This is a genomic window from Arthrobacter sp. NPDC056691 (assembly GCF_042791415.1).
Taxonomy (GTDB): domain Bacteria; phylum Actinomycetota; class Actinomycetes; order Actinomycetales; family Micrococcaceae; genus Arthrobacter.
Genome location: NZ_JBHTXX010000012.1, coordinates 1 through 112,907, shown reverse-complemented (window position 1 = coordinate 112,907; position 112,907 = coordinate 1). Strand labels below are relative to the sequence as shown.

Here is a 112,907-nt window from a genome sequence, read left to right as displayed (position 1 = left end):
TCTGAAGGGCCGGCACGACACCGATCTTGGAGATGGCCTTGGCGCCCTCTGCGCCGGCTGCCCACTCGATGAACTTCTTGGCCTCATCGGAGTGTGCCGCGTTCTTGTTCACCGCGAACGCGGTGGGGGAACCGAACGTGCTGACCTTGCCGTTGGCGTCCTTCTGCGGCAGCGGAGCCAGGCCCCAGTTGACGTTGGTCTTGCCGTCCTTCTTGGCCTGCAGGATGCCGGCGATGTACCAGGTGCCCATGGGCATCATGGCTGCCTGGCCGGTTTCGAACATGGTGCGGTAGCTGGTCTTCTGGCTCTTGGCCGTGCCGAAGTCCAGGGTGGCGCCGCTCTTCTGCAGGTCCAGTGCGGTGTTGTACTGGTCCTCGAAGAAGCCGTAATCGCCGCTGATCTGGTCCCCGCCATTCTGCGCAGCCGCGATGGCCTGGACCACTGAACGCCAGATGTGGTGGTAGGTGCCGTAGACCTTCCTTCCGTCCGCCGTGCCGGTGAGCTTCTTGGCGATCTCCGAGTACTTCTCCCACGTCAGGTCCTTGGGATCGTCGATTCCGGCGGCCTTGAACAGGTCCTTGTTGTAGTACAGCAGCCAGAAGTCCTGCCGGTACGGTGCGGCAAAGTACTTGCCGTTCATGTCGAAGGCGTCCAGGCTGGCCAGGTTGTCCTTGCCCACCGCGTCCACCACGCTGCTGATCTCCTGCAGCTGGCCGTTGTTCGCGTACCGGGCGTAGTCGATGACGTTCTTCATGGTCAGCACGTCAGTGGTGTCGCCGCCGGCCAGCATGGTGGTGACCTTCTGCGGGTAGTCGTCGGCCAGGATGTCGACGGGTTCGATGTCCACGTTCGGGTGGGACGCTTCATAGCCGTCAAACAATGCCTTGAACTCCGGCGTTCCCTCGTAGTTCCACACGGACACTGTGAGCTTGGTCTTGCCGTCCTGGCTGCCCGTTTCCGCGGGGCCGGCGGCGCCGGCGCATCCTGTCAGTCCAAGTCCGGCGGTGACGGCGAGGGCGATCGCCGCGAGGGTAGTGCGCTTCATTGCGGTTCTCCTAGGTAGGGGATGGTCCGCCGCTGCTGCGGCGAGGTCTTTCGGGTGGTTGGCTCAGGCGCTCAGGCCGAGGTCTTCGGATACCACCTCTGCCACCAGCGCCTGTCCGGTGAGGTAGCGTTCGAGGTCGTCCAGGGCGGCGTCCGACATCCTGCGGGTCTCTGTTCCCAACGATCCTGCGATATGCGGGGTGAGCACAACATTGGGCAGGTCATACAGCACTGATCCTGCGGGCAGGGGCTCGGGTTCGGTGACGTCGAGGATGGCATGCAGGCGCCCGGCGCCGCACGCTGCCTCCAGGGCCGCGGTGTCCACCAACGAGCCCCGGGCGGTGTTGATGAGGGTGGCGTGGTCCTTCATGGCTGCCAGCTCCCGGGCGCCGATCATGTTCCGCGTCTCCGGCAGGGCCGGTGCGTGGACGGTGACGACGTCCGACACCGGCAGCAACTCATCGAGGCTCACCAGCCGCCCGCCCGCGGCCGCCACTTCAAAGGGGTCCGCATGCGGATCAGACACCAGGCAGGTGACATCCTGCAGCTGCTGCACCAGCTGCACCACGCGGCGGCCGATGCGGGAAAAGCCGATAATCCCGATGGTGCGGCCAATGTTGCCGAGTTCGCCGCGGGACGTGGAATAGGACCAGTCCTCACGGGAGGCGCGGGCATCATTGGTGAGGAACTGCGCCTTCTTTCCCGCCAGCACAATGGACGCGAAGGTGAACTCTGCGACCGGGATGGCGTTGGCGTCGGCGCCGTTGGTGACCAGGATGCCGCGTTCCCACAGTTCGTCGCTGACGAAACTGCGCACGGTACCGGCGCAGTGGAACACCGCGCGGAGCTGCGGCATGCGCCCGAGCCTTTCCCCGTCCAGCCGGGGCACGCCCCAGCTGGTGAGCAGGATTTCCACTTCGGACAGCTGCGCGGCGAGTTCCGGTGCGTCGAGGCTGTCGGTCCAGAGCTGTCCGTCGAGGTCCACCAGGCCGGCAAGCCGCTCCAGCCGCGAAGCATCGAACTGGTCCGCCATGGTTCCGCTATTCATGACCAGCAGTGCCTTGGGCTTGCGCGTCATTAGTGGGTTCTCCCTTCTTTTTCTCGTGCCAAAGGCCAGCTTTTTGCGCCGATCCCTATGGCTTGCATCACGTTCGATATTCATTAGATACTCATGAAAATAAGAACTCAATCAGGCAAATCATGCTTGATCACAAACGATCACATTCGATCATCACCCGCATTTGAAGTAGCCCAGCGGGGATCCCAGACCAAGGAGCAGGCATGGCGGCAGGACAGGAGAGGGCGGCTGTACCCGCTGGGGCGGGTGCTGCCAGCAGCGTGCAGGCTTTCCCCCTCGCCGGCGTTTGGGGGACAGCAGCTGAACCCTCCGGGCTTCGTCCGGCTCTGGATGGCGCGAAGGGCAGGCTGACTGTCAGGCCGTCCTCCGAACGCCATGCCTGGCTGGCCATCCCGGACGAGGCTGTCGCAAGCCTGGCCTCTCAGGCAACCGCCGAGCGGGGATCGCCCTGGCCGCAGCCCCTTGTCTCCCACTACGCGCGCTACTTCCGCGACGGCAACAGGACGGACTACGAAGGGCTGGTTGCTGCCAGGCAGCAGCGGCTCACGAGGGCCGTCATCATGGCCGCACTCGCCGATGGGGCATTAGGCGACGGGCCAGAGGTTGATGCGGCCCCGGACAGCCAGCCAGAGGGCAGCGTCGCGTGGCTCGATGAAGTCATCGACGGCGCCTACCTCCTGTGCGAGCAGAGCTCCTGGAGCTGGGCGGCGCACGACGACGTCGGGGACCGCAGCGGGCACGTGGTGCCGGACCGTGGAATGCCCTTTCTGGATCTGGGGGCCGGGGAAGTGGCTGCCCAGCTTGCCTGGCTGGACCTGGTGCTGGGCGACGCCCTGGACGGGCGTGCCCCCGGCCTGCGGAAACGCATGAGGGAGGAAGTGCTGGAGCGGGTGGTCCAGCCATTCCTGGACAGGATGGACTGGCACTGGCTGGGCCTCGACGGGGACGTGCACAACTGGAACCCCTGGATCCACTCCAACATCCTGGCCGCGGCCGTCATCCTGGTTGAGGAACCGGGGCTGCGGGCGGCCACCGTGGCGCGCTGCATCGAAGGGCTGGACCGCTTCCTGGCTTCCGTGCCCGCGGACGGAGCCATCGACGAAGGCTTCGCCTACTGGTGGAACGGTGGAGGGCGTGCGCTGGAGGCGCTGGCACTCCTCGAGGAGGCCACCGGCGGAGCGCTGAACGCCGACATCCCGGTCATCCGGGGGCTCGCGGCGTTCCCGCACCGCATGCACCTGGGGCACCACTGGTTCCTCAACGTTGCCGACGGCCCGGCCCGGGCTCCCCGCAACCTCCCGTGGGACATGCTCGGCCGGTGGGCTGACCGGTTGGGCGATGCAGACGCGGCCCGCCACGCCCGCGCGTTCGAAACGACCCGGCCGGATGCGGCGTCTGGCCTGGGCAGGGTGCTGCATGCCCTGTTCCGCCTCGCCGCCGACGAGGCAGCCGCCGGAAAGACCCCTGCGGTGTCGCCGCCGCTGACAGGTTTCACCTACTTGGATTCCGTGCAGATCATGGTGGCCAGGGAAACGCCAGGCGCGCCCACGGGGCTGACGCTGGCGGTAAAGGGCGGCCACAACGGCGAACACCACAACCACCGTGACGTCGGTTCCGTGGTCGTAGCGGTCGACGGCGTTCCCCTCCTCGTCGACGCCGGCCAGCCCACCTACACCGCCGAAACGTTCGGTCCCAACCGCTACTCGATCCGGGCCATGCAAAGTTCCTGGCACAGTGTTCCCGCCCCCTTCGGCCTGGAACAGGGAACCGGAACGGAATTCGCCGCAAGTGTCCTGCACCATCCCACCGCGGAGGAGCCCCGCCTGGTGCTGGACCTGGCGGAGGCGTACGGCATCGGCCCGGCCTCGGACTGGATCCGTTCCGGCGCGCTCGACCGGCCGGGATCACGGGCGGTGATCGCCGACAGCTGGTCGCTTGCGGACCCGCCTGCGTCCGGAACGCCCGACGTCGTCATCCACTATCTCCTGGCCGGAACCGTGCGCCTGGGGCCGCCGGGCACGGCGACCGTTTCGGCGTCGGGAATCCCGGACGCCGGCAGCCCGGACCCCGGCGCCCGGCGGGGAGCAAAGCTGACCTGGGACCCGGCGTCGGCCGCCGTGGAGGCAGACGAATGGGCCTTGGACGATCCCCTCCTGGCCGACGTCTGGGGCGCCCGCCTCACCCGGCTGCGGTTCAGCATGCCGGCCCAAAACCGCGCCGCAGGCGCATTCACCCTCACCGTGGAGGCAACACCATGAGCCCGGAGCAGGCCACCGAAGCCAACGGCAAAGCACTCTTCTCCCTGCAGCGGCGCGAGCGGCTCATGGAGGAACTGCGCGCACACGGCGCCATCACCGTCCGCGACGTGGCCGCCAGGCTGGGCGTCAGCGAACTCACCATCCGCCGGGACGTGAACATCCTCGCCGACGAAGGGCTCCTCTCCCGGGTGCACGGCGGCGCCACCCTGCCCAGCCCGCTGGACCGCACAGCTGCCGGGACCCGCCAGCACGCCAACCGGCACTGCATCGGCATGGTGGTGCCCTCGCTGGACTACTACTGGCCGCAGGTCATTGCCGGCGCCCGCGAGGCGGCGGATGACCTGCAGGTCCGGATCGCCGTGCGGGGTTCCACGTATGACGCCGCCGACAACCGGCGGCAGGTCCAGGCCCTGCTGGACACGCAGAACATCGACGGGCTGATCGTCGCACCGACGATGACCGGGCCGGCCGGCCAGGAACTGCTGCGCTGGCTCAACTCCCTGCCCATTCCCGTGGTCCTCGCCGAGCGGCGCTCGCCGGCCGAAATTCCCGCCCACCGCCTCGAATGGGTGGCAACCGACCACGCCTTCGGCGCCGGCATGGCCGTCCGCCACCTGTGGCAGGAGGGCCACCGGAAGATCGGCTGCATGACTGATTCGACCAGCCCCACCAGCTCGCATGTGGTGCGGGGGTGGCAGCAGGCCATGGCCGCCCTGAAAATTCCGGTCGAAGCCTCCGTCAGCGAGGATTCGGCGGGCATCCTGGGCGCCGACCGGGATGAGCACTTCGACAGGATCCTGCAGCTGTGCCGCGAGACCCAGACCACCGCCATGCTGGTCCATTCCGATACGCAGGCCGTGGCCTTCGTGCAGCACTGCGTGGACCGCGGCATTGACGTGCCCGGAAGCATGGCCGTGGTGGGGTACGACGACGAGGTAGCCTACCTCGCCGAGCCCGCGATCTCGGCCGTCCGCCCGCCCAAACGGTACGTGGGCCTGGTAGCCGTGCAGCTTGTCGCGTCGCGGCTCTCCGAGGGCCGGAACCGGCCTGTGCACCGGATAGAGCTGAACCCGGACCTCATCGTGCGCGAATCCTCCGTGGGCGGTCCGCAGCTGGCGGGCGACTACGCACTGGAGGACTCGCTGTGAGCGGACCCGGCGCCGCCGGCCCCGATGGCAACCGGCCCGCCGCACTGCTGCTTACCGGAACCGGCCGCTACGCGGACCCCTGGCACCCCTTTCCGGAAACGACGGCGGCCCTCGCACGTTTGTTGACGGAGGCTGGCATCGAGGTGCGGGTGGCCGGCGACGTCGATGACGCCCTGGCGCGGCTGGACCCTGCCGACCTCTGGCCGGATCTGCTGGCGGTGAACGTGGGCCTGCCCAGGGACGGCCGGGCTTCCCCGGGAACGGCTGCCGCAATGCGCGGGCTGGAGCGGTGGGCGGCGGCCGGTCGGGCCCTTCTGGCCTGCCACGTCAGTGCGACGAGCTTTGTGGACTGCCCGGCCTGGGAGGACGCACTCGGCGGCCGCTGGGTCCGCGGCGTCTCCATGCACCCGGAGTACGGGGCCGCAAAAATCCTGGTCCAGCGCGATTCCGGTCCGCTTGCCGAGGGTATTCCGGACTTCGAGCTGGACGACGAACGCTACAGCTGGCTGCGAACGGGCGCGGACATCAACGTCCACGCCGTTCATTTACATGACGGCACGTCGCACCCGCTCCTCTGGTCCCGCGCGGCCGGCAGCTCTCGGACCTTCTACGACGCCCTCGGCCACGACGCCGCCTCCTTCAATTCACCCGAGCACCTGGAAATCTTGCGGCGAGCCATCGCCTGGCTCGTCCCGGATGCCGGCACACTTCAACCCCTTAGGACCCGATGATGCCTCCCAGCACCCTGGTGCTCCCTGCCCCGGACACCCGGCTCTCGCCCTACACTGGCCTCACCCGCGACCACTGGTGCAGCTACGCCGATTTCCTGCTCCGCTCCGCCCACCGCTACGCCACCGACAACCACGCGAACATCCACCTTCCCGGCCCCGGCAGCGCGTACGGGCCCCGCAGCGATTCGCTGGAGGCCTTTGCCCGCACGTTCCTGATGGCGTCCTTCCGGATGGCGGGCGATCCGGAGAACACGGGCTGGCTGGCCGAATGGTACGCGCGGGGCCTGGACGCCGGAACCAACCCCGCCTCGCCGGACCGCTGGCCCACGCCCGGGGAGCTGGACCAGGCCAAAGTCGAGGCAGCATCACTGGCCGTGGGCCTTGCCCTGACGCGGGAGATCCTCTGGGACAAGATGCCGCAGCGGGTCCAGGAACAGCTGGTGGCCTGGTTCGAAACGGTCATCGGCGAAGGGTATCCGCCCATCAACTGGGTCTGGTTCCAGATCGTCGTGGAAACGTTCCTGGCGAGCGTGGGAGGACGCTCTTCCGACGAGGACATCGACGCCGGCCTCGCGGTCCACGACTCCCTGTACCGCGGCCACGGGTGGTTCGCCGACGGGCCGGAGCGGGCCTACGACCACTACGTGGGCTGGGCCTTCCACGTGTACCCGCAGCTGTGGGCGCTCATGGCGCCGGAGGACCCGCGGGTAAAAGCCCGCCGGGCGCTGGACGGCGGCCGGCTGGCCGACTACCTCGACGACGCCGTGCACCTGGTCGGTGCCAACGGCTCACCGCTCATCCAGGGACGCAGCCTGATCTACCGGTTCGCTGCGGCGGCCCCGTTCTGGGTGGGCGAGCTGTCCGGGCACACGAGGCTCAGCCCCGGTGTCAGCCGCCGCGCAGCGTCCGGAATGCTGGACCACTTTGCGGGCCACGGCGCCATCACCGGCGACGGGCTCCTGTCCATCGGCTGGCACGGGGAATTCGCCGGCATGAAGCAGTCCTACTCCGGCGGCGGTTCACCCTACTGGGCCTCAAAGGGCATGCTGGGCCTGGCCCTGCCGGCAGACCACCGGGTCTGGACCGCGGCCGAGGAGCCGCTTCCGGTGGAAGTTGGCGATACCAGGAGGCTGATCGCGGTGCCGGGCTGGCAGGTGGACGGCACAGTATTCGACGGCGTGGTCCGGATCCGCAACCACGGCACCGACCACGCCAACGCCGGGGACACGGTCACCGACTCGCCGCTGTATGCCCGGCTCGGGTACTCCACCCACACCTTCCCGGACCTTGGGTCCGAATCCCTGGACAACGCCGTCGTACTGGTGGACGACGGCGGCCGGCTCACCCACCGCACGGGCTTCCGCGCCCTGGCGCTGTGCGACGCCGGGGGACTGCTCGTGGGCGCCTCCGGCGGTGCGTCGCACTGGATCAGCGTGGACGCCGACACCGGGGCCGACCACGGCAGCGGCGTCAGCGGAAATGCGGCACCAGGCCCGGAACTGACCGTGGTCTCGGTGACGCGCGGCCCCGTGGAGCTCCGGCTGGTCCGGGTGCGGGGAGCCGCGGCGGGCAGCACGGCGCGGCTGCGGATTGGCGGCTGGCCGGTCGACGACGTGAGTTCGCTGAGCAGCCGGGTGCGCGGCGTGCCGGGCTGGGGCTGCCCCCTCGATGAGGCGGGCACGGTGGTGCGCAACGAGCCGCACCCGCTGGGGCAGCGGTTCTCCGTCCCGTGGGTGGGCACCGCCGGCCCGGCGCTCGACGGCGACTATGCCGCCGTCGTCGGCCTCGGCGGTGACGGGACAACGGAGGCGCTGGACGGCGTCCGCTACGTGCCGGGCAGCGGAGGCGAAGACTCCGGCCGGTTCGACTTCGCCGGCGGTTTCTCGGTGGACGTTGCAGCCATCTGGCGCACAGCGGGCTGAGTTGGACCCCAGCAAGCGCGAACGGACACTTGACCCCCGGTAAATCCAGGGCTCAAGTGTCCGTTCGCGTGCAAGGGTGCGTGCAGCTACCGCGCGGGGGCTCAGCCGCCCGTCGGCAGCCCGTAGACGGAGACCTCCTGGAGGCCGCGCGCCCACGTTGCCCGCTGGTTGTGCACCACGTCCCAAACGTCAAAGACGTCCACCTTGACGTACCGGTAGGTGCCGGACAGGGCATGGCTCTTGAAGCCCACGAGGTTGTTCTGCCGGTTGTCCACCGCCTCGGTCCACGTCACGCCGTCGTTGCTGACCGAGACGGCGTAGCGGTGTGCGGCGTCGGAGCCGCCCACGGTCCGGGCCGAAATGTCGATCCGGTGCAGGTCATACGGCTGCTCAAGGTCAACGGTCCAGGAGAACGGCACCTTGTCGCTCTTGTAGTACTCGGAGACGCTGTCCCAGGGATCGAGGTCGTGCGAAACGCCGTCATTGGCCACGTCCGCGCCGTACCGCTGCGTGGCCGTCTGGACCTCCGACGTCACACCGCTGGAGGTCGCAGGTTTCCCCAGGGAGAGAAGCCGCGTGTTCGGGGCCTTGATCTTGCCGGCGCTGAGGTTGATGTCCAGTTCCGGCACGTAGGACAGGCTCATCTGGCCGTTAGTGATCGCCAGCGGAAGCCACACATAATTTGACTGCACCAGGGCCTGCGGATTCCAGCGGTCGCCAAGGTAGACGTACTGGTGCTTGCCGTTCTTCCCGATATCGAGGATCTGGGTCGGCTGGCTGTGGAAGGTGGTGTTGTCTCCCACCGGCTTCTGGTCCTCCCACTTACTGGGATCGGAGATGTCCGTGGTGCGCGTGTACATGGCCTGGTTCGGGTACCAGCCTGACTGCTTGGACGTGATCATGTACGTGTAGCCGCCCTCGCGGATCAGCGCAGGTGCCTCCCGGGACTGGCCCACGAACATCGGGTACTGCGTGGTGGGGATGACGTCGGTGTAGTCGGCGGTCAGCTGCCAGACGCGCAGGTAGATGTGGTCCTGGGCGGTGACGAGATAGGCCTTGCCGGTCACCGGATCCTGGTAGAGCGTGTAGTCGCGGGACCCGAAGCCCATGTTTTCGCCCGTCAGGAGCGGGTCGGGGTCCTTGCCGTCCTGCGTGTAGTGGATGGTGGTGCCGCTGCTGGTCGCGTACAGCCGGACCTGGCTGATGGGGTCAGGGTAGCTGCCGCCCGGAACGGAGATCACCGGCGGATAAACCGGAACCTCCTCGCCCGCCGCGGCAAGGCGGTAGCCGGCCGTGGTCACGGGACTCTTCTCGGCGCCGCGCACTGCGATGGCCTTCACAGTCTTGGCCTTGTCCAGGCGGATGGGCGTGCCCGGGGTGTAGGCGGCCGAAGCTGCCGGGTCCGGTTCGGTGCCGTCCGTGGTGTAGTAGACGGTGGCGTCCGGTGCGGGCGGGGTGATGAAGGCGTTGTCCTCGCCGTTGGGATTAACGACGACGGCGCCCCCTCCGGTGGGCTGGGCGGGCCCGATGACGGGGGCCTTTAGTTCCGCCGCGCGGCTGGCCCCGATGTTGTATTCGGCAGTTGCCACCGGCGACTGCTGCTCCGTGGGGTAACCGTCCTTCATGACCACCGAGATTGCCTTCAGGGTGGTGTCGAAGCTGACCTCGGACAGGTTCTTCACCGCCGCTCCGGAGGCCACTGTGGCCGGGTAGTCGGCTTTGGCGGGTGTGCCGTTGGGCTGCGTTTCGCCGACCACGGCGCCGACGCCGTCGGCATTTCCCGCTCCCGGGCGGAAGTGGCCCTTTGCGGTAACCGTGTACGGTCCCTCGATCTTGTCCGCGGTGGCGACGACCACTTCCGACGCCGCATAGCCGTCGAACATCTCGTAGTGGCCCCAGAGCACGAACTTCTTTGTGGCCTCGTTGTACAGCAGCTTGGGCCGCTCCACCTTGCAGTGTGCCAGCACCTTGTTTCCATTGGTGTCCAGCGTCTCCGGGCTCAGGGCCGCGCCCACGTACTCCCAGTTTTCCAGGTCCGTGGACTTGTACATGTTGACGCCTTTGAAGGTGGCCCGGTTATGGGACTTGTCCTCCCCAACCCAGTAATAGACGCCCCCATGCTTGAGCGTGAATCCGCCGTGGGCATCGATGGGGTTGCCGTCGGCATCCAGGTACGGCTGCCCGTTCGGGATGGCTGAGTACATGTTCTTTTCCTGCGCCGTTGCCGGGGCGGCAGCCGCTGTGGCGCTGGCCGGCACGGTGCCGGTTGCGGCCGCTCCGGCCAGGAACGCTGCGGCGGTGGCGAGGCAGACCGCCCGCCCGATGGTCCTGCGTCTTTGCATGGTTCTCCTTTGATCGACCTGTGCTGGGGCTCAGGCCAGATTCTTAGGAAACGTCCGGCACGGCAACAAAATGGGCGTGCTTGGTCGGGCTTGATCAGGGTCGAACGCGCTGCGGAGGTGGTTGAGCGTGTCGAAACCCGGCGCGAACTGGCAGCTAATGCCCTCAAAACGGGGATTTGCGGGCGTTAGCTGCCAATTCGCGCTGCGGAGCGGGGCTTAAGTGCTCGTTCGCGCTGAGTGGGGTGCTTCGCCTAGGCCGTTGCCTGGTCTTCGTCGGGGTCAGCTTCCGCGTTGAGGCCAGCCTGGAGAGTGTGGTCGATCTGCGCGGCGTCGATGAGCTGCGTCATGGCCACGTGGATGTCCTCCGCCTGGGCGCGGGTGAGGCCGAGCTTGGCCAGCATGGTGCCGGGCACACCCAGCGCCTTATCGCGGAGAGCGGTTCCCTCGGGGGTCAGGCCCACGGCAAGGGAACGTTCATCCCCGGGGACGCGGCGGCGGGTGACGTAGCCGCAGGCCTCGAGACGCTTGAGCAGCGGTGAAAGTGTGGCCGGGACCAGGAGGAGGGCGTCGCTGATCTCCTTGACGGAACGCGGGCTCTTTTCCCACAGTGCCAGCATGACCAGGTACTGCGGATGGGTCAGGTTGAGCTCCTGCAGCACGGGCCGGTAGGCGCTGATGACGGTGCGCGAAGCGACAGCCAGAGCGAAGCAGAGCTGCCGCTCGAGCAGGAGGTCTTCGTCGCTCCCAGAAGGGGAAGTCATGAAGCCATGATATCGAAGTGGCAAATCCGCTTACGGAAACATGGCGAGGAACAGGAACGCGGCGAACAGCACCAGGTGGATGGCCCCCTGCAGTCGGGTGGCGCGGCCTGGCACAACGGTGAGTGTTCCCACGATGACGGTCAGCAGGAACAGGACTATTTGCGTGCCGCCGAGCCCGAGCGTCAGAGGTCCCTGCAGCCAGATGCTGGCCACGGCGATGGCGGGAATCGTCAGGCCGATGCTGGCAATCGCCGAACCGTAGGCCAGGTTGAGGCTGATCTGGATTCTGTTCCGGGAGGCGGCCCGGGTGGCGGCGAGTCCCTCCGGCAGCAGCACCAGGAGCGCGATGACAACACCCACGAAGGACTCCGGGATCCCGGCCCGAGTGACGCCCGCTTCGATGACCGGGGATACGGTTTTGGCCAGTCCGACGACGGCGACCAGCGCCGCGCACAGCAGCGCGAGGCTTGTGTAGGTGGCCCGGTTGGTGGGGGTGGGGCCATGCCCGTCGTCCTCGCCGTCGTCGGGGGACACGACAGGAAGGAAAAAGTGGCGGTGGCGAACGGTCTGGGTCAGCACAAACACGCCGTAAAGGGCAAGCGACGCCACGGCCGCGAAGCCCAGTTGCAGGGGCGAAAACTCAGGTCCCGGCCGCGATGACGTGAAGGTCGGCAGGACCAGCGTCAGGGTAGCCAGTGTGGTGACCACTGCCAGGGCGGCGCCGGCTCCCTCCGGGTTGAACCGCGGAATGCCATACCTGCGGGCGCCAACGAGCAGGGCAATTCCCACGATGCCGTTGGCTGTGATCATGACGGCGGCGAAGACGGTGTCCCGGGCCAGTGAATGGCTTCCCTCGCCGCCGGAGGCGAGCAGCGTGACGATGAGAGCGACTTCAATGATGGTCACGGCGACAGCCAGCACAAGCGATCCGAAGGGTTCACCGACGCGGTGCGCCACCACCTCGGCGTGATGCACGGCCGCCAGGACCGCACCTACCAGGACCACCGCGATGACGGTGGCCAGCACCGGGCCGGGGGAAATTCCCCAGGTCACGGCCAGCACAATCAGGCCGACGACGGGAACGACGGCGGTCCAGGACGATCGGAGCCGGGCCAGCACAGCGCTATCTTCTCAGTGCTGGCCCTTCAGAGCTAGCCCTCTGGTACTAGCCTTCACACTCCGAGCAGTACTTCTTTCCGTCCTTTTCCCGCGCGAGCTGGCTGCGGTGGTGGACCAGGAAGCAGGACATACAGGTGAACTCGTCTTCCTGCACCGGAACAACCTGGATCAGCAACTCTTCGTGCGACAGGTCTGCGCCGGGAAGGTCGATGCCTTCGGCGGTGTCGGCTTCTTCCACGTCAAGCAGGGCAGTCTGGGATCCGCCCTGCCGGGACTGGATGGCCTCCAGGGATTCGTTGGCCGGCTGGTCCTCTTGGGCCACGCGAGGGGCGTCGTAGTCAGTTGCCATGGTTATTTCTCCTTCGGCTGTGCGCCGGACGGCGCACATTTCGCAGGACTCAACGAGTGGGCGCCGCCAGGTATTCCCGGTAACCGGGGACGGGTTAAGGTCCCCAAAGTTTAGAGGATGATTTCGCGGGTCACGCCGAATGGAACCTTGTCAGATAGCGTGGCGGTGTAGCTCCCTGGCCTGTTGCGGGTGACCATGATCCCGTGTGTTCCGGTGAGAATGGCCGCCTCCTGAAGGCACCTGACGGCGGCATCGAGCCGCTCGTCAAGGACCTTGCGGTCGTGTACCTGGATATCGATCGTTTGGGTGGTGCTGGGCATGGGTGTCCTTTAGGCTGTTGAAAGTTTTGAGCTGTGCAGAGTTTTGGCCGCTCGCGAATCGGCGGTAGGGCACTCCGGGCTGTCTGTGTATGCGGCGACTGCCGGATGCCAATATGTGCGGCCTGTAGGCCGCTGGTGCACCGCCCCCACGGGCTCTGATGTAAGCCTGTCCACGCGTACGGTTCGCGTGCATCATGTCGGTGCTCTGCGAAAAATTAGACCGTGCACCCAAAACTTTTGTCAAGAGACTCGGCAGCGGCCCGGGCGCGCTGATGGATCCCATTCGGGTTAGGCTGTTCCGTGCTTCGTCTGAAACGCCTTGCGGTTCTCAGCCTTTTCGCGTTCTGCGCCATCACTGCGTGCGCCTTCTGGCTCCTCGGCGCGACCAGTGCGGGCGTTCCCGGGGCGGGGATGCGTGCTGCCCAGCCGGCGCCGCCGCAGGCAGCAGGCAAATTCGTGCCGCTGGCAGGCGGCAGCGCGCATGCCGTGAACATCACCAAGACTGTCGATATGGGCTGGCTGGCCCGGACCGCCGCGCAATCGGGAATTCCTGCGCGGGCCCTTCGGGCGTACGTTGCCGCGGCCGGTATGGCGAATATCGCGGCGCCGGCGTGCAGAATCGGCTGGAACACGGTGGCCGCCGTCGGGTTTGTTGAATCCGCGCACGGCGCCCTCGGCGGCGGCCGCCTCACGGCCTCAGGTGAGGTGAGCGGGCCGATCGTCGGCCCCGGCCTCAACGGAAACGGCTTTGCCGCGATTGCCGACACCGACGGCGGCGCGCTCGATGGCGACCCGCTCTGGGACCGCGCCGTCGGTCCCATGCAGTTCATTCCCTCCACATGGAAGCTGGCGGGACAGGACGCCAACGGGGACGGCGTGGCTGATCCGCACAACATCGATGACGCTGCCCTCAGCGCGGCCGGCTACCTGTGCGCCGGCGGGCGGGACCTCACCACGGCCCAGGGGTGGAGCGACGCCATCTGGTCCTACAACCAGTCCGAGGCTTACCTCGGCCAAGTGGGCGGGAAGGCTGTTGAATACGCGGAGCAGGCCGGGCCTATTAAGTAGGCCCGGCCTGCCGCCGCAAATCGTGTTCAGTTCAGACGCGGTGCGGGGATCCCAGCTCCACAGGCTCCTCATCCATCAGATAGGCCGATTCGGAGTGCGCCGCGATGTCGATGCCACGGAGTTCGGCGGCCTCGTCGATGCGGAGACCGACCGTGATGTTGAGGACCTTGGCGATGACCCAGGTGACGGCAAAGGAATAGGCGAGAGTGGCCGCGGTTGCCACCGTCTGGATGCCCAGCAGGTCAAACCCTCCGCCGTAGAAGAGTCCGTTGACCTTGTTCGGTGCGGCGTCCGTGGCGAACAGCCCGATCAGCAGCGTTCCGATGATGCCGCCGATGAGGTGCACGCCGACGACATCGAGTGAGTCGTCGAAGCCGAGACGGAACTTCAGCTCAATGGCCAGGGAGCAGACTGCCCCGGCGATCCCTCCGATGGCCAGTGCGCCGAGGGGGCTCACCGCGCCGCACGCGGGGGTGATGGCCACCAGGGCCGAAATCAGCCCGGAAGCGGCGCCCATGCTGCTGGCGCTGCCGAGCCGGATTCGTTCCACGAGGGCCCAGGCGAGCAGGCCGGCAGCGCCGGCCACGGCGGTGTTCAGGAAGACCACCGACGCCGAGTGTCCGGCCGTGAGGGCGGAACCGGCGTTGAAGCCGAACCAGCCGGCCCAGAGCAGTCCTGCTCCGACCAGTACCAGCGGGCGGCTGTGCGGCTTGACGTGCTCGCTCTTGGGCCAGCCGGCGCTGCGTCCCAGGACCAGGGCGAGGGCGAGGGCTGCGATTCCGGCGTTCATGTGCACGGCTGTTCCGCCGGCGAAGTCGACTGCCTTGAGGTTGTTGACGATCCAGCCGCCGATCACGGAACCGTCCGCCGAGCTGAAGGCGAAGACCCAGTGGGCCACCGGAAAGTAGACCAGTGTTGCCCACAGGGCGGCGAAGGTCATCCAGGCGCCGAACTTCATCCGCCCGGCAGCGGCTCCGGCGATGATGGCAGTGGTGATCCCGGCGAAGAACAGCTGGAAGGCGGCGAACAGGGCCGGTGGTATGGCGGCGCCGGGGTCCTCGGCCAGCAGCTGGCCCATGCCGAAGTACTCCGTGGCGTCGCCGATGAGGCCGGCTCCGCCGAGGGAATTGCCGAAGACCATCGAGTAGCCGAACACCGCCCAGAGGACAGCGACGACGCTGACGCCGCCGAAGCACATCATCATCATGTTCAGGATCCGGCGGGAACCCACCATGCCCCCGTAGAACAGGGCAAGTGCGGGGATCATCATGCACACCAGGGCACTCGCGGCGAGAATCCAGGCAACATCTCCAGAATTCATGGGACTCCAATCAGGGAGGGAACGGGGAGGAGTGACGTGAAACCATGATTCACCGCAGTGAACCTTTCCGGGTTTCGGCCCGGTTAACTTCCCGTTGCGATCAGCGCCTCCTGCGGTGCCTCAGATTTAACAAACGGTGCGCACTTTTGTAACATCGGTTTGGCTACTGTGGTTCAACAACGTTTCACCGCAGGTAACACCGAACCGAACAGGACAGTTCCGATGACAAGCCTCGCAACACCTGAAGTAGCAACGGAGCCCGTCGTTTCGCTGGAAGCCGACCGGGTCTCCCTGGCCGATATTGCCAACGCCCACGATGTCCGCTTTCTGCTGGCCACCTTCGTGGACATGACTGGCAAACCCTGCGCCAAGCTGGTGCCGGTTGAGGCCGCCGATGAGCTCGAGGCAGGAGCCATGGGATTCGCCGGCTACGCGGCAGGCCTCATCGGCCAGAAGCCGCAGGACTCCGACCTCATTGCCGTTCCCGACCTCGCGTCCTTCACTCCGGTGCCGTTCATCAAAGAGGGCCTGGCGCTGATCCATTGCGATCCCTATGTCGACGGCAAGCCCTGGCCCTACGCCCCGCGCGTCATCCTCAAGAACACTCTCGCCCGACTGGCCGGGAAGGGGATGCAGGCAAAGATCGGCGCCGAGGTGGAATACTTCCTGGTCAACAAGAACGCCGACGGCACCCTCAGCACGGCCGACACCCGCGACGACTCACCCCGTCCCTGCTACGACGCACGCGGCGTCACCCGCATGTACGAGCACCTCACCTCGATCTCCACGGCCATGAACAGCCTGGGCTGGGGCAACTACGCCAGCGACCACGAGGACGCCGCCGGACAGTTCGAGCAGAACTTCAATTACGCCGACGCCCTGACCACGGCCGACCGCGTGGTCTCCCTGCGCTACATCCTCAACATCCTGGCCGAACAGCGAGGCATGACGGCAACCTTCATGCCCAAACCCTTCACCGACCGCACCGGCACGGGCCTCCACTTCCACTTGTCCCTGTGGTCCGGGACGAATCCCCTCTTCCCCGGGGACGACGGCGACCGCGGCCTTGGACTGTCAGAGCTCGCCTATTCGTTCATCGGCGGCCTCCTCGAGCATGCCCCGGCCCTCCAGGCCTTCCTGGCGCCGACAGTTAACTCCTACAAGCGCACCGGCGCCACCACCAGCTCCTCCGGGGCAACCTGGTCACCGCGGAAGGCCTCCTTCGGCGGCAACGACCGAACACACATGGTCCGCGTTCCGGACGAAAAGCGGATCGAGCTGCGCTCCGGGGATGGCTCGGCCAATCCCTACCTCGCCATCGCCACCGCCATCGAGGCAGGGCTGGACGGCATCGCCAGGGAAACGGACCCGGGTGCCCCCTCCGGTCCGGGCGAAGCGCGGCCCGATGCCCACCTGCTGCCGGCAACGCTGCTCCACGCCGTCGAGGCGCTGCGCCGGGACCCGGTCATCCTCTCCAGCCTCAGCGGGAACGAGGCGATCGGCCAGTACTACGCCGATGCCAAGGAAGAGGAGTTCCTGACCTGGCACAACCAGGTGAGCGACTGGGAAATCCGGACCTACCTGACCTCGATCTGAACGGCCCCCGCAAACAACCAAGAAACCAGCCCAACCAAGAGCCACCCCTAGCAAAGGACCCCCGAATGTGCGGAATCGCCGCGCTGCAGCTGCGCAACCCCCTGCTGCACTCCCAAATGGGCAGCCTGCTGTCCTCGATGCTGTGCCAGATCGTGGACCGCGGCCCTGACTCTGCCGGCCTCGCCGTGTACGACACCCCGGGCCTCGTTTCCGGCAACACCTCCACGCTGAGCCTGCTGGGCAAGGAACAGGGCCTGCCGCCTGCCGGAATCACCGCCGCGCTGGAGAGCCTGCTGCCCGCCTCCGCCGGAACGGCGGTGAAGGTCGTGGGTGACACCACCTTCGTCAGTTCCGCCGTCGACACCGAACTGCTCGCCAAGGCAGTGCGCGAAACCCTCCCTGACTCCACTATCATCGGCCGCGGCGAACGCGTGGCCGTCATGAAGAGCGTGGGCCATCCGATGGAAATCGCCGCCGAACACGGGCTGGAGGCCATGTCCGGCAGCCAGGGACTCTCCCACACCCGGATGGCCACAGAGTCGGCCGTGACCGCCGGCGGTTCCCACCCGTTCTCCGTGGCCGACGACCTGTGCCTCGTCCACAACGGCTCCTTCTCCAACCACGCCACCATCCGGCGGGACCTGCTGCGCGAAGGCGTGGTGTTCGACTCCGACAACGACACCGAAGTGGGCGCCCGCTACATCGCCTCCCGCCTGAAACAGGGCGACACCCTGGAGGAGGCCCTGACCAATCTCGGCGAGGTCTTCGACGGCTTCTACACTCTCGTCGTCACCACCGCCGACAGCATGGCCGTGGTCCGCGACCCCATCGCCTGCAAGCCGGCCATCATCGCCGAAACCGACGACTACGTGGCCATGGCCTCGGAGTACCGCGCCCTGGCATCCCTGCCCGGCATCGAAACCGCCCGCATCTTTGAACCGGAACCCGGAAAGGTCTACACATGGTCACTCTGACAGCACCCGAGACAACAGCAACCACAACCACAACTGACCTCGCCGGCAGCCCGGTCCGCGACCTCAACCAGGCCCTGCACGATGCAGTTGACGGGCAGTCCTGGACCGTCGAAAACCCCGGCGGAAAGCACAGCCTCGCCGTCGGAATCGACGCGGACATCGAGGTCACCATCAACGGCCACGCCGGTTATTACGCTGCCGGGATGCACCAAAAAGGCGACGTGACCGTCAACGGCAATGCCGGCGTCGGGCTCGCCGAGAACATCATGTCCGGCAAGGTCCACGTGAAGGGTGACGCCTCGCAGTCGGCCGCGGCAACCGGCCACGGCGGCCTCGTGGTGATCGACGGCAACGCCGGAGCCCGCTGCGGGATCTCCATGAAGGGCGTGGACATCGTGGTGGGCGGCAACATCGGCCACATGTCCGCCTTCATGGCCCAGGCCGGCCGGCTGGTGGTCTGCGGTGACGCCGGTGACGCCCTCGGCGACTCCATCTACGAGGCCCGCATCTACGTGAAGGGCTCCGTTGCATCCCTGGGCGCGGACTGCATTGAGAAGCCGATGAAGGCCGAGCACCTGGTGGAGCTGGAAGGCCTGCTCGCCGCCGCCGGGCGCGCCGAAAACCCCGCGGACTTCAAGCGCTACGGCTCGGCCCGGAACCTCTACCACTTCAGCGTCCACAACTCGACGTCTTACTAAAAGGACAACGCCATGACCATCACCTCCCTGGGCGCCCCGGCCCTCCCCGTACGGCAGGTCGAAGAACTGGGCCTGCGCGAATCAGCCACGTTCGACCGCGCCACCATCGCCGACATCCAGCGGGCCGCCGCCACCGGCGTCTACGACATCCGCGGCTGGGGAGCCAAGCGCAAGGTCCCGCACTTCGATGACCTGCTCTTCCTCGGCGCTTCCATGTCCCGCTACCCGCTGGAGGGCTACCGCGAAAAGTGCGATACCGACGTCGTCCTCGGCGACCGTCACGCGAGCAAGCCGCTGCACCTGCAGACCCCGGTGACCATCGCCGGGATGAGCTTCGGCGCACTGTCCGCCAACGCCAAGGAGGCGCTGGGGCGCGGCGCCAGTGAGGTGGGCACCTCCACCACAACGGGCGACGGCGGCATGACCCCCGAAGAGCGCGGGCAGTCCAAGCACCTCGTGTACCAGTACCTGCCATCGCGCTACGGCATGAACCCGGACGACCTCCGGAAGGCCGATGCGATCGAGGTGGTCCTCGGCCAGGGCGCCAAGCCCGGCGGCGGCGGCATGCTGCTCGGCCAGAAAATCACCGAGCGTGTGGCCGGGATGCGCACCCTGCCGGTCGGCATCGACCAGCGCTCCGCCAGCCGCCACCCGGACTGGACCGGGCCTGACGACCTCGAAATCAAGATCGGCGAACTCCGCGAGATCACCGACTGGAAGACGCCGATCTATGTCAAGATCGGCGCGTCCCGGCCCTACTACGACACCGCCCTGGCCGTGAAAGCCGGAGCCGACGTCGTCGTCGTCGATGGCATGCAGGGCGGCACCGCCGCGACGCAGCAGGTCTTCATCGAAAACGTCGGCATCCCCACGCTGGCTGCCATTCCGCAGGCGGTGCAGGCACTGCAAGAGCTCGGCCTGCACCGCAAGGTCCAGCTCATCGTCTCCGGCGGTATCCGCACCGGAGCCGACGTGGCCAAGGCCATGGCCCTCGGCGCCGACGCGGTGGCCATCGGCACGGCAGCCCTGATTGCGCTGGGCGACAACGATCCCCGGTACGCCGCCGAATACGCCGCCATGGGATCGGCGGCAGGCTTCTACGACGACTTCCAGGACGGCAGGGATCCCGCCGGAATCACCACCCAGGACCCGGAACTCTCGTCCAGGCTGGACCCCATCGCGGGCGGACGGCGCCTGGCCAACTACCTCCGCGTCCTGACCATGGAAGCCCAGACCATCGCCCGGGCGTGCGGAAAGTCGCACCTGCGCAACCTCGAACCGGAGGACCTGGTGGCCCTCACCATCGAGGCGTCGGCCATGGCACGCGTTCCGCTGGCCGGCACCAGCTGGATCCCCGGAGCCGGCTGATGGCAGAGACGTCAGAGTATGTGCCGGCGGGCGCCGGCCGGGCCGGCACCGTCACGGCATCCGTAGCCGCTCTTCTGCGGGACATTTCCGACGTCGGTGCTGACGCCCGCCGCGGCGGCTACTCCCGGCCGGTCTTCTCCTCCGCAGAAACCGAGCTCCGGAGCTGGTTCGCGGAGCAGGCCGAACGGCGCGGGCTGGATGTCCATACTGACGGGAACGGCGTCATCTGGGCCTGGTGGGACACGGCAACAGGCACCCGCCGGGACGCCGTCGTTACCGGCAGCCACCTGGACTCGGTGCCCGGCGGCGGCGAGTACGACGGGCCGCTGGGCGTTGCGTCCGCGCTCGTCGCCGTCGACCTCCTGAAGAGCCGCGGGTTCCGTCCCCGGCGGCCGCTGGCCATTGCCGTCTTCCCGGAGGAAGAGGGCTCCCGGTTCGGCGTCGCCTGCCTGGGGTCACGGCTGCTCACCGGCGCGCTGGATCCGAACAAGGCCCGCAACCTGAAGGACGCGGACGGCAACACGTACGCCGACGTCGCCGCTGCGAACGGCCAGGACCCCCGGTTCATCGGCGCCGACCACAGGGCCCTCAGCCAGCTGGGCATGTTTGTGGAGCTGCACGTCGAGCAGGGGAGGGGGCTTGCCGACCTCGGCCGGCCGGTGGCCATCGGTTCCTCGATCCTGGGCCACGGCCGGTGGAAGCTGTCAGTGCACGGCCAGGGAAACCACGCCGGAACCACCCTCATGAAGGACCGCAGGGACCCCATGATTGCCGCGGCCAGGATCATGATCGGCATTCGGGACACCGCCGCGAAGTACCGGGATGCGCGGGCGACCGTGGGCCGGCTCCAGCCCGTTCCCGGCGGCACCAACGTCATCGCCTCCCGGGTGGACCTGTGGATCGACGTCCGGCATCCGCGTGACGGGGTCACCGCTGCCTTGGTGGAATCCATCCACCTCAACGCCCAGGTGATGGCGGCGGAGGAAAACTGCACGGTGACGTTCGGCGTCGAATCCCTGAGTCCAACGGTGCACTTCGACGCCGGCCTGCGGGACCAGCTTCAGGTGATACTTCCGGAGGCGCCGGTCCTGGACACCGGGGCCGGCCACGACGCCGGTGTGCTGGCCGGGCACATTCCCACGGCCATGCTGTTCGTACGGAATCCGACCGGGATCTCGCACTCGCCCGAGGAACTGGTGGAGGATGCCGACGCCGAGGCGGGTGCGGAGGCGCTGGCGGATGCCCTTGCGGGGCTGCTGGGAACTGCCAGGGTGCTCGGATCCGGTCTGCAGGCTCCGCCTATGATGGCTTGATGACGGATCAGGCTGGCGAAGCGAGGGACATGGCCGCGGAGAATACCCACGACGGCGTGGCCGGCAAGCTGGAACGGATCATTGCCGGCCAGGTCCGCCATTACCGGACGGCGAACGGGCTTTCCGCGTCGGAGCTGGCCTCACGGACCGGCATGTCCAAGGCGATGATCTCCAAGATTGAAACCGCCAGCACGTCCTGTTCCCTCACCACGCTCCAGCGGCTGGCGGACGGGCTGAAAATTCCGGTGACCGCGCTTTTCCGCGGCGCGGACACGGACCGGGACGCAACCTTCACCAGGAACGGCCAGGGCAGCCTGACGGTGCGCAGCGGAACCCAGCACGGGCACGAATACCGGGTGCTGGGGACCCTGAAGGGGCGCACCGACGCCATTGAGCCAACGCTGGTGACACTGACCGACGCGTCCGACGTTTTCCCGCTGTTCCAGCATCCCGGCACCGAGTTCATCTACATGCTGGCCGGGAAGATGGTCTATGGCCACGGCGCCTACGAATACACGATGGAACCCGGAGATTCCCTGCTCCTGGACGGCGAAGGCCCGCATGGCCCGCTGGAGCTGCTGGACCTGCCCATCCGGTTCCTGGCCATCGCGGCGAAATAGCCTTAGTCCGCGAGGATCTGGTAGAGGGCCCGGCGGGTTTCGTCGATCTTTTCCATCGCGGCCGCACGCTGTTCGTCGGTGGCGGCGAACCGGAACTGGTGGATGACGCCCATGAGCTTTTCCACGCTCTGGTGGAACGCGGGTCCGGATTCCTCGGCACTGGTGTTCCAGGCGCGGTCCAGTTCCTCGGCGTGGTCAGCCACATATTCCCGTCCCAGGTCGGTGAGCGCGAATTCGGTGCGGCGGCCGTCCCCCACGGGTGCAATGAGCTCCTCATCGACGAGCTGCTGGAGCGTCGGGTAGACGGATCCCGGGCTGGGCCGCCAGGCGCCGGACGACTTCTCGGCGATGGTCTTGATGATTCCGTAGCCGTTGGACGGGGCTTCCGCGAGGAGGGACAGGATCGCGGAGCGGACATCGCCCCTGTTGGCCCGGCGTGAACCGCCGGGGCCGAAGCCCGGGCCAAATCCGCGGCCGGGGCCAAACCTGCCGTGTCCGTGCGGTCCGCGCCGGCTCCTGCCCCGCTCGAAGCGTCCCGCCTCGGGCCCGGCATCCGTAAATCTGCTGTGGTCGTGAATGCCTTTCATGATGGCATCATCCTTCCGTTGAGTGTGCTCGCTTCAACCTGAAACGATACTCAACGATATATCGGTACATATCGGCCGTCAAGGGTTTTTGGCGCGCCTGCATGCCCGGAAACGGGAGTTTTTGTCCATTTGTCGCGGGTTGCGGGGGTGTTTGAGGCGATTATCTGGACAAAAACTCCGGGGAGGAGGCAGGATTCTCCGGCAAGTACGACGGCGTCTTCCGGGGCAGGCGAATGCCGCGCCTTAAGCTCCGCTCCGGCGGCTCACCATCTCGTTGATCCAGATTGGCGCGAAGGGCGAGGTGCAGTTCGGCGGGGTCGGGTAGTCCTTGAGCACTTCCAGCCGTTCGCCGATATCGATGGCCCGGGCGCGGTGGCCTGGATGCTCGATGCCGATCTGGGCCAGGGTGTGGTTCATCGCCCACTGCAGGCGGTCCGGTGCGTCCTTCATGTCCGCCTCGATCGTGTCCAGGAGCCCGGACAGGTCGAGCCCCTCGGGCTTCTTCGCCACCCGCTCCGTGGTCAGGGCCCAGCCGGCACTCGCGACCACCTGGTCCGGATCGCCGGTCCAGGTGATGCGCAGCTCCTCGGCGTGCGGGCTCTTCTTCACCACGTAGTTCACCAGCCAGTCATGCACCTTGGGTGCCCGGGCCTGGCGCAGCATGGTGTCCAGCTCCTGCAGCCCGAAGGCCTTTGGTCGGCAGATCAGCAGTGACAGCAGGCGCGCTGCTGTGTCATCCGTGGCCCACAATTCACGGGCCAGCTGGTGCTGGGTCTTGAGCCGCTTCGCGACCGCGCGCAACGCGGACAGGTTCACGCCGTGGTCGTCGCCGCGCTTCCGGTTCGCCTCGCGCATCTTCGGATCCTCCAGCGCAGCCAGCTCGGCCGTCACCGACTCAATTGCTGTCTCCGCCATCACCGCTCCTGCTCGCCGGCTGCCCTCGGTCGTATTCTACGGTCGCCGGGTGAGCGGAGTGCGTGTTCACTTGCCGGACGGCTGCGGTTCGCTTCCGGCACTTAGCCTGTCCCGGGAAAACCAATGGACAGACTCAAGGAGAAGCCATGCGATCAATCAAACGCCGTGCCCTGGCCGGTGCAGGCGCGGCCCTGGTGGCGGGGTCACTGCTGGCTCAGCCGGCACTCGCCGCAAACGACAACGCCGCCACGAAGGGTACCTTCAGCTTTGCCGTCATCGGCGACGTACCCTACGGCGACGCCGAGTTCCAGGCGTTCCCCTCCTACATCCAGGACATCAACGCCCACAGGGAACTCTCCTTTGCGGCGCACCTCGGAGACATCAAGAGCGGCTCCACCCAGTGCACCGACGAGTACTTCGCCGCGATCCGGAAGAACTTCGACACGTTCACCCTCCCCCTGGTCTACACGCCCGGGGACAACGAATGGACCGACTGCCACCGGACGAACAACGGCGCCTACAACCCGCTCGAGCGGCTGGACCAGGTCCGCGAAACCTTCTTCCCTAAGCCGGGCACCACGCTGGGAACCCCGATGAAGGTCAGCTCCCAGGACCGGCTGGGCTTCCCCGAGAACGTGAACTTCAGCAGGCGCGACATCGCCATTACCGCCGTGAACATCACCGGCAGCAACAACGGCCTGCTACCCTGGTCGGGGCTCGGCAATGCCGCACCCACCCCCGAGCAGGCGGAGGAGGTCCGGGACCGGACGGCCGCGGGCATCAGGGAACTCAGCCAGACGTTCCGGAAGGCCCGCGAGAACGACGACCGGGCCGTCGTCGTCATGACCCAGGCGGACATGTTCGACCCGACCGTCACCGCCCCCACCCAGGCGAACTACAGCGCGTTCACGCCGCTGGTCCAGACGCTGATCCGGGAATCGAATGCCTTCGGCGGCCCGGTGTACCTGATCAACGGAGACAGCCACGTGTACAACCAGGACCACCCGCTGGAAGCGGGCTCCCCCTGGCTGGACTTCTATGGGCAGGACGCGGCCGCAAAGAACCTGACCAGGGTCACGGTTGACGGATCGGACAATGCCAAGGACTGGCTCAAGGTCACCACAACCAAGCCAGGCGCACCCGGCGTCCTGTCCTTCGAGCGGATCCCCTTCACCAGCACCGCACCGTAAGCCGGAAAAGCACCAGGGGTCTACGCGGAAGCGTGGCTGGCCGACACTGTTGGTGCGGGTGCCAGCAGCATGGTGGCGGTGTCGATGCGTTCGTCGGTGTCCTGGCCGTCGACGAGCGCGGCTGCTTCCTCGTGGCTGGCCACAACCGGCACGGACCCGAGGAGGGGGCGTGCGGCTGATTCGCGCATCTTCAGCAATGCCAGGAGGGCGACGGCGGAGAAGAACATCACGTAGAAGGCCGGTGCGTAGGAGTTGCCGGTGACCTCGACGAGGATCTGGCTCACCAGTGGTGTGGTGCCGCCGAACAGCGAGATGGCCAGGTTGTGCGTCAGGCCCACACCGCCATAGCGGGAAGCCGTGGGGAACAGCTCGGACATCGCGGCACCGGTGAGGGCCAGGAAGAACGCGCTGGGCAGCGAGACCATGAACAGGGCCAGGTACAGCGACCAGACTTCGCCCACGTGCATCAGCGCAAACGCCGGCAGGAGCAGGACGAGGTTGCCGACGGCGGCGACGGCGTAGACGGGGCGGCGCCCGATCCGGTCGGACCACCGCGCCACCACCGGCACGATCAGCGCCTGGAGGAGAAGGATCACCACTGTGGCCACCGCCGTGTACACGGTGGCCATGCCCACCTGGGTCTCCAGATAGGTCGGCATGTAGCTCGTGACCATGTAGGACGAAGTCCCGTCGGCCGCGATCAGGGCAATGCCGACAAGGATCTGCGGCCAGTACAGCCTGACGATGTTCGCCAGGTTCTGCCGGACAAAGATCGGGTTGGTGTTTTCCACGTCCGCTTTCTCCTGCGCCGCCTCGAAGCTCGGGGACTCGGGGATGCGCTTGCGCAGGGAGATGGCGAGCAGACCCAGCGGAAGGGCCAGCAGGAACGGGATCCGCCAGCCGCCGTCGAGCATTGCCGTCTCGCCCCACACGGAGGTGGTGATTATGGTGGTGACCGCGACGACGGCAGCGCCGGCCGCGAAGCCCAGCTGCGAGCCCGTGTTCAGCAGCGCCGTCCAGAAGCCCCGGTGCCGGTCAGGCGAGAACTCCGCGACATAGGTCGCGGCGCCGGAGTACTCGCCGCCGGTGGAGAATCCCTGCAGCATCTTCAGCAGGTACATCGGAACGAGCACCCACAGGCCCACCTGCCCGGCGGTGGGCAGCATACCGATGATGGTGGTGGCCGAGGCCATCAGCGCCATCGTGAAGAAGAGGACCTTGCGGCGTCCGATCCTGTCCCCCAGGGGGCCCAGGACCATGCCGCCCAGCGGCCGCACGATGAACGAGACCGCGAAGCCCAGGAGCGTCACCAACAGGCCCGTCCGCTGGTCCATGCCCTCGGTGAAAACGCTGGTCATGGTGAGTGCCAGGTATCCGTAGATCCCGATGTCGTACCACTCGATGAAGTTGCCGACCCCGGCGCCGATCTGGGCCTTGCGAAGGTCACGCTTGTCGACGACGATGCAGTCTTCCGTCCGCAGCCGGCGGGAGGTCTTGGGTGCTGTTGGGAGTTGTGTACTCGGATAATCGGACATCTTTGTCTTTCTTGGTGGGGGATTCCCGGCAGGGTCAGCGCGCAGGTGACTGAAACGCTGGTGGGCCACTGGTCTAGTCAGCCCTAACCTGCAGCGGTGTAGTCAAAGCTGACCTCTCCCCACCCTTCGAAACGGCCGGTGATGCGGGTGCCGGGAACCATCCTGGCAGCGGCCAGGCAGCTGCCCGGCAGGATCAGCTGACCGGCCTTCAGGGTGATGCCGTACTCGGCGATCCGGTGGCATAGCCACACCAGGGCGGAAATCGGGCTGCCGTAGATCGCGGAGGTGTTTCCCTCGGCCACGACCTCCCCATCGAAGGTGATGAAACCTTGCGTGTCGGAGAGGTTCACTTCGTTGAGCGTCCGCGGCTGGCCGCCAAGGATAATGCCGGCACTGGAGCCGCTGTCAGCCAGCGTGTCGAAAATGCCGATGTTCCAGTCCCGGACCCGCGAGTCGATGATCTCCAGGGCAGGCACCACGAAGTCGGTGGCGGCAATGATGTCGGCAACGGTCACATTGGTGCCGCCCACGTCGCGCTTAAAGACGAAGGCCGGCTCAAGTTCGATATACGGCTCAATGAATTCGCCCTCTGAGCGGGGCAGGTTCTCCGGGTAGAACTGGCTGGCGAGCAGGTACCCGTAGTCGGGTTCATCGACGCCGAACTTTGCCTGCATGGCCTTGGCGATGTTTCCCAGCTTGAAGCCTGCGACGCTGTCGCCGGCGGCCACCTGGCGGCGGATCACTTCCTCCTGAACCCGGAAGGCGTCAGCGACGGTGGGCCCGTCTTCAGGGCGGATCAGGGTGTCGACGGGAGTCCGGTTCGCCTTGGCGTCAAGGATGCGGTCGGCGGTTTCGAGGATGTTAATGGGCATGGTTCTCTACCTTTCGGTGCGAGGTGCGCTGGTTACCGAGGTGCCAGATGTTCATGGAGGCCAGCTTGTTTGGCGTTCATTAGTTGAACGGCGTATTTATCTATTGAACACTAAGGTAAAGTGGTGCGAGACACATCGTCAAGCCCCTCCCGCTTCGAGAAAGGAAGCGAAGCATGAAGATTCCCGGTGAAACGAGCAGGCCGAGCCCTCTCAAGACACCCGAACTCAACCTCACGGACCACGGGCGCCGCGGGGTCTGGATCGACCTGCAGGACCCCGCCTCGATCGAGCTCATCTGTGCGGAGGGTCCCGACTGGATCGGGATCGACGGGCAGCACGGGCAGCCGGAGCTCCCGGACTTGCTCGGGCTCATTGACGCGGCCAACGTGTTCGGCGTCCCGGCCATCGTCCGGGTGCCGGGACACGACGTCGGCGGTGCCGGACGTGTGATCGACGCCGGTGCCCAGGGCATCATCTTTCCCACGGTCGAGGACGGCACAGCGGCATCCACGCTGGTCTCGGCATGCCGCTTTCCGCCGCGGGGCGGCCGCAGCTTCGGGCCGGTTCGGCGGTCCCCCCGGTATGCCAAGCCGACACCCGGTGTTCCGGCTGACGATCCGCTCGCCATCCTCATGGTGGAGACGCGGGCCGGCTATGAGAATCTCGACGCCATCCTGGCGGCCGGTCCCGACGGCATCTTTGTGGGACCCTACGATCTCTCGCTGAGCCTCGGCGTTGACTTCGACACCCTGATCTCCGCAGACCCGGACGGAATCCTGCGCGACATCGCCCAGCGGTGCGCGGACGCCGACGTTCCGGCAGGCATCTACTCGGGTTCGCCCGAGCTGTCCGCCGCACCGATCAGCTGGGGCTACAGCTTCATGCCCATCGCCTCGGACTACTCCCTGCTGTCCACCGCCACCCGCGGCGTCCTGGCTGATTACGCCGCGCGGTACCGGACCGTGAGCCGCTAGACCGGGCACGCACACGAGCCAAGACCTGGAGGAGTAAGCGTGGAGCTGGACGGCAAAGTCGCCTTGGTCACCGGTGGTGGCCAGGGCATCGGACGCGGCATCGTAGACCGGTACCTTGAAGAGGGGGCGCAGGTCGCCGTCGTTCAGCGCCGGGAACTGGGGGAGGGGTTGCTGGGCCACCAGGGCGTCCTCGGCATCCAGGCCGACCTTGGCGACCCCGCGGCTATCAAGGAGGCTGCCGACCGCACCGCAGGGCATTTTGGCGGCATCGACATCCTGGTCAACAATGCCGGCATCATGTTCGAGCGCAGCGTCGCTGACATCAGGCTGGACGAATGGGACCTGATGATGGCCGTCAACGTGCGTGCGCCGCTGTTTTTGGCCCAGGCCGCCCTGCCCCACATGCAGCGGCGGGGCGGCGGAAGCATCGTCAACCTGGGATCCATCGAAGGGCTTTCGGCGAATCCGCTCCACGCTGCGTACTGCGCGTCCAAAGCGGGCATCCACGGAATGACGCGCGCCATGGCAGTGGATCTGGGCAAGGACGGCATCCGCTGCAATGCCATTGCCCCCGGGTGGATCGACTCGGAGTTGAGCGCGACCTACCTTGAATCCCAGCCGGATGCAGCCAGTGCGCGTGCGGCGCTGGACCGCCTGCACCCCGTGGGCCGCGTGGGCCGCCCGGCCGACGTCGGGGATCTGGCCGTCTTCCTGGCCAGCGACCGGTCCAGCTTCCTGACCGGAGAAATCGTGGTGCTCGACGGCGGCAGGACGGCAAAGCTGCCGCTGCCCTTTTAGCGGGACTACTTTCTCTCAGACAAGCAGCCCGCCGGGATGGACTAAGGTCAAAGCAACACACCCCAGAAAGGCGGTCCCTGCCGGCCCATGAGTGCGCCCGGATACCTTGCGGCTTCGATACCCCCGAGAATGGCCATGGCCGGATCCGCCGTGGCGATCCCCATCCTGGCCGTGCAGCAATTGCACGATGTAGGGATCGGCGGTGCGCTGGTGGCCGTGTCCCTTGGCCCGAGCGTCCTCGCCGCACCGCTGGCGGGCGCCGCTCTCGACAGGGCCCGGCGCCCCGCTTTGCTGGTGGCCGCTTCCGGAGTGCTCACGGCCATGGCTTTCGCCGCAGCCGCGCTCCTCGGCCAGCTCCCGCTGCCGGTGGTGTTCGCCTGCCTGGCCGTGGCCGGGGCGGCCTCGCCCTTCTATATGGGCGGGCTTTCCAGCTACGTCGCCGATGTGATCCCCGGCGGGCGCCGGGCGTTTGCCTTCGATGCCCTTTCCTACAATGTCTCAGCCGTCGCGGGACCCGCCTTCGTGGCTGTCATGGCCGTGTTCCTTCCAGCCCCAGCCGCGCTCGCGGTGCTGTCCGCAACCGCCGCGGCAGGCGCCGTGAGCGTCAGCGTCATCGGACTGAAGTCGCATTCCGCGCCCAGGGTTTCACCGTGGCAGGCGGTCGCGGCCGGGCTGCACCGGATCTTCAGCCACCGCCCCCTTGCCGTGGTCACCGCCGCTTCCACGCTGAGCCAGCTTGGCCAGGGCGGGCTGGCCATCGCCGCCATTGCCCTCTCGATTGAACGGATCGGTTCACCGGGCGACGGCGCGCTCGTGGTGACCTCCTTCGCCGTCGGCAGCCTGCTGGGGGCGCTGTACGAGACAGTCCGTCCCACGCGGGCCCGGCCGCACGCCGTCATGATGGCCGGATTCCTCGCCACCGGCCTGCTGACCGTCGGTGCCGCCGTCGACATTGGGACGGCCTGGACCGTCGTCGCCATCGGCCTGTCCGGCGTCTTCACGGCGTCCACCGCTGCCGCGATGCTGTTCCTCCGCAACCATCTGAGCCCGCCCCATCTCCGGTCCCAGGTCTTCACCGTCGGGGCCGGCCTCCGCGCCAGCGCCTCAGCCGGCGGCGCGGCCCTGGCCGCCTCCGCCACCGGATTCGGCGGCGCACTCAGCCTGGCGGCGGTTGGGGTTGTCTGGGTGGCATCCGCCGCGCTGATGGCCGCCTACCCCAGGGGCGTCCAGGCGGAAGCGTAAGCGGCACCGCAGAACGGCACGGAAACACCCGATATAGTGGAGGGCACTATGGACGACCCTCCTTCACATATGCCCTGGCCCCTCACCCATTTGACCGGCACGCCGGTCAGCACGGGAGAGGGGCGCCCCCAATGAATGAATGGATCATGATCGGGATCGGCCTGATCCTGACAGTCGGTACCGGATTCTTCGTCGCATCCGAGTTTGCCCTGGTCAATCTTGACCGCAACGACCTGGAAGCGCGCCAGGCGCGGGGTGAGAAACGCCTTGCCCCCACCATCAAAGCGCTGAAAATCACCTCGACGCACCTGTCAGGTGCGCAGCTGGGCATCACCCTCACCACCCTCCTGACCGGGTATACCTTTGAACCGGCCATCAGCAAGCTGCTGAGCGGTCCGCTGACGGCGGCGGGGTTCCCGGAGGGCCTCGTGCCCGGCGTCGGTGCCGTCGTCGCGATTTTCATCGCCACCATCTTCTCGATGGTGATCGGCGAACTGGTGCCCAAGAACTTCGCGCTGGCACTGCCGCTGGCCACCGCCAAGGTGGTGGTCCCGTTCCAGGCCCTGTTCACCACCGTGTTCAAGCCCGTCATCCTCCTGTTCAACAACACTGCGAATGCGGTCATCAGATCCTTCGGCATCGAGCCCAAGGAAGAACTGTCGGGTGCCCGCAGCGCCGAGGAACTGAGCTCGCTGGTCCGCCGCTCCGCGCTGGAAGGCGTCCTCGACCTGGACCACGCTGCCCTGCTGCACCGGACACTGCGCTTCTCCGAGCACAGCGCAGCCGACGTCCTGACCCCGCGCGTGCGGATGACCGCCGTGAACACCGATGACACGGCCGAGCAGGTCATCGCGCTGGCCAGCTCCACCGGCTATTCGCGGTTTCCCGTCATCGGCCGGGACCGGGACGACGTGCTCGGCGTGCTGCACGTCAAGCAGGCCTTCGCCGTCGCGCTTGAGGAACGCGCCAGCGTCCTCGCCGCCGACCTGATGATCGAACCGCTCATGGTCCCCGAATCCATGGGCGTCGATTCCCTCCTGGTGCTGCTCCGCAAGCAGGGCCTCCAGGTGGCCATCGTCTCCGACGAGCACGGCGGAACGGCCGGCATCGTCACCCTGGAAGACCTGGTGGAGGAGATCGTGGGTGAACTGGAGGACGAGCACGACCGCGCCCGCGTGGGCGTGGTCCGGACCGGCCGCTCCATCACCTTCGACGCGTCGCTGCGTCCGGATGAGCTCCTGGACCGGACCGGCATCGCCGTTCCCGACGGCGAGGACTACGACACCGTGGCAGGGTTCGTCGCGGACCGGCTGGACCGCATCCCGGAACTCGGCGACGAGGTGGCCATCGACGGCGGCACGCTCCGCGTGGAGCGGGTGGCAGGCGCCCACGTCGGGCGCCTGAAATTCACGCCGGAGGAGACGGCCGAACCGCCCAAGAGCGCGCACGACAGGATCATCGAGACCCTTACACAGGAGCTGACCCATGAGTGAGTACCTTCCGGGCATCATCTGGCTCGCCGTCCTGCTGGTGGTCAACGGCTTCTTCGTCGGCGCCGAGTTTGCCGTCATCTCCGCCCGCCGGTCACAGATCGAGCCGAAGGCGGAGGCGGGCAGCAAGGCCGCAAAAACCACCCTGTGGGCCATGGAGCACGCCACGCTCATGTTGGCCACCAGCCAGCTCGGCATCACCGTCTGCTCGCTGGTGATCCTGAACGTCTCCGAACCGGCGATCCACCACCTGCTGGAGATCCCGCTGGGCCTGACGTCCCTGTCCGGCGAGGCGATTGGCATCATCGCCTTCGTGGCGGCGCTGCTGCTGGTGACCTTCCTGCACGTGGTCCTCGGCGAGATGGTCCCCAAGAACATCTCGTTCTCGGTCCCCACCCGCGCAGCGCTCATCCTTGCCCCGCCGCTGGTGATGGTGGCGCGCGTGTTCAAACCGGTGATCTGGACCCTGAACGGCATCGCCAACTCCATCCTCCGGCTGTTCCGGGTGGAGCCAAAGGATGAAGCCACCAGCGCCTACACCCTGGACGAGGTAGCCAACATCGTGGAGCAGTCCACCAGGGAGGGCGTTCTGACGGACAATACCGGCGCCCTCACCGCGGCCTTCGAGTTCACGGAAAAGACCGTGGCCGACGTCGAGGTTCCCATCGCTGAGATGGTGCTCCTGCCGGCGTCGGCAACTCCGGCGGACATCCAGCGGGCGGTGGCCGAGCACGGTTACTCCCGCTACATCCTGACCGACGGCGACGGCGACCCCTCCGGTTACCTTCACCTGAAGGATGTCATGGACCTCACTACACCGGAGAAGTTCAGCCGGCCCGTGCCGGAGAAACGCATCCGCCGGCTGGCCTCGACGTTCCGCGGCAGCGAACTCGAGGATGCCCTCGCCACCATGCGCCGCACCGGCGCGCACGTGGCCAGGGTCTTCGACGCGCGGGGGGACACCACCGGCGTGCTGTTCCTGGAGGACATCATCGAGGAACTGGTGGGCGAGGTGCAGGACGCCACCAGCAGCACCTAGCCCCTGCAAACAAAACCCTGGACACAAACCGGTCCGGTGGTTAATGCTGGTCTTACTTGTTGGCTACGGCCTTGGGGCCCGCGGTGCCGCCGAGCGTCGACTCAACCCACACGGTGCCCGGGTTGGTGGTGCCGGCGGCCGCGTTGCGGAGCCGCAGGCTGTAGACGCCGCCCGTTGCCGGTGCCACCGCCGCGGTGACAGCTGCCTGGCCCAGGACCCGGCCGGTCGGCCCGCCGACGCGGAGGGTGATGGTGCCGCCAACCACGGAGCTGGTGCCGTCGATCCGAAGGTCGCCGGTCCTCCACTGTGCGACGCCGATGGTCACCCGGTCAGTAGTGGGGACTACCTTGACTTCATCCGTCCGGACCGTCGTGCCAACCGTGACCGTCAGCCGGAACGTGAGCGGGTTGTTGGTCATCGGCGACTGGAAGACCGGAAGGCTGAACGTCGGCTTGAGCGTGGTGGCCCCGGCCAGCGTGACCTTGTCCGGATCGGTGGGGGAGGCCAGGACCTGCTCCCACTTGTAGGTGGCTCCGGCGGTGGTGGAGCCGGTGCCGTCCAGGGTGACAGTAGTGGCCGTGGTGCGACGGACAACGTTCTGGTCCGGTCCGGCGATGGCCACCACGGTGCCCTGGGCAGTGACGGACGCGGTCTTGGCGGATTCGGGCCCGGTGCCGTTGACGTTGCTGGCCTTGATGGTGAACTGGTAGGCGGTGTCGCCGGCGAGTCCGTCGTAGACCAGGGACGTGGCGGTGCCCGGGGCCGTCTTGGGTGCGCCGAACGCGGTGCCGTCGGCGGTGTAGGCCTGGATCGTGTAGCCGGTGATGGTAAGGCCTGCGGCGCCGGGGTTCGGGGCGGTCCAGGCGAGGCTTGCGGTGCCTTGGCCAACAACCGGTGCCCCTGTGAAGGCCGGAGCCGACGGTACCGGATCGTTGGTGACCGTAAACACCGCCTGGTTGACGGTGGAAACGTTGCCTGAGGGGTCGAAGGCGGCAAACTTCAGGGTGGTGGTGGCCGGGAGGTCCATCGGTCCGGTGTAGCGGATCGCGGTGGCGCCGAGTACTCCGCCGGAGAGAACCGGTTCGGAACCGTCAACGGTGTAGTAGATGTCGCTGCCGGTTTCGTTGGCCGTGAGCGTCACCCGCTGGGCCACCGGCGAGGTGCCGCCGTTAGGTGTGGCGGATACCGTCGGAGCCGTGCTGTCCGTGACAGGGATGGCGTGTGCCGCCGGGTAGGTCTCCCCGACGCTGCTGACGCCGACCACGTAGACGTCGTAGTCCTCGGCGGCGGAAAGCCCGGTGATGGTGGTGCTGGCGGCGGCCTGGCCCGAGATGCGCTTGCCGATCTCCACCTGCTCACCGTTGGTTACGGTCTTGCCGACTGCGACGGCGCGGTAGCCGGTGATGGCGGGGGTTCCGGGGATGGCTTCGGCCGGGGTCCAGTTCAGCTTGATTCCGCCGGATACCTTGGCGGCCGTGATGCCGGACGGCGCGGGTGGGCCGGACTGCAGGGGACCGTTGGGGCAGCCGCCCATGCCAGGGCCGCCGGGTTCGCCGTACTCCGCGATGGTCAGGCCCTGGCGGTTGGCGTCAGCGTCCTCAAACTCCCAGGCCATGGCGCGCTCGCCGAGACCCGCGTCGGCTGCGATTTGAGCGGTGGCGGCGTCGTCGAAGGTGTAGGTGGCGGTGAAGGTATCGCCGGTGACCACCAGGCCGGAGGAGTAGCCGCCCTTGGGTGCGGGAGTCGAAGGGCCGGGGATGGCACGGATGTCGCGCCGGGCCACCGTGGTGTCCCGGAGCGCCGGTTCAATGATGCGCTGTTCCAGCTGGGCGGGGTTGACCCCTGCACCGATGTGCCCCTTGACGGTGAGTGTGGTGCCGCTGAGCACGGAATCGCCGGTCACGTAGGCGTCCTGGACGGTGGTCGATCCGCCGTCAGTGGCGCCGAACTTGATCGAGACGACGTCGCCGGGGAGGATGTCCGGCGTGATGTTCAGGCCGGTTCCAGCGCCCCAGCAGTAGCCGCCGGGATGGTTGACTTCGAAGGCGACATCGCCGGCCGCCACCACACCCTGGGCTGAGCCGACCACCTTGCCGGCGCGGCTCACCTCTACGGTGCCGGTCTCTCCGATGTGGTTCTGGTACCCCTCGATCGTGACGAAGTCGCGGTTGGGGAAGACAACAATGTTGTCCGGGAAAGTAGGTACCGCGGCGCTGGCGGCGGGAATGGCGAACATGGACGTTGAGCAGATAACCGCGGAGACGGTGGCAAAGACGCCGGCCCTGCGGGCTCCGGGAAGGCGAGAAGTGTGCGCTCCCGGCTCGCTTTGTGCTGATTTCATGATGACCTCATCGATCCGAGGTGCGCGACCCTCACGCACAATCACAGAATCAATAAGTCCCCTTGGGGAAACGCTGGGTGTTTCGGCTTGGAAAAACGCCCCGCCGCTCCGGTTCGACCGCATTTTTGGGCCCCCCACACGGATGGGTCCATAAAGGGGAAGAGGGCGGTTTGCCCTTGTCAGGGCTGGCATTTTCAGCGTTCAGTCATCAGGGGGACGTGCACCCCGCGGAGGGGTGGAAACCCCCACTTCCCCCAGCGCGGGGGGATCAGGATTCCGGGTTTCCCCAAGGGAAAGGCCGGAAATAGGGCCGGCCTCAGCTCTGGCGGGCCTTCTTCGCTGCCTTCTTGGCAGTCTCGTCCTTCACCCGCTGCGCTTCGGCGCGGACGGCGGCGTGCGTGGCCCGCTCGGCGACCAGCCACGCAGGGGGAGCCTGCAGCAGCGCGGAAATTTCCGCCGTCGTCAGCGCCTCTTCCACACCGCCGCGGGCCAGGCCGCTGATGGAGATGTTGAGCTTCTGCGCCACCACCGGGCGGGGGTGCGGGCCGTTGCGACGCAGTTCGGCCAGCCACTCCGGCGGGTTGGACTGCAGCTCGGCGAAATCGGCGCGGGTGATGGTTGAATCCTGGAACTCCTGGGGCGTCGCAGGCAGGTAGATGCCAAGTTTCTTGGCAACGGTGGCCGGCTTCATGGACTGGGAGTTAGCAGAGGTCATGCATTAAGGGTATCCGGCTGCGCCGTGTCCCCCGACCAAGGCTGTCCCTGGCCGCGCCGCGCTGTGCGTGCCGGTGGCAGTACTGTGAAGGTGTGCCCGCTGAAGATGACCCCACCCTGGATCCGGCCGCGCCGGAGTTCCCACCGCGTGAGCTCCGCTTTGCCTACGTTGCCGGCGTGACGCCGGGGAAGTGGATCCGGCGCTGGGAGGAACGGATGCCGCACGTTCCACTGCGGTCGTTCATGTCCGACGGCGGCGCGCAGCTTTCGGTGCTGCGCGACGGTTCGGCGGACCTTAGCTTTGTCCGCCTGCCGGTGGACCGCGAAGGCCTGAACGTCATCCCGCTGTACGAGGAGCAGGCCGTGGTGGTGGCGCCCAAGGGCCACGAGGTCACCGTGTTCGAGGACGTGGCACTGGAGGACCTGGCCGAGGAAACCTTCCTCGACGCCGATGAGCTTGGCGGGCCGGAAATGGCCCTGCAGGTGGTCGCGTCCGGCGCGGGCCTGCTGATCCTTCCCATGTCAGTGGCGCGGCACTTCAACGCCAAGGACACCGTGGCCCGCCGCCTCACCGGGGCGCCGGGAACGCAGATCGCACTCGCCTGGCCCAGCGACGCCACGGACGAGGTCATTGAGGAGTTCATCGGCATCGTCCGGGGCCGCACCGCGCAAAGTTCACGGCAGCCGTCGGCCCGGCAGGAAAAACCGAAGAGGGAGCCCAAGCCGGACCGCCGCGGCAGCGGAGCTGGAGCCGGCGGCAAGAAGCCGAAAGTTGCACAGCGCTACGCGCCCAACCCGGACAAGGGCCGCGGCAAGGGCTCGCGGAAGAAGGGCAAGCGCTAGCCAGGGACCGGAAAGGGTCCCCGTTCACCCTTGTGGGGGGACCAACCCGGCGGCTCCCGAATCCGTGCCGCGCCCGTCGCCCTGGCAGTCGCGCAGGTGCGCCAGCAGTGCCTGTTCCGGGCTTCCGGGGTTCTCGCCCAGGTGCCGCAGCAGCGCCATCCTGACGTCCGTATCGGTGGCCTCGTCAGCGAGGACGTGGCTGATCACGCCCATGATCTGGCGCCGAAGGCCTTCCTCCTGCATGGGACCACGCTCCTTTGCTCCTCGCTAGAGTCTGCCTCCCGACCGTTGTGAATAACCGGGAGCCTGCAGGATCGTCCGCATATGCGGCGGCCATTGCTAGGGGGGCCCACCCCGTGGGTGGCGGCGGCTGGCCTGTCCCACCTATTCAGGTGGGACAGTTTCCCGCAGGCGCCGCTTCCCAAGGTTTTCTGGAGTCGCGCGGCGCACCATGGCTGTGTTTCCACTTTTTGGCCGGCGCCAACGCCGGCGCCGAAGCCATCACAACCAGCTGGGAGGACGTCATGGCAACAACACGGAGGGACGTGTTGAAACTAAGCCTGTTAGGCGGCGCAGTCGCCGTCACAGCATCAAACGCGGGGCCGGCGCTCGCCGGTGTCCAGGGGCGGCGGGGTGCGGATGACGCCGAGACAGCGATTGCGACACCAAGCACGCTTGCCTCGGCGAACATGCCGGTTCCGTTTACCACCGTCTTCCGGCGTCCGCCGGAACTGCTTCCCTATGCGACCGGCCGGGACCGCGACGGCACGCCGTTCGCGAAATATGCCCTGAACCAAAAGCTGGGCAAGGCCCAGATCGCGCGGGGGCTCAGCACCACCCTCGCGGGATACAACGGCATTTTCCCGGGCCCCACCGTCCGCGTGCAGCAGGGAACCCGGACCGAGCTGAGGATCAGTAACCGCCTTCCTGCGACCGGCCTGCTGTACCCGAACACCTTCAACACAGTCACCCACCTGCACGGCTCGGCGTCGCTGCCCCAGTACGACGGCTACGCCAACGACCGCACCGCGCCAGGCAGGGTAAAGAACTACCACTATCCAAACTGGCAAGCGGCGCGGACGCTCTGGTATCACGACCACAACCACATGCTGACGGCGCAGGGCGTCTACTCGGGGCTCGCCTCCATCTACTCCATCACCAACGCGGGTGAGCGGGCGCAGCTGCCGCAGGGCGAGTTCGACGTTCCCATCCTGGTCTCGGACGTGATGCTGAACGCCGACGGATCCCTCGGCTACAACGACAACGGCCACGCGGGGCTGTGGGGCGACATCATCATGGTCAACGGGGTGCCGTGGCCCACCATGAAGGTCAAGCCGCGCATCTACCGGTTCCGGTTCCTGGTCGGCTCGATCACCCGCTCCTACCGGTTCGCCCTGTCCAACGGCGATCCGTTCCATGTGGTGGGCACCGACGCCGGGATGACCCCGAAGGTGCAGGCGGTGTCCTCCTGGCGGCAGGGCACAGCTGAACGCTACGAGGTGCTGATCGACTTCCGGAAGTACAAGCCAGGGCAGTCCGTGGAGCTGCGGAACCTGAGCAACAAGAACAACGTGAACTTCGCCAACACCGGCAAGGTCATGAAGTTCGAGGTGGTGGCCGATTCCCCCGCCCAGCCCGGATCCCGCACGATCAGCTCGATCCCCACCACGCTGGACCCCGGCCCGCATCCCACCAGGGCCATCGGCGGGCTGGACACCATGGCGCTGACCCCGGACATGGCCGTCGCCAAGAGGATCCTCCGGGTCCAGCGGCAGGGCGGCGAATGGACCATCAACGGTGAAACCTGGGACACCGTGGAGAAGTCCAACTTCACCCGCTGCTTCGCCAACCCGCAGCGCAACCAGGTGGAGCAGTGGACCATCGTCAACGAGTCCGGCGGGTGGTTCCATCCGGTCCACATCCACCTCATCGACGGCAAGATCATCGGCCGCAATACCAACGGCGGCAAGCCCTTCGCCTGGGAAGGCGGGCCGAAGGACGTCTTCTACGCGGGCGAGAACGAGTCGGTCACGGTCCTCATGCAGTTCGACACCGGCAAGCACGTCGGCGGGCGGTACATGGTGCACTGCCACAACCTCGTGCACGAGGACCACGACATGATGGTCCAGTTCTCCGTGGGCGACCTGCGGAACAACGACCCCATCAACGCCGACAAGCCAGTGCTGGAAACCCGGCCCGAGGGGTACTATGCGTCGAAGTACAAGCCGGCCTACCGGGCGGGAACCTGACATGAACCGGACGCTCCTGATCGCACCGGCAGTGCTGCTGGCCTTCTCCCTGGCCGGCTGCACCGGCGGTGTCCAGGCCAGCCCCACGGCAAACCCGGCCCCCAGCCCGCCCGCAAGCAGCGCCGCCGTCGCAGACCGGGTCCTCGCGCAGGCAGAGGAGGGCCAGGACCTGGGCAACGGGCGGCCCACCGTCAGCTACGACGGACTCATGGTCCGGCGCCGGGTGGTGATCGCCGTCCACACCGGGCTGGAGGCCGACGTCGCCGGCATCCGCAAGCGGCTGGACGCGGCTGCCGAGGCAACGGGCACCGTCCTGTCCGCCATCTCGCCTGACGTGCTCGAACCTGCAGTGCTGCAGCAGATGGTCCCCGAGGTCATCGTGGCCCTTCCGTCAACGGCCACTCCCGACGACGGACGCACCATTGTGCGGTCAGTCACCGAGGCGGACACCGGGAAACTGGGCGTGAAGAACTTCTACGTCCTGCCTGTCCTGGTGCATGACCTGCGGTTCAGCGTTGCCGCAGCGGACCCCGCCGCAGTGTCGGCTGCGGTGGACAGGGAGGGCATCGTTTCCGACGCGCTCGGCAACTACAGCACCCAGGCACAGGGCGGGCAGCTCAGCATCAGCTACACGGGCCCGCTGCTCGGCGACGAAACCGTGGAGAGCGTCCGCGAGGGCATCAGCAGGCAGGCGAAGGTTCCGGCCGCCGAGGTGACCGTCGCCCCAAGGTCGGCGTCCGGAACCGGCGTGGATATGGCCGCCGAACCGCCGTGGGACGCGGAGCAGCTCGAAGGCCAGGCAATACATCCGCACACGGAGTGATTGATCATCTCCAGACCAGAAATTGGGCGGAGAGGAACGATAGGAGGAAACAGTGAGAAGCATGTCCAGCCCCACCATCCGGGACGTTGCCGAACGGGCCGGGGTCTCACTGACGACGGTGTCCTACGTGCTGTCCGGCAGGAGCGGAGGCACCACCCGGATCAGCCCGTCGACGCATGAACGCGTCATGGCCGCCGTGGACCATCTTGGCTACGTGCCCAACCAGGCGGCACGCGGAATGCGCCGCGGCAGGACGGACCTGGTGGCCATCGCCATTGATGACCTGGAATGGCCGGCGGACCGGGCGCTGGCCACGGCCGCCGCCGCGATACTTCCGCGGCACGGCTACCAGCCGGTCATCCTGCTCGGCCAGTCGTGGCGGAAGTTCATGCTGGCCGGCGGCGCCGACGGTGTGATCGTGGGCGTCCTGCCCAGCTCCGAGGAAGAGGACCACGCCATCGCCGAACTGGCCAGGCGCGGCATCGCACAGGTGGTCATCTCCGAGTCGGTGCACGCCGAACAGGCGGTGGAACTGCTCATGGACCGGATGGCGGGGTACGCGGCCCAGGCCGCAGAGAACCATGCCTCCTGGAAACGCCTCAGCGGGCATGCCCTCTTCGGCGGCAGCGCGCTCCAGATGCTGAACGAGGTGCTGTCCGCCGCCGGCGCGTTTGCCGAGCAGATCCCCGTCTTCTAGGGATCGTCTTCCAGGGATCAGCCGGTTCCGGCAACGGGTGCCGGTGGCCGCGTAACAATCGGACCTGCCGCGTGCCCGCAATCTGGGCGAGGCGCTGGCGGTTCCGGCCCGTCACGGTCCGTAGCAGGCCGCAACATCAGCCGCCTTTGCAGCCCGTTTCTGTCGCCATGCGTCATCCGATGTCCCCGGAAGGCGCCCGCCATTACGCACTGTTTACTTTGAAGTCCCCGCGCGTCCGGGGGCCGCCATCCACGGCCCGGGCCGGCAGGTTACGCCCCGTTTCCCCTCGTGACCGTGCCCTTCAGGCGGTGGTCCATCTCTGCTCTCATGGTGGACACCAAACGCCTTGAACGACCTGCTGAAGGGAAGCACCCCATGACCTCCGGAACCGGGCCGATACCGAAAATCAGCCTTCAAAACATCACCAAGAAGTTCACGGTGCGGCCCAGCAAGGACAACCCGGAAGGGGCGGTCCTGACCGCCCTGGACGGCATCTCCCTTGACGTCTCCGCAGGCGAGTTCATCACCCTGGTGGGTCCCAGCGGCTCCGGCAAGACCACGCTGCTGGACCTCCTGGCCGGCCTCACCAGGCCGGACACCGGCCAGGTGCTGGTGGACGGCCGGGAAGTGGCGGGACCGGGCCGGGACCGCGCCGTCGTTTTCCAGCAGTATGCGCTGTTCCCCTGGCGCACGGCCGCCGCCAACGTGTCCTTCGGACTGGAAGGCGTGGGCAGCGACGGGAAGCGCTACACCCGCAAGGAACGCGCCGGGAAGGCACGCGAATACCTCGAGCTTGTGGGCCTTGGCGGATTTGAAGACCGGTACCCCCACGAACTGTCCGGCGGCATGAAGCAGCGCGTGGCCATCGCCCGCAGCCTGGCCTACGAGCCGGACATCCTGCTGATGGACGAACCCTTCGCCGCACTGGACGCCCAGACGCGAGAGCAGCTCCAGACCGAGCTGCTGCGGATCTGGGCCACCACTGGCAAGACCATCATCTTCATCACCCACGGCATCGACGAGGCCGTCTACCTCGGCCAGCGCGTGGCCGTGCTCAGCTCCCGGCCGGGACGGCTGAAGGAAATCGTGGACATCGACCTCGGGGACCGCTCCGGTGACGAGGACGTCCGCTCCAACCCGGCCTTCGTCGAACACCGGCACAAGGTCTGGTCACTGCTGCACGACGAGGTACGCCGTGCCCAGGAAGCCGGGCACGCAAAGATCCAGCCCGACGGAACGGCGCCGGATGAAACCAGGACCATCACCACCGGAAAGGCAGCCTGATGAGCACGCCAACACTGACCAAGGAAGCCGAAACGGAAACGCAGACCGGTCCCGCGGCGGCCGCCGGGGAGGCAACGGCGGAGCGCAATCCGGCGCTACGTCCGGGACCCGGCAGGACACCGGCGGCCAGGCTGCGCCTGTATGCCCTGCAGGGCGGCAAGGCTGTGTGGGGTGCCGGGGCCATCATCCTGTTCCTCCTGCTCTGGGAACTGGGTCCCACCTACCTCGCGCCGGCATCGACCAGGGTGTTCCTTCCACCCCTGCACGTGGTGCTCGAGGCACTGGGCACACTCATCGCAAACGGCCAGCTGCAGAACCACCTTGCCGCCAGCCTGAGCCGGTCCGCCAGCGGCTTCGGCATCGCCGTCGTCACGGCCGTGGCCCTCGGACTGCTCGTGGCCTGGTACGGCGCCCTTGACCGTTTCCTCAACCCGCTGCTGGAGGTCTTCCGGAACACGGCCGCCCTGGCGCTGCTCCCGGTGTTCACGCTGCTGCTGGGCATCGGGGAGACCTCCAAGATCAGCATCGTGGCCTACGCGGCGTTCTTCCCGGTGCTGCTGAACACCATCGCCGGCGTCCGGACCGTTGACCCGCTGCTGATCCGTGCCGCCCGCTCACTGGGGCTGTCCAACTTCCAGCTGTTCCAGAAGGTGATCCTTCCGTCCGCCGTGCCCACCATCTTCACCGGCATCCGGATGGCCGGCACATCCTCCATCCTCGTCCTGATCGCCGCCGAAATGGTCGGTGCCAAGGCCGGGCTGGGCTACCTGATCGTCAATTCCCAGATGAGCTTCCTCATCCCGGACATGTACGCGGGCATCCTGACCGTGTCCCTGCTGGGCCTGCTGGTCAACTACCTGCTGGTCGCCGTCGAACGCCATTTCTCCCGCTGGCGGACCGCTGTCGGGTCCCGGACCGCCTGACCCGCCCCCAGATCACAACGAACCAGACCCACAAGGAACCAGACGATGCCTCAACGCACCCCAGCCAAGACCAACGACGGCGGCGCCCGCCAACTTCACCTGAACGCCTTCCTGATGAGCACCGGACACCATGAGGCGTCCTGGCGGCTTCCCGAAACCGACAGTTTCGCCGGAACGCAGGTGGCACACTTCCAGCAGCTCGCCCGCACCGCGGAACGCGGCACATTTGACTCGATCTTCTTCGCCGACTCGCCCGTCCTGTTCGGCGACGTGCGCCAGCGTCCCCAAGGAACGCTCGAACCAACGGTCCTGCTTAGCGCCATCGCCGCCGTGACCAAGCGGATCGGGCTGATCGGCACCGCCTCCACCACCTACAACGACCCCTACAACCTGGCCCGCCGGTTCGCCTCGCTGGACCACATCAGCGGCGGCCGGGCCGGCTGGAACGTGGTGACGACAGCCGGCGAGGCTGCCGCGCGGAACTTCTCCCTGGAGGACCAGCCCGCGCACTGGCGCCGCTATGAACGCGCCGCCGAGTTCCTCGACGCCGCCAGGAAGCTCTGGGACAGCTGGGAAGACGATGCGGCGGTGGGGGACAAGGCCGGCGGGGTCTGGGCGGACAGCTCCCGGGTCCATGCCATCGACCACACCGGCCGCTACTTCCGGATCCAGGGTCCCCTGGATGTGCCGCGTTCGCCCCAGGGCCACCCCGTCATAGTGCAGGCAGGCTCCTCCGAAGACGGCAAGGACTTCGCCGCCCGCTACGCCGAGGCGGTGTTCACCGCGCAGCAGACCCTCGCCGAGGCCCAGCGCTTCTACGCCGACCTGAAACGGAAGACGGCCGCCGTGGGCCGCAACCCGGAACACATCAAGATCCTCCCCGGCATCGTCCCGGTGATCGGCTCCACCGAGCACGAGGCGCGGCGGCTGGAGAAGCAGCTCGATGAGCTCATTCACCCCGAGCACGCGCGGAAGCAGTTGGCCGGCGTCCTTCGCGTCTCACCGGAATCCCTGCCGCTGGACGCGCAGCTTCCCGAGGACCTTCCTTCGGAGGACGCGATCGAGGGCGCCAAGAGCCGGTACACGCTGATTGTGGAACTGGCCCGGCGCGAACGGCTCACGGTCCGCCAGCTCATCGGCAGGCTGGGCGGCGGCCGCGGGCACCGCACCTTCTCCGGAACGCCCGAACAGGTGGCAGACGCCATCCAGGAATGGTTTGAGAAGGGCGCGGCAGACGGCTTCAACATCATGCCGCCCGTGTTGCCGTCCGGCCTGGACACCTTCGTGGACCACGTCATTCCGATCCTGCGGTCCCGCGGGCTGTTCCGCCAGCAGTACACGGGGCACACCCTGCGTGAACACTACGGACTGCCGCGGCCCGCGAACGTCTTTGCCCCGGCAGGCTCCGAGGAAGCCGTACCCGCTTAGGCCTCCCGCTGCTCCGGCAGGGGCTTCCGGGCAAGCCAGGCAGCGACGATGGCACCGGAGATGTTGTGCCAGAGTGAGAACACCGCGGACGGCAGGGCCGCCAGCGGGGTGAAATGGGCGGTGGCCAGCGTTGCCGCCAGGCCGGAGTTCTGCATGCCGACCTCGAACGCGAGTGCCCGGCGCGCCTTGGCGTCCAGGCGGCCAAGCTTGCCGGCCAGGTAGCCGAGCCCCAGACCGAAGCCGTTGTGCAGCACCACGGCCAGGAACACGATGCCGCCGGCAGCCAGGATCTTGCTGGCGCTTCCCGCCACCACCACCGCCACGATGAGGGAAATAACGACGGCGGAGGCCCAGGGGAGTGCCGGCAGGGCCTTGGCGACGAGGTTCTTGAGGAACAGCCGGGCCAGCAGGCCGGCGATCACCGGCAGCAGCACGGTCTTGACGATGTCCAGCACCATGCCGCCGGCGTCGATGGTCAGGAAGGAACCAGCCAGGAACAGCACCAGGACGGGGGTGACCACCGGGGCGATCAGGGTGGACACGCTGGCGACCGCCACGGAGAGGGCCACATCGCCCTTGGCCAGGAACGCCATCACGTTGGAGGCGGTGCCGGACGGCGCGCAGCCCACGAGGATCAGTCCCACGGCGAGGGCGGGTTCCAGGTGGAGAAGGGTGGCGATCGCCCAGCCTGCGCCGGGCATGATCACGTAGTGGGCCACGATGCCCAGCACCACGGCCCAGGGCCTGCGGGCAACGGCAGTGAAGTCCGGCGGCGTCAGCGTCAGGCCCATGCAGAACATGATGATTCCCAGCAGGTACGGGACCCCCGGGCCGAGCGGTTTGAAGGCGCCGGGAAGCAGGAACCCGGCAACGCCGGCCGCGAGCACCAGGAGGGGGAAGACGGTCACCGCGACGCGCGCAATCCTGGCTTCCGCGGCGAGGGCCGGATTCAGTGGTGCGGCGCCGGCCTCCGTGGCCGAGGGAGCGGATACGGGGTCTTTTGTTGCCTCAAGCATTCAATAATGCTGGCACCGGAGCGCCGCAGCGGCCAATTCATGACTGATGTCAGACAAATGTGTCGTGCCCAGGAAATTTTCCCTGCGGGACAGCGGGACCTTGATCGTTCCCGGTGCGATACTGGATTGCACTGGATCGGCATTCAAGGGGACGGAATGATCCTAGACACGGCAACACTGCGGGTTGCCTTCGCCGCGATGGCCCTGGTTCTGGCACTGCTGTTCTACTTTTCGACGTTCCGCAGCACCCGCTCGCCCTACAGCGCCTGGTGGTGCGCCGCGCTGCTCCTGTTCCTCTCCGGCTCGGCCTCGTTCCTGCTCAACGGCACGCCGCAACAGGTCTGGGCCAACCCGCTGGGCAACTTCCTGCTGGTGTCCGGCGCGGCAAGTGTCTGGGCCGGGGCGCGCTCCCTCCGGAACCTGAAGTACAACCTGTGGCTGTCCGTGGCGCTGCCCGTCATTGCCGGCGCCGCCGCCGGCGTCGACAGCCCGGGATCCAATACGTGGGCCGGCGGTGCCGTTTTCCTGGCCTCCATGGCCGTCCTTGTCGGACTGGCTTCGCACGAACTGTGGCGGCTTGAACCCGGGTACTCCCGGGTGAGAATCCCCATGGCTATCGCGGCCGGAGGGGTGGCCTTCTTCTACTCCTGCCGCCTGGTGGTGTTCCTCATCCAGGGGCCAAACGGTCCCGTTTTCACTACCTACTTCGGGTCGGCGGTGACCACCATGGTCACCATGGTGCTGCTGGTGGTGGTTTCCTTCAGCATGGCGGGCCTGAGCACCGAGCAGCAGACGCGGGCGCTGCGGACGGTCGCCACCCAGGACGGGCTCACGGGCCTCCTTAACCGGGGAGCTTTCCTGGAGGCGGCGGCCGAAGAGCTGGAACGCAGCAAGGCCGCCAACAGCGGCGGCTCGCTGATCCTCGCCGACCTGGATCACTTCAAGTCGGTCAATGACACCTTCGGCCACGCGGCGGGCGACCTTGCACTGCAGGCATTCGCCGAGGCGTGCGGCGCATCGGTCCGGTCCACGGACGTCGCCGGGCGCTACGGCGGCGAGGAGTTCATCCTCCTGCTTCCCGGCGCGGGCCCCAAGAGCGCGGAAATCATTGCGAGTGAAATCAGCAGGAGGCTGGCAGGGCTGCACATCCCGGAGCTGCTGCGGATGCCGACCGTCAGCTACGGCATTTCCACCTACAACGCGAAAACGGCCGATCTCGACGAGGTGATCGCGGCCGCGGACGTTGCCCTCTACGAAGCCAAATCGCAGGGGCGGAACCGCACGGTCAGGGGCTAAGAGCTCATCCGGTTCCCCAGGCACCGGATCCGGAATGCATGGGGGACAATCCGGACCCGGCGATCCTGACTCGCAGCCGGAGACTGCGGTCTTTCATCAGGCACAGCCAGTGTTTCCCACCATCCTTGTAGAAAGGTGGGAGCACCTTGGGGGATGGCCGTGTTCCGCCGCCCCCAAGGCAGCGGAACACGGCGGTTTCTTCAGTTCTGCTAGGCCGCGCGAACAAACGTGACGGGGCCCGTGGCGGTGAGCCAGGACAGCGGGTGGGCCATGGTGGCGTTGATGCCGTTCATGCCGCCGCTGATGACTTTGCCGGCGCCCGCGTAAATTGCCACGTGGCCGGACTGGACCACCATGTCGCCGGGCTGCGGGGTGGAGACCACCACGCCATGGTTCAGGAACTGCATGGGCGCGAGGTCACCCACAGGGATGCCGGCCGCGCCGAGGGCCTTCTCCACCATGGCGGTGCAGTCCTGCGTGATGCCGATCTGGGCGTAGGCCGACGCCAGCATGGTTGCGTTGACGCCCGCGGCAGCCTTGACGGGTGCCTTCGGGGCCGGAGCGGCAGCCTTGACGGTGACCTTCGGTGCGGCCGCGGCCGGCGCAGCTGCAGCCTTGGGGGCCGCGGTAGCAACGGGCGCGGCAGCGACGGTGGCGGCTGCAGGTGCCGCGGCCTTCCTTACTGCCGGCTTTTCGACGACGGGTGTTGCCGCCACGGGGGCCGGGGCCGACTTGACCGCGGGGCGTTCAAACTCGATCCTGACGCTGGAGGCAGCGTTCAGCGGAGCCTGGACCTGGCTGGCGGCCGCGGCGGTCGGTGCCTGCGCCGGCTGGGCCGGAACGTTCGCGGCGTTGGCTGCGACGCTGCCGGTGAAGGCCAGCCCGGAGGCGGCAAGGATGGCCGCAGCACGGCGGCCAGAAATAATGCGGAACGACATGAAGAAGCCTCTCCCGATGCCTGCGAGGTGAGCTGTCGGATTCGGATGGGAGGCACCCGGCCGCGGTCCTGAGCGTGGTCAGGAACTGCGCGGCTTCACCCCAAGACCCGCTATAAGCGGGCCGAAAAGTGGTTTCCCCGTCTCTGCCGGACATGGGTCTTCGGTTGGTTCCTCGGGCTGCGGCAGAGTTAGGCAATCAGCGCGGGAGTGCCCTATCGGTGAAAAAGGCACGTTTTCCACCGTACGGGAGGCATCGCTCAATGTCACATTAAGGTAACGGCGCCGTGTCGTTCACTTCCGGCTTGCCCGCGTCATGTAGAGGGGCGGGGCCTGATTGGTGTGGTGAGCCTCACTCTGCGGCGTTGAGCTTGCCGGCCAGCCGTTCCCGCATCTGAATGCTGGCCGAGTTGAGGCCGATCAGTTCCACCTCCCGGCCGTGCCTGCGGTATTTCTCCGTGACGGAGTCCAGCACGGCGATGGTGGAGGCATCCCACAGGTGCGAGGCGTGCAGGTCGATCACCACGCTGTCGATGTCCGGCTCGGCGTCGCGGGCGTAGTTGAACTGCGTGTAGAGGTCGTTGGAGGAGGCGAAGAACAGTTCGCCGTCCACAGTGTAGGTGGCCACCGTCCGGCCGTTGAGCTCCACTTCCGTACGGTCGACGGTGGCGAAATGGGCCACGCGGCGGGCGAACATCGCCATCGCCGCCAAAACCCCGACGCCGACGCCGATCGCCAGATTGTGCGTGACCACCACCGTGCCCACGGTGATCAGCATGACGGCGGTTTCCGATTTGGGCATCCGCTTCAGCGTTGCGGGTGCAACAGAGTGCCAGTCGAAAGTGATGGCCGAGACGAAGATCATCACCGCCACCAGCGCCGCCATGGGGATGAGACCCACGATGTCGCCCAGGGTGACCACCAGCACCAGCAGGAAGGCGCCCGCGAGGAACGTGGACACCCGGCTCCGGGCGCCGGAGCCCTTGACGTTGATCATGGTCTGCCCGATTACCGCGCAGCCGCCCATGCCGCCCAGGAACCCGGTGACGATGTTGGCCACGCCCTGGCCCCAGGATTCGCGGGTCTTGTTGGAGCGGGTGTCGGTGATGTCGTCCACAAGCTTGGCCGTCATCAGGGATTCCAGCAGCCCCACCAGCGCCATGGACAGCGAGAACGGTGCGATGGTCTGGAAGGTTTCCCACGTCAGCGGCACCTGAGGGATGAACAGCGTGGGCAGGCTTTCCGGCAGCTGGCCCTTGTCCTGGACGGCGGGCACGTCGATCCCGGCCACCACGGTGAGGACCGTCAGGAGGACGATGGCCACCAAAGGTGACGGCACCGCCGTCGTGATCCTGCGGAAGCCGACGACAATCAGCAGGCCCGCGGCGACCAGCGGATACACGGGCCAGGGAACCCCGATCAGTTCCGGCAGCTGGGCCATGAGCACGAGGATGGCAAGCGCGTTCACGAAGCCCACCATCACCGAGCGCGGGATGAACCGCATGAGCCGGGTGACGCCCAGGACGGCGAGCAGGATCTGAAAGACCCCGGCGAGGATCACCGCGGCAATCAGGTGGTCCAGCCCGTGGCTGCGCATCAGGGGCGCGATCACCAGGGCGACAGCGCCTGTTGCGGCCGAGATCATGGCAGGCCGGCCGCCAACGAAGGAGATGGTGACCGCCATGGTGAAGGAGGCGAACAGCCCGATCCGGGGATCCACGCCGGCGATCAAGGAGAACGCGATGGCTTCCGGAATGAGGGCGAGGGCCACCACCAGTCCGGCGAGGGCCTCGGTCTTGAGGCGCCGCGGGGAACGGAGAGTGGCCCGGACGGACTGGAGCTGTTCGGGCTTCATGGAACTCTATTTCTTGGTCTGGCGGTAGCGCTCGATCTGCTTCAGCCGCCGCAGGAGGCTGTCGCGCCGCGGGTGGGGAACGGCGTCGGGCGCCTCGGCGGTGAGGTCGATATGTTTGGTGCCGTACTGCCACAGCAGGAGGTCATCCAGGAGGCGGTCGGGACCGGGGGAGTAGCGGTGGTCCAGGGCCCTGCGGACCTCGGTGATCCGGTTGGCGCTGAGCAGTCCGGCGAGCTGCACGGTCTGCTTGAGTCCGTGGGCCGCCAGGAGTTCGGCCGCCCATCCCCAGTCATCATCCACTTTACGGTCTACGTGGGGAAGCAGGGTGCGCCAGACATCGCGGATGCGGTTGGGGGTGAGCTGTGCCGCGCCCTCGCCGTCCACGTCCCAGTAGCTGCGGACCTCCTCATAGCGTTCATGCAGGTCGGCGAAGGCGCTCTCCACGGTTTCCAGCATGGCGGCGGTGGCGGTGAACTGGCGGTCGAAGTGCGGCGTCCAGGCGCGCGGGTCCTCCGCCTTGAACCGGATGTCGTGCTCGATCTCGCTCCAGGCGTGCGCGAAGACGGTGCGGATCTGACATTCGAAGAAGTAGCTGCCGTTGGGCGGGACCTCGGGGTTGAACACCTGCTGGTAGTTCTTCACGACGTCGTTCTGGATGGTGCGCAGGATCAGGTGCCGGCTGGAGTAGCCGTACGTTCCGGACTCGATGGAGCCGATGTCCTTTTCGCGGTCCCCGCGGCAGTCGAAGAGGTGCCGCTGGCGCTTGATCAGGTTGGCCACCAGTGCGTTCTCCGCCGGCAGCTTGGTGATGACGCGCACGCCCACCATGTCGTTGAGGGTCCGGAACGGGTCCGGGAACTTAAGGAGCCGTGGGCCGCCCTCTTCCAGTGGTTCCTCGGTCCGGGAGATCTTCTCCCGGAAGGAATCCGCCGACTTGGTCCGGCCGGTGACGAACAGCGGGGTGACCTCGGTGTCCTTGAGCATGGTCCGCAGTATCTGCAGGACTTCCCGGGTGACAAGCTTCAGGGCAGGCCGGACACGCTCATAGAGTTCCACGCTTTCCTGCACGGAGTCGCGCTGAGTGACGTCCAGGCGATCCCAGTTGCTTGCCATGGTTCCAAACTATCAAGGCGGCGCCACAGCGCGCCGGTGACACCCCTGCCACTGCAGCCCCTTCTGCCCCGCGGAAGCGGCGTCCATGTAGGCTCGGCACATGGCTGTTGTGCGCCGTCGTGCCTGCAAGCCCGGACCCCGGGCGCGCGGGCGGCGGCAAGGGGGGCCAGGCGCCCCGTTCGAAGGATCCTAGGAGGATGCAGTGAAGCGGCAGAAGTACCACTACGGTGACCACCCCAGCCAGTGGGGCGAGCTCTTCCTGCCGGAGACACCTGCCGCACGCAACGGCAAGCCGCCCTCCGCCCGCGGCGTCGCTGTGGTGATCCACGGCGGCTACTGGCGCTCGCAGTACGGCGCCGAGCTTGGCGAGCCGCTGGCCAAGGACCTTGCGGCGCACGGCATCGTGGCCTGGAACCTGGAGTACCGCAGGGCAGGTAACGGCGGCGGCTGGCCGCGGACCTTTGAGGATATCCTCGCCGGGATCGACAAGCTCCGCCAGGTGGCGGGCGAGCACGACCTCGACCTGAACCGCGTGGTGGCGCTGGGCCACTCGGCCGGCGGCCACCTGGCCGTCTGGGCGGCCGGCAGGGACCGGCTTGCGGGACTCGGTGCGGCCGACGCCGACCGCCAGGTCGGCCGGAACCTCAACGGTGAAGCCGTCCACCTGACAGGCGTGGTCAGCCAGTCCGGGCTGCTCAACCTCGCGCAGGCGGAATGGCTGGACCTCAGCAACGGCGCCGTCAGCAACTTCCTGGGCGGCTCCGCCGAAAGGTACCCCAAACGCCATAAATACGCCGACCCGATGAGCGCCGTGCCGCTGACCATCCCGGTCTACGCGGTCCACGGGCTCGACGACGACACCGTGCCGGTCAGCCAGTCCGAGGCCTACGCCACCGCCGCCCGCGCAGCCGGAGCGCCGGTCCAGGTGGTCAAGGTCCCCGGCGACCACTTCTCACTGATCGACCCGAAGACCCCGTCCTACCGGAAGTGCCGCGAGCTGGTGCAGGAGCTGCTGCAGCTCTAGGCTCCTGGGCGCTGGCCGGGGAACTCCTGCGGCGTCCATTCGTTGCACTGATATAGGCCCGGCCGGTCAATCCACTCCGGCGGTAAGTATGCTTATCATCAACCGCGAATGCCGCAGACGCCACAACGGAGGGACATTGCCTTGTCTGATCTCACTGCTATCGCCCTGATCTGCACGCTCACGCCGTCGCCGTCGTCATCCAGCAGCGAACTCATGGCCAGCCATGTGCTGGACGAGCTGGCCAAGAACGGCGTCCAGACCTCATCCGTCCGCGTGGTGGACCTGGACATCAAACCCGGCGTGGAGGTGGACATGGGTGGCGGCGACGAATGGCCGGCGCTGCGGACCAGGATCCTGGCCGCGGACATCCTGCTGCTGGCCACGCCCATCTGGATGGGACACCCATGCAGCGTGGCGCAGCGCGTGGTGGAGCGTCTCGACGCCGATCTGCAGGAGACCGACAGCCAGGGCAGGCCCATCATGTACGGGAAGGTGGGCCTCGTGGCGGTGGTGGGCAACGAGGACGGAGCCCACAAGGTGGTGGCCGACATGCAGCAGGCGCTGAACGACGTCGGCTTCTCGCTTCCCGCGCAGGGTTCCACATACTGGGTGGGCGAGGCGATGCAGACCGTGGACTTCAAGGATCTCCCGGAGGTTCCCAAGAACATTGCCCACTCGATCACCAGCATGGCCCGCAACGCCGCACATCTGTCCCGGCAGCTCCGGGCCGCCCCGTACCCCGCCGATGAGTGAGATTCCGCCAATGGACTTGACCCGGAAATGGACGCCGGTTGCTAGCAGCGTCGGCAAGGAGGACTCTTGTAGGTGGGGACTGAGGTACTTTTGTATATTACGATCCCGGGTTTCACTAGGAGATACACATGGGTGAACCCATCATGCGGTGGACAGCTTGATCCGGCTTCGAAAGCTGGCGCGCGCGGCGTCTGTACTGACAACTCCCCTGGCCCCGGAGGACATCCTCGCGCTCTTTGACCCGGTGTTTTCCGCCCGGCAGCTGCGCGGCGTGGTCACCAAGGTTGTGCCTGAAACAGCGGATTCAGCCACCATCCATTTCCGGCCCGGCCGCGGCTGGAAGGCCCATAAGGCAGGGCAGTGGGCGCGGATCGGCGTGGAGCTGGACGGCGTCCGGCACTGGCGCTCCTATTCGCTGAGCGCCCCGGCGGGGGAGGACCCCGCCATCACGGTGAGCGACATGGGTGCGGTGTCCGGCGTCCTGGTCCGCAACACCAGGCCCGGGGACGTCCTGTTCCTCGCGCCGCCGCAGGGCGACTTCGTCCTCCCCGAACACCCCCGGCCGCTCCTGATGCTCACCGCCGGCAGCGGCATCTCCCCCGTGATGTCCATGGTCCGTACGCTGGTGCCGCACCGCCCAGACGCCGACGTGGTGCTGGTCCATTCCGCCCGCATGCCGGAGGACAGTATCTTCCGCGAGGAGCTTTCCGAGCTCGCGGACCAGTTTCCCAACTTCCGTGTCACGCACTGGTTCACGGGGGAGCGCGGCCGGGTGGACTTTGGCTCCGCCGCCGGGCTGGACGCCCTGTGCCCCGACTGGCGCCGCCGGGCTGCCTACGCCTGCGGCCCGGAAGGGTTCCTCGACGATGCTGAAGCCCTGTGGGCCGCCGAAGCGGCCGCCCACTCCAAGGACCCCAAGTCAGCCCGGACAGGCGGGGCCACCGGCCCCTTCGCGGCTGACCCCGTCAACCTCATCATCGAACGCTTCAACACCAGCCTGCTGGGCGGCGAGGGGCACGACGGCGGTTTGGTCACCTTTGAGGCCTCCGACCGCGAGGTGGAGGCCGACGGCGACACCCCCCTTCTCGACGTCGGCGAAGACGCCGGCGTCCTCATGCCCAGCGGCTGCCGCATGGGCATCTGCCACAGCTGCCTGCTGCCCCTGCGTGCAGGGCAGGTCCGGGACCTGCGCACCGGTGAAGTCCACGGTGAACCGGGCCAACTAATCCAGACGTGCGTTTCGGCAGCCGCCGGGCCCGTTAACCTCGACATCTGAGGAGAAACACCAGCATGACTGCAATATCCGATCGCACAGCCGCGACTGCCACGACCACCGACAAACCCGTTACGAAACCGCGGCCGGGGGCCCTGGCGGCCACCGGCCGGCCAGCCGTGCGCCCGCCCGCCGCGGCGCACCTGACCGACGAGCAGGTGGCAGAGCTCGGCCGGGAGCTGGACGCCATCCGGGATGACATCCTGGCCAAGCGCGGCGCCTCCGATGCCGCCTACATCCGCCGGATGATCAAGATCCAGCGCGGGCTGGAGATCGGCGGCCGGGCGGCCTTGCTCAACAGCCGCGACAAGAAATTCTGGGTCCTGGGAACCAGCCTGCTCAGCCTTGCCAAGATCCTGGAAAACATGGAGATCGGCCACAACATCCTGCACGGCCAGTGGGACTGGATGCGGGACCCGGACATCCACTCCACCACGTGGGAATGGGACTTCGTGACCCCGGCGCGTTCGTGGCAGCACACCCACAACGACCTGCACCACCGCTGGACCAACGTGGTGGGCAAGGACAACGACGTCGGATACAACCTGCTGCGCATGGACGAGGACCAGCCCTGGACTCCGCGTGCTCTGGGCAATCCGCTGTACAACGCGATCCTCGCGCCGATTTTCGAATGGGGCATCGCGGTCTACGACCTCGAGCTCGTCGAATACAAGGAGGGCAAGAAGAGCAAGGAGGCCATGACCCGGGACCTCAAGGCACTCGGCGTCAAGGCCCTCAAGCAGTTCACCAAGGACTACGCCGCCACCCCGGCCGTGGCCATGCTCACCGGTTCGGGCAAGCAGGCCCTCATCGGCACGCTCACCGCCAATGCCGTCCGCAACGTCTGGGCGCACGCCGTGATCTTCTGCGGGCACTTCCCCGAAGGGACGGATACGTTCACGGAGGAGATGGTGGAGGGCGAGACCCGCGGCGACTGGTACGTCCGGCAGATGATCGGTTCGGCCAACATTTCCGGCTCCAAGTTCATGCACATCATGACCGGCAACCTGTCCCACCAGATCGAGCACCACCTCTTCCCGGACCTGCCGTCCAACCGGTACGGGGAAGTGGCGCCCAAGGTGCAGGAAATCTGCCGCCGCTACGGCCTGCCGTACACCACAGGGCCGCTGCTGAAGCAGGTGGGATCCTCCTGGGCGAAGGTCTTCAAGCTCGCGCTGCCGGGGAAGAAAGCCTAGGGGTTTCCCGCAACTTCGTTGCCGCGCACCCGAGCGCCGGACGGCGTTCTCTGGCAGAGTATGACCATGCTCACTGTTATCGGCGAGGGCCTCGTTGACGTGGTCCAGCGCAGCTCCGGAATCGAAGCCCATGTGGGCGGCAGCCCGCTCAACGTCGCCGTCGGGCTCGCCCGGCTGGGGCACCCGGTACAGTTCGTTGGCCGGTACGGCCGCGACGCCTACGGTGAGTCGGTGGCCGCCCACCTACGGGCGAGTTCGGTCATGCTCCCGCAGGCCCCGGACGGGCTGCCCACCAGCGTGGCCACCGCACTGGTGGACGACGCCGGCGCCGCCACCTACACGTTCGACCTTGCCTGGGAGCTCCCCGGGCTGGGAGAGCGGCTGCCGTTCATGCTGCAGGGAACCACGCTGCTGCACACCGGCTCCATTGCCACCATGCTGGCGCCCGGCGCCGCGGAGGTGCTGGCCGCCGTCGAACATGCCCACCCGGCGTCGACCATCAGCTTTGACCCCAACTGCCCCCCAGCATCATCACGGACGCCGATTACGCCCGCCGGCAGGCGGAAAAGTTCGTGACCCTCGCGGACATCGTCAAGGCCTCCGACGAGGACCTTGCCTGGCTCTACCCCGGAGTGGACCCGCTGGAGTCCGCGCGCCGCTGGCTGAAGCTTGGCGGTGCGGAGGGGCCGGCGGTGGTGGTGGTGACGCGCGGTGCGGCCGGGCCGTGGGGGATCACCGCCGCAGGGGAGGCCGAGTTTGCCGCGCCCCGCGTGGAGGTGGCAGACACCGTTGGCGCCGGGGATTCCTTCATGGCCGCGCTGCTGTCCGGCGTGGTGGACCGCGGCCTGGACGGCGCGCAGAACCGGGCAAACCTGCGGGCGCTCCCGGCCGAGGGGCTCGCCGCGCTCCTCGCCCACGCCTCGCGCGCTGCGGCGGTGACCGTGTCCCGGGCCGGCGCCAATCCGCCCACCCGGGCGGAGCTCAACCGCGCCGAAGCAGCAGCGGAAGCCGAAGTTCCCACCACCTGAGAGGCAGCCATGACATCGCCGGGCCCGTTTACGAACCTGCCGGACGTGCCCACGTTCGGGCTCACCAGCCGGTCGTTCGAGGACGGCGGGACCCTGCCCCCGCCGCAGCGCAGCGGCAGGATGCATGCCGGAGGCGCCGACGAGTCCCCGCAGCTGAGCTGGACCGGGGCGCCGGACGGGACCAGGAGCTACGCCGTCACCGTCTTCGATCCGGATGCTCCGGGCGCCGGCGGGTTCTGGCACTGGGCGGTGCTTAACATCCCGGCGGACGTCACGTCGTTGGTGGAGGGCGCCGGGGCCGAGTCCGGTCCGCAGCTCCCGCCGGCTGCCGTGCAGCTGAAGAACGACGGCGGCTTTCGCGGCTATCTGGGGGCGGCGCCGCCTCCGGGACACGGGCGGCACCGCTATATCGTGACCGTCTATGCGCTGGACGCTGAGGAGCTGCCGGGAGGGGCAGGCACAAAGCCTGCGGGGCTGGGATCCGCACTCGCCCGTCACCTGCTGGGTGCGGCGACGCTCACCGGCGTATACCAGCGCTGAGCCGTCGGCGGAGGCTCCTCGAATAGAACTATTGACAGGACAAAGTCCTGCTCTTATTCTCAAGTAATGGAGCGCTCCAAGTGCGCTCAATCACATCGCCTGTCGCCCCAGGGAGGGTGCAGGGGTGTGGTCCCCATCATCTGGACACGATCGAAGGAGATCACCAGTGAAGAAGTTCTTTTGGCGCCGTGCGGCGGTCGCTGCAGTTGCCATCCCGATGCTTGCCCTGACGGCCTGCTCCAGCCAGGGCGGAAGGGCTCCGGAAGCCAACAGCGGTGGCGGCGGCGGCCAGGCCGTCTCGACTCCGCGCATGAAGGTTGCCCTGGTCACGCACGCCCCGGCGGGCGACACCTTCTGGGACACCGTCCGGAAGGGCGCCGAGGAGGCCGCCGCCAAGGACAACGTGGAGCTCCTCTACACGAACGATCCCGAAGCTGGCCGGCAGGCGCAGCTGATCCAGCAGGCCGTGGACCAGAAGGTGGACGGGATCGCCGTCACCCTGGCCACGCCCGGCGCGCTGAAGGATTCCCTCAAGAAGGCCTCTGATGCCGGCATCCCCATCGTGAGCCTGAATGCCGGTGAGGACGTCTCCAGGCAGCTCGGGGCGTTTACGCACTTCGGCTCCAACGAGCAACTCGCCGGCCAGGCGGTGGGCGAGAAACTGGCGGCCGAGAACTTTAAGCACCCCATCTGCGTGATTCAGGCGCAGGGTCATGTGGGGCTGGAAGCGCGCTGCGCCGGCGTGAAGTCCAAGGTCCCGGGCACCGAGATCCTGTACGTGAACGGTGCTGACATGACCTCTGTTGAGTCGACGGCAACGGCCAAGCTGCAGGCGGCCAAGGACGCCGATGTCATCATCGGCCTGGGTGCCCCCATTACGCTGACCCTCCTGAAGTCCGTGGCAACCTCGGGCAGCTCGGCCAAGGTCGCCTCCTTTGATCTGAACAAGGAGCTGGCCCAAAAGATCGCGGACGGCACGGTGCTGTTTACGGTGGACCAGCAGCCGTGGCTTCAGGGTTACGAGTCCGTGGACGCCCTGTGGCAGGTGAAGCGGGGCGGCTTCAAGCTCGGCGGCGGGCAGCCGGTACTCACGGGACCCACCATCGTCGACAAGTCCAACGCGGCGGATGTCGTGAAGTTCGCCGACCAGGGAATCCGCTAAAGGCCGGCGACGGTGTGCCTGCGGGCAAAACGGAGGCGTGCCGTTCAGGGTGGGAAACCCGCACTGAACGGCACGCCTTTGCTGCTGGTTTGCGGGAGCTAGTTTGCCTGCAGCACCGGCTCATCATTGATGGCTGCGGCTTCGGGCTCGCCGCCGGCCTGGGCCAGCGTCATGCCCTTGGTTTCCTCGGCCATGAACAGGCAGACGAAGAACCCGATGGCGGTCAGCACCGCGGCGACAAGCATGGTGGGGCCGATGCCCCAGTAAGCCAGGCCGAACGGCAACGCGAACGTTCCGAGGGCCGCGCCGATGCGGCTCACTGCGGTGGTGATGCCGACGGCACTGGCCCGGACATGGGTCGGGAAAATCTCGCTCGGGTAGGCCCATTCCAGGATGCTGGGCCCGCCGGAGAACAGGGCGTAGGCCACGAAGCAGCCCACAATGATGGCCACGGGAGCCGACGGGAAGAGGCCCAGGATGAACAGCGGGATGGCCATCAGGGCGAAGCACCAGATGATGAGCGGCCGGCGGCCCCAGGACTCGATGAGTTTCAGCGCCGGGATGCAGCCGGCCAGGAACACCATGTCGATGACGACGGAACCGAGGTTGGAAAGGTTGCCTTCGCCCATGCCGAATGACGACAGGATCGTGGGGCCGAAGGTAAAGATGGCGAACAGCGGGCCCACCTGCAGGGCGTAGAAAGAGCTGCAGAAAATGATGCGCTTGAGGTAGGGCCGGCGCAGCAGCACGCGGAGATCGACCTTCTTTTTGGCGGCAGGGGTGTCATCAGCTGTTTCAAAGACCACGTGGTCGACGTTCAGCTGGTCTGAGAGGGCGGCGCGAAGCGCCAGCTTGGCGTCGGCCTTGCGTCCGTTGTGCAGCAGCCAGCGCGGGGACTCCGGTGTCCCCAGCCGCATGAGCATGACAACGGTGCCCAGCACGGCGGCGGTGAGCAGGATCCAGCGCCAGGAGCCGGCACCGAATGCTTCGAAGATGACGAACCCGACGAGGGATGCCAGGGCTGCGCCGATGAACCAGCCAACCTGGAGTACGCCAAGCATCTGCCCGCGGCGCTTCCGGGGGAGCCACTCTGCCAGGAGGGAGTTGGCAATCGGGTAGTCCGCGCCGATGGCCAGGCCTGCGATGAAGCGCAGGATGATCAGCTGCAGGGAATCCTGGACGAAGAACTGCAGCACTGACACGATCACCAGCGCCCACAGGTCAATCGTGTACATCAGCTGCCGCCCGATCCGGTCGGTCAGCGGACCCAGCAGGACAGCGCCAAAAAAGATACCGACGAGGGCCGAGGCCCCGATCAGGCTGGTTTCGAGCTCCGTTGTGTGGAAATCGGCCGAAATGCCCACCAGGGCGATCGCAATGATGCTCAGGATGTAGCCGTCAAGGATCGGACCTCCCATGCAGGCAGCGACGAGCTTCTTGTGGAACCGCGTGAACCGCGCTTCATCGATGGCGACGTGTATGTTCATGAATCCTTCTCACCTGGGTGGGGGAATGAGGCATCAGGTGTTGGATCAATCGTCGACAGGTTGGCAACACTTGATATATCAGGAGCGTAATGTGGGTCCCATCACAGGTCAATAGAAATTCGTAAGTTACGTGGCGCTGATGTAGCTGCTGAATCCGCTGACATGGCCGGCCATGAGCGCCGTTGCCTTGGCCTCGTCCTTGGTGAGGATTGCCTGGATGACTCCATCCAGCTCAACGATGTGCTGCAGTATCAGCGGGCGCCGCTCCAGCATCAGGCCCTGGATTCTGGTCCACAGATTGGCGTAGCGGATGAGGATTTCTTCCATGTGCCGGTTGCCGGCAGCCCGGTAAACCAGCTGGTGCACGGCCAGATCCAGGCGCATCAGATCGCTCTGATCCACGGTGGCGGCTTCCAGTGAGCGGATCACCTCGGAGTACTTCCCAAAGGTCTGGAGGGCGTCTGTCCGCGCCTTCCTGGCGGCCAGTCCTGCCGCAACCGGTTCCAGCGCCTGACGCACCTCGGATATCTCCTCAAGGTCGGCAAGGTCGACCGGTGCGGCGAATGCGCCTTTTCGTGCATGGGAAACGATCAGATGGTCATTTTCGAGCCGCTTCAACGCAGCCCGGATGGGGGTGCGCCCCATCTGCATTTCCTTCGACAGTTGGGTTTCATTGATCGACGCGTTGGGCCGGATCCCCAGCATGATGACCCTGTCTGCTATCACCCGGTAGGCCACGTCCTCCAGGGACTCTTCTGTACCGCCGGTCTTTCCGGCCATGGGGATGTCCAGCATTGAGACCTACCTTTCTCCCCGCCCGCGGAGCGTCCGGCGCGTTGGACCTGCATTCCAAAGTCACAACTACGATACCCGCGGGCCGGAGGCGACCATGCGAATCAGGAAAGCCTGCCAGCTGATGGCTGGCAGGCTTTCCGTTTGTGAGTCTGTTGTTGGTCCGGAGGTTACGGGCTGACCAGCGACGCGGCCAGGGCTGCGTCTGCGTCCTTCAGGACCTTCGAGGCGACTTCGAGGCCTTCGATGCGGCCGAGTTCGACGTCTTCGTGCTCGATGTTGACGAGCATGTTGGGGTCTACTTCGTGGAGGGCGCGGAGGAACTCGGTCCAGTAGGCGGTGTCGTGGCCCTTGCCGAGGGCGACGAAGTCCCAGGCGGCCGGCTTGGGCCATTCGTTGGCCCACTCGTCGCCGCCGAGGTTGGTGCGGTTCTCCTCCGGGGAAAGCCGGCGGAAGCGGTTGTCCAGGACGCCGTAGACCGCGGCGGTGTCCTTGTTGACGCGCACGTCCTTGGCCGCGGCGTGGAAGACCAGCGGGCCGAGTTCGCGGACCACGGCCACCGGGTCCATCTGCTGCCAGAACAGGTGGGAGGCGTCCAGTTCGACGCCCACGTGGGTGGCGCCGGTCAGTTCGACGAGCCTGTACACGTCGGCGGGGTTGAAGACGAGGTTCTGCGGGTGCAGTTCCAGGGCGACCCTGACGCCGAGGTCGGCGGCAAGCCGGTCGGTTTCCTTCCAGAAGGCGGCGGCGACGCCCCACTGGTAGTCCAGGACGTCCAGGGCCGCGGAGTTCCAGGCGTTGACGATCCAGTTCGGCACGGTGGCGCCGGGTTCCCCGCCGGGCAGGCCGGACATGGTGACCACGCGGTTCTGTCCGAGGCGGTGGGCAAGGCGGATGGAGCGGCGGATGTCCTCGGCATGCTTGTCGCCGATCACGCGGTTGGGGTGCAGCGGGTTGCCGTTGCAGTTCAGTCCCGCGATCGAGACGCCGGTGCCTTCGAAGATCGCGAGGTAGTCGTCGCGGGCGGCGTCGCTTTCGAGGATGTCATCGAAGGTGGGGACGTGGACGGCGGGCAGGAACCCGCCTGAGTTGATTTCGATGCCGGTCAGGCCCAGTTCGGCGACGACCTTCAGGGCCTCGGCCAGCGGGCGGTCGTGCAGGATCGCGTTGTAGACGCCAAGCTTCATAGCGTGATCTTCTTTCCGTTGTTCAGGGCGGATTCGGTGACCGCGGCGAGCAGTTCCATGTTGCGGACGCCTTCGTCGAAGGTGGCGCAGCGCGGCAGGGATTCCGCTTCGCCCAGTCCTGCGACCTCTTCGAGGAACGCCCGCGACTGGTAGGCGAAGGCGTCGTTCTGGCCGAAGCCGACTTCGGGGGCGTCCATGGCGAGGCCGCCGGCGATGTAGGGGTGGCCGGGGCCGAGGATGACCTGGCGGTAGCCGCTCTCGTGGCCGGAGCCGTCGTTGAGGAACAGCTGGACCTCGCCGGGGCGGCGCTGGTCGAACTTGGCGGAGCCGTTCTCGCAGAAGACCTCGAAGTTGAGGCTGTTGGCGTGGCCGGCCGCGACGCGGGAGACTTCGAAGCTGCCGGCACCGTTTTCGAACTCGGCATTAAAGGCGGCGTAGTCGTCGTTCTCCACGGCCTCGAAGGTGTCGCTGACCGCAACGTGGTCGTGGCCCATGACTGCGGCGAGCGGCAGCGGCCGCTTGTCGATCGCGGTGGTCAGGCGGCCGCCGCTGATGGACTTGATGTCGCCGCAGAGGAACTCGGAAACATAGGCCAGGTGGCTTCCGACGTCGGCCAGCGCGCCGGAGCCGGGACCGCCCTTGTAACGCCAACTCATGGGGGCCGACGGGCTGAAGCCGTAGTCCGTCCAGTAGCGGCCGCTGAAGTGCAGGACGCTGCCCAGGGTTCCGTTCCGGATGAGGTCGCGGATGTAGGCGATGCCCGGGGTGCGGCGGAAGGTGAATCCGATGCGGGCGATCGAAGAGGCGTTCCGGGCGGCGTCGGCCATTGCCCGGGCGTCTTCCAGGGTGTCGCTCAGGGGTTTCTCGCACAGCACGTGCTTGCCTGCCGCGAGGAGGCCTTCCACAACTTCCCGGTGCAGCGAGTTGGCGATGACGACGCTGACCACGTCGATGTCATCAGCCTCGGCGATGGCCTGCCACGAGGTGTCGTTGCGTCCGTAGCCGAAGCGCCGCGCGGCGAGGGAGCCGAACTCCGGGTTCACGTCGCCGATGGAGACCAGCCGGATCGGCGGCAGAACGGGGTTGTACAGGGCGGATGCGGTGCGGAAGGCGGCGGCGTGGGCCTTGCCGGCCATGCCCGCCCCGATGACGGCTACGCCGATATCTTTGGGCATTGGTTTTCTCCTTTGAAACGGCTTTGCGGGACTCGGCCGCTGTGACGTGTGACGCAAAATGGAGCGCTCCATAGAAACGATAGGGGCCCGACTTTGTCCTGTCAATATCCCAAGAACGCCCCTGCGTGGGTGACAATTGCAGGGTGACCCAGGAGACCGGCAAACGCCCAAACATTTACGACGTTGCCTCCGCGGCCGGGGTATCGAAATCCCTGGTCTCGTTGGTCCTGCGCGGTGCGCCCGGCGTCTCCGCCGCCCGCCGCGCCGCCGTCGAGGAAGCCATCGAACGGCTGAACTACCGCCCAAGCCGGGCGGCGGCCACCCTGGCCGGAAACCGGTCCCGGACCATCGGCGTCGTTCTGGATGACTACCGGAATCTCTGGTTCGTGGGCCTGCTGGGAGGGCTGCACGATGAGCTCGCCCCCCTCGGTTTCCGCGTGGCTGTGGCTGACCCGTCCTTCAATGCCCACCTGGACCGGACCCCGGTGGACGGCCTCATGTCATTGCGGGTGGACGGCATTGTGATCGCGACCGAGCCCACGGAGGAGATGTTCGCGGCCGTCGACGTTCCTGCGGTGGTGGCGGGCAACCGGGACGTCGTTGTTCCGGGGGCGGATGTTGTCGCCAATGATGATCAGGCCGGCGGCCGGCTGGCCACCGAGCACCTGATCGGATTGGGGCACCGGGACATCGGGCACGTGACCGGCGGGGGCGGCGCCGCCCGGCTGCGGGCCTGGGGGTATGAGGCTGCGATGCGCGAGCACGGGCTGCGGCCGCACACCGTGCAGGGGCACGGCCTGACGATGGAGCCGGACGGCTACGAGGGGGCGCTGAGGCTGCTGGATGAAAACCCGGCGCTGACTGCGATTTTTGCCGCCAACGACGTGATGGCCATGGGTGCGGCCGCGGCGGCGCGGGACCGGGGGCGGCGGATTCCGGAGGATCTGTCCCTGATCGGCTACGACAATTCGCCGCTTGCCTCAGCGAACCTGCTGCGCCTGACCACCATCGACGGCCGCAACGGTGAGGTGGGTGCCGGGGCTGCAAAGGCCCTGCTGGACCGCATGGAGAATCCGGAGCTGCCGGTGCGGACGGAGCTTGTGGACCCGGAGCTGGTGGTCAGGACCTCGACGGCGCCGCCTGCCTGACCTTACAAGAAAGGCGACCCCCACCCGCACGGGCGGGGGTCGCCGTCGTTCTCCAGTGCCGTTATGCAGACTAGAGTGCGCCCTGCGCGCTGGTGCCTGCCGGAATGGCGGCCAGCCGCGTCACTTCCACCGGCTCCGCCAGGAGCCCCTCAAGCGAGATGTTCAGGCGCTTGACGGGGTCGCCGGCGCCGTGGGCATCGAGGAGCGCTGCGCTTTCCCACTTTTCGATCATCACGATCTGGCCGTTCGGGGCCTCGTGGATGGCGTACAGAATGCAGCCGGGCTCCTCGTGCACCTCCGCGATGGCGGGGGAGAGCGCGGCCACGACGTCATCGAAGGCACCTTCCTTGGGCGTGAACATGGCGGTGACAACTACGGTCATGGGTTTTCCTTTTCTTATCGGGCTACGGACTTGCGGGCTACGGAGCGGTCCGGTGCGGCGCAGCTGCTGCGCGGCACGAAATCCGCCTTCACTTCGATGGTTCTGGCGCCGGCGGGGAGCCGGCCCTGCATCCGTCCAAGGACGAGTTCGAGGGAATGTACCGCGAGCATGCCGATCGGCTGCCGGATCACGCTGAGCGGGGGGCTTGTCAGTTCGGTCCACGGATTGTCGTCAAAGACGATAACCGAGAGGTCGTCGGGGATGCGAACGCCCATCTGAACGAGGCGCCGCACTGAGCTTTGCACCTGGGCGGTGTTTGCCACGATCAGTCCGGTGGGGGCCTCGGGAAGCGCAAGGAGGGACCCGACGGCGTCGCCCCCGCCATCGCCGCGGAAGGGGACGTCCCGGACCAGCATGGGGTCAAGGCTTATCGATGCGCTTTCGAGGGCAGCCCGGTAGCCGCCGATTCGTGAACGTCCCGTGGATGTGCTGGCGGGTCCGGTGATCAGGCCGATCCGCTCGTGGCCGAGGGCGATGAGGTGGTCGGTGGCGCGCCGGGCCGAGTCGGAGTTTTCGATGCTGACCACGTCGACGTCGCCGAGATCCGCAATGGCGCGGTCAACGAACACCACGTTGACCCCGAGGTCCCGCAGGCGGTCCCATTTTTCGACGTTTCCGCCCGTTGGCGTGGCAATGACGCCACCCACCGAACGGTCCAGGAGCGTATCAAGGGACTCGGCCTCAAGGTGCGGGTCCTCCTGGGTGGTCATCACCACCACCTGCACCCCGTGGCTGCGGGCCTCCCACACCACGCGGTCCGCCAGTTGGGCGAAGAACGGGTTGGCGAGGTCGGTAACCACCAGGCCGACGGTGAGGGCATGGCCGGCGCTGAGTTCGCGCGCCGCAGCGCGGGGACGGTACCCGAGTTCACTGATGACATTCAGGACCTGTTCGCGCTTGGCCGGCGCAACCGGGCCGGACTCGGGGTTCAGCACCCGCGACACCACGGACACCGAGACTCCCGCCGCTGCCGCCACATCGCGGATAGTGGGCGCCTTCTTCAATGCTCCTCCTTGCGGCCGGTGGGTTTCACCGACGTCTGTTGACACAGCTTAACACTGACTGGTACAAAAGTGGAACCGGTTCCACCCGGTAATGCAGATCACAACATCTGCTAGCCCAGATCACACTTAGCTGCGACGACGAGGTGCTCCATCCCCGGATGGAAAGCTATCCCGCTTCGGTCAGTCATCAATCAGAGAGCTCCCCATGAACCTTCACAAGCTTCTTAGCGACCGCGAGAACCAGGGCCGCCCCATCCGCGTAGGGCTGATCGGCGCCGGCCGGTACGGCACCATGTACCTGGCGCAGGCGAACAACATCCCGGGCATCCATGTTGTGGCCATCGCTGACATCAATGTGAAGCGGGCAGAAGGCGCCTTCGAGCTGGTCGGCTGGCCGAAAGACCAGATCGCACCGGATATCGCCACCGCCCTCAAAAACCGCTCCACCACCATCGTGGCAAACGCCGACGAGCTGTTCGACGTCGACATCGACGTCATCGTTGAAGCCACCGGCAACCCGATCGTCGGCGTGAAGCACGCGCTGCGGGCGATCGAAACGAAGAAGCACATTATCATGGTCACGGTCGAGGCCGACGCACTGGCCGGTCCGGCCCTCGCCAAGCGCGCGGAAGAGGCCGGCGTCGTCTATTCCATGGCGTACGGCGACCAGCCCGCACTCATCATGGAACTGGTGGACTGGGCCCGGACCAGCGGCTTCGACGTGGTCTGCGCCGGCAAGGGCGCCAAGTACCTCGAGCACTACCACGAGATGAACCCGGACAACGTGTGGGAAAACTGGGAGTTCTCCAAGGAGCTCACCGACTCCGGCCAGCTGAACCCGTACATGCACACCTCCTTCCGTGACGGCACCAAGGCGTCCATCGAGATGGCCGCCGTCGCCAACGGCGCCGGCCTCACGCCGTCGGACAACGGACTGAGCTTCACTCCGGGTGACGTGGAGGAGATTGCCACGATCTGCCGCCCGGCCGACGTCGGGGGAGCCCTGGCGCACGAGGGAAGCGTCGATGTCATGTCCAGCGTCAACCGCGACGGCAGCTGGATCAGCCACAACACCCAGGAAGGCGTCTTCGTCGTCGTCAAAGCAACCAACGGTTACGTCTCCGGCTGCTTCAACGAATACCCCTGGCACCCGGACCCCACCGGCCAGTACGCAGCGCTGTACCGGCCGTACCACTACGTGGGCCTCGAACTGAACATGTCCATCGCCAACGCAGCCCTCCGCGGCATCGCCACCGGCTCGCCCGTCGGCTTCTTCGGCGACGTCGTTGCCACCGCCAAGAAGGACCTGAAGGCCGGCGAATTCCTCGACGGCGAGGGCGGCTTCACCGTCTGGGGCAAGCTCGTCTCAGCCAGGCACTCCGTGGCGATCGGCGCATTGCCGGTGGCACTCGCCCACCACGTTGAACTGCGTGCAGACATCGCCAAGGGCGCAACCGTCCGCTGGGAGGACGTCATCATGGACGAGTCCCTCTCCCAGGCCCTTGAACTGCGCCGCGAAACGGAAGCGCTCGTCTCGGAAGCCGCCCTGAGCGCCTGATCATCCGCTTTACCCAGACTCCTTCCAATGAAGAAAGGCATCACATGAACACCAAGACCCGCGCCCTCACCGGAGTGCTGGCCACCACCCTCGCCGCCACTCTCCTCGCCGGATGCGCTTCCGGAGCGCCGGGCGGGGGTGCGCCGGTGGCCAAGATCCAGCTGTCCATCCCGGACCCGCTGACCTCCTCGGTGGGCGTCTCGGCCCAGCACTTCGCCGACCAGGTCAAGAAGACCTCCAACGGCTCAGTGGTTGTCACCGTGGTGCCCAACGGGACCAGCTTCAGCGGAGACCAGAACGCCGCCGTCACCAGGCTGCAGGGCGGGTCCCTGGACGCGCTGATCCTGTCGACGTCGGTGTACGCGTCCGTGGTCCCGGAAATGAACGCCATCAGCATCCCCTACCTCTTTGACGACACGAAGGAGGAGGCAGCGTTCCTGGCAGGAAAGCCCGGCGACATGCTGAAGGAAAAGCTCAAAGAGAAGAACACGGTGGCGCTGTCCTTCCTCACCCGGACCGGCCGCCAGATCACCAACTCCGAACGGCCCATCGAGCAGCCGTCAGACCTCAAGGGCCTGAAGATCCGCGTTCCCGGCAACCCGCTGTGGACCGACTTCTTCGGCAAGCTGGGCGCCAGCCCCACCACCATGGCGTTCTCCGAGGTGTTCACCGGCCTGCAGACCGGAACCATCGACGGACAGGAAAACCCGATCGAGGTGCCGTGGACCAACAAGTTCTCCGAGGTCCAGAAGTACGTCTCGCTGACGCACCACATCAACGACGCCTGGGTCCTTGCCCTGTCCTCCAAGAAGTGGGACTCGCTCAACGATGACCAGAAGAAGGCCCTGACGGACGCCTCGGCCGAGACCGCCACCTTCAAGACGGCGTACGACGCCGAGCAGTCGGAAAAGCAGCTGGCCGAGCTTACCGCCAAGGGCATGAAGGCCAACGAGCCCACCGCCGCCGGGCTTGAGCAGTTCAAGGCCGTGTCCAAGAGCCTCTACCCGGACTTCTCGAAGCTGATCGGCAAGGAATTCTTCGACCAGGCGATTACCGCAGCCAAGTAGAACCCGGTGAGGGCCGGAGCGCAGTCCGGCGCTCCGGCCCTCAGCCCCACATCCCGCACGCAGCATCCCCGCACTCAGCATCCCCTCACTCAGCATCCCGCTCTCAACGTTGACAGTCTGGAAGAACATGGAACATACACTCGCACCCAAGGAACTCGAAGAGGTCCTTCCGTCTGATGCGGAAGAGATCCTCCACCACGGGCACGTTGCACCGCGCTGGAGCGGGGCCGTCTGGCTGGACAAGGCCCTGGAATGGACTGTCGGCGCGGCGATCCTCGCCGAACTCGTCGTGATCCTGCTGAACATCATGGTCAGGGTGGTCACCGGGGATTCCGTGCTGTGGACCCAGGAAGTGTCTGAAATTGCGCTCCTGACCATCGCCTTCATCGGCGGTGCGATCGCCTACCCCAAGGGTGCGCACATGGCCGTCCAGGCCCTGATCATGCGGCTTCCGGTCAGCTGGAAGCCCTACCTGGCGGCCCTCGTCGACTGCCTCGTCTTCGTCATGAGTGCGGGTGCCTTTGCCCTCTTCGTTCCCACCCTCGTCCAGCAACTCGAGGAAAAGACGCCTATCCTCCAGCTGCCGGTGTTCTGGGTCTCGCTGCCCTTCTCGGTTGGCATGGTGCTCATTGCCTGGTTTGCCGTCCTGAAACTCTGGCGGCAGCCGCGCCGCGCCGTCCTGGTCGGGGCGGGGATCACCGCCGTCCTGGCCGCCGTCGTTGTCCTGTCCCAGCCGCTGTTCTACTACGCCTCGCCCAACCTCCTCCTCGGCGTGGTCCTGGTTGCCCTGTTCGCCCTGCTGTTCCTCGGCCTGCCCATCGCGTTCGTCCTGGCGCTGGCCTCCGGCATCTACCTCTACCTCGGCGGGATCTCCGAGGTCAGTGCCATCCCGATCGGCATGGCCTCCGGGGCCAAGGGCTTCGTGCTGCTGGCCATCCCGTTCTTCATCCTCGCCGGAACCGTCATGAACTCCGCCGGCCTGACCCTGCCGCTCGCCAAGCTGGTGGACGCACTCATCGGGCACCTGCGGGGCGGTCTCCTCCAGGTGGTCGTCGTGACCATGTACATCTTCTCCGGCATCTCCGGGTCCAAGGTTGCGGACGTCGCCGCCGTGGGCACCACCATGCGCGGCATGCTCGAGGAACGAAAGTACCCGCGCGGCGAGGTGGTCGCGGTGCTCTCCGCCTCGGCCATCATGGGTGAGACCATCCCGCCGAGTATCGTCCTGCTCATCATGGGCTCCATCACCACGATCTCCACCACCACCCTGTTCCTCGCCGGCTTTGTTCCGGCAGCCTTCCTGGCCCTCGTGGTCATGGCGCTCGTTTTCCTCCGCGCAAAGAAGCAGGGCGGCGTCTCCAGCCCCAAGGCCACCTGGCGTGCGCGCGGTTCCGCCACGTTCTTCGCCATCCCCACGCTGCTGCTTCCGGTGGGCATGGTGGTGGGCATCCTGAGCGGCTTCGCCACCCCCACCGAGGTGTCATCGGTCGCCGTCGCCTACGCCTTCATCCTTGCCGCCGCCTACCGGCGCGGCAGCAGGCGGCTGCTGGGCGATACGCTGCGGGAAACGACGACGACGGCGGGCATGGTTCTGTTCATCATCGCTGCCGCGTCGCCGCTGGCCCAGACGCTTGCCCTCGCCGGTGTGTCCCAGCAGATCCACGACCTCATGTCCGGGCTGGGCGACTCGCCCATCCTCTTCATGCTGTTCACCGTGGTGCTGCTGGTCATCATGGGCCAGCTGCTCGAGGGCCTGCCCGCCGTCCTGATCTTCGCGCCGCTGCTCCTTCCCATCGCCACCGAATTCGGCGTCAATCCGGTGCAGTACGCCATGGTGCTGATCATCTCCATGGGCATCGGGTCATTCGCCCCGCCGGCCGGCGTCGGCTTCTACGTCGCCTGCGCAACCGGCCTCGAGACCGTGGAAAAGAGCCTCAAGCACTTCTGGCCCTACCTCATCGCTGTCTTCATCGGGCTGCTGGTGCTGGCCGCCGTTCCGTGGTTCAGCACCTTCCTGCCTGCCGTGGCCGGACTCATCCCCTTCTAACGAACTTCCCTTTCCAAAGAACATGAGCACAGTGACAGATACACAGAACCTCATCCCGGACCTCCCCACGTCCGTTGCCCTGCTGGGCACCGGACCCATGGGTGCCCCGATCGCCAGGAACATCCTCGCCGGCGGCGTTCCCCTCACGCTCTGGAACCGCACCGCGGAAAAAGCCAGGGCCATCGAAGGGGGACGCGTGGCTGCCACCCCGGCCGGGGCCGCCGCCGAGGTTGTCCTGACTGTTTTGCCGGACCTGCCGCAGGTTGCTGACCTCTTGTCCGGTGAGGACGGACTGCTGGCCGGATGGCGGGCCGCCGGCATCGAGAAACCGGTTCTGGTGGTCCACGGAACGGTTTCCCCCGTGGCGATTGCCCGGTTCGCCGAGGACTGCCGCCGCCAGCACGGGGTCACGGTGGTGGACGCCCCGCTCAGCGGCGGAACCATAGGCGCCGAGGAGGGCCGGCTGAGCACCATGGTGGGAGGACCCGCCGACGTTGTGCAGCGACTCCTGCCGCTCTTCGGGCTCTACAGTTCCACCGTCATCCGCTTCGGTGAAACCGGCGCGGGGTCCACAGTGAAGGCGTGCAACCAGATCGTCGTCTCCGCCACCGTCACGGCTCTGGCCGAGGCGATGGCCGTGGCCACCGCCAGCGGGCTCGACCTCGCGCAGGTGCAGTCGATTCTGGCCGGCGGGCTGGCGAATTCGGAGGTGCTCCGGCAAAAGGGCCAGCGCTGGATTGACGGGGAGTTCGACGGCGGCGGCTCGGCGAAGAACCAGCTGAAAGACCTGAACTTCATCGCCGAGATCGCCAAGGACACAGGCCTGAAGCTGCCTCTGTCCGCCAGCGTCCGCGGTGCCTTCGAGCTCATGGTCGCCGCGGGCGACGGCGACCTGGACCATACCGGGATCTACCGGACGGTCCTCGGCCAGGGACTATAGGCCCGTCCGGGCACCTTATGAGTCCATAAGGCGCCGGGCGTGCTCGGCCTCGGACGGATCGAGCTCACCCGGTCCGGCGCCCAGGAACTCCCAGCGGCTGGTGCGGCCGTCCGGGCCGATGAGGCTCCCCTGGCGGAGCGCGTCCTCGATGCGGCCGCGGACAACCGCTTCATCGGCCGGTTCCGTGGCGAAGATGATCCGCAGGCTGACGGTGTCGCCGTTCCTCTCGGGCCGGGTGTGGTGGGGCGCCAGCGGGCAGGGCGGCGGATGGTCCCAGCTTCCGCACAGCCCAAGGGTGACGGCGGCACCCAAAGCGCGCAGGTCGCCGTCGGCCTTCATCACCACGGTGGCCTGGTGTACGAACGCCGCCCGCATGGCGTCATTCCCCCTCAGTGGCACGGAGGTGCTCGAGCAGGGCGTCCAGGATCGGCAATTGGCCCTTGACCAGCTTGATGCGGGCTTCGGATTCAGCGATCCATTCGGCGCGGTCGATCTCGGGGAAGTCCTGGACGGTTCCCGACCCCTTGGGCCACTCCAGCGGAAAGGTGTTGCTCAGGATTTTCTCGGGCGCGAAGGCGGATGCGGCCGTGAATACGGTGATGAGCTTGCCGGAGGGCTGCTTGAAGGTTCCGAGCAGCACGTAGTCCGCGGAAGGTGCCGGGACCCCCATTTCCTCGGCAAACTCGCGCTGCGCCGCCGCCAGCGGATCCTCATCTTCAAGGTACTCGCCCTTGGGAATCGACCAGGCGTGCTGGTCCTTGCGCTCCCAGAAGGGCCCGCCCATGTGGGCGATCCACACTTCCAATGCAGTTCTGCCGTCCCGCCGGTACAGCAGAAGGCCCGCGCTCCTGACCGCCATGTTGCCCTCCTGCCCCAAGGCTACCCTTGGCTGCGCGGCAACGGCTGGCGGTTGCTGTGCCCGGCGAGCAGAATGGCCGCCACGTTGGTGGCGACGATGATCGCGATGCACAACCGTTGATCGCGCCCAACCGTTGATCCTGCCCCCTGCACAGGGGAAACTGGAAAAACGAGCGGGAGGAGTCTGTCATGCGCAAGAGAACAGCCTGGATTATTGGAGCAGCCGTTGCTGCGGCGGCTCTGGGAGGAGCGTCGGTGGCCGCTGCTTCCGTCAACCCCTTCGACGACGAATCAACCACCAACGGCAGCACGGAGCAGCCGCTGAATCAGACCGACCGCGACAAGGCAGTCGACGCCGCGATGGCCAAGGTGGGGTCCGGGCAGGTGACCGAGGTCGAGCGGGGCGACAGTGCCGGTTCCTCGTATGAGGTGGAGATCCGCAAGGCCGACGGGTCCGAGGTGGAGGTCAACATCGGTGCCGACTTCCAAGTCCTGAGCCAGAGCGCGGACGACTGACACAACCAGCGAGTTTTTGTCCAGATATCGCGAGGAAATGGCGCTTTAGCTCGCGATATCTGGACAAAAACTCCTGCCAGTTTGCGGCGCGTTTCAGATCAGGATGGTTCCTTCGAGGGGAGGACTGGGAGGTTCATGTGGAAACCGTCAATCAGCTCCTTGATTCCATCAAGGACGTGGGCCGCGACGCGGTGCGCGGAGGCTATTCCCGGCCCGTCTACTCGACGGCGGAACTCGACCTGAGGGCGTGGTTCATCGAACGGGCGCTCCAGCGCGGCCTCGCCGTCGAGACCGACCGCAACGGCATCATCTGGGCCTGGTGGGGTAAACCCCAAGACGGTGCGCTGGTTACGGGGAGCCACCTCGATTCAGTGCCCGGCGGCGGTGCGTTCGATGGCCCGCTTGGCGTCGCGTCGGCACTCGCCGCCGTCGACATCCTGATGGCCCGCGGAACGGTGCCGGCCCGGTCCCTGGCCATCACGGTGTTCCCGGAGGAGGAGGGCTCCCGGTTTGGTGTGGCCTGCCTCGGATCCCGCCTCCTCACCGGAGCCATCGACGTGGACAAGGCGCGGAACCTGCGCGACGGCGACGGCAACACCTTTGCGGACGCCGCACGGCTGAACGGCCTCGATCCCCGCCACGTCGGTCCGGATCCCCACGCCCTGGCTCGGATCGGGGATTTTGTAGAACTGCACGTCGAACAGGGCAAGGGCCTGGGCAACGGCGGCCCGGCCATCGCCGTCGGACGTTCCATCCTGGGGCACGGCCGGTGGAAGCTGAGCATCAGCGGCCAGGGCAACCACGCCGGGACCACCCTGATGGCCGACCGTGCGGATCCGATGGTCGCAGCGGCGCAGATCATCGTCGCCGTACGCGATGCCGCTGCAACGCAGCCGGACGCTCGGGCCACGGTGGGACGCCTGACGCCGGTACCCGGCGGAACCAACGTCATTGCCTCCCGTGTGGACATGTGGCTCGACGCGAGGCATCCCGACGACGCCGTGACCGCCCGGCTGATCGAATCGATCTTCGGCGCCGCCCGGCAGATAGCTGCCGGTGAGGGGTGCTCCGTTGCCCTCACCGAGGAGTCCTACAGCGGCACTGTCCACTTCGATCCCGGCCTGACCCGGCGAATCAGCAGGATCCTGCCCGGCGCCCCGGTGCTCGCCACAGGTGCCGGCCACGACGCCGGCGTGCTGTCGGCCTATGTGCCGTCCGCGATGCTGTTCGTCCGCAATCCCAGCGGCATCTCGCATTCCCCCGAAGAGTATGTTGCCGACGAGGACGCCAACACCGGTGCCGAGGCGCTCGCGGATGTCCTTGAGGGCCTGCTGTGAAGGGCATCTGGTGCGAAACGGCGGTCATCGGTGGCGACGGCGGTTCAGCCGCGGCATCCGGCGTCCGGCTTGAAGTGCAGGACGGCCGCATCTCCAAAGTCACTGCCGGCGTCCCTCCCCAAGCTACTGACCAGAGGCTGCACGGTGTGGTGTTCCCCGCGGCGGCCAACGCGCATTCGCATGCGTTCCACAGGATCCTGCGGGGCCGGACCCATGCGGGGCGCGGGGACTTCTGGGTGTGGCGGGAACAGATGTATCGAAGCGCTGCCGAGCTGACGCCTGAGAGGTACGAAAAGCTCGCCACTGCAGTCTTCGCCGAGATGGTGGTTTCCGGCTTCAGCAGCGTGGCGGAGTTCCACTATGTCCACCACAGGCCCGGCGGGAAGCCCTACGCCGAGCCGCACGCCATGGAACTGGCGCTTGCCCGCGCGGCCGCAGCCGCCGGCATCCGGCTGACGCTGCTGGACACCCTGTACCTGGCCGGGGGCATCCACTCGCCGCTCAGCCCGGAACAGGCACGGTTCGGCGACGCCGGCGCCCAAGGCTGGCTGGAACGGCTCGCTTCGCTTCGGCAAGTGATAGCGGAGACCTTTTCCCCGGACCTGATCAGCGTGGGCGCAGCCCTGCACTCCGTGCGCGCAGTACCGGAGGAAGCCTTCAAAATCGTCGCCCGGCAGTTGCCGGCCGACATTCCGCTCCACATCCACCTGAGCGAGCAACCCGCAGAGAACCGCGCGTGCCTGGAGAGTTACGGGGTCACCCCGGCCGGGCTGCTTGACCGGCACGGGCTGTTGTCCCGGCGGCTTTCCGTTGTCCACGCCACCCATCTTTCGGCGGAGGATGTCCACCTCCTCGGAGAAGCAGGCGTCACTGCCGTCCTGTGCCCCACCACCGAAGCCGATCTCGCGGACGGGATCGGACCTGCGCGCTCGCTGTTCGACGCCGGTGCGAAGATCGCCCTGGGCACTGACCAGCACGCGAACATCGATCCCTGGGCTGAAATGCGCGCCCTCGAATACGGGGAACGCCTCGGGTCCCATCAGCGGGGCCGGTTCTCGCCACAGGAACTCCTCCACGCCGCCACGGCCGGTGCCTCGTCGTCGATGGGCACACCCATAGCGTCCGCCATCGGGCCGGGAGCCGTCTGCGACCTCATGGCCGTGGACCCCGACTCGGTCCGGACCGCCGGCTCAAGTCCGCAGCAACTGGCGTACAGCGCCACTGCAAGCGACGTCACGGACGTCGTCATCGCCGGCCAACCAGTGGCTTCCAAAGGCACCCATCTGCGGCTGGGCAGTGTGGGGAGCCTGATGGCCGAGGCGCTCAAGGAGTTCTCCGCCTGAAAGGCCGGGCAGTGCCTGACTGGAACGGGCAGCGCCTGACAAGAGTGGGCAGTGCCGGAAGGTCAGGCGGGTGCCTGTACCCGCACGGACGTCCGTTCCACGGTGGGGCAGTGGATTTTGGCGGCGGCCCTGGCCGGTGGTTCTTCCAGACCCAGCAGGATCCGCACGCCGGCGGCCCCGAGTTCATAGTGCGGGAGCGCCACCGTGGAAAGCGGCGGGCGGAGGTGCGCTGCGATGACTTCCTGGTTGTCGAAGCCGACCACCGCCATGTCCTCCGGGATGGACAGTCCCTGCTCGCGCAGGGCGTCGTAAAGGCCCATCGCCATGCGGTCGTTGTAGCAGTAGACGGCGGTGACGCCGAGTTGCAGCAGCTCCTGTGTGGCTCCGTATCCGCCTTCCTGGTCGGGGTAGGCCTCCAGGACCAGATCCGGGTCGAAGGGAATGCCCGCGTTTTCCAGGGCGCGCTTGTAGCCCTCAAGGCGTCCGTCCTTGGCCGGTGCGGGGGTGGTGGCGTTGATGAACGCGATCCTGCGGTGTCCGTGCCCCAGCAGGATTTCAGTTGCGGATTGTCCGCCCTGCGCCTCATCGGGCACGACGGCCCTCGCGTCCGGGTCCTTCGAGAAGCAGTTCACGAGAACGAAGTCCGCCTCGTGGAGGGACACCGGTACGTCGGTTTCCCGGTGGAACCACGTGGAGTACAGGATGCCACGCACTTTGTACTCCAGCATCATCGTGATGGCGTCGTTCTCGAGGTCCGCGTTGCCTTCGGTGTTGGCAATGAGGAGGGCATAGCCGTGCTTCCAGGCCTCGTCCTGCGCCCCCTGGATGATCTGGCCGGCGAACGGCGTGGTGGCGATGGCGTCGGCCACCAGGCCGATGAATCGGGAAGTGCCGCTGACCAGTGTTTTGGCCAGGGCATTGGGCCGGTAGCCCAGTTTGCTGATTGCATCGCGGACCCGTTTGCGGGTCTCGGCCGAGATGCGGGCGTCCTTTTTCTTGTTGACCACCAGGGAGACGGTCGCCGTCGATACGCCTGCCTCCTCGGCCACCTGACGAAGGGTAACTGGGTGGGCGCGCCCGGATGCCTTCGGGGACCGCGTCCCGCTGACGGGACCACCCGAACTTTTCTCCTTTGAAACCATCTGCCCTCCGTCAGGAGTATATCCGTCTGCGACGGCCGTCATCCCTTGGTCGCCCCGCTCTCCAGGCCCTGGATCATTGCCTTGTTCAGCACCAGGAAGACCAGCAGCAGGGGCGTGATGGTGACGCAGACGGCGGCGAACGTCGCAGTCCAGTCGACCTTGCCCATGGCGCCGATGTAGTTCTGCAGGCCCAGCGGGATCGTCTTCAGTTCCTCGGACAGGACGAAGGTGTTGGCGAAGATGAAGTCGTTCCAGATGAAGATGCTGTTGACCAGCACCACCGTCACGATGGTGTTCAGTGACAGGGGGAGCGTGATCAGCCCGAAGATCCGGTACGGCCCGGCGCCGTCCAGCGAAGCAGCCTCGTACGTTTCCCGGGGGATGTAGTCGAAGAACGAGGAAAACAGGTAGACCGACATTGGCAGCGAGAACCCGGCCAGGGGAATGATCATCGACTGGTAGGTGTCCAGCAGGTTCACCGTGGAGTAGTCGATGAACAGCGGGACCAACGCGATCTGGACAGGAACGATGATGCCGATCATGAACAGCCCGCGGACCAGGCGGCTGAGCCGGAAGCCGAGCACCTGGATGGCGTAGGCGGCCATCATGCCCAGCAGCACGATCAGGATGTTCGCGCCCATGGTGACGATGAAGCTGTTCAGGATGTTCCGGCCAAGGTCGCCGGTTTCGAAGGCCCGGGCGTAGTTCTCCCAGGTGAGAGCCTTGGGCAGGCCGAAGGGGTCCCCGGCAGCGAAGTCGGTCTCGCTGCGCAGGCTGGTCACGAACAGCCAGGCCAGCGGATAGACCTGGACGATGACGATGAGCGCCACCAGGACGCGCGACAGGGTCTTGAAGACGCTCGGCGGGCGGCGCCGGCGGGAGGCAGGAGGCGCCGGAGACGGCGCGGCGCGGCGGGTGGCGGCGGGTGCTGTCTGGGTGATCATGAATCTGCCTTCCGCTTGAGCATGAAGAGGATGAGGCCGACGGCGACGAGGCACTCGATCACGATGAACACGGAGATGGTGCTGGCGTACCCGAAGTCGGTGCTGGTGAACGCTGTCTTGTACATGTAAGTGGTCAGGAGTTCCGAGGACTGGCCGGGCCCGCCGTTGGTCATGAGGTAGGGGATGTCGAAGCCGCGCAGCCCGTAGGTGGTGGCCATGATGGTGGTGGTGATCCACACGGGACGGATGTAGGGGAACCGGATCTTGGTGAACAGCGTCCACCGGGACGCGCCGTCGAGCACGGCGGCCTCTTCCAGTTCCTTCGGCACAGCCATCAGCGCCGCGTAGATGATGAGCATGTACAGCCCGGTGAACCGCCAGCCCTCGGGGGCGGAGACGGCTGCGAGGACGGTATTAATGTCCGAAAGCCAGGCGCGTTCCAGGCTTCCCAGACCGATCCAGTGCAGGAGCTGGTTGAGCAGGCCGACGGGGTCGATGGAGTAGATGCGCACGAAGAGGAAGGCGATCGCGACGGTGGAGATGACAGCCGGCAGGAGGTAGAGGGTCTTGATGAGCTCACGGCCGCGGCGCAGCGAGGTGAGCAGGCTGGCCACGAGCAGGGCGCCGCCCAGCTGCAGGACCAGGCAGATGGCCAGGTAGCCGAGGGCGTTGAAAAAGGAGCGCCAGAAGATGTCATCGGCGGTGAACATGCGGAGATAGTTGGCCAGCCCCACGAACTCCATGTCGCCGATGCCGTTCCAGGAGTAGAAGCTCAGGAACAGGGACTGGAGGATCGGGAACAGCACGGCCGCCCCGTACAGGAGCAGCGGAGGAAGCAGGAAGACCAGAACTGAGAGCCGGGATCTGTTGGGCAGCATGATGGGGCCTTTCGGGCGGGGGACCGTCAGTCCCCCGCCGCATGGGGTTACTTGAAGAACTTCGGGGCGTTCTGCGCGACGGTGCTGTCCATCGTGCTGGTGAACTGCTCGGGCGTGATGTCGCCCTGGACCAGGAGCACCAGCTCCTGCTGCAGCCTGCTGTTGGTGGTGGGATCAAGCTGCGTGTCCCACGGCATGGCCTGCTTTTCCCCGAGGTCGGCGGCCTTCTCGATGGCCTTCTTGTACAGGGGGGTGGCGTTGGCGGGGATGGCGGTTTTGACGTTGGTGGTGGGCGAGAGCGCTCCGGTGGCTGCGTATTCGGCCGGGTACTTTTCCAGGGCGAACTTGAGGAAGTCACTCACCAGCGGGTCGTACGTCTTGGCGTTCACGGCCATGCCGATGCCTGACGGGGACACGAATTCGTTGGCGGCGGTGGCGGATCCCTCCGTGGTGGGCAGGGTGATGAAGTCAATGTCATTCCGCACGGCGGGGTTCAGCTTGTCCGTGGCCAGGCTGGGCAGCTCCCAGGTGCCGATGTTGTACATCGCTGCCTTGCCGGAGGTGAACTGGTTCTGGGCGTCGGAGTACCCCTGCGAGGAGAAGCCGTCCTGGAAGCACTTGGCCTTGCCGAGGGCGGCCAGCCATTCGACGGCCTTCTGGCCCGCGGGATCGGAGAACTTGGCCTCGCCCTTCTTCAGCTTCTGGATGAAGTCCGGGCCGGCTTCGCGGAACGGCTGGTAGGCGACGTAGCGTTCCAGCGGCCACTGGTCCTGGCCGTCGAGGGCGATCGGCGTGATGCCGGCCTTGCGCAGCGCCGTGCACATGGCGGGGAGGTCGTCGAGCGACTTCGGTGTGGATACCCCTGCCTTCTGCAGCAGTGCCTTGTTGTACCAGATGAACTCCAGCTCGAACTGGAACGGGATCATGTAGAGGGATCCGTCGTCGAACCGCTGGTAGTCCAGCGCGCCGGGCCGGTAGTTGTCGTAGACGTTGAGGGTCTTCAGCAGCTTCTCGCCGTCGAGCATCTTGCCCTGCTTGGCCAGCTGCTGGGCGAACGGGGTGGCGTCGGTGTCGAAGAGCTCGGGAAGCTTGTTGGCGGCCGCGAGGGTTTCGAGCTTCTGGATGTAGGAGGGCCGGTCCGGGGTGGTGATCAGGTTCAGTGAGAAGCCGGGGTGGTCCTTGGTGTAATCGGCGGCCAGCTTCTTCATGATGTTGATGACGGGGCCGTCGGCCGGCCGGGACAGCAGCCAGGAGATTTCCCGGGGCTTGATCTCGCCGGTGGGGGTCACGTTGGAGGGGTTACTGGCCCCTCCGCCGCCACAGCCTGCCAGGGCCAGGGCGGTGACAGCGGCGACGGCGGCTGTGCGGAGCAGTTTTTTCATGGCGGCAATCTTCCTTGATTGGAACGGGCTTGATGGGAACGGAGGTTGAAGGTGGGTATTCAGTTGTTGGAGCGCTGACGTATCTCGAGTTCGGTGAGGCTGGCGGACCCTTCGCCGGCGAAGACGCCGATCCGGTTGCCGGGCAAGCCGTAGATCCGGGTGCTGAGGCTGACCTGCCGGTCCACGACGGCGACCAGCAGGTCGCCGTCGACGATCACCTCAAGCGTGTGGGCGCCGGGGCTGAGATCGCAGGGGCGTTCGAGCTCAATGTCGAAGGGGACGTCGCCCGAAACATGCCATTGCGCGTCGCCGGTGACCTTCCGCGGCCACCGGTCAAAGACCAGGCGGCCGCGTTTCGGTTCCAGCCGCAGGATGTAGGACTGGTCGCCGTCGGCGCTGGAGCGCAGCAGCAGTCCGCACTCGGTGGTGCCGGCGGCAATGTCCAGGACCGCCTTGGCGTAAAACTGCCGGGGCAGGTCCTCGTCGGAGATGACGGCCGCATACCCGTCCGGGACGTCCAGCTTTGCGGGCAGTTCCTGGTTGTCGAGAGCCGGAACCTTGTCCCAGAAGCTGTCCACGAGCTCATCCGGGAAGGAGAAGCCCAGCGTGCCGTCCGGGTTCTGGCGCGCTTCGAGCACTGACATGGTGCCCGCCCACTGCCAGGGGCCGTCGTCGTGGCTGTCCTCCTTGCTGGCGATCCATCCGAAGAGGAAGCGGCGCCCGCCCCGTTCGGCGGTCTTGGAGGCGTAGAAGGCGCGGCCGTCGATGCTGTCCAGGTGGGGCACCGACCAGGGGCCGTCGGGGCTTTTGGACATCCGGTACCGGGTGGTGAACGATTCCGAGAACTCGGAGTAGACCATGTACCACCAGTCGCCCCAGGCGAAAACATCGGGGCATTCATGGGTGATGTAGCGCCGGGGATCCCAGAAGGGTTCGGTGTGCTCCCAGCTCAGGAGGTCGGAGGAGACGCACTGGGCGATGACGCCGCGGCGGCGCTCCGGACCTTTCTCGTGCCGTGCCGCCAGCAGCATCCGCCACTGCCCGGCTGCTTCGTCGCGGAAGACGAACGGGTCCCGCCAGTCGCCGGTCTCCAGCCCGGCGGGGGCCCCGAAGGTCAGTTCCGGGTGCTTGGCCCAGGTCTTCATGCCATCGGTGCTGGTGGCGTGCATGACCAGCTGCAGGGGCAGCCCGTCGGCGCCCAGGTTCCGCGGGTTCTGGCCGGTGTAGAACAGGTGGTGGGTGCCGTCGCCGTCCCTCACGATGCTGCCCGTGTAGGCGTTGAAGTCCAGCTCGTCCTCACCGCCGTGGTGCAGTGACACCCCGTGGTCCTGGAACTGGACCAGGTCCTTGGTGGTCACCAGATTCCACGAGGTCCCCGGCTTAGGGTCCGAGCGGACTTCGTGAAGGTAGAAGAGCCAGAACTCGCCGTCCTGCTCGTAGGGAATAAGATCTCCCACCCATCCGTCGGCGGGCTGGAAGAAGACTGGGTGATTCATCGGCGCTGATGTCCATTCTGCTAAAGCGTTTGATCACCTAGAAGCTAGCCTGCTTCGGCGTTGTGATCAAGCGTTTTAGCAAAATTAGATTTCCGGTCCCGCGCTTGGGCCGCCCGGCGTGGCTGGGGATGATTAAACGCTTGACCATTCGGTCGTGAGTAATCTACCGTCTGCTCAAACGATTAATCACGACGACGAGCGATTAGTCACGACGACGAGGTCACCGATGAACCAACGACGGTTCTCCCAACGAGGAAACATTTCCCGCCGCCACGTCCTGCAAGGCACCGGAGCGCTTGCGCTGCTCATGGGTGGCGCCATGAGTGCCACCGCGGCCCAGGCCCTGGGGTCTCTGCGCGCGGTCTACCACCTGACGCCGCCGTCCGGCTGGCTGTGCGACCCGCAGCGCCCGTTCTATGTCAACGGCGTCCAGCACCTGTACTACCTGCACTCGGACCAGAACAACGCCCCGGGCGGCTGGGACCACGCGACCACCTCCGACGGTGTGGCGTTCACCCACCATGGAGTGGCGCTGCCGCTGCAGGCAGATGTTCCGGTGTGGTCGGGGTCGGCAGTGGTCGACACCGCCAACACCGCGGGCTTCGGCGCCGGTGCGATCGTCGTGCTTGCCACGCGGCCCACCGGCGGCATCCGCAAATACCAGGAGCAGTACCTGTACTGGTCAACCGACGGCGGCGACACCTTTACAGCGCTTCCCGATCCGGTGATTGCCAACACCGACGGCCGGACGGCCGTGACACCGGCGGAGATCGAGAACGCGGAATGGTTCCGCGATCCAAAGATCCACTGGGATGCGGCCCGCGGCGAGTGGGTGTGCGTGATCGGCCGCGCCCGCTATGCAGCGTTCTACACCTCGCCCAACTTGCGGAACTGGCAGCTGAAGCGCAACTTCGATTACCCGAACCACGCGCTGGGCGGGATCGAGTGTCCCGACCTTTTCCAGATGACGGCCGACGACGGCACGCGGCACTGGGTACTGGGCGCAAGCATGGACGCGTACGCCGTCGGCCTGCCGATGACCTACGCGTACTGGACGGGCGCCTGGGATGGCGAGCAGTTTATTGCTGATAGCCTCACCCCGCAGTGGCTCGACTGGGGCTGGGACTGGTACGCCGCCGTGACGTGGCCGGCAGCCGACGCGCCGGACGAGCGACGGTACGCGGTGGCGTGGATGAACAACTGGAAGTACGCCGCCCGCGATGTTCCGCCTGATTCCTCCGACGGGTACAACGGCCAGAACTCGATCGTGCGCGAGCTGCGCCTCGTTCGCCAGCCTGGCGGATGGTGCAGCCTGCTCAGCGCCCCGATTGCGGCGCTCGCAAACTACGTCAGCTCCACAACCGTGCTCCCCGACCGCACCGTGAATGGCAGTGCCGTGCTGCCGTGGAGCGGCCGCGCCTACGAACTCGAACTCGATATCTCGTGGGATGCTGCCGCCAACGTCGGCGTATCGGTGGGCCGCTCCGCTTACGGCGCGCGCCACACGAACATCGGCAAGTACGGTGACCGCCTGTATGTTGACCGCGCACCTTCGGACCAGGGCGGCTTCTCGCTCGTGCCGTACACGCGGGCTGCAGCACCCATCGACGCCGGCGCCCGCTCGGTGCACCTGCGTATTTTCGTCGACACGCAGAGCGTGGAAGTGTTCGTCAACGCCGGGCATACGGTGCTCTCGCAGCAGGTGCACTTCGCCGTGGGCGATACGGGGATCTCGCTCTATGCCGACGGCGGCCCTGCGACCTTCGCGGGAATCACCATCCGTGAGTTCGCGGCAGTGGGGGCACCTACTGCAGGGCAAGGATAGCCATCGCGGCATCACGGGGCTGCTGCAGGTCCAGCCCCGTGTACTTCTTGAAGGCGGCAAGTCGGTTCACCACGGTGTTCCGGTGGACATCCAGCCGTTCGGATGTTTCCAGCAGGCTCCCGTTGCCGAGGAAACACTCCACAGTCTCCAGGATCCGGCTCCGTTCGACCGGCGTGCAGCGGTCGAGTGCCGGACCCACGAGGCTGGCCGGGCTGCATCCCACCTGGGTCAGGAGGTGGCTGGTGATGGACATCCACCGGTCCCTGAGCGTGAATACCCCGGTGGCGCCCATCGGGAGGTCCTTCATGATTTCCCGTGCAGCGGTGACAGCGATCCGGATCCCCTCCACCCCGTCCGCAGGAGGGGCAACAGCTACGGCCATGCCCTCGAACAGGACCAGTTCGGGGAACGTGGGCGGTCCTTGAATGCCGTGTGGGCGGCGCCGGATGACCAGCGTGTGGTGTCCCTGGTCGTAGGTGAACACTGCCGGGTCACGGGGCGGACGTGCCCGCAACCGGCGGCGCACCGTCAGGCTGTCGTTCCGGTCAATGGACGCGACGAAGAAGGAGTCGTCCACATCAACGCGGAGGGCGCCCGCGATGCGGGCGAGGTCGGCGGCCGTCGGCTCCGCCAGGGCCAGCAGTTGCGTCAGGTATTGGTGCTGCAGGTCGGCGTCCGCCCGTTCGACTTCCTCGGATTCGGCCAGGTAGTACTCCTGGACCCGCGAGGCGAAAGCATCCACGATCTGCCAGACGAGCTTCGCATGCCTGACCAGCAAGGCAGGATCAGCGCCAAGCCCGGGGTCCGACATGGCATCCCACAGGACAGAGAAGTCCAGGCGGATTGCGCGGATCAGGCTGTCCAGGGCAACGCCCTGCCGGGCTCTCCGGGCTCCAAGGTCAGCGGCAAGAGCCCGCACCGCCTCCAGTTCCGGCCCGCCCCCGCCGAGGGCCCGGAGCATCGTTGAGAAGGAGGCCTCACCGCTCTTGCGCAAGTCGTCGATGGTGAGCCTGGACTCGCTGTAGGCCGGGTCAGCCAGCACCTTGGCCAGGAATGTCTCCACCAGTTCCGGCACGCGAGCGGAGATAGCGTCGATGACTTCCTGCCACTCCCGATCCACCATGCAGAACACCTCCTCCCGGGTTCCTTAATCATCGCGGCGCCTGCTTTCAAGGGGGCTGTACTTTCGTACATTTTTTGGTCCGGATTCGCTGAGATGCCGTCATTGGCGCGGCCGGTTCTGGTTGGGACGATCGATTCCTGCTGCAGCGTGGCGGCAATCACAGACCAACCGGCCAGGAGTTTCCATGACCACCACAGACCCCGTCGACCAACGGACAACGGCCGTCCGCCCTGACGAGCAAGCAGGGTACAAGAAGGGCCTGTCGAACCGGCAGGTTCAGATGATCGGAATCGGCGGCGCCATTGGCACCGGCCTGTTCCTCGGCGCGGGCGGGCGGCTCGCTTCGGCAGGACCGGTGCTGCCTCTGGTTTATGCCCTGTGCGGGATCTTTGCCTTCTTCATCCTCCGTGCCTTGGGCGAGCTGGTGCTCCACCGGCCATCGTCCGGCTCGTTCGTCTCCTATGCCCGCGAGTTCTACGGCGAAAAGGCAGCCTACGTTGCCGGATGGGTCTACGCCATTTCCTGGGCCCTGACGGCCATCGTGGACATCACCGCCATCGCCGTCTACTTCCACTACTGGACGGCCTTCAGCAGCGTTCCGCAATGGGTGCTGGCACTGGTCGCCCTCGGCGTCGTGACAGCCGTGAACCTGATCTCGGTCAAACTCTTCGGCGAACTCGAATTCTGGTTCGCCCTCATCAAGGTCGGGGCACTCGTGACCTTCCTGATTGTGGGCGGCATCTTCTTCGCCGGCAGCTTCCCCGTCGCCGGGCACACGCCCGGTTTCTCCCTGATCGCCGACAACGGGGGGCTGCTGCCCAACGGCCTGCTCCCGGCGGTGGTGGTGATCCAGGGGATTGTGTTTGCCTACGCCGGAATCGACCTGATCGGCGTCGCGGCCGGCGAAACCAGGAACCCGGACAAAGTGATGCCCAAAGCCGTCAACGCGGTGGTGTTCCGCATCGCCGTCTTCTACGTCGGTTCCTCCGCCCTGCTGGCCCTGCTGCTGCCTTTCAACGCCTACAAAGCCGGCGAATCGCCCTTCGTCACGTTCTTCACCAGCATCGGCGTCCCGGGCGCCGGCGACGTCATGAATTTCGTGGTCCTCACCGCCGCACTGTCCAGTCTCAACGCAGGCCTCTACTCGACCGGCAGGATCTACCGCTCCATGGCCCAGGCAGGCGCGGCGCCCCGCTTCATGGAGCGCATGAGCAGGGGAGGCGTCCCCTACGGCGGCATCCTCTTCACCGCGGCGGTCACTCTGCTGGGCGTCGGCCTCAACGCGGTGGTGCCGGCCATGGCCTTCGAAATTGCACTGAACGCCACAGCCCTGGCCATCCTCTGCACCTGGGGAACCATTGTCCTGTGCCAGCTCAAGCTGCACCGGCTGGCCAGGAACGGCCTGCTGCGCCGCCCCGCATTCCGGATGCCCGGCGCACCGTGGACCTCCTACCTCACGCTCGTCTTCCTGGCCAGCGTCCTGGTCCTGATGCTGTTTGACTACCCGATCGGCACGTACGCGGTCGCGGCCCTCGGCATCTTCATCCCCGCACTGATCATCGGCTGGTTTGCGGTGAGAAAACGCGTCAATGAACTCGCTGCCCGGGACGCGGCAAACCACGAAGTCCCTGAAGCCACACCACCCGCCAACTCAGCAAAGGACACCACGCCATGAGCGCCCACCCCCTGACCGAAACTGACACGCCCGCCACTGACAGGTCCGCCACTGACACACCAGCCGGGACAGCCGCTGCCGAATCATTCCTGCGGGACTTCCGCAGCCTCTGCACCATCGGCGAAACACCGGGACACGGCGTCGACCGCCAGGCCGCCACGCCCGCCGACGCCAGGGCCCGTGCCTGGTTCACGTCGCTGGCCGCGCAGTACGGGTTCCGCACCGTGGCCGACCAGGTGGGCAACCTGTTCGCACTGCTGGAATGGACGCCGGGGGCTCCCTACGTGCTGGTCGGCTCACACCTGGACAGCCAGCCCACCGCCGGAAAATACGACGGCGCCTATGGCGTTGCCGCGGCCCTGCACGCCGGGCGCCGCATCGCGGACCGGATCAACAACCGGCCGGACGGTCAGGCAGCGCCGAAGTACAACCTCGCCATCGTGGACTGGTTCAACGAGGAAGGCTGCCGCTTCGCCCCCTCCATGATGGGCAGCTCGGTGTACACCGGAAAGCTCCAGGCAGAAAGCGCACTGGCGACCATCGACGTCGACGGCGTCTCCGTCCGCGAGGCCCTCGGCAGCATCGGCCAGCTGGGGACGGGGACCGGCCCCGAGGCAGCAGCCTATGCCGAAATCCATATCGAGCAGGGGCGTTCCCTGGAGGACACCGACACCACGATCGGGCTGGTCCATTCCTGCTGGGCGGCGGCCAAGTACAGCGTTACCGTCCACGGCGAGCAGGCGCACACCGGTTCCACAGTCATTGCCGACCGCCGGGATGCACTGCTTGGCGCGTCCCGGCTGGTGGTGCTGCTCCGCGAGATCGCAGACCATTTCCCCGACGGCGTGCTCCACACCTCCGTTGGCCAGCTGACGGTGTACCCCAACTCCCCGGTGGTGGTCCCCTCGCGCGTGGAGCTGGTCATGGACCTCCGCACCGCCGACGAGGACGTCCTGTCCGCAGCGCAGGCATTGCTGAAGGCGGGCATTGCCCGGATCGGGGCCGAAACCGGCGTCACCGCCGACGTGCAGCAGTCGCACGCCTGGGGCATCAACCCCTACCAGCCTGCCGGCGTCGAACTCGCCGCCCAATGCGCCGCTGACCTTGGCCTGAGCCACCGCAGGGTATTCACCCTGGCCGGCCACGACTCCATCAACATGAAGGACATCGTCCCCACCGTCATGCTGTTCGTCCCCAGCGTGGACGGCATCTCCCACAACGAACGGGAGTTTACCCACGACGACGATGCCTGCGCCGGCGTCGACATGCTCACCCTCGTCGTCGAACGGCTCTGCCGCGGCGATCTGGACGGTTCCCGATGACGGAAACAGCGCAAACCACCCTGCGCGTCGCCGTCATGCAGGCCACCGGGCTGGTCAACTCCCCGGCGGAGAACCTCCGGCGCCTAGCGTTCAGGGCCGGCGAGGCGGTGGCCAAGGGTGCCGGGCTCCTGGTCACCCCCGAGCTGTTCACGGCCGGCTACGCGCCGACACTCGTGCACGGCACCGACGGAACGGCGCAGCGGGACCAGTTGGCCGCCATCGCCGCCGAGCACTCCATCGCCCTCGTCGCGTCGACCGTGGAGCATTCGGCCGGTAACCGGTACATCACCGCCTCCTTTTTTGGTCCCGGCGGCGAGGAGCGCACCCGGTACCGGAAGCAGCATCTCTTCGGGCCCGATGAAAACGCAGTCTTCACGCCGGGCGGGGAAGCCCCCGAGATCATTGAATACGCCGGCTTCAAGACGGCGCTCGGCATCTGCTTCGACGTCGAATTTCCCGAGTTCACCCGGGCGGCGGCCCTGGCAGGGGCCGAGCTGCTCTGTGTCCCGACGGCGGTTCCACTGCGGGCGGCCGGCAACACTGGCGACCATCCCCTCGACACCCGCCTGATCCCGTCCATGGTGGTACCCACCCGGGCCTTGGAGAGCCAGCTCTATGTCGCCTACGCAAACCACTCCGGTCCCCGTTTCGCCGGGGTCAGCACCATCGCCGACCCCTACGGGCGCAAGGTTTCGGCGGCCGCCCTTGATGCGTTGATCGTCGCTGACATCAGCCCTTCCACCGTTGCCCGGGCCCGCCGGGACACGGACTACCTCACCCGATTCACTCCAGCCACTTGCTCCATCCCTGAAGGAACCCCATGACCCTCGCCGCCACAGGCACCGAAACCGTCCAGCCGGCGCCGCCCGCCCAGTGGGCAAAACCGGTGACTATGCTCAACCCCGACTTCCCGTTCCCGTACGACGACTACCTCAGCCATCCCGTGGGCCTCGGCTCGGTCCCCGAAGCAGTGCATGGAACAGAGGTGGCAGTCATCGGCGCCGGGCTGTCCGGACTTGTCGCCGCGCATGAGCTCATGAAAATGGGGCTGAAACCCGTTGTCTATGAGTCCTCCCGGATCGGGGGCCGGCTGCGCGCGGGGCGCCAGGAGGGCCAGGCCGGTCCCGTGGCAGACCTCGGGGGCATGCGCTTCCCGCGTTCGGGCCAGTCGTTCTTCCACTACGCGGACATGGTCGGCATCGAAACCCAGCCGTTCCCCAACCCGCTCACGCCCGCCGCCGGCAGCACCGTCATCGAACTCGGCGGCCAGGCCCACTACGCCGAAAAGCCCGAAGACCTGCCGCAGTTCTTCGCCGACGTCGCGGCCGCCTGGGATGACTGCCTGGCGGAACGCGCCCACTTCGGCGCTATGCAGGAGGCCATCCGCAACCGGGACCTGGGCACCATCAAGAAGCTGTGGAACGAGCTCGTTCCCCGCTTCGACGATGTGTCCTTCTCCGGTTACCTCGCCACGTCCAGGGCTTTTTCCGCCTTGCCCTTCGAATACCGGGAAGCTTTTGGCCAGGTCGGGTTCGGCACCGGCGGCTGGGATACCAACTTCCCCGATTCCATCCTGGAAATCCTGCGTGTGGTCTACGTGGATGCCGACGCCGACCAGCACCGCATCATCGGTGGTGCACAGCTGCTGCCCGAGCGACTGTGGCAGCATGCCCCGGAGCGTATAGCCCACTGGCCGGCCGGCACAAGCCTGGCTTCGCTCCACGGCGGCCACCCCCGCCCGGGCGTCGCGGCGGTCCGCCGGCTGGCCAACGGTGACGGCACTCCCGGCGACATCGCCGTCACCGACCGCTGGGGCAGGACCAGCAACTACCCGGCCGTGATCGCGACCTGCCAGAGCTGGCTGCTTTCCGCCCGCATCGACGTCGACGAATCCCTGTTCAGCCACAAGCTTTGGACCGCGATCGAACGCAGCCATTATCTGCAGTCCTCCAAGACCTTCGTGGTGGTGGACCGTCCTTTCTGGAAGGACATCGACCCGGAGACCGGCCGCCAGGTCATGTCCACCACACTCACAGACCGCCTCACCAGGGGGACATACCTGCTGGACAACGGACCGGACCAGCCTGCCCTGATCTGCCTGTCCTACACGTGGAACGACGACGCCCTGAAATGGCTGCCGCTGGATGCCGACGAGCGCGTCCGGCTCATGCTGCACTCGCTCAAGCAGATCTACCCGACGGTGGACATCGCCTCCCACATCATCGGGGACCCCATCACCGTGTCCTGGGAGGACGATCCCAACTTCATGGGTGCCTTCAGCGACAACCTGCCGGGTCACTACCGCTACCAGGAGCGTCTCTACAGCCACTTCATGCAGGACGGGCACGAACCGCGGCACCGCGGGATCTTCCTGGCCGGCGACGACGTCTCCTGGACCGGCGGGTGGGCAGACGGCGCCGTCACCACCGGCCTCAACGCCGTCTGGGGTGTCATGACCCAACTCGGCGGCAGGACGCACGCCGGGAACCCCGGCCCGGGCGACCGCTTCGAGGAACTGAAGCCAATCCGGCTCCCGTAGGACAAGGGAAATGCCCGCAGCAGCTGCTGCGGGCATTTCCGTCTGTCCGGCCAGTCCCGCCGCTGGACGTACGGTGCTACTGCCCGGCCGTGGTTGGAAGGACCGACTCAAGCGGCTCGCCGGACGCAATGCGGGCGAGCAGGCCGGGCTCTGCCGCGTCCGAGGCAAGAGCCTTGTCAACGACTTGACCGGCTGCCTCTGGCGAGAGGACGACGACGCCGTTGGAGTCGCCGAGCACAAGGTCGCCCGGGTGCACCGTCACGCCGCCGCACTGCACGGGCACATTGACCGCCGATTCCGTTCCGTACACCCGCTTGGTGGTGAGGCATGTGGTCCCGCGCGCGAACACCGGCAGCCCGGTCTGCCGCAGTTCCTCGACGTCGGTGGCCCTGCCGTCAACGACGACGCCGGCCGCTCCCCGGGCCTTCGCGGCGGCGGCGGTGACTGCCCCGACCGGCGCATGGAGGTGGTCGCCGGACATGTCCACCACCAGGACGCAGCCGGGCTGAAGGGCCAGGAGCGCGCAGTTCATGGCGATCGCGTCGTTCCCCGCAATCCGGACCGTGACCGCACGGCCGGCGACCTTCACGCCATCGAGCAGTGACTGGATGGCGGGATCCACGAATCCGTCCTCGAGGAAATGGCCCAGGGTGGGAAAGCTCACCGCGGCGATCCGCTCCAGCAGGTCGCTGGTCAACGCTTGTGCAGTCATTTGCCGGTCCCGCCTGCCGGCACGGCAACTGCCGCCACGCATTCGATTTCGAGCGAGACGCCCCACAGGCTGACGCACACGGTGGTCCGGGCAGGCTTGGCCCCGCCGAAGTATTCCGCGTAGACCCGGTTGTATTCCTCCAGCTGGCCAAGGTCTGTGAGGTATGTGTTGACCTTGACCACGTGCTCCAGGCCGGAGCCTGCCGCGGCCAGGACGGTCCGCAGGTTTTCGATGGTTTGGCGGACCTGGCCGGCGAAGGTGTCCGGCTGGTCATCGAGGCCGGTCACGGCGGGGATCTGGCCCGAGGTGAAGACGAGGCCGTTGGCGATGACCGCGTGCGAGAAGGGCCCGACGGCGGGCGCCTGCCCGGGGATTTCGGACAGGCGCCGCAGGGAAGATGCCGTCATTTGGCGGCCGCCGCGCTGGCCGTTTCAACGGCTGAGCCCGCATGCCCGGTGGCGGCGGGGGCTTCGTCGACGGCGTCGATGTTGCCGTGCCGTGTTTCCGTGAGGATGAGGAGCGCCATCAGCGAGACCACTGCTGCGCCGAGGATGTACCAGGCGATCGAGGAGCTCTGGTGCGTCAGCCCCAGGAGCCAGGTGGTGATGAACGGTGTGGCCGCGGAGCCGAGGAGGCCGGAGAGCATGTAAGCCACCGAGAGCCCGGAGTAGCGGACCTTCGAGCCGAACAGTTCGGCAAGGAACGTGGCGATGGGTCCGTAGTTGGCTGCGAAGGCGGTCATCATGGCCAGGTAGGCCACGAAGAGCAGGGCGACCGATTTCGTGTCCATGAGCCAGAACATCGGGAAGGCGAACACGGCCTCGGCGGCAACACCGGCGTAGATGATGGGCTTGCGGCCGTACTTGTCCGAAAGCTGCCCGAAGAAGGGGATCAGGACGAAGCACAGGGCACAGGCGGCCAGGACAACCCACAGCATGAGGCTCTCGGAATGGCCAAGTTCCTTCTTGCCGTAGGAGACCCCGGAGGCCACAAGGAGGGTGAAGGTGCTTCCGGTGGAGAGGGTGGCTACGCCGCCCAGGATGACCTGTTTCCAGTACTTGGCCATGAGGGCGGCAAAGGGGATCTTGGCTTTCGCGCCCTGCGTTTTCACGGCCTGGAAGGAGGGGGTCTCCTCGATGTTCAGACGGATGTAGATTCCGACGGCGACCAGCAGCACGGAGGCGAGGAATGGGATGCGCCAGCCCCAGGCCAGCAGGGCTTCCGGGCTCACGCTGGAGGCAACGATGAGGAAGGCGATGTTCGCGATGAGCGTGCCGGCCGGAACGCCCACCTGGACGAGCGAACCGTAGAAGCCGCGCCGGCGGGAGGGGGCATGCTCCACCGTCATGAGCACGGCGCCGCCCCATTCGCCGCCGAGGGCGAGGCCCTGGATGACGCGCAGGAGGAGCAGCAGGAGCGGGGCCATGATGCCGATGGAGTTGTAGTCCGGCAGGAGGCCGATGGCGAAGGTGGCCGCACCCATGGTGAGCAGCGAGATCAGGAGCATGGACTTCCGGCCCAGGCGGTCGCCGAAATGGCCGAACACAATCGCACCGATCATGCGGGCGATGTAGGCGGAGGCGAAGGTGCCGAAGGCAAGCATGGTGCCGACGATGGGGTCGAAGCCGGGGAAGAAGATCTTGTTGAAAACCAGTGCAGAGGCAGTGCCGAATACGAAGAGGTCATACCACTCAACGGTGGTTCCGATCACGCTGGCAAGGGCGATCTTACGCATTTTGGTGAGGTCGAGGCGGGACTCGGAAGGGGGAGTGGTGTCTACCGTTTGGGCCATCAGTATCTCCGGATGGGGTGCGGGGGACGAGTGTCCGGTGCAAGGTAGCTACAACTATTCTGTGCTGCTGATCACAGCTTCAATGGCAAAATCCCCACCATAACGGGCAGTGGATTGTGGATCCTCACATCAGGCCGATGATGGCCTCACGCCCAGGCAACAACCAGCCTGGCGGCTTTTGCCGGTACGGCCAGATCAATGCCTGTGAGTTCCTGGAAGCGGTTCAGCCGGTTCAGGATGGTGTTGCGGTGGCAGAACAGCTGCTCGGCGGTGAGCGTGACGTTCCCGGTGGCCAGGAAGTTCCGTACTGTTTCCAGAAGGCGCTCGCGCTCGCCTCCCTTGCACTCTGTCAGGGCCTCTTCTACTTCCGCGGCAAGATCCAGGCCGGCATCCTGCAGGTTCTGCCGGGCGAGCCGGGCCCAGGCGGCGTCGGCGGACAAAGGGCCGGGATCGCGCGGACGCAGGAGGGCAGCGAGGCTCTCGGCGGTGCGTGCCGCTGCCGGCAGGGCGCGAAGGCCCAGGACCTCCGGCACGTACCCGCATGGAACGTCGGAAATCGCAGCCGGCAGCTGCTGCTCTGCGCCCTGCCTGCCGCGGGTGCGGACGGCGGGCAAAGGCCAGAACACGTAGGTGTTTCCGCCGGATTCGTGAAGGAACAGGCGGTGCCGGGCTTGCTGGCCCGAGCCGAAGTGGGATACGCCCGCCCGCAGGCGTGCCCCCGGCTCGCCGCTCGCGGCCACCAGTGCAAAGCGTGACTCCGGATTGATTCCCAGGGCCGAGCCGACCTGGACGGACGTTTCCAGGGAGGGCGTGCTCTGGTTGAACAGGCGGGCGATGAACTCGCGTTGGATGCTGGACTCCTCCTGGGCCATGCGCGTGCGTTCAGTGAGGTAACTGGTGTGGGTGCGGGTGGCGAACTCGTCCACGACGCGCCACACCTGGTCCACCCGGGAGGTCAGGAGGGCCGCGTCCTCCAGAGTCGCGATCTCCAGGAGTTCGGCCCACAGGATGCTGAAGTCGAGCCGCACGGCTGATGTCAGCGATTCCGGCGGGATTCCGGCCCGGGCACGCTTGGACCCCAGGTCTGAGGCGAAGGCGAGCAGTCCGTCCCGGCCGTCGTCGGCCTGGCCGTGCCGGAGGCCCCGAATCAGCCGGCGGAACGTTTCCATGGCCGTTTCGCGGATTTCCTGGACAGTCACCTGGCTCTCGCCGTATTCCGGAATCTCACGGACCCGCGTAGTGAAAGCCTGCGCGAGCCCGTCGAGCCGGCCCTCCAGCAGGTCCACGAGCTCGGCCCAGCGGGGGTTATGCCCGGATGTTTCCAGATTGTGCATTCCTACATTCTAGACGCACCTTTCCGTGGTGGATCGCTAGTTATTTTGGGAAAAACTACTGGCACTATGGAATGAGTCACTTTTGAAGTGAACCCCCTCGCAATCGTCCGGGCCCTGCTGCCCGGTCCCGTACGCATCTTTGGAGAGCACTAAATGGCAAGCACGGTAAGCGGAGCCACGGACCTCGGTCCCGCGGCAGAACGCGTCGTCGATGAAGGGGTGACCAGGAAGGTCGCCCTCGCAGCGCTCGTGGGCACGGCTTTGGAATGGTACGACTTCTTCCTCTTCACCACGGCCGCGGCCCTGGTCTTCAACGCACAGTACTTCGTATCCCAGGACCCGTTTATCGCTGCGATGGGGTCCTTCGCAACGCTGGCCGTCGGGTTTGTGGCACGGCCGATCGGCGGGTTCATCTTCGGCGCCCTGGGTGACAAGGTGGGCCGCAAGAAGATCCTGATGGTCACGATCGTCGGCATCGGCGTCGTGACGGGCCTCATCGGCCTGTTGCCCAACTACCTGACCATCGGCCTGGCTGCCCCCATCCTGCTGGTCGCCCTGCGAATCGTCCAGGGCCTCGCCGTCGGCGGTGAGTGGAGCGGCGCGGTGATCATCGCCGTCGAGAACGCCCCCGTGGCCAAGCGCGCCCGCTACGCCGCACTGCCCCAGATCGGCTCGCCCATTGGCACCATCCTGTCTTCCGGCGGATTCTTCGGCATGCTGTACCTGGTGGGCCAGACGAACTTCGAGGCCTGGGGCTGGCGCATCCCGTTCGTTGCGGCCATCCCGCTGCTGGCCGTCTCGCTGTGGATCCGCAGCAAGCTCAGCGAATCGCCCGAGTTCGAGGCGCTCATGGAGTCCGGCGAAACCGAGCATGCCCCCATCCGCGGCGTCCTGAAGAACAGCTGGCGGCAGATCCTGGTGGGCATGTGTTCGGCCCTGCTGGGCATCGGCGGCTTCTACCTCATCACCAGCTTTGTGGTGTTCTACGGCACCAAGGTCCTCAAGCTGCCCACCGAACTCCTCCTCCTCGGCTCACTGCTCGCGGCAACGTTCGAAATCTTCGCCCTCATCTGGGCAGGCCGCATGGGTGAAAAGTTCGGCGCCAGCAAAGTCATCCTCTGGGGCGGCGTGGCCTCGGCACTCGTGGCAGTCCCGGTCTTCCTTGCCATCGACACCCGCAACCCGGTCCTCGTGGTCCTCGGCATGATCATCGGCGTCGCCGTCCTCTCCATCCCGTACGCCGTCTCCGGAACCGCATTGACCGCCCTGTTCAACACCAGGGTCCGGTACACCGGCGTCGCCATCACGTCCAACACCGCAGGAGTCATCTCCGGCTTTGTTCCGTTGGTTGCCACCGCGCTGGTGGCAGCCAACGGCAACTCGTTCTGGCCCGGCGCCGCGATCCTCCTGGTGGTCTCCATCCTGACCGCGCTGTCCGGCCTGTTCCTCCCGGGCCTCTCCATCAAAGAAAAGGGCATGAAGCATTGAGCACAACAACCGCCGGGCACCTGATCGTGGACCAGCTGGAACGGGCCGGCATCAGGCGTGTCTACACCGTTCCCGGAGAAAGTTTCCTCGATGTCCTTGACGGCCTCCACGGCTCGTCAATCCAGAACGTCGTGGCCCGGCAGGAGGGCGGGGCCGGGTTCATGGCCCTCGCCGAAGGACGCCTGACCGAGCTGCCCGGCGTGGCCATGGTGACCCGCGGCCCCGGCGCCGCCAACGCCTTCATCGCCATCCACACCGCCCACCAGGACGCCACACCGATGATCCTCTTCGTCGGGCTCATCCCGGTGGCGGACCGCGGCCGGGAGTCGTTCCAGGAGTTCGACATCAACGCCTGGTTCGGCAGCACCGCAAAGAAGGTGGTCACCCTGGACGACGCCGCCTCCGCGGCCCGAGTGGTGGACGACGCCATCTTCACAGCACTGAGCGGCCGTCCCGGACCGGTGGTCATCGGCCTCCCCGAGGACGTCCTGGTCCACGTCGTCGAGGACGCCACGGTGGCACCCCGCAGGGGCTCCAGCCCGGAGCCCTCCGCCGCTGCGCTCGCCGAACTCGAGGGCCGGCAGGCCGCAGCCTGCAGGCCGCTGATCGTGGTCGGCGGCGAAGGCTGGACCACCGAATCCGGCGAGGAACTGGCCGGCTGGGCGTCACGGCACGGTGTTCCGATCCTGGCCGATTTCCGGGCGTACGACGCCGTCCCGCACCGCAGCGACGCCTACGCCGGCTCGCTGGGGTACGGAAGGAGCGACGCCAACGCCGCCCGGCTCGACGAAGCGGACCTGGTCCTCTTCCTCGGCTGCGTCCGCGGCGACGTCCTGTCCGACGGCTACAAGCGCGGACTGGACGCCGAAACCATCGTGGTGAACGCGGATGCCAACCTGCTGGGCCATTTCGGCCGGGTGGACCAGCACATCACCGCCGATGTGTCTGCTTTCTCGGCCGCGCTTGCGGCCACGAATTCGGCTGTCCGCCCCGACGCCGGCTGGTTCGCCGGTGCCCGCGCCGATCACCTGGCCTTCTCGGCACCGCAGCCCGACGGCGGCATCGGCGTCGACCTGGGCGCCGCCATGGAGATCCTCACGAAGGAAATGGACGACGACGCCGTCCTCACCTTCGGCGCGGGGAACCACGCCCTGTGGCCCGCCCGCTACCTTGCGCACAACTCCGCCAACTCCCTGGCTGCGCCGCGCAATGGCGCCATGGGCATGGGCATCCCGGCCGCCGTCGCCGCGTCCCTGGCCTACCCGGGCCGGCAGGTCATCTCGGTGGCCGGGGACGGCTGCTTCATGATGAACGGCCAGGAAATTGCCACCGCCATGGGCTACGGCGCGAAGTTCATCGTCCTGGTGGTGGATAACGGCATCTTCGCCACAATCCGCGAGCACCAGGAAAACCACTATCCGGGCCGGCCCTCAGGCACGCACATGACCAACCCGGACTTCGCCGCACTGGCCCGGTCCTACGGCGGATACGGAGAACGTGTGGACCGCACGGAGGACTTCGCGGCCGCATTCCGCCGCGCCGTCGACTCCGGCCTGCCTGCCCTGCTCCACCTGCCGCAGGATCCGGCAACCCGTTCGCCCAAGACGTCCGCCAACTGACCGGAGCCCCATCGTGATCACGCTTAGCAACATCATCAACGGCGAGTCCCTGGACTCCGCAGCCAGCCTGCCGTTCTTCGACCCCGCCACGGGGGAGCAGATCGGCAGGGCCCCGGACAGCGACGCCGCCACCGTCGATGCCGCCTTCCAGGCTGCAGCCGGCGCCTTCAGGAGCTACAAGCGCTCGACGCCGGCAACCCGGCAGTCGCTGCTGCTGCAGCTGGCCGATCTCATCGAGGCCAACGCGGACCGCCTGCTTGACGCCGAAGTCGCGTGCACCGGCAAACCGAGGCAGCTCACGCGCACGCTCGAGATCCTGCGCGGCGCTGATCAGCTGCGCTTCTTCGCCGGTGCCTGCCGCGTGGTCTCGGGGACGGCGCAGACCGAGTACGTCGAGGGCTTCTCCTCCACGGTCCGGCGTGAGTCGGTGGGCGTGGTCGCGCAGATCACCCCGTGGAACTACCCCTTCATGATGGCGATCTGGAAGATCGGTCCGGCGCTTGCGGCCGGCAACACGCTGGTCCTCAAGCCCGCCGACACCACACCGTGGTCAACGGTGATCCTGGGCGAGCTGGCACAGGAGGTCTACCCGCCCGGCGTCGTGAACATCGTCTGCGGCGGCCGCGAAGCCGGCGCAGCCATGGTGGACCACGAGATTCCCGAAATGGTGTCCATCACCGGCTCCACCCGGGCCGGCGCCCAGGTCATGTCCGCGGCGTCCAAAACCCTCAAGGACGTCCACCTCGAGCTGGGCGGCAAGGCACCCGCGGTGGTGTTCGCCGACGTCGACATTCCCCGCACCGCACGCGAGATCGCCCTCGGTGCCTTCTTCAACGCCGGACAGGACTGCACGGCGGTGACCCGGGTCCTGGTGGAGAAATCCATCCACGAGGAGTTCGCCCAGGAGCTCGCGGCCGCGGCCAAGGCACTCAACGTCGGCGGCGAAGACGGTGACCTCGGCCCCCTCAACAGCGCCGCGCAGCTGGAACGCGTGGAAGGGTTCCTGTCCCGGCTGCCCGCGAACGCGAGGGTCCTCGCCGGCGGAAAGCGCACCGGGACCGGCTTCCACTTCGAGCCGACGGTCATCGATGGAGTCTTCCAGAGCGACGAGGTGGTGTGCGACGAGATCTTCGGCCCCGTGCTGACCGTGCAGCCGTTCACCTCCGAGGAAGAGGCGCTCGAACTGGCCAACGGCACCAAATACGCCCTCGCGTCGAGCGTCTGGTCTGACAATCACGGCGTGGTGACCCGCGTCTCCAACGAGCTGGACTTCGGGGCCGTGTGGATCAACTGCCACCAGGTGATCCCGGCGGAAGCACCGCACGGCGGGTTCAAGCACTCGGGCACGGGCAAGGACCTCTCGGTCTTCGGGCTAGAGGACTACACCCGCATCAAGTCCGTCACCACGTCACACCGCTAAGCAGGCCAGCTAGGTAATCATGAAACTGGATCTCCTCCTGCGGAACGCAGACATCATCACCATGGATCCCACGCGGCCCGCGGCCGGCTCGCTCGGCATCTGGCAGGGACGCATCGTGGGCCTCGACGATGACCTTGACGGCCTGGACGCCGCCGAAGTGCTGGACCTCGGCGGCGCCACGGTCACCCCCGGATTCATCGACGCGCACTGCCACACCACGTGGTTCGGCCTGGGCCTTGGCGAACTGGACGTGTCCGGTGCCCGGGGGCTGGATGAACTGTACGGACTGCTGCGGGACGCCGTGTCCGGTACGGGGTCCGGCGCAGGAGCCGAAGCAGGCACCTGGCTTCTGGCCACGGGCTTCAGCCAGCAGCACCACGGCGGACTGTTCCCGGACATTGCCGAACTCGACCGCATCACGGGGCAGCGCCCGCTGCTCATGCGGCACAACTCCGGCCATATGGCCGTGGTAAACACAGCCGCGCTGCGGCAGGCGGGGGCGGAGCCGCCGTCGTTCCCCGATCCCGACGGCGGAACGGTGGTCCGCGACGCAGCGGGACGTCCCACGGGACTTGTCCAGGAGACGGCGCAGGAACTGATCCAGCAGCTCATCCTGCCGTACCCGCTCGATGACATCGAGGCAGCCCTGGAGCGGGCCACCCGTTACTACGCCTCCGAGGGCATCACGAGCTTCACCGAGGCCGGCGTGGGCGGCGGCTGGATCGGGCACAGCCCGGCGGAACTTGGCGCCTACCAGCGCGCAGCAGCCAGCGGCCGACTCCACGCCCGGGCACAGGTGATGCCGGTGCTCGACGTGCTGCACGCGCTGGACGGCCATGACTCCGACAGCCCGGGGGCGGCTCCGGCCGGGCTCGACCTCGGGATGGCCACGGGATTCGGGAACGAGTACCTCTCGCTGGGGCCGGCCAAGGTGTTCCTTGACGGGTCCCTCCTGGGCGAAACCGCTGCCGTGAGCCAGGAGTTCTGCAGCCACGGCCACAAGGACAACACCGGCAACGTGGGATACTTCCAGGCCGACCCGGCGCAGCTGCGGGAACGCATCGGGGCCGCCTACGCCGCGGGGTGGTCCATCGCCGCCCACGCGATCGGGGACCGGGCGATCGACCTCGCCGTGGACATCATTACGGACTGCCAGGCAACGTATGGTGCCCGGGCCGTGCCCAACCGGATCGAACACGCGTCCATGACCCGGCCTGACCAGCTGGCCCGGCTGGCGGAAGCTGGAATCGCGGTCACCCCGCAGGCCAGCTTCTTCCACGACGGCGGCGACGGCATGACCGCGTCCCTCGGCGCCGACCGCCTGCCCTGGGCCTACCGCGCCGCCAGCTTCCTCGACGCCGGCGTGACACTGGCCGGCAGTTCGGACCGCCCGGTGGCCAACGGAAACGTTCTCCGCGGCATGCAGGCCTTCGTAGACCGGCGCACCGCCTCCGGCGCCACGTTCGGCAACCCCGACGAGCGGCTCACCCCGCGGCAGGCATTGGCCGCCTACACCAGCGGAGCCGCGGCGGCCACCGGAACCGCGGACATCAAGGGGACCCTCGCCCCCGGCAAACTGGCGGACTTCACCGTCCTGTCCGCGTCGCCGCTGGAAGCGCCGGACATCAGCGGACTGCGGGTCCTGGCAACCGCCGTCGGCGGCCGCTTTACCTACCAAGCCACCACCACCGAGTTTCAGCACGCTGCACTGACGCGGCAGAGTTCACAGGGGAGACCATGACCACAACAGCCACCTTCACCGCCCAGGACACGGCCTTCGTCCAGGACTTCCGCACCATGAGTGCCTTCGGCGCCACGGCGAACGGCGGCGTGGACCGCCAGGCCGGCACCGCTCCCGACGGTGAGCAGCGGCGTTGGCTGGCCGGACTCCTTGAAGCGCGCGGCTTCACCGTCAGGTTCGACCGCGCGGGAAACCAGTGGGGACTCTACGAAGCCGTGCCGGGCGCCCCCTTCGTGGTGGTCGGCTCGCACATGGATTCGCAGCCGACGGCGGGCCGGTACGACGGGGCGTACGGCGTCCTCGCCGCTGCCCACGCAGCGTTCCGGTTGGTGGAACGCTGGGAAGCCGGCGCGCCGGCACCCAAGTTCAACCTCGCCGTCGTCAACTGGTTCAACGAGGAAGGCAGCCGCTTCAAGCCGTCAATGATGGGCTCCTCCGTCTACACAGGCAAGCTGGAACTTCAGGCAGCGCTGGACACCACGGATGCTGCCGGAGTCACCGTGCGCGATGCCCTGGATGCGATTGGCTGCCGGGCCGACTATGAGGGACCCGTGGCAGCCTACTGCGCGGAGATCCACATCGAACAGGGCCGCAGCATGGAACGGGAGGGCATCACCATCGGGCTGGTGAGCTCCAACTGGGCGGCCAACAAGTACGAATTCGTGGTGCACGGCGAGCAGGCCCACACCGGCTCCACCGTAATCGCGGACCGCAGGGATGCCCTGCTCGGAGCATCCATGCTGGTGGTCGCGGCCCGGGAACTGGCCGACCGGTTCCCCGGGGTCCTGCACACCTCCGTCGGGCAGCTGAACGTCTACCCGAACTCCCCGGTGGTGGTTCCCTCCCGCGTGAACCTGCTGCTGGACCTGCGCAGCGCCGACGAAGCCGTGCTGGCCGAGGCCGACGCCCTGCTGCACGCCCGCATCGCCGACATCGAGCGGCTGGCGAACGTTGCGGTGGAGAAGCACCACTCGCATTCCTGGCCGGTGACCCCGTACCAGCCGGAAGGCGTGGAGCTCGCGGCCAAGGTGGCTGCCGACCTTGGGCTGTCGAACAAGGAAGTGATGACGCTCGCCGGTCACGACTCGACGAACATGAAGGACATCGTCCCCACGGTCATGCTTTTCGTCCCGAGCGTGGACGGCGTCTCCCACAACGAACACGAATACACCACCGACGAGGACATCGTGGCCGGTCTGGCCATGCTCACCGAAGTGGTCAGCAGGCTTTGTAGCGGCGCGCTGGCCGAGTAAAACGCGCTGGCTGAGTAAACATAACCAAACCGGGCTCACCCCGCAGCTTACGGCGGGATCAACCGGCGGGTTGGTTCAAGAAGTGCCCCGCCTTCATCACCGCCGCCACCTCAAGATCCGGGGTAAGCACCACCAGGTCCGCCTGCCGCCCGGCTTCAATCCGGCCGGCGTCGGAGAGCCCCAGCATGTCCGCCGGGTTCTGGCTCGCCGCCCGGACGGCGTCGGCGAGCGGGATGCCGGCCTCGAGGACGGCGTGCCGTACCGCCGCGTCCAACGTGAGGATGCTGCCGGCGATGGTGCCGTCGCTGACCAGGCGCGCCTCGCCGTCGGACACCCGGACGTCCAGCCCGCCCAGCTGGTACGTGCCTTCTTGCGCGCAGGCGGCCGCCATGGCGTCGGTGACAAAAACGGCGCGGGCCGGGCTGGCGGCAATGAAGCGGACCAGCGACGGGTGGAGGTGGACGCCGTCGGCAATCACCTCGGCAAACACCGAGGGGTCCTCCAGCAGCGCCAGCGCTGGGCCGGGCTCCCGGTGGTGCAGCGGCCGCATCGCGTTGAACACGTGCGTCCCGGCCGTGGCGCCCGCGGCAATCGCCTCACGGGCAAGGTCGTAACCGGCGCCCGTGTGGCCGATGGCAGCCACAGCGCCGTAGCCGGTGATCTGACGGATGGCGGCCAGGCCCCCTTCCAGCTCCGGCGCGATCGTGACCATGCGGACGGTGCCCCGCCCGGCCAGCATCAGGCGGTCGATGGCGGCCGGGTCCGGCCCGAGCAGAAGCTCCGCCGCGTGCGCGCCCCGGTGATCGGGACTGAGCCACGGGCCCTCCAGATGGATCCCGGCCAGCACCCCCTGCTCCACGAGGGGCGCCAGTGCGGCCACTGCCTTCTCGAGCTGCGGAAGCGGAGCGGTCACCAGGCTGGCCATCAGGGTGGTGGTGCCGTGCGCGCGGTGAACATCGGCGATCCGGGCCGCGGCGGCAGCGGTATCAGCGTCGTTGAAGCTGACGCCGCCGCCGCCATGGATGTGGGCATCCACGAAACCGGGCGCGAGTGTGCCGTCCGGAAAGCTGAAGTCGGGCTCCCGGGCCGGCAGCCCGGGGCCCGCCGCGGTGATCCGGCCGCCGTCGGCTTCCACCCAGCCGGGCTCCAGCACGGCGTCGGGCAGGACGACCCGGAAAGCAGAAATGAGCGTGGGACTCACCAGGTTTCCGTGATCTTGCGCAGGCCCCGGGGAGCGTCAGGGTCGCGGTGCCGGGCGGCAGCCATCGCGTGGGCCAGCCGCTGCAGCGGCATGATCTCCAGGATTGGTGAGAGCTGCTCGTGGACGGCCGGCAGCGGCACCACGTGGTTCTGCGGGCGGGCAGCCCCGGGATCCCCCACCAGGCAGACGTCCGCGCCGCGTTCGGCGAGGCGGTCCAGCACCGGAGCCAGGGCACGGCCGCCGGCACCGGGGGAGGCGACGGCGATGACGGGCCGGTCGGCGTCGATCATGGCGAAGGGCCCGTGCAGCAGGTCCGCGCCGGAGAAGGCGTGCGCGGCCAGGTAGGACGTTTCCATCAGTTTCAGTGCCGCCTCCCGTGCGGTGGGGTAGGAGAAGCCGCGTCCGGTGGTGATGATGTGGTTCACGAAGCGGTAGCGGTCTGCAACCTCCAGTATCTCCGGCCGGGCCAGGACGTCGGCGGCAAGACGCGGCAGGTCCGCCGCTTCCGCGCCGTTTCCTCCGGCCCACGCGTCGATCAGCTGCCAGAGTGCCAGGAGCTGCGACGTGTAGCTCTTTGTTGCGGCGACGGCGCGTTCGGGCCCGGCAAGGATGTCCAGGTGGTGCCCCGCGGCCGCGGCGAGCGGCGAGGAGGGGGCGTTGGTGACGGCCACGGTGAGGGCGCCGGCCCGGGCGGCAGCGGCGGTGGAGTCCACCAGGTCCGGGGAGCCGCCGGACTGGCTGACCGCCAGCCACAGCACCCCGTCCATTTTCGGTTCGGCGCCGTACACGGTAAGGCTCGACGGCGATGCCAGCCCGGCCGGCAGCCCCAGCACCGTCTCGATGAGGTACTTCGCGTACAGGGCGGCGTGGTCGCTGGTGCCGCGCGCGGCCAGGAGGACGTACCTGATGTCGGCGTCCCGGAGGATGGCGGCCAGCCGTGTGACGGCGGGGCGGCCGTGCTCAAGCAGCCGGGCCAGCGACTCCGGCTGTTCCAGGATTTCGGCGGCCATCAGGGAACCGGGAAGCGGGGGCGTGGCGGCGGCGGTGTTGTTCAGGATCGTGGTGTGCGGGGCGGTCATGGGTCTCCTTGGGGGATCAGCGGGGTATGTGGTGAGAGTGGATCAGGCGGGAACTGTGGCGGCCGGCCGGTGTGGTGCGCCGGCAAGCTGGCGGGCCAGTTCCACGGCGCCCCAGGCCGGCGCGCGGTCCAGCACGCGGACGTCGGGAAGGCCGCCGGCTGCCAGCAGCCCGCGCACCCCGGCGGCCAGCGACGGCTGGTTCACCAGCATGCCGCCGGCCAGCAGGACTGGTGGAGGTGGCGGGTCCCCGGCCGTGTCCGGTACCGTGCCGACCCTCCGGTTCACCGTCAGTGCCAGGCGGGCAAGGTGCCGGGCGGCGTCCTCGGCGATGGCCGAGCTCGCAGCATCCGACGCCGCCAGGGCGAACACGGTTCCGGCCAGCCCGGCCCAGTACCGGCGCTCCGGCCGGAGGTAGAACAGATCAAGCAGGTCGACGGGTTCCGCGGCTCCGGTCTGCGTCAAAAGCTGTGCGGTCAGCGGCCCGGCGGGCAGGCCGTCGTCGAATTCCCGCAAAGCGTTACGCACCGCACTGCGGGCCACTGCGTAGCCGCTGCCTTCGTCGCCGAGCAGGTAGCCCCAGCCGCCGGCCCGGGCCTCCCGTCCGTCGCCGGCCTTCGCCCAGGCGGCGGAGCCCGTGCCGGAGATAAGGACGGTACCTGCGGTGAGGCCGCCGGCCGCGAGAATGATGCGGGTGTCGTGGTCCACGTGGACCCGGGCTCCGGGGAAACGGCGGGAGAGGAGGCCGGCCAGGCGTTCCCGGGCGGCGGGCGTGTCGGCTCCCGCGGCGCCGGCAAAGACGGTGTCTATTCCGTGGCCGGCGGGATCGCTGACGCCGAGCTGCCCGGCGAGGTCATCCAGTGCCGCAGCTGCTTCGTCCGGCCCGACGGAGGCGATGTTTGCGCTGCCTACCGTGCACTCCGCGAGCTTCCGGGCCGGTGAGGCACCGCCGGCGGTGAGGCTGGCACCGCCGGGGGTCCCGCCGTCGTCCTTCACTGCAGCGTCTGCCAACACAACCTCAGCCAGGATGGCGTGCGTCTTGGAGCCGCCAATGTCCAGCCCCAGGACACGGCGCAGACCGGGGACGGGCCGCTTCACTTGGCCGCCGGCTTGCTGCTGCCGCCGGTGCTGCCGCTGCTGCCGGTGGCTTCCGGCCAGCGGGCGCCGTTTTCCCAGTAGTGGCGGATTTCCTCGAGGTTCCGGCCCTTGGTTTCGGGGGCGAGGCGGTGGACGAAGACGAAGCCGGCCACGGCCAGCGCACCGAACACTGCGAAGGTGCCGGCACCGCCGAGCCGCTGCAGCATGGTCAGGAAGAAGGCCGCGACGATCACGTTGGCCACGAGGTCCGAGGTCAGCATGGCGCTGGCGCCCAGGGAACGCAGCCGGGCGGGGAACGATTCTCCTGCGTAGACCCAGACCAGCGCACCGAAGCCGAAGGTGAAGCCCACGGTGAACAGCAGCACTCCGAGGAAGCCGACCACGGTCAGGATTCCGCCGAAGTCCTTGCCGGCCATGAACACGCCCACCAGGATGACGTTGGCCACAATCATCATGCCGATGCCGCCGAGCAGGATCGGGCGGCGGCCCACCCGGTCCACCAGGGACAGCGAGACGAACACGGCCACCAGGGATGCGGCCTGAACCAGTGCGGGCAGCAGCAGGAGGGCGGCGTTGCCGGTGAAGCCCATGGCCTCGAAGATCCGGGGGCTGTAGTACACCACGGCGTTGATGCCGGTGATCTGGATGAAGAAGCCGAGCCCGACGACGAACACGGTCGCCTTCAGGTAGGGGGAGCGGAGCATCTCGCGCAGGCCGCCGCCGCGCTCCTCGCTGATGGCCTGGCGCATGTCGGCCAGTTCCGCGTCGACGTCGGCATCCGGCTCGATCGAGCTGAGGGTGCGGCGGGCGTCTTCGGTGCGCCCGCGCATCATGTACCAGCGGGCGGTGTCGGGGAGACGGAGGGTGACGGCGAGGACTGCGATGGCCGGAACAGCGGCCAGGCCCAGCATGAGCCGCCAGTTCTCGGTGGAGGACAGGACATAGGCGGCCAGGTAGCCGATGATGATGCCGATGACGGTGGCCACCTGGTACGCCACGAGCAGGGCGCCGCGCACCTTGGGCGGCGCTGACTCCGCCACGAAGACGGGCACCACCACCACGGAAATGCCGATGGTCAGGCCCAGGAGCAGGCGGGCCACGAGCAGCATGGGCACGTCGGCGGCGAGGGCGCTGAGCACCGCGAACACCGCATACGCTCCGGCCACGCCCACCATGCAGGCCTTGCGGCCCAGCTTGTTGGCGAGCCAGCCGCCGAGGACGGCGCCCAGAACTTCACCGACGACGACGGCGGTAGTCACCAGCTCCTGTTGGCTGGTGGAGAGCTGGAACTCCTTGGTGATGAACAGCAGGGCACCGGCGATATTCGACAGGTCGTAGCCGTAGATTATGCCGATGGTGGCGGCGGTGCCGCCGACCAGCAGGCCGAGGCGGGGCGTCTGGCGCAGGTCTTGCAGGAACGACATCTTTGGGTCCTTGGAAGTGTGATGGGGATGGGGTCCGGGAACTGATGCACACCGGAATTGGTGTAAACCAATTTCCATCATTTTGGCCTAGACCAATTTTCGTGTCAATAGGTACCATCAGATTCATGGAAACCTCCGCGGCCGCCGCCCTGCCCAAGTACTACGTACTCAAGGAGCAGATCCTCACCCTCATCGAGGACGCGGTGCCCGGAACCCTGATCCCTACAGAGCGCGCGCTCGCGGAACAGTACGGAACGTCCCGCACCACCGTCCGGCAGGCGATCGGCGAGCTGGTGGCCGAGGGCCGCCTGGACCGGACGCAGGGGCGGGGCACCTATGTGGCGCCGCCCAAGGTCACGCACGTCCGCCAGCTCACGTCCTTTACCGACGACGCCGCGAGCCAGGGGCTCACGGCTGCGGCCCGGATTGTTGACGTGAGCGTGCTGCCGGCCGACGCGGCCACCGCGCGGCGCCTGGCGGTGGAACCGGGAACGGACATCCACCGGGTGGAGCGGATCAGGCTGGTGGACGGCGAGCCGCTGGCGCACGAGATTGCTTTCCTTGCCGGGCCGCTGCCGGATCTTGCGCGGACGGTGGCGGAGCGCGGCTCCCTGTACGCTGCCCTGCGCGAGGACTACGGAATCCGGATTGCCGAGGTGGAGGACACTGTGGAGACCAAGCTGGCCGGACCGGCGGAGGTGCAACTCCTCGACGTCGAAATGGGCGCTCCCATGCTGCTGGTCCACCGGCTCGGGTTCACCCCGGACGGACGGCCCGTGGAGTGGACCGAGTCGGTGTTCCGGGGGGACCGGTTCCGCTTCGTGGCGCGGATGCACGTCTAGGGCCTGTGCGCCTCCCGCGGGCAGTGCATCGTTTTGTTACGCCCAACTGCGGAAGATGAAGCACTGTTGCGCAGCACGACGGCGGGTGTCGCCGGGCATTGTGAAGCAAGTTACCGGGTGGTTGTGTAAGTCCATAATCACGACGGGGCGGCGTAACGCCCTCCCTGAATCGAGGGGGACATGATCACAGCTTTGGTGCACAGAATCCGGACGCAATGCGGCGCGGAACTGCATGCTTTCCGCAGCCAGGTGCAGGCGCTGGTGAGCCAGGACATCGGTTCCGGCGGCCTGGATGCGGCGGCCACCACCATGGCCCGCCGGCCCTGCCTTGCCACCCCTGGCGTCTCCGTGGACATCGTCGGCTTCACCTGCCCCCATTACGCCGATGGCGCGCCTGCTGTGCGCGTTGCCGTGTCCATGAGCCTGCAGCCCGGCCGGATGGCCTCCGCCGTCCATTGGGAAGAAGCCCATGCCTGGGCCGGGGCCGTGGCCGGCGGGGAGTGGGTTGCCGCCGAATATGTCGGCAGCCAGGAAAGCCAGGACGGGATGGTCTTCCACTACGCCCTGAAAAACGCGGAGGATCCGTACGCCGTGCCCGAATATTCGGCCGTGCCGGAGTATTCCGCAGACTACTCGACGGCGCTGTAGGGCCGCTTAAACCACAAAGGATCCGGCGGGAATGTTCCCGCCGGATCCTTTTTTGTGTGTCTTACCGGATTACTCCTGGCCCAGCCCGGCGGCAGAGGTCTTTTCGCCGGTGACTTCGTTCAGCTTGGTCAGGTCGAAGATGCCCTTGATGTCGGCCTGCTTGGTGGTGCCGGCGTCCACGCCGTCCTGCAGCAGCTTCTTGAACGCTCCGGCCAACGGGTCCACCGTGAACACGATGTTCTTCAGCGAACGGTCAATGACGTCCTGCGAGAGCGCCTTGCCGGCAGCTTCCTTCAGGGCGGCGTTCACTTCCGTGGCCTTCTCGGCGGCCGGGGTGTCGTTGAGCCACTTGACGGCCTGGACGTGGCCCTTGAGCAGCGCCTCGACGGTCTGCGGGTGGTCGGCGGCGAACTTCTTGTTCACGATCAGGATGGTGGTGGGGAACTCACCGGGCTTGCCGGTCAGCGACCCGTCCCAGAGGTCCTTCTCGTCCACCAGGACCTTCGCGCCGGCCTGAAGCACCAGGCGGGAAGCCCACGGCTCGGGCAGCCACGCGCCGTCGAGCTTGCCGTTCTGGAACAGCTTCAGCGTCTGGGCGTTCTCGGTGGGGTTGATCGCAACGTCCCCGCCGCCGTCGGTGTTGGTCTTGTAGCCCTGCTTGCCAAGCCAGGCGCGAAGCGCCACGTCCTGGGTGCCGCCGAGCTGCGGGGAGGCGAGGGTCTTGCCCTTGAGGTCAGCCGCGGTCTTGATCTCCGGCTTGACCACTAGCTGTGCGCCGCCGGAGGCCGCCCCAGCGATGATGCTGATGGATTCGCCCTTGCTCTTGACGAACGAGTTGATGGCCGGGTTCGGGCCGATGTAGGTGGCGTCGATTGCGCCGGCGTTGAGTGCCTCGATCGCGGCCGGACCGGCGTTGAACACCTGCGTGCTCAGCTTGGTGTCGCCGAGCTCCTTCGCGATGAAGCCCTTCTGGACGCCGACCAGCGCGGTGGCGTGGGTGATGTTCCCGAAGTAGCCCAGCTTCAGCTCGGTGGCGGGGCTGGTGACAGCGGCCGCGTTGGCTGAACTCGGGGCGGAGTTGTTCGCGGCGGTGGTGGCGACGGCGACGCCTGCGCCCAGGACGGCGAGGATGCCGGCGGCGATGCCGATCTTGAGCCCGCTGGGGCGTTTCCGGCCGGCAGGCTGGCCCGCGGCGATCCGGGTGGAACCCGGGTTCTCGTGTGAAGAAGACATGATGTTTCCTTTTGGATGATGGAACGGAGGGGATGGCGCTGAGCGTTGGATTGAGATTATGGGGACCCTCCGGCGGCCACAATGGCTGCCGACGCAGGCGTTCACCCGGCGTCGCAATCGTTCATCCTCGGGGTCTCATAGCTTCACCGGGCGTCGCGGAACGTTAAAAATCGGGGGCCAAACGCCCGTCCGCGGCGGACTTAAGGGTTTCCAGCACGGCGGGCAGAAGGTGCTGCTGCCGGCCCCAGACCGGATCGAGAAGTTCGACGTACCAGGAGTCGGCCAGCAGGAGCGCGAGGGTCTCGTTGCTTTCGCGGGCCCAGTCCTGGATCTGCTCCGATTCGACGGGATTTTCGCTGCTTCCCAGAACAGTGACCACGTCGCCGTCGTGCACGGTGACCGGAACGGAGGCCTGGCTGACCTCTCCCGGTGCGTGCGCGATGGCAATGAGTTCTGTCCCGGCCGACAGCCGCAACAGGAGGGCCGCCGACTCCGCGGAGCAGAAGCCGGTGACATACTCGCGCTGGGCGTGGCCGGCGTCGGGACCTAGGCCGGGCTGGGATTCCTTGGTGAACAGCCCGCTGCGGTTGAGCTCGGCCAGTTGGCCGGCGATGGGCAGGGTCTCGTCGTCGAAGCGCGGGGCGAGGGTTCCGGGCTGGTATTCGCTGGTGCCCTCAAGCCACCGCGCGGTCAGTTCCCCGGCGGCGGCCAGGGTGCCGGCCTGCCGCCACACCTCACGGTCCGCCAGGAGCCTGCCGTAGCTGTCACGTTCGGTCGTGAATTGATCGCTCATACTCGATGCTAGGCGCGGCGGCGCGGTGACGGGCAGGCCCAATGACGCCGTCGAACGCAGTGTGAATCGCGGTTACGCCGTGTATCCTCCGGTTTCCCCGGGCTTTGACCGCCCATTTCCGCTGGCGGATAGTTGCAGCCACAACCTTCGCATTCACTACTTTCTTAGGGGCACCCAATGAACCGTCAGTCTCCCACGTCCCGCACGGGCGCATTCACGCCGGCGGTGGGCCTGGCCCTCGCCGCCATCAGCCTGCTGGCGCTCTCCGCCTGCTCCGACCCCGGGGCTGCGGCGTCGGCGAACGCGCCGGCCGCCACGACCGCCGCCACGTCATCAGCCAAGACCTTCAACCTGACGCCTGAGCAGGACCGCTTTCCCGTCACAGTGGACACGGCCGCCGCAGCCCTGGTTCCGGAAGCGATCAAGAAGGACGGAAAGCTGACAGTGGCCGTCAGCCCGTTCGCACCGCCCCTGGCGGTTTACGCCACGGACAACCAGACGCCGGTCGGCAACGAGGTGGACATCGCCGTCGCACTGGCCCAGACGCTGGGACTGGAAGCGGAGATCGTGCCGACCGCCTGGGCCGACTGGCCCCTCGGCGTCGAATCAGGCAAGTACGAGGCCGTCCTCTCCAACGTCACCGTGACGGAGGAGCGCAAGCTCAAGTTCGACTTCGCCAGCTACCGCGACGACAAGCTCGGCTTCTACGCCAAGAGCGACAGCGGCATCACCAAGGTCGAATCCGCCGCGGACGTTGCCGGCAAGCGCGTCATCGTCGGCTCGGGCACCAACCAGGAATCCATCCTGCTGCGCTGGGACGAGGAGAACAAGGCCAAGGGGCTCAAGCCGGTCGAGTTCCAGTACTACGACGACGACTCCGCCTCGAACCTGGCGCTGCAGTCCGGCCGCGCTGACCTGACCTTCGGACCGAACGCCACCGCCGCCTACAAGGCCGCCACCGACGAGAAGACCAAGCTGGTGGGCCTGGTGGACGGCGGCTGGCCGCTCAAGGCGAGCATCGCCGCCACCACCAAGAAGGGCAACGGCCTCGGCGCAGCTGCCCAGGCCGGGCTCAACCACCTGATCGAGGACGGCACCTACGGCAAGATCCTGGACCGCTGGGGCCTCTCTTCAGAAGCGGTCAAGAAGTCGGAGCTGAATCCGGCGGGCCTGCCCAAGAGCTAGCTGCCTGGCGGCTAGCTTCCGGGGACCACCTTGAGCGCAGAGTTCCACTGGAACTCCGGCAGCTGGTCGTTTGCGGAGAGCAGGATGTGCAGGAAACCGGCCTGCTCAAGCTGCCGGGCCCGCCGCTGGGGTCCGACGACGATCGGCCGGAGGCCGCCTGCTTTCACGAACCCTGCGACGGCCCGCACGGCGTCCTCGTCGTCACCCGCGATGAGGACGTCGAGCTGCTGCCCGGCCACGTCACCGGCGGCCAGCGTTCCGGCGAAGGTGGTGTTGAAGGCCTTCACCACCTTGGCGCCGGTAGATTTTTGCAGCTCTTCGGCCGCGGAGCTGCCCTCGGGTACGCTGAGGCCTTCGAACGTGGACATGTCCACCGGATTTGTGATGTCCACATAGATCTTGCCGTCCAGTGCGCTGCCATACTTGGCAACGACGTCCCTGGCAGGATCGTAGTACACGGCCGGAATGACGATGTCGCCGCTGAGGTCGTCGCCCACGACCCCCGTGGTCACCTGGCCCTCAAGTTCGGCCGCGAGGGCATCGGCTTTGCCCTTGTCCTCGTGGGCGAGGAGCTGGACACTCTTGCCGCCTGCGATGGCGCGGGTCGCGAGCCCGCGGGCCATGTTGCCTGTTCCGATGATGGTGATGTCAGTCATTGTGTTCTTCCTTCCAGGGGGTCAGTCCAGGGATCAGGAAAATCCATCCAGGTGGGCGACGTTACTTCAATCTCCAACAAAATCAAGATGCGTCAGGCGATATTCCCGGCGTCCCTGGCGAGCAGTTCGGCTGTCCGCGTGATCGACGCTCGCCGGCGTGCCGTGTTCTGCGTGCCGGCAATGACCGCGCTGACGTTGGGGCTCGACGCCCAGGCATGGCAGAGCGTCACGATGGTGAGGAGCAGCTCTTCGGCGGCCTGCTGGTCTACGCCCGGCAATGCCTGGCGCAGTTCGTTTACCTTGCCCGCCGCCCGCAGCGCGCGCCGCTCGGCGTCGACCGGGGTTCCGCGCTCCAGCCCCTCCCAGGACGTCAGCCGTGCCAGGGCGGGTTGGGTGACGGAGAAGTCGAAGTACCGGCCAGCGAAGTCCGCGGCGGCCTCCGGACCTGACCCGAGAACCGGGAGGCCCTCAAGCGAGGTTGCCAGCTGCCGGCTGAGTGCTGCTTCGAACAGCTGGACCTTGCCGCCGAAATAGAAGTAGATCCGTTCCCGGTTGGTTCCCGATGTTTTCGAGATCTGGTCGATCCGCGCGCCCGAGAAGCCGCGCTCGGAGAATTCCCTGATGGCGGCGTCGAGAAGTCGTTCGCGTGTAGCCTCCGTGTCCCATGCCATGGACCGATGTTATCTCCAACCATTCGTTTGCTTTTGCCCGCAGCCGCTGGCTAGCATCAAATCCAAACAAAGAGTTGGAGATTTCGTGGAACACAACGGCAGGGCCTTTGCGGCGGACGAAACAGACGGGCATCACCACCGGATCCCAGGTCTTGTGTCTGTGCACGTGCGGGCCGCGATCACCTGGCTGGCGATCTTCCCGCTGGCCGCGATCGGCATGAACCTGCTTGCGGTCTTCGCGCCGGACTGGCCTCCCGTGCTTCGGGCCTTCGTCCTGACGCTCATCGTGGTGCCGACTGCCGTGTACTTCGCCGTGCCCAGGCTCCTGCTGCTGCAGGGCCGGATCAGCGGCTGGGTGCGCGGACGGGCACGCGTGCGCGGCTGAAACTCCTACGGCAGCCTGTCCGGCCGCAGCACGCTCGGAGTGCCCGCCTGTGCGGGCTCCAGCGGCACCGGACTGACCAGCACCGCGGGCCCACGGTGCAGCACGCCGTCGGAGAGTGCCCGGCAGCGCATGCCCCCGCGCCCGCGCATCGCGGCGTGCGCGCCGGGGGCGAGCATCCGGTCCATCCACGCGCAGGGGTGGGCGGGGCGCCCGCCTTTGAACCGCACCACATCGCCCCGGGATTCCAGCGCGAAATCCTGGCCCAGGAGCGGGGCCAGGTGTGCGCCCCGGAGGATCACGTTGCGCCGGGTCAGCAGCGGATCGAAGGGGCCGGCATCCAATTCGGCTGCCATGGCTTCGAGGGCCTCGACGGCGAACAGGGTGACTGCCGCGTCCATGTGCGCCGCCTTGCCGAAGAACCGGTCCCCGACAATGCCCTTGCCGGCCACGATCTCAACCCGGTCCGCATCCGCCGTCGGCACGTCAGCGGCGCCGTCACGTGCGCGGCCGAAGTAGGCGTGCGCCGGCGAAACGAGCAGATGCAGGACGTCCACGTCGTACCGGTAGGTTGCCGTCATGCAATAACGCTATACCCGGCCGCGGATGGAGATCAGGCCGGCCTCGCGAGCAGGGAGCTGGCTTCCTGGCGGGTGGTTCCGGAGTCCTGGATGGCGTCGGCGATGTGGGCGAGTTCGGCGGGGATGTCGCGGCCCTTTTTGCGCATCGCGGTGGCCCAGAGCCGGCCGGCGCGGTAGGAGGAGCGGACCAGTGGGCCGGACATGACGCCGAGGAAGCCGATCTCTTCGGCTTCGTGCTGGAGGTCGACGAGTTCCTGGGGTTTGACCCAGCGGTCCACGGGGAGGTGGCGTTCGGAAGGGCGCAGGTACTGGGTGATGGTGATCAGGTCGCAGCCGGCCCCGTGGAGGTCGCGGAGGGCCTCGGAGATTTCCTCGCGGGTTTCGCCCATGCCCAGGATCAGGTTGGACTTGGTGACCATGCCCAGGTTGCGGCCCTGGGTGATGACGTCCAGGGAGCGTTCGTAGCGGAACGCGGGGCGGATGCGCTTGAAGATCCGGGGCACGGTTTCGACGTTGTGCGCGAAGACCTCGGGTTTGGAGTCGCAGATCGCGGCGATGTACTCGGGTTTGCCGGAGAAGTCCGGGATGAGGAGTTCGACGCCGGTGCCGGGGTTCAGTTCGTGGATCTTGCGGACCGTTTCGGCGTAGAGCCAGACGCCTTCGTCTTCGAGGTCGTCGCGGGCGACGCCGGTGACGGTGGCGTAGCGCAGCTGCATGGCCTGGACGGAGCGGGCCACCTTGGTGGGTTCGAACCTGTCCACGGGGGAGGGTTTGCCGGTGTCGATCTGGCAGAAGTCGCAGCGGCGGGTGCATTCGGAGCCGCCGATCAGGAAGGTGGCTTCCTTGTCTTCCCAGCATTCGAAGATGTTCGGGCAGCCGGCCTCTTCGCAGACGGTGTGCAGGCCTTCCTTTTTGACCAGGTTCTTCAGGCCTACGAATTCCGGGCCCATCTGGACCTTGGCCTTGATCCAGTCCGGTTTGCGTTCCACCGGGGTGGCCGCGTTCCGCTGCTCGATCCGCAGCATTTTCCGGCCTTCTGGTGCCAGTGTCATGGTTCTCTTTCCCTAGGGTTTAAATCAGTAGGAGTGCTATATCAGCAGGCCACGACGTTGACGGCGAGGCCGCCCATGGCCGTTTCCTTGTATTTGGAGCTCATGTCCTTGCCGGTCTCGCGCATGGTCACGATGACCTCATCCAGCGAGACCCGGTGCGAGCCGTCGCCCCAGAGGGCCATCTTCGCCGCGTTGATGGCCTTGGCCGCGGCGATCGCATTGCGTTCGATGCAGGGCACCTGCACCAGCCCGCCGATCGGATCGCAGGTCAGGCCGAGGTTGTGCTCCATCGCGATTTCGGCGGCGTTCTCCAC

Annotated in this window: 101 protein-coding genes, 1 pseudogene and 1 riboswitch (1 of these 103 running past the window's edge); of the genes and pseudogenes, 54 read left to right on the top strand and 48 right to left on the bottom strand. The window is 67.0% G+C overall.

Annotated elements, in window-relative coordinates:
- Both ACFRAU_RS12145 and ACFRAU_RS12140 read right to left on the bottom strand, forming a co-directional pair.
- Positions 1-1,045 carry the 5' portion of an ABC transporter substrate-binding protein gene (locus ACFRAU_RS12145; protein WP_378000111.1) on the bottom strand. The gene continues 233 nt to the left of window position 1, outside the view, so the window shows 1,045 of its 1,278 coding nt (coding positions 1-1,045); the start codon lies at positions 1,043-1,045; its stop codon lies off the left edge, out of view.
- Positions 1,046-1,108: 63 nt separating this feature from the next.
- Positions 1,109-2,122, bottom strand: a complete 1,014-nt coding sequence (locus tag ACFRAU_RS12140; protein WP_378000110.1) for a hydroxyacid dehydrogenase — start codon at positions 2,120-2,122, stop codon at positions 1,109-1,111.
- A 203-nt stretch (positions 2,123-2,325) separates the two neighbouring features.
- Here ACFRAU_RS12140 and ACFRAU_RS12135 point away from each other — a divergent pair, with 203 nt between their 5' ends.
- From ACFRAU_RS12135 to ACFRAU_RS12120, 4 genes are read left to right on the top strand one after another with little or no spacing between them, the layout of a single operon-like run.
- Positions 2,326-4,380 (top strand): heparinase, encoded by a 2,055-nt coding sequence (locus ACFRAU_RS12135; protein WP_378000109.1) that lies wholly within the window; start codon positions 2,326-2,328, stop codon positions 4,378-4,380.
- Entirely contained in the window at positions 4,377-5,528 is a 1,152-nt protein-coding gene (locus ACFRAU_RS12130) for a substrate-binding domain-containing protein (RefSeq protein ID WP_377995817.1), read from the top strand. Before ACFRAU_RS12135 ends, ACFRAU_RS12130 begins: the two co-directional genes overlap by 4 nt.
- Complete coding sequence (locus ACFRAU_RS12125) at positions 5,525-6,259, top strand: ThuA domain-containing protein (RefSeq protein ID WP_377995816.1); 735 nt, start codon at positions 5,525-5,527, stop codon at positions 6,257-6,259. The genes ACFRAU_RS12130 and ACFRAU_RS12125 overlap by 4 nt, the downstream gene beginning before the upstream one ends.
- Positions 6,259-8,181: a DUF2264 domain-containing protein gene (locus ACFRAU_RS12120; RefSeq protein WP_378000108.1), complete on the top strand. Its 1,923-nt coding sequence runs from the start codon at positions 6,259-6,261 to the stop codon at positions 8,179-8,181. The genes ACFRAU_RS12125 and ACFRAU_RS12120 overlap by 1 nt, the downstream gene beginning before the upstream one ends.
- Before the next feature lie 101 nt (positions 8,182-8,282).
- On the opposite strand, the gene ACFRAU_RS12115 is transcribed toward ACFRAU_RS12120, so the two are convergent.
- The 5 genes from ACFRAU_RS12115 to ACFRAU_RS12095 all read right to left on the bottom strand — a co-directional run bounded on the left by ACFRAU_RS12115 (position 8,283) and on the right by ACFRAU_RS12095 (position 13,072).
- Positions 8,283-10,523: a family 43 glycosylhydrolase gene (locus ACFRAU_RS12115; protein ID WP_378000107.1), complete on the bottom strand. Its 2,241-nt coding sequence runs from the start codon at positions 10,521-10,523 to the stop codon at positions 8,283-8,285.
- A gap of 251 nt (positions 10,524-10,774) precedes the next feature.
- Positions 10,775-11,284, bottom strand: coding sequence for a MarR family winged helix-turn-helix transcriptional regulator (locus tag ACFRAU_RS12110; RefSeq protein WP_377995813.1), 510 nt, complete (start codon positions 11,282-11,284; stop codon positions 10,775-10,777).
- Positions 11,285-11,314: 30 nt separating this feature from the next.
- A complete protein-coding gene (locus ACFRAU_RS12105) occupies positions 11,315-12,403 on the bottom strand; it encodes a calcium:proton antiporter (RefSeq protein WP_378000106.1) in 1,089 nt (362 codons plus the stop codon).
- A 46-nt stretch (positions 12,404-12,449) separates the two neighbouring features.
- Entirely contained in the window at positions 12,450-12,752 is a 303-nt protein-coding gene (locus ACFRAU_RS12100; protein ID WP_003802821.1) for a DUF4193 domain-containing protein, read from the bottom strand.
- 110 nt (positions 12,753-12,862) lie between these two features.
- A complete protein-coding gene (locus ACFRAU_RS12095; protein WP_378000105.1) occupies positions 12,863-13,072 on the bottom strand; it encodes a hypothetical protein in 210 nt (69 codons plus the stop codon).
- 300 nt (positions 13,073-13,372) lie between these two features.
- On the opposite strand from ACFRAU_RS12095, the gene ACFRAU_RS12090 reads away from it, so the two are divergent.
- The gene (locus ACFRAU_RS12090; RefSeq protein WP_378000104.1) at positions 13,373-14,140 is read left to right on the top strand and encodes a lytic transglycosylase domain-containing protein; all 768 of its coding nucleotides are present in this window, start codon (positions 13,373-13,375) and stop codon (positions 14,138-14,140) included.
- Positions 14,141-14,171: 31 nt separating this feature from the next.
- On the opposite strand, the gene ACFRAU_RS12085 is transcribed toward ACFRAU_RS12090, so the two are convergent.
- Positions 14,172-15,461 (bottom strand): ammonium transporter, encoded by a 1,290-nt coding sequence (locus ACFRAU_RS12085; protein ID WP_378000103.1) that lies wholly within the window; start codon positions 15,459-15,461, stop codon positions 14,172-14,174.
- Positions 15,462-15,683: 222 nt separating this feature from the next.
- Here ACFRAU_RS12085 and glnT point away from each other — a divergent pair, with 222 nt between their 5' ends.
- The 6 genes from glnT to ACFRAU_RS12055 all read left to right on the top strand — a co-directional run bounded on the left by glnT (position 15,684) and on the right by ACFRAU_RS12055 (position 22,030).
- Positions 15,684-17,057 (top strand): type III glutamate--ammonia ligase, encoded by a 1,374-nt coding sequence (gene glnT / locus ACFRAU_RS12080; protein WP_378000102.1) that lies wholly within the window; start codon positions 15,684-15,686, stop codon positions 17,055-17,057.
- 65 nt (positions 17,058-17,122) lie between these two features.
- Positions 17,123-18,031 (top strand): glutamine amidotransferase, encoded by a 909-nt coding sequence (locus ACFRAU_RS12075; protein ID WP_378000101.1) that lies wholly within the window; start codon positions 17,123-17,125, stop codon positions 18,029-18,031.
- Positions 18,019-18,729 carry a protein glxC gene (locus tag ACFRAU_RS12070; protein ID WP_378000100.1) on the top strand — a complete coding sequence of 237 codons (711 nt, stop codon included), beginning with the start codon at positions 18,019-18,021 and terminating at the stop codon, positions 18,727-18,729. The genes ACFRAU_RS12075 and ACFRAU_RS12070 overlap by 13 nt, the downstream gene beginning before the upstream one ends.
- A gap of 12 nt (positions 18,730-18,741) precedes the next feature.
- Positions 18,742-20,097, top strand: coding sequence for an FMN-binding glutamate synthase family protein (locus ACFRAU_RS12065; RefSeq protein ID WP_378000099.1), 1,356 nt, complete (start codon positions 18,742-18,744; stop codon positions 20,095-20,097).
- On the top strand, positions 20,097-21,410 hold the full coding sequence (locus tag ACFRAU_RS12060) for an allantoate amidohydrolase (RefSeq protein ID WP_378000098.1): 1,314 nt from the start codon (positions 20,097-20,099) through the stop codon (positions 21,408-21,410). Before ACFRAU_RS12065 ends, ACFRAU_RS12060 begins: the two co-directional genes overlap by 1 nt.
- Positions 21,410-22,030 carry a helix-turn-helix domain-containing protein gene (locus tag ACFRAU_RS12055; RefSeq protein WP_377995803.1) on the top strand — a complete coding sequence of 207 codons (621 nt, stop codon included), beginning with the start codon at positions 21,410-21,412 and terminating at the stop codon, positions 22,028-22,030. The genes ACFRAU_RS12060 and ACFRAU_RS12055 overlap by 1 nt, the downstream gene beginning before the upstream one ends.
- Positions 22,031-22,032: 2 nt before the next feature.
- Here ACFRAU_RS12055 and ACFRAU_RS12050 read toward each other — a convergent pair whose 3' ends face one another.
- Positions 22,033-22,617, bottom strand: coding sequence for a PadR family transcriptional regulator (locus ACFRAU_RS12050; protein WP_377995802.1), 585 nt, complete (start codon positions 22,615-22,617; stop codon positions 22,033-22,035).
- Between the two features lie 243 nt (positions 22,618-22,860).
- Positions 22,861-23,532 (bottom strand): DNA alkylation repair protein, encoded by a 672-nt coding sequence (locus tag ACFRAU_RS12045; protein ID WP_378000097.1) that lies wholly within the window; start codon positions 23,530-23,532, stop codon positions 22,861-22,863.
- A 146-nt stretch (positions 23,533-23,678) separates the two neighbouring features.
- Here ACFRAU_RS12045 and ACFRAU_RS12040 point away from each other — a divergent pair, with 146 nt between their 5' ends.
- The gene (locus tag ACFRAU_RS12040; protein WP_378000096.1) at positions 23,679-24,722 is read left to right on the top strand and encodes a hypothetical protein; all 1,044 of its coding nucleotides are present in this window, start codon (positions 23,679-23,681) and stop codon (positions 24,720-24,722) included.
- Positions 24,723-24,742: 20 nt separating this feature from the next.
- On the opposite strand, the gene ACFRAU_RS12035 is transcribed toward ACFRAU_RS12040, so the two are convergent.
- Positions 24,743-26,257 (bottom strand): MFS transporter, encoded by a 1,515-nt coding sequence (locus ACFRAU_RS12035; protein ID WP_378000095.1) that lies wholly within the window; start codon positions 26,255-26,257, stop codon positions 24,743-24,745.
- 83 nt (positions 26,258-26,340) lie between these two features.
- Positions 26,341-27,129: a 2-keto-4-pentenoate hydratase gene (locus tag ACFRAU_RS12030; protein ID WP_378000094.1), complete on the bottom strand. Its 789-nt coding sequence runs from the start codon at positions 27,127-27,129 to the stop codon at positions 26,341-26,343.
- A gap of 173 nt (positions 27,130-27,302) precedes the next feature.
- Here ACFRAU_RS12030 and ACFRAU_RS12025 point away from each other — a divergent pair, with 173 nt between their 5' ends.
- From ACFRAU_RS12025 to ACFRAU_RS12005, 5 genes are all read left to right on the top strand, one after another.
- Positions 27,303-28,103 carry an HpcH/HpaI aldolase/citrate lyase family protein gene (locus ACFRAU_RS12025; RefSeq protein ID WP_378000093.1) on the top strand — a complete coding sequence of 267 codons (801 nt, stop codon included), beginning with the start codon at positions 27,303-27,305 and terminating at the stop codon, positions 28,101-28,103.
- 39 nt (positions 28,104-28,142) lie between these two features.
- A complete protein-coding gene (locus tag ACFRAU_RS12020; protein ID WP_378000092.1) occupies positions 28,143-28,901 on the top strand; it encodes an SDR family NAD(P)-dependent oxidoreductase in 759 nt (252 codons plus the stop codon).
- Between the two features lie 135 nt (positions 28,902-29,036).
- Positions 29,037-30,143: an MFS transporter gene (locus ACFRAU_RS12015; protein ID WP_378000091.1), complete on the top strand. Its 1,107-nt coding sequence runs from the start codon at positions 29,037-29,039 to the stop codon at positions 30,141-30,143.
- A 131-nt stretch (positions 30,144-30,274) separates the two neighbouring features.
- Positions 30,275-31,636, top strand: coding sequence for a hemolysin family protein (locus ACFRAU_RS12010; protein WP_378000090.1), 1,362 nt, complete (start codon positions 30,275-30,277; stop codon positions 31,634-31,636).
- Positions 31,629-32,672: a hemolysin family protein gene (locus tag ACFRAU_RS12005; protein WP_378000089.1), complete on the top strand. Its 1,044-nt coding sequence runs from the start codon at positions 31,629-31,631 to the stop codon at positions 32,670-32,672. The genes ACFRAU_RS12010 and ACFRAU_RS12005 overlap by 8 nt, the downstream gene beginning before the upstream one ends.
- 52 nt (positions 32,673-32,724) lie before the next feature.
- Here ACFRAU_RS12005 and ACFRAU_RS12000 read toward each other — a convergent pair whose 3' ends face one another.
- Complete coding sequence (locus ACFRAU_RS12000) at positions 32,725-35,013, bottom strand: fibronectin type III domain-containing protein (protein WP_377995266.1); 2,289 nt, start codon at positions 35,011-35,013, stop codon at positions 32,725-32,727.
- A 316-nt stretch (positions 35,014-35,329) separates the two neighbouring features.
- Complete coding sequence (locus tag ACFRAU_RS11995; protein ID WP_377995265.1) at positions 35,330-35,728, bottom strand: DUF5997 family protein; 399 nt, start codon at positions 35,726-35,728, stop codon at positions 35,330-35,332.
- A 92-nt stretch (positions 35,729-35,820) separates the two neighbouring features.
- On the opposite strand from ACFRAU_RS11995, the gene ACFRAU_RS11990 reads away from it, so the two are divergent.
- Entirely contained in the window at positions 35,821-36,570 is a 750-nt protein-coding gene (locus ACFRAU_RS11990) for a LysR family transcriptional regulator substrate-binding protein (RefSeq protein WP_378000088.1), read from the top strand.
- A 24-nt stretch (positions 36,571-36,594) separates the two neighbouring features.
- Here ACFRAU_RS11990 and ACFRAU_RS11985 read toward each other — a convergent pair whose 3' ends face one another.
- A complete protein-coding gene (locus ACFRAU_RS11985; protein ID WP_378000087.1) occupies positions 36,595-36,813 on the bottom strand; it encodes a hypothetical protein in 219 nt (72 codons plus the stop codon).
- Positions 36,814-37,094: 281 nt separating this feature from the next.
- Between ACFRAU_RS11985 and ACFRAU_RS11980 the strand changes: the two genes are divergently transcribed.
- From ACFRAU_RS11980 to ACFRAU_RS11955, 6 genes are all read left to right on the top strand, one after another.
- Positions 37,095-38,819, top strand: coding sequence for a multicopper oxidase family protein (locus tag ACFRAU_RS11980; RefSeq protein ID WP_378000086.1), 1,725 nt, complete (start codon positions 37,095-37,097; stop codon positions 38,817-38,819).
- Between the two features lies 1 nt (position 38,820).
- Entirely contained in the window at positions 38,821-39,642 is an 822-nt protein-coding gene (locus ACFRAU_RS11975) for a hypothetical protein (RefSeq protein WP_377995261.1), read from the top strand.
- A 61-nt stretch (positions 39,643-39,703) separates the two neighbouring features.
- Positions 39,704-40,339 carry a LacI family DNA-binding transcriptional regulator gene (locus tag ACFRAU_RS11970; protein WP_378000133.1) on the top strand — a complete coding sequence of 212 codons (636 nt, stop codon included), beginning with the start codon at positions 39,704-39,706 and terminating at the stop codon, positions 40,337-40,339.
- Between the two features lie 375 nt (positions 40,340-40,714).
- On the top strand, positions 40,715-41,623 hold the full coding sequence (locus ACFRAU_RS11965) for an ABC transporter ATP-binding protein (protein WP_378000085.1): 909 nt from the start codon (positions 40,715-40,717) through the stop codon (positions 41,621-41,623).
- Positions 41,623-42,546, top strand: coding sequence for an ABC transporter permease (locus tag ACFRAU_RS11960; RefSeq protein WP_378000084.1), 924 nt, complete (start codon positions 41,623-41,625; stop codon positions 42,544-42,546). Before ACFRAU_RS11965 ends, ACFRAU_RS11960 begins: the two co-directional genes overlap by 1 nt.
- A gap of 45 nt (positions 42,547-42,591) precedes the next feature.
- The gene (locus ACFRAU_RS11955) at positions 42,592-43,974 is read left to right on the top strand and encodes an LLM class flavin-dependent oxidoreductase (RefSeq protein ID WP_378000083.1); all 1,383 of its coding nucleotides are present in this window, start codon (positions 42,592-42,594) and stop codon (positions 43,972-43,974) included.
- Here ACFRAU_RS11955 and ACFRAU_RS11950 read toward each other — a convergent pair.
- Positions 43,971-44,990: a bile acid:sodium symporter family protein gene (locus ACFRAU_RS11950; protein ID WP_377995256.1), complete on the bottom strand. Its 1,020-nt coding sequence runs from the start codon at positions 44,988-44,990 to the stop codon at positions 43,971-43,973. The two genes, ACFRAU_RS11955 and ACFRAU_RS11950, sit on opposite strands and share 4 nt — an antisense overlap.
- 156 nt (positions 44,991-45,146) lie before the next feature.
- Here ACFRAU_RS11950 and ACFRAU_RS11945 point away from each other — a divergent pair, with 156 nt between their 5' ends.
- The gene (locus ACFRAU_RS11945) at positions 45,147-46,286 is read left to right on the top strand and encodes a GGDEF domain-containing protein (protein WP_378000082.1); all 1,140 of its coding nucleotides are present in this window, start codon (positions 45,147-45,149) and stop codon (positions 46,284-46,286) included.
- Between the two features lie 209 nt (positions 46,287-46,495).
- Here ACFRAU_RS11945 and ACFRAU_RS11940 read toward each other — a convergent pair whose 3' ends face one another.
- From ACFRAU_RS11940 to ACFRAU_RS11930, 3 genes are all read right to left on the bottom strand, one after another.
- The gene (locus ACFRAU_RS11940) at positions 46,496-47,224 is read right to left on the bottom strand and encodes a hypothetical protein (RefSeq protein ID WP_378000081.1); all 729 of its coding nucleotides are present in this window, start codon (positions 47,222-47,224) and stop codon (positions 46,496-46,498) included.
- Positions 47,225-47,227: 3 nt separating this feature from the next.
- Positions 47,228-47,429: riboswitch (cyclic di-AMP (ydaO/yuaA leader) on the bottom strand.
- A 144-nt stretch (positions 47,430-47,573) separates the two neighbouring features.
- Positions 47,574-49,076, bottom strand: coding sequence for a SulP family inorganic anion transporter (locus ACFRAU_RS11935; protein WP_378000080.1), 1,503 nt, complete (start codon positions 49,074-49,076; stop codon positions 47,574-47,576).
- Between the two features lie 6 nt (positions 49,077-49,082).
- Positions 49,083-50,189, bottom strand: coding sequence for a GTP pyrophosphokinase family protein (locus ACFRAU_RS11930; protein WP_378000079.1), 1,107 nt, complete (start codon positions 50,187-50,189; stop codon positions 49,083-49,085).
- A gap of 202 nt (positions 50,190-50,391) precedes the next feature.
- Here ACFRAU_RS11930 and ACFRAU_RS11925 point away from each other — a divergent pair, with 202 nt between their 5' ends.
- From ACFRAU_RS11925 to ACFRAU_RS11895, 7 genes and pseudogenes are all read left to right on the top strand, one after another.
- Positions 50,392-51,213: an alpha/beta hydrolase gene (locus ACFRAU_RS11925; protein WP_377995251.1), complete on the top strand. Its 822-nt coding sequence runs from the start codon at positions 50,392-50,394 to the stop codon at positions 51,211-51,213.
- 141 nt (positions 51,214-51,354) lie between these two features.
- Entirely contained in the window at positions 51,355-51,966 is a 612-nt protein-coding gene (locus tag ACFRAU_RS11920) for a flavodoxin family protein (RefSeq protein WP_377995250.1), read from the top strand.
- Positions 51,967-52,123: 157 nt separating this feature from the next.
- On the top strand, positions 52,124-53,242 hold the full coding sequence (locus tag ACFRAU_RS11915; RefSeq protein ID WP_378000078.1) for a ferredoxin reductase: 1,119 nt from the start codon (positions 52,124-52,126) through the stop codon (positions 53,240-53,242).
- Between the two features lie 14 nt (positions 53,243-53,256).
- Positions 53,257-54,435, top strand: coding sequence for a fatty acid desaturase family protein (locus ACFRAU_RS11910; protein WP_377995249.1), 1,179 nt, complete (start codon positions 53,257-53,259; stop codon positions 54,433-54,435).
- A gap of 66 nt (positions 54,436-54,501) precedes the next feature.
- A pseudogene (locus ACFRAU_RS11905) lies at positions 54,502-55,463 on the top strand (carbohydrate kinase).
- 9 nt (positions 55,464-55,472) lie between these two features.
- A complete protein-coding gene (locus ACFRAU_RS11900; protein ID WP_377995247.1) occupies positions 55,473-56,003 on the top strand; it encodes a YbhB/YbcL family Raf kinase inhibitor-like protein in 531 nt (176 codons plus the stop codon).
- Positions 56,004-56,169: 166 nt separating this feature from the next.
- Positions 56,170-57,165: a substrate-binding domain-containing protein gene (locus ACFRAU_RS11895; protein ID WP_378000077.1), complete on the top strand. Its 996-nt coding sequence runs from the start codon at positions 56,170-56,172 to the stop codon at positions 57,163-57,165.
- A gap of 98 nt (positions 57,166-57,263) precedes the next feature.
- Here ACFRAU_RS11895 and ACFRAU_RS11890 read toward each other — a convergent pair whose 3' ends face one another.
- The 4 genes from ACFRAU_RS11890 to ACFRAU_RS11875 form a co-directional block, all read right to left on the bottom strand.
- Positions 57,264-58,652 carry an MFS transporter gene (locus ACFRAU_RS11890; RefSeq protein WP_378000076.1) on the bottom strand — a complete coding sequence of 463 codons (1,389 nt, stop codon included), beginning with the start codon at positions 58,650-58,652 and terminating at the stop codon, positions 57,264-57,266.
- Positions 58,653-58,778: 126 nt separating this feature from the next.
- Positions 58,779-59,447 carry a GntR family transcriptional regulator gene (locus tag ACFRAU_RS11885; protein ID WP_377995244.1) on the bottom strand — a complete coding sequence of 223 codons (669 nt, stop codon included), beginning with the start codon at positions 59,445-59,447 and terminating at the stop codon, positions 58,779-58,781.
- A gap of 167 nt (positions 59,448-59,614) precedes the next feature.
- Positions 59,615-60,631, bottom strand: coding sequence for a sugar phosphate isomerase/epimerase family protein (locus ACFRAU_RS11880; RefSeq protein ID WP_378000075.1), 1,017 nt, complete (start codon positions 60,629-60,631; stop codon positions 59,615-59,617).
- Entirely contained in the window at positions 60,628-61,806 is a 1,179-nt protein-coding gene (locus ACFRAU_RS11875) for a Gfo/Idh/MocA family protein (RefSeq protein ID WP_378000074.1), read from the bottom strand. The genes ACFRAU_RS11880 and ACFRAU_RS11875 overlap by 4 nt, the downstream gene beginning before the upstream one ends.
- A 143-nt stretch (positions 61,807-61,949) precedes the next feature.
- Here ACFRAU_RS11875 and ACFRAU_RS11870 point away from each other — a divergent pair, with 143 nt between their 5' ends.
- Positions 61,950-62,954, top strand: coding sequence for a LacI family DNA-binding transcriptional regulator (locus ACFRAU_RS11870; protein WP_378000073.1), 1,005 nt, complete (start codon positions 61,950-61,952; stop codon positions 62,952-62,954).
- 70 nt (positions 62,955-63,024) lie between these two features.
- Here ACFRAU_RS11870 and ACFRAU_RS11865 read toward each other — a convergent pair whose 3' ends face one another.
- Together ACFRAU_RS11865 and ACFRAU_RS11860 are read right to left on the bottom strand one after the other, a co-directional pair.
- Entirely contained in the window at positions 63,025-63,336 is a 312-nt protein-coding gene (locus tag ACFRAU_RS11865) for a putative quinol monooxygenase (RefSeq protein ID WP_377995240.1), read from the bottom strand.
- 14 nt (positions 63,337-63,350) lie between these two features.
- A complete protein-coding gene (locus ACFRAU_RS11860) occupies positions 63,351-64,400 on the bottom strand; it encodes a LacI family DNA-binding transcriptional regulator (RefSeq protein WP_378000072.1) in 1,050 nt (349 codons plus the stop codon).
- Positions 64,401-64,605: 205 nt separating this feature from the next.
- Between ACFRAU_RS11860 and ACFRAU_RS11855 the strand changes: the two genes are divergently transcribed.
- From ACFRAU_RS11855 to ACFRAU_RS11840, 4 genes are all read left to right on the top strand, one after another.
- Positions 64,606-65,958, top strand: coding sequence for an NAD(P)H-dependent oxidoreductase (locus ACFRAU_RS11855; RefSeq protein WP_378000071.1), 1,353 nt, complete (start codon positions 64,606-64,608; stop codon positions 65,956-65,958).
- 44 nt (positions 65,959-66,002) lie between these two features.
- Positions 66,003-67,025, top strand: a complete 1,023-nt coding sequence (locus ACFRAU_RS11850) for a DctP family TRAP transporter solute-binding subunit (RefSeq protein ID WP_378000070.1) — start codon at positions 66,003-66,005, stop codon at positions 67,023-67,025.
- A gap of 127 nt (positions 67,026-67,152) precedes the next feature.
- Positions 67,153-69,072: a TRAP transporter large permease subunit gene (locus tag ACFRAU_RS11845; protein ID WP_378000069.1), complete on the top strand. Its 1,920-nt coding sequence runs from the start codon at positions 67,153-67,155 to the stop codon at positions 69,070-69,072.
- Between the two features lie 31 nt (positions 69,073-69,103).
- Positions 69,104-70,012: an NAD(P)-dependent oxidoreductase gene (locus ACFRAU_RS11840; RefSeq protein ID WP_378000068.1), complete on the top strand. Its 909-nt coding sequence runs from the start codon at positions 69,104-69,106 to the stop codon at positions 70,010-70,012.
- 15 nt (positions 70,013-70,027) lie between these two features.
- Here ACFRAU_RS11840 and ACFRAU_RS11835 read toward each other — a convergent pair whose 3' ends face one another.
- Positions 70,028-70,387 carry a hypothetical protein gene (locus ACFRAU_RS11835; protein ID WP_378000067.1) on the bottom strand — a complete coding sequence of 120 codons (360 nt, stop codon included), beginning with the start codon at positions 70,385-70,387 and terminating at the stop codon, positions 70,028-70,030.
- A gap of 4 nt (positions 70,388-70,391) precedes the next feature.
- Positions 70,392-70,871, bottom strand: coding sequence for an NUDIX domain-containing protein (locus tag ACFRAU_RS11830; RefSeq protein ID WP_378000066.1), 480 nt, complete (start codon positions 70,869-70,871; stop codon positions 70,392-70,394).
- Positions 70,872-71,059: 188 nt separating this feature from the next.
- Here ACFRAU_RS11830 and ACFRAU_RS11825 point away from each other — a divergent pair, with 188 nt between their 5' ends.
- From ACFRAU_RS11825 to ACFRAU_RS11815, 3 genes are all read left to right on the top strand, one after another.
- A complete protein-coding gene (locus ACFRAU_RS11825; protein WP_377995232.1) occupies positions 71,060-71,386 on the top strand; it encodes a PepSY domain-containing protein in 327 nt (108 codons plus the stop codon).
- Between the two features lie 137 nt (positions 71,387-71,523).
- Positions 71,524-72,723: an allantoate amidohydrolase gene (locus tag ACFRAU_RS11820; RefSeq protein ID WP_378000065.1), complete on the top strand. Its 1,200-nt coding sequence runs from the start codon at positions 71,524-71,526 to the stop codon at positions 72,721-72,723.
- The gene (locus tag ACFRAU_RS11815; protein WP_378000064.1) at positions 72,720-74,066 is read left to right on the top strand and encodes a formimidoylglutamate deiminase; all 1,347 of its coding nucleotides are present in this window, start codon (positions 72,720-72,722) and stop codon (positions 74,064-74,066) included. Before ACFRAU_RS11820 ends, ACFRAU_RS11815 begins: the two co-directional genes overlap by 4 nt.
- Before the next feature lie 62 nt (positions 74,067-74,128).
- On the opposite strand, the gene ACFRAU_RS11810 is transcribed toward ACFRAU_RS11815, so the two are convergent.
- From ACFRAU_RS11810 to ACFRAU_RS11790, 5 genes are read right to left on the bottom strand one after another with little or no spacing between them, the layout of a single operon-like run.
- Positions 74,129-75,208 carry a LacI family DNA-binding transcriptional regulator gene (locus tag ACFRAU_RS11810; RefSeq protein ID WP_378000063.1) on the bottom strand — a complete coding sequence of 360 codons (1,080 nt, stop codon included), beginning with the start codon at positions 75,206-75,208 and terminating at the stop codon, positions 74,129-74,131.
- A 38-nt stretch (positions 75,209-75,246) separates the two neighbouring features.
- Positions 75,247-76,152, bottom strand: coding sequence for a carbohydrate ABC transporter permease (locus tag ACFRAU_RS11805; RefSeq protein WP_377995228.1), 906 nt, complete (start codon positions 76,150-76,152; stop codon positions 75,247-75,249).
- A complete protein-coding gene (locus ACFRAU_RS11800) occupies positions 76,149-77,030 on the bottom strand; it encodes a carbohydrate ABC transporter permease (RefSeq protein ID WP_377995227.1) in 882 nt (293 codons plus the stop codon). Before ACFRAU_RS11800 ends, ACFRAU_RS11805 begins: the two co-directional genes overlap by 4 nt.
- A gap of 47 nt (positions 77,031-77,077) precedes the next feature.
- Positions 77,078-78,412, bottom strand: a complete 1,335-nt coding sequence (locus tag ACFRAU_RS11795) for an ABC transporter substrate-binding protein (protein ID WP_378000062.1) — start codon at positions 78,410-78,412, stop codon at positions 77,078-77,080.
- A 59-nt stretch (positions 78,413-78,471) separates the two neighbouring features.
- The gene (locus tag ACFRAU_RS11790) at positions 78,472-79,908 is read right to left on the bottom strand and encodes a family 43 glycosylhydrolase (protein ID WP_378000061.1); all 1,437 of its coding nucleotides are present in this window, start codon (positions 79,906-79,908) and stop codon (positions 78,472-78,474) included.
- Between the two features lie 226 nt (positions 79,909-80,134).
- Here ACFRAU_RS11790 and ACFRAU_RS11785 point away from each other — a divergent pair, with 226 nt between their 5' ends.
- Entirely contained in the window at positions 80,135-81,733 is a 1,599-nt protein-coding gene (locus tag ACFRAU_RS11785) for a glycoside hydrolase family 32 protein (protein ID WP_378000060.1), read from the top strand.
- Here ACFRAU_RS11785 and ACFRAU_RS11780 read toward each other — a convergent pair.
- Positions 81,714-82,856 (bottom strand): helix-turn-helix domain-containing protein, encoded by a 1,143-nt coding sequence (locus ACFRAU_RS11780; protein ID WP_378000059.1) that lies wholly within the window; start codon positions 82,854-82,856, stop codon positions 81,714-81,716. The genes ACFRAU_RS11785 and ACFRAU_RS11780 overlap by 20 nt on opposite strands.
- A gap of 184 nt (positions 82,857-83,040) precedes the next feature.
- Between ACFRAU_RS11780 and ACFRAU_RS11775 the strand changes: the two genes are divergently transcribed.
- From ACFRAU_RS11775 to ACFRAU_RS11760, 4 genes are read left to right on the top strand one after another with little or no spacing between them, the layout of a single operon-like run.
- Positions 83,041-84,531: an amino acid permease gene (locus ACFRAU_RS11775; RefSeq protein WP_378000058.1), complete on the top strand. Its 1,491-nt coding sequence runs from the start codon at positions 83,041-83,043 to the stop codon at positions 84,529-84,531.
- Complete coding sequence (locus tag ACFRAU_RS11770) at positions 84,528-85,853, top strand: M20 family metallo-hydrolase (RefSeq protein WP_378000057.1); 1,326 nt, start codon at positions 84,528-84,530, stop codon at positions 85,851-85,853. The genes ACFRAU_RS11775 and ACFRAU_RS11770 overlap by 4 nt, the downstream gene beginning before the upstream one ends.
- Positions 85,850-86,677 (top strand): nitrilase-related carbon-nitrogen hydrolase, encoded by an 828-nt coding sequence (locus tag ACFRAU_RS11765; RefSeq protein ID WP_377995220.1) that lies wholly within the window; start codon positions 85,850-85,852, stop codon positions 86,675-86,677. The genes ACFRAU_RS11770 and ACFRAU_RS11765 overlap by 4 nt, the downstream gene beginning before the upstream one ends.
- A complete protein-coding gene (locus ACFRAU_RS11760) occupies positions 86,674-88,392 on the top strand; it encodes a flavin monoamine oxidase family protein (RefSeq protein ID WP_378000056.1) in 1,719 nt (572 codons plus the stop codon). Before ACFRAU_RS11765 ends, ACFRAU_RS11760 begins: the two co-directional genes overlap by 4 nt.
- Positions 88,393-88,468: 76 nt before the next feature.
- On the opposite strand, the gene ACFRAU_RS11755 is transcribed toward ACFRAU_RS11760, so the two are convergent.
- The 4 genes from ACFRAU_RS11755 to ACFRAU_RS11740 form a co-directional block, all read right to left on the bottom strand.
- Positions 88,469-89,104 (bottom strand): RraA family protein, encoded by a 636-nt coding sequence (locus ACFRAU_RS11755; protein WP_378000055.1) that lies wholly within the window; start codon positions 89,102-89,104, stop codon positions 88,469-88,471.
- The gene (locus ACFRAU_RS11750) at positions 89,101-89,511 is read right to left on the bottom strand and encodes a RidA family protein (RefSeq protein WP_378000054.1); all 411 of its coding nucleotides are present in this window, start codon (positions 89,509-89,511) and stop codon (positions 89,101-89,103) included. The genes ACFRAU_RS11755 and ACFRAU_RS11750 overlap by 4 nt, the downstream gene beginning before the upstream one ends.
- The gene (locus ACFRAU_RS11745) at positions 89,508-90,896 is read right to left on the bottom strand and encodes an MFS transporter (RefSeq protein ID WP_377995216.1); all 1,389 of its coding nucleotides are present in this window, start codon (positions 90,894-90,896) and stop codon (positions 89,508-89,510) included. The genes ACFRAU_RS11750 and ACFRAU_RS11745 overlap by 4 nt, the downstream gene beginning before the upstream one ends.
- Positions 90,897-91,042: 146 nt before the next feature.
- Positions 91,043-92,230: a PucR family transcriptional regulator gene (locus ACFRAU_RS11740; protein WP_378000053.1), complete on the bottom strand. Its 1,188-nt coding sequence runs from the start codon at positions 92,228-92,230 to the stop codon at positions 91,043-91,045.
- 153 nt (positions 92,231-92,383) lie between these two features.
- On the opposite strand from ACFRAU_RS11740, the gene ACFRAU_RS11735 reads away from it, so the two are divergent.
- Genes ACFRAU_RS11735 through ACFRAU_RS11715 form a run of 5 tightly spaced genes read left to right on the top strand, consistent with a single transcriptional unit; the run spans position 92,384 to position 99,751 of the window.
- Positions 92,384-93,718: an MFS transporter gene (locus ACFRAU_RS11735; protein WP_378000052.1), complete on the top strand. Its 1,335-nt coding sequence runs from the start codon at positions 92,384-92,386 to the stop codon at positions 93,716-93,718.
- Positions 93,715-95,337 carry a thiamine pyrophosphate-dependent enzyme gene (locus tag ACFRAU_RS11730; RefSeq protein ID WP_378000051.1) on the top strand — a complete coding sequence of 541 codons (1,623 nt, stop codon included), beginning with the start codon at positions 93,715-93,717 and terminating at the stop codon, positions 95,335-95,337. Before ACFRAU_RS11735 ends, ACFRAU_RS11730 begins: the two co-directional genes overlap by 4 nt.
- Before the next feature lie 13 nt (positions 95,338-95,350).
- Complete coding sequence (locus tag ACFRAU_RS11725) at positions 95,351-96,757, top strand: gamma-aminobutyraldehyde dehydrogenase (RefSeq protein ID WP_378000050.1); 1,407 nt, start codon at positions 95,351-95,353, stop codon at positions 96,755-96,757.
- A gap of 19 nt (positions 96,758-96,776) precedes the next feature.
- Positions 96,777-98,498 carry an amidohydrolase gene (locus ACFRAU_RS11720; protein WP_378000049.1) on the top strand — a complete coding sequence of 574 codons (1,722 nt, stop codon included), beginning with the start codon at positions 96,777-96,779 and terminating at the stop codon, positions 98,496-98,498.
- Positions 98,495-99,751, top strand: coding sequence for a M20 family metallo-hydrolase (locus ACFRAU_RS11715; protein ID WP_378000048.1), 1,257 nt, complete (start codon positions 98,495-98,497; stop codon positions 99,749-99,751). The genes ACFRAU_RS11720 and ACFRAU_RS11715 overlap by 4 nt, the downstream gene beginning before the upstream one ends.
- Positions 99,752-99,809: 58 nt before the next feature.
- Here the strand turns inward: ACFRAU_RS11715 and nagA are convergent, their stop codons facing one another.
- Genes nagA through ACFRAU_RS11695 form a run of 4 tightly spaced genes read right to left on the bottom strand, consistent with a single transcriptional unit; the run spans position 99,810 to position 104,550 of the window.
- Positions 99,810-100,952 carry an N-acetylglucosamine-6-phosphate deacetylase gene (gene nagA, locus ACFRAU_RS11710; protein ID WP_378000047.1) on the bottom strand — a complete coding sequence of 381 codons (1,143 nt, stop codon included), beginning with the start codon at positions 100,950-100,952 and terminating at the stop codon, positions 99,810-99,812.
- Positions 100,949-102,031, bottom strand: a complete 1,083-nt coding sequence (locus ACFRAU_RS11705; protein ID WP_378000046.1) for an SIS domain-containing protein — start codon at positions 102,029-102,031, stop codon at positions 100,949-100,951. The genes nagA and ACFRAU_RS11705 overlap by 4 nt, the downstream gene beginning before the upstream one ends.
- Positions 102,032-102,073: 42 nt before the next feature.
- Positions 102,074-103,126 (bottom strand): N-acetylglucosamine kinase, encoded by a 1,053-nt coding sequence (locus ACFRAU_RS11700; RefSeq protein ID WP_378000045.1) that lies wholly within the window; start codon positions 103,124-103,126, stop codon positions 102,074-102,076.
- Complete coding sequence (locus ACFRAU_RS11695; RefSeq protein ID WP_377995206.1) at positions 103,123-104,550, bottom strand: sugar porter family MFS transporter; 1,428 nt, start codon at positions 104,548-104,550, stop codon at positions 103,123-103,125. The genes ACFRAU_RS11700 and ACFRAU_RS11695 overlap by 4 nt, the downstream gene beginning before the upstream one ends.
- Positions 104,551-104,675: 125 nt before the next feature.
- Here ACFRAU_RS11695 and ACFRAU_RS11690 point away from each other — a divergent pair, with 125 nt between their 5' ends.
- A complete protein-coding gene (locus ACFRAU_RS11690) occupies positions 104,676-105,392 on the top strand; it encodes a GntR family transcriptional regulator (protein WP_377995205.1) in 717 nt (238 codons plus the stop codon).
- A 180-nt stretch (positions 105,393-105,572) separates the two neighbouring features.
- Entirely contained in the window at positions 105,573-106,040 is a 468-nt protein-coding gene (locus ACFRAU_RS11685) for a hypothetical protein (protein WP_378000044.1), read from the top strand.
- 69 nt (positions 106,041-106,109) lie between these two features.
- Here the strand turns inward: ACFRAU_RS11685 and ACFRAU_RS11680 are convergent, their stop codons facing one another.
- The gene (locus ACFRAU_RS11680) at positions 106,110-107,273 is read right to left on the bottom strand and encodes an ABC transporter substrate-binding protein (RefSeq protein WP_378000043.1); all 1,164 of its coding nucleotides are present in this window, start codon (positions 107,271-107,273) and stop codon (positions 106,110-106,112) included.
- Positions 107,274-107,436: 163 nt separating this feature from the next.
- Positions 107,437-108,066, bottom strand: a complete 630-nt coding sequence (locus ACFRAU_RS11675) for a DUF6919 domain-containing protein (RefSeq protein ID WP_378000042.1) — start codon at positions 108,064-108,066, stop codon at positions 107,437-107,439.
- A gap of 177 nt (positions 108,067-108,243) precedes the next feature.
- On the opposite strand from ACFRAU_RS11675, the gene ACFRAU_RS11670 reads away from it, so the two are divergent.
- The gene (locus ACFRAU_RS11670; protein WP_378000041.1) at positions 108,244-109,251 is read left to right on the top strand and encodes an ABC transporter substrate-binding protein; all 1,008 of its coding nucleotides are present in this window, start codon (positions 108,244-108,246) and stop codon (positions 109,249-109,251) included.
- Positions 109,252-109,262: 11 nt separating this feature from the next.
- Here ACFRAU_RS11670 and ACFRAU_RS11665 read toward each other — a convergent pair whose 3' ends face one another.
- Both ACFRAU_RS11665 and ACFRAU_RS11660 read right to left on the bottom strand, forming a co-directional pair.
- Positions 109,263-109,907: an NADPH-dependent F420 reductase gene (locus ACFRAU_RS11665; protein WP_377995200.1), complete on the bottom strand. Its 645-nt coding sequence runs from the start codon at positions 109,905-109,907 to the stop codon at positions 109,263-109,265.
- Positions 109,908-109,999: 92 nt separating this feature from the next.
- Positions 110,000-110,578: a TetR/AcrR family transcriptional regulator gene (locus ACFRAU_RS11660; RefSeq protein WP_378000040.1), complete on the bottom strand. Its 579-nt coding sequence runs from the start codon at positions 110,576-110,578 to the stop codon at positions 110,000-110,002.
- A gap of 85 nt (positions 110,579-110,663) precedes the next feature.
- Between ACFRAU_RS11660 and ACFRAU_RS11655 the strand changes: the two genes are divergently transcribed.
- On the top strand, positions 110,664-110,963 hold the full coding sequence (locus tag ACFRAU_RS11655; RefSeq protein WP_377995198.1) for a hypothetical protein: 300 nt from the start codon (positions 110,664-110,666) through the stop codon (positions 110,961-110,963).
- 5 nt (positions 110,964-110,968) lie between these two features.
- Here the strand turns inward: ACFRAU_RS11655 and ACFRAU_RS11650 are convergent, their stop codons facing one another.
- The 3 genes from ACFRAU_RS11650 to ACFRAU_RS11640 all read right to left on the bottom strand — a co-directional run.
- Entirely contained in the window at positions 110,969-111,541 is a 573-nt protein-coding gene (locus tag ACFRAU_RS11650; RefSeq protein WP_378000039.1) for an MOSC domain-containing protein, read from the bottom strand.
- 32 nt (positions 111,542-111,573) lie between these two features.
- The gene (gene lipA / locus ACFRAU_RS11645; protein WP_378000038.1) at positions 111,574-112,593 is read right to left on the bottom strand and encodes a lipoyl synthase; all 1,020 of its coding nucleotides are present in this window, start codon (positions 112,591-112,593) and stop codon (positions 111,574-111,576) included.
- Between the two features lie 41 nt (positions 112,594-112,634).
- On the bottom strand, positions 112,635-112,907 hold a 273-nt coding region (locus ACFRAU_RS11640), incomplete at its 5' end, for an L-serine ammonia-lyase, iron-sulfur-dependent, subunit alpha (RefSeq protein WP_378000037.1).

Excerpts from the sequence above, each read along its gene's own strand:
- ACFRAU_RS11955 (WP_378000083.1), top strand. The coding sequence starts at position 42,592 with ATGCCTCAACGCACCCCAGCCAAGACCAACGACGGCGGCGCCCGCCAA.
- ACFRAU_RS11795 (WP_378000062.1), bottom strand. The coding sequence starts at position 78,412 with ATGAAAAAACTGCTCCGCACAGCCGCCGTCGCCGCTGTCACCGCCCTG.
- ACFRAU_RS11830 (WP_378000066.1), bottom strand. The coding sequence starts at position 70,871 with ATGGCGGTCAGGAGCGCGGGCCTTCTGCTGTACCGGCGGGACGGCAGA.
- ACFRAU_RS12010 (WP_378000090.1), top strand. The coding sequence starts at position 30,275 with ATGAATGAATGGATCATGATCGGGATCGGCCTGATCCTGACAGTCGGT.
- ACFRAU_RS11755 (WP_378000055.1), bottom strand. The coding sequence starts at position 89,104 with ATGACTGCACAAGCGTTGACCAGCGACCTGCTGGAGCGGATCGCCGCG.
- ACFRAU_RS11935 (WP_378000080.1), bottom strand. The coding sequence starts at position 49,076 with ATGAAGCCCGAACAGCTCCAGTCCGTCCGGGCCACTCTCCGTTCCCCG.
- ACFRAU_RS11845 (WP_378000069.1), top strand. The coding sequence starts at position 67,153 with ATGGAACATACACTCGCACCCAAGGAACTCGAAGAGGTCCTTCCGTCT.
- ACFRAU_RS11775 (WP_378000058.1), top strand. The coding sequence starts at position 83,041 with ATGACCACCACAGACCCCGTCGACCAACGGACAACGGCCGTCCGCCCT.
- ACFRAU_RS11715 (WP_378000048.1), top strand. The coding sequence starts at position 98,495 with ATGACCACAACAGCCACCTTCACCGCCCAGGACACGGCCTTCGTCCAG.
- ACFRAU_RS11650 (WP_378000039.1), bottom strand. The coding sequence starts at position 111,541 with ATGACGGCAACCTACCGGTACGACGTGGACGTCCTGCATCTGCTCGTT.
- ACFRAU_RS11680 (WP_378000043.1), bottom strand. The coding sequence starts at position 107,273 with ATGTCTTCTTCACACGAGAACCCGGGTTCCACCCGGATCGCCGCGGGC.
- ACFRAU_RS11980 (WP_378000086.1), top strand. The coding sequence starts at position 37,095 with ATGGCAACAACACGGAGGGACGTGTTGAAACTAAGCCTGTTAGGCGGC.
- ACFRAU_RS11785 (WP_378000060.1), top strand. The coding sequence starts at position 80,135 with ATGAACCAACGACGGTTCTCCCAACGAGGAAACATTTCCCGCCGCCAC.
- ACFRAU_RS11960 (WP_378000084.1), top strand. The coding sequence starts at position 41,623 with ATGAGCACGCCAACACTGACCAAGGAAGCCGAAACGGAAACGCAGACC.
- ACFRAU_RS11740 (WP_378000053.1), bottom strand. The coding sequence starts at position 92,230 with ATGCACAATCTGGAAACATCCGGGCATAACCCCCGCTGGGCCGAGCTC.
- ACFRAU_RS12015 (WP_378000091.1), top strand. The coding sequence starts at position 29,037 with ATGGCCGGATCCGCCGTGGCGATCCCCATCCTGGCCGTGCAGCAATTG.
- ACFRAU_RS12005 (WP_378000089.1), top strand. The coding sequence starts at position 31,629 with ATGAGTGAGTACCTTCCGGGCATCATCTGGCTCGCCGTCCTGCTGGTG.
- ACFRAU_RS11695 (WP_377995206.1), bottom strand. The coding sequence starts at position 104,550 with ATGTCGTTCCTGCAAGACCTGCGCCAGACGCCCCGCCTCGGCCTGCTG.
- ACFRAU_RS11800 (WP_377995227.1), bottom strand. The coding sequence starts at position 77,030 with ATGCTGCCCAACAGATCCCGGCTCTCAGTTCTGGTCTTCCTGCTTCCT.
- ACFRAU_RS11825 (WP_377995232.1), top strand. The coding sequence starts at position 71,060 with ATGCGCAAGAGAACAGCCTGGATTATTGGAGCAGCCGTTGCTGCGGCG.
- ACFRAU_RS11675 (WP_378000042.1), bottom strand. The coding sequence starts at position 108,066 with ATGAGCGATCAATTCACGACCGAACGTGACAGCTACGGCAGGCTCCTG.
- ACFRAU_RS12120 (WP_378000108.1), top strand. The coding sequence starts at position 6,259 with ATGCCTCCCAGCACCCTGGTGCTCCCTGCCCCGGACACCCGGCTCTCG.
- ACFRAU_RS12060 (WP_378000098.1), top strand. The coding sequence starts at position 20,097 with ATGGCAGAGACGTCAGAGTATGTGCCGGCGGGCGCCGGCCGGGCCGGC.
- ACFRAU_RS12085 (WP_378000103.1), bottom strand. The coding sequence starts at position 15,461 with ATGAATTCTGGAGATGTTGCCTGGATTCTCGCCGCGAGTGCCCTGGTG.
- ACFRAU_RS11735 (WP_378000052.1), top strand. The coding sequence starts at position 92,384 with ATGGCAAGCACGGTAAGCGGAGCCACGGACCTCGGTCCCGCGGCAGAA.
- ACFRAU_RS11965 (WP_378000085.1), top strand. The coding sequence starts at position 40,715 with ATGACCTCCGGAACCGGGCCGATACCGAAAATCAGCCTTCAAAACATC.
- ACFRAU_RS11765 (WP_377995220.1), top strand. The coding sequence starts at position 85,850 with ATGACGGAAACAGCGCAAACCACCCTGCGCGTCGCCGTCATGCAGGCC.
- ACFRAU_RS11995 (WP_377995265.1), bottom strand. The coding sequence starts at position 35,728 with ATGACCTCTGCTAACTCCCAGTCCATGAAGCCGGCCACCGTTGCCAAG.
- ACFRAU_RS11855 (WP_378000071.1), top strand. The coding sequence starts at position 64,606 with ATGAACCTTCACAAGCTTCTTAGCGACCGCGAGAACCAGGGCCGCCCC.
- ACFRAU_RS12135 (WP_378000109.1), top strand. The coding sequence starts at position 2,326 with ATGGCGGCAGGACAGGAGAGGGCGGCTGTACCCGCTGGGGCGGGTGCT.
- ACFRAU_RS11665 (WP_377995200.1), bottom strand. The coding sequence starts at position 109,907 with ATGACTGACATCACCATCATCGGAACAGGCAACATGGCCCGCGGGCTC.
- ACFRAU_RS11760 (WP_378000056.1), top strand. The coding sequence starts at position 86,674 with ATGACCCTCGCCGCCACAGGCACCGAAACCGTCCAGCCGGCGCCGCCC.
- ACFRAU_RS11780 (WP_378000059.1), bottom strand. The coding sequence starts at position 82,856 with ATGGTGGATCGGGAGTGGCAGGAAGTCATCGACGCTATCTCCGCTCGC.
- ACFRAU_RS11810 (WP_378000063.1), bottom strand. The coding sequence starts at position 75,208 with ATGGTTTCAAAGGAGAAAAGTTCGGGTGGTCCCGTCAGCGGGACGCGG.
- ACFRAU_RS12000 (WP_377995266.1), bottom strand. The coding sequence starts at position 35,013 with ATGAAATCAGCACAAAGCGAGCCGGGAGCGCACACTTCTCGCCTTCCC.
- ACFRAU_RS12055 (WP_377995803.1), top strand. The coding sequence starts at position 21,410 with ATGACGGATCAGGCTGGCGAAGCGAGGGACATGGCCGCGGAGAATACC.
- ACFRAU_RS12025 (WP_378000093.1), top strand. The coding sequence starts at position 27,303 with ATGAAGATTCCCGGTGAAACGAGCAGGCCGAGCCCTCTCAAGACACCC.
- lipA (WP_378000038.1), bottom strand. The coding sequence starts at position 112,593 with ATGACACTGGCACCAGAAGGCCGGAAAATGCTGCGGATCGAGCAGCGG.
- ACFRAU_RS11875 (WP_378000074.1), bottom strand. The coding sequence starts at position 61,806 with ATGCCCAAAGATATCGGCGTAGCCGTCATCGGGGCGGGCATGGCCGGC.
- ACFRAU_RS11910 (WP_377995249.1), top strand. The coding sequence starts at position 53,257 with ATGACTGCAATATCCGATCGCACAGCCGCGACTGCCACGACCACCGAC.
- ACFRAU_RS11940 (WP_378000081.1), bottom strand. The coding sequence starts at position 47,224 with ATGTCGTTCCGCATTATTTCTGGCCGCCGTGCTGCGGCCATCCTTGCC.
- ACFRAU_RS11770 (WP_378000057.1), top strand. The coding sequence starts at position 84,528 with ATGAGCGCCCACCCCCTGACCGAAACTGACACGCCCGCCACTGACAGG.
- ACFRAU_RS12065 (WP_378000099.1), top strand. The coding sequence starts at position 18,742 with ATGACCATCACCTCCCTGGGCGCCCCGGCCCTCCCCGTACGGCAGGTC.
- ACFRAU_RS12140 (WP_378000110.1), bottom strand. The coding sequence starts at position 2,122 with ATGACGCGCAAGCCCAAGGCACTGCTGGTCATGAATAGCGGAACCATG.
- ACFRAU_RS11705 (WP_378000046.1), bottom strand. The coding sequence starts at position 102,031 with ATGACCGCCCCGCACACCACGATCCTGAACAACACCGCCGCCGCCACG.
- ACFRAU_RS12040 (WP_378000096.1), top strand. The coding sequence starts at position 23,679 with ATGCGATCAATCAAACGCCGTGCCCTGGCCGGTGCAGGCGCGGCCCTG.
- ACFRAU_RS11750 (WP_378000054.1), bottom strand. The coding sequence starts at position 89,511 with ATGACGGCATCTTCCCTGCGGCGCCTGTCCGAAATCCCCGGGCAGGCG.
- ACFRAU_RS11835 (WP_378000067.1), bottom strand. The coding sequence starts at position 70,387 with ATGCGGGCGGCGTTCGTACACCAGGCCACCGTGGTGATGAAGGCCGAC.
- ACFRAU_RS11880 (WP_378000075.1), bottom strand. The coding sequence starts at position 60,631 with ATGAAGCTTGGCGTCTACAACGCGATCCTGCACGACCGCCCGCTGGCC.
- glnT (WP_378000102.1), top strand. The coding sequence starts at position 15,684 with ATGACAAGCCTCGCAACACCTGAAGTAGCAACGGAGCCCGTCGTTTCG.
- ACFRAU_RS12045 (WP_378000097.1), bottom strand. The coding sequence starts at position 23,532 with ATGGCGGAGACAGCAATTGAGTCGGTGACGGCCGAGCTGGCTGCGCTG.
- ACFRAU_RS11745 (WP_377995216.1), bottom strand. The coding sequence starts at position 90,896 with ATGGCCCAAACGGTAGACACCACTCCCCCTTCCGAGTCCCGCCTCGAC.
- ACFRAU_RS11945 (WP_378000082.1), top strand. The coding sequence starts at position 45,147 with ATGATCCTAGACACGGCAACACTGCGGGTTGCCTTCGCCGCGATGGCC.
- ACFRAU_RS12095 (WP_378000105.1), bottom strand. The coding sequence starts at position 13,072 with ATGCCCAGCACCACCCAAACGATCGATATCCAGGTACACGACCGCAAG.
- ACFRAU_RS12130 (WP_377995817.1), top strand. The coding sequence starts at position 4,377 with ATGAGCCCGGAGCAGGCCACCGAAGCCAACGGCAAAGCACTCTTCTCC.
- ACFRAU_RS11975 (WP_377995261.1), top strand. The coding sequence starts at position 38,821 with ATGAACCGGACGCTCCTGATCGCACCGGCAGTGCTGCTGGCCTTCTCC.
- ACFRAU_RS12110 (WP_377995813.1), bottom strand. The coding sequence starts at position 11,284 with ATGACTTCCCCTTCTGGGAGCGACGAAGACCTCCTGCTCGAGCGGCAG.
- ACFRAU_RS12070 (WP_378000100.1), top strand. The coding sequence starts at position 18,019 with ATGGTCACTCTGACAGCACCCGAGACAACAGCAACCACAACCACAACT.
- ACFRAU_RS11660 (WP_378000040.1), bottom strand. The coding sequence starts at position 110,578 with ATGGCATGGGACACGGAGGCTACACGCGAACGACTTCTCGACGCCGCC.
- ACFRAU_RS11805 (WP_377995228.1), bottom strand. The coding sequence starts at position 76,152 with ATGATCACCCAGACAGCACCCGCCGCCACCCGCCGCGCCGCGCCGTCT.
- ACFRAU_RS11720 (WP_378000049.1), top strand. The coding sequence starts at position 96,777 with ATGAAACTGGATCTCCTCCTGCGGAACGCAGACATCATCACCATGGAT.
- ACFRAU_RS11985 (WP_378000087.1), bottom strand. The coding sequence starts at position 36,813 with ATGCAGGAGGAAGGCCTTCGGCGCCAGATCATGGGCGTGATCAGCCAC.
- ACFRAU_RS11685 (WP_378000044.1), top strand. The coding sequence starts at position 105,573 with ATGATCACAGCTTTGGTGCACAGAATCCGGACGCAATGCGGCGCGGAA.
- ACFRAU_RS12035 (WP_378000095.1), bottom strand. The coding sequence starts at position 26,257 with ATGTCCGATTATCCGAGTACACAACTCCCAACAGCACCCAAGACCTCC.
- ACFRAU_RS11930 (WP_378000079.1), bottom strand. The coding sequence starts at position 50,189 with ATGGCAAGCAACTGGGATCGCCTGGACGTCACTCAGCGCGACTCCGTG.
- ACFRAU_RS11900 (WP_377995247.1), top strand. The coding sequence starts at position 55,473 with ATGACATCGCCGGGCCCGTTTACGAACCTGCCGGACGTGCCCACGTTC.
- ACFRAU_RS12115 (WP_378000107.1), bottom strand. The coding sequence starts at position 10,523 with ATGCAAAGACGCAGGACCATCGGGCGGGCGGTCTGCCTCGCCACCGCC.
- ACFRAU_RS12050 (WP_377995802.1), bottom strand. The coding sequence starts at position 22,617 with ATGAAAGGCATTCACGACCACAGCAGATTTACGGATGCCGGGCCCGAG.
- ACFRAU_RS12030 (WP_378000094.1), bottom strand. The coding sequence starts at position 27,129 with ATGCCCATTAACATCCTCGAAACCGCCGACCGCATCCTTGACGCCAAG.
- ACFRAU_RS11970 (WP_378000133.1), top strand. The coding sequence starts at position 39,704 with ATGTCCAGCCCCACCATCCGGGACGTTGCCGAACGGGCCGGGGTCTCA.
- ACFRAU_RS11790 (WP_378000061.1), bottom strand. The coding sequence starts at position 79,908 with ATGAATCACCCAGTCTTCTTCCAGCCCGCCGACGGATGGGTGGGAGAT.
- ACFRAU_RS11850 (WP_378000070.1), top strand. The coding sequence starts at position 66,003 with ATGAACACCAAGACCCGCGCCCTCACCGGAGTGCTGGCCACCACCCTC.
- ACFRAU_RS12100 (WP_003802821.1), bottom strand. The coding sequence starts at position 12,752 with ATGGCAACTGACTACGACGCCCCTCGCGTGGCCCAAGAGGACCAGCCG.
- ACFRAU_RS11670 (WP_378000041.1), top strand. The coding sequence starts at position 108,244 with ATGAACCGTCAGTCTCCCACGTCCCGCACGGGCGCATTCACGCCGGCG.
- ACFRAU_RS11865 (WP_377995240.1), bottom strand. The coding sequence starts at position 63,336 with ATGACCGTAGTTGTCACCGCCATGTTCACGCCCAAGGAAGGTGCCTTC.
- ACFRAU_RS11885 (WP_377995244.1), bottom strand. The coding sequence starts at position 59,447 with ATGCTGGACATCCCCATGGCCGGAAAGACCGGCGGTACAGAAGAGTCC.
- ACFRAU_RS11950 (WP_377995256.1), bottom strand. The coding sequence starts at position 44,990 with ATGCTTGAGGCAACAAAAGACCCCGTATCCGCTCCCTCGGCCACGGAG.
- ACFRAU_RS11690 (WP_377995205.1), top strand. The coding sequence starts at position 104,676 with ATGGAAACCTCCGCGGCCGCCGCCCTGCCCAAGTACTACGTACTCAAG.
- ACFRAU_RS11890 (WP_378000076.1), bottom strand. The coding sequence starts at position 58,652 with ATGAACATACACGTCGCCATCGATGAAGCGCGGTTCACGCGGTTCCAC.
- ACFRAU_RS12075 (WP_378000101.1), top strand. The coding sequence starts at position 17,123 with ATGTGCGGAATCGCCGCGCTGCAGCTGCGCAACCCCCTGCTGCACTCC.